An 82,526-nucleotide genomic window follows, 5' to 3' on the forward strand; every position below is an offset into this window, starting at 1 on the left:
ACCATTTGATCACATGACAAGATGTGCATCTACCTTAAATTTATGATTTTTATCAAAATCATTAGGGGATTCCTCAGGGCTAAGCCCTTAACAGCATTATCAATCTGTCTTGTATAAGGCTGTAACTGATGATACACCGTCAGTTCTTTTTTTAGCTCTGTCACCATAACGCTTTTTGCACCGGCTCGAAGCTGGCTTAAGGAGAGCCCATCTTTGTCATCGATAATAGTATTTAGAAATCCGTGTAGTTCAGATGAAACATGAATACGAAGCTTATTATTTAACGCCTTCTTGACCTGTTGGATAACACGACTGATAAGCTTTTGTAAGACAGTATATTTAGGGATGGCAATTCTATGCGTTGCTAGATATTCAGCGGCTGCATCGAATAGATAACGAGGCTCAAGCCAAGCTTTGCCGACCATAACAAGATGTTCGTACAGCGGCGCAAAGTGCAGACTTTCGTCCCATTTCTGATAGTTTAATAACCTCAGTATTCTTTGATATATACGGTCACGCTGCATCTTATTAATGCTGAAAGGCCTGATCCCTTTGCCTCCTTGAACTTGCGTTGAAATAAACTGCATATCGTCAAAGATGAGGTTAAAGCTAGGTGAAAGAATCACAGGCTTAGACTTAAAATACCCTAATAACGCAATGAAATAGCATCGGTGGTTCCTTAGGCGAATACTTTTCAACTCTGTTAACTCGATCTCGTTTGGCGTAAAATACAATCGTTGTTGTTCAAGTGATAATAGCGGCGGAGAATATAGATCAAGCTGCTCAGCTTTGGTAAGAATTGATAGTTCGTTTTTAATTAAATTAAGTTTAAGGGGTTGTTAACCTCATAATTTGCCATACTTTGGAGAAGTAACCCACCTTTGTATGCCTTTAAATATGGTGAGTATGGCGATTTATGTTACTTTAGAGGGGAAAATCCCTAGAACCCCTATCTGGAACGGCAAGGCCTGCTGGAACGGGATGTCGAAAACAGCTATCTGGCCTCGGATGCGGTGGATGACGACCCGATGACACCCCTGCTGGGGCACTCGATCACTTACCGTATCGCTGTCGGTTCACAGGCGGGGCGAAAGGTGTTCACTTTGCAAACTCTGCCGACCAGTGGTGATCCGTTCGGTGACGGGATTGGCAAGGTAGCCGGGTCCAGCCTGCACGCCGGCGTGGCGGCCAGGGCCGATGAACGCAAGAAGCTCGAACGGCTGTGCCGGTACATCAGCCGCCCGGCGGTATCCGAGAAGCGGCTGTCGTTAACACGAGGCGGCAACGTGCGCTACCAGCTCAAGACGCCGTACCGGGACGGCACCACGCACGTCATTTTCGAACCATTGGATTTCATTGCAAGGCTGGCCGCCCTGGTACCGAAGCCCAGAGTCAACCTAACCCGCTTCCACGGGGTGTTCGCACCCAACAGTCGGCACCGGGCGTTGGTCACGCCGGCAAAACGGGGCAGGGGCAACAAGGTCAGGGTGGCTGATGAACCGGCAACACCAGCACAACGGCGAGCGTCGATGACATGGGCGCAACGGCTCAAGCGTGTTTTCAATATCGACATCGAGACCTGCAGCGGCTGCGGCGGCGCCATGAAAGTCATCGCCTGCATTGAAGACCCTATAGTGATCAAGCAGATCCTTGATCACCTGAAGCACAAAGCCGAAACCAGCGGGACCAGGGCGTTACCCGAAAGCCGGGCGCCACCGGCTGAGCTGCTCCTGGGTCTGTTTGACTGACGAGCCTGAAGGCCAACGATACCAATCAAAATGCTGCGTTCACAGCGCCGCGGCAGGGATCCGCCGTGCTGGTTGTCGGAAAAGGAGCCGCTAGTGGGAAAGAGGAGGGTAAATTTTCAGCGTTGCTGGCTCCCCGTCAGCCGGATTGGGTTGCATCGCAGGGGTGTCGAAAGAGTCAACTGCGGTCCAAAGCTGTTGGACTTGGGTGAAAAGGGCGTTTATTCTTCCTATACGTATGATTCAAACTGCAGATGAGTTACATTTGAAAGAAAAGGTGAAAAAACCAATTGAGAAATTATTGCATGTGCTTAATGCCTCAAATAAAAAATTAATTATTCAATACCGATCATTATGAAACTATCATTAATTGTTGCCATGGATAAAAATTTTGGCATTGGTAAAGACAACGATTTGTTATGGAAATTGCCGGCTGATATGAAATTCTTTAAAGAAACTTCAACAGGTCATGTAGTAATAACCGGACGTAAAAATTATGAATCTATTCCTGAGAAATTTAGACCCTTGCCAAATCGTGAAAATGCCGTTTTAACTCACCAAATCGGCTATCAAGCACCAGGAGCTCATGTCTTTTTTTCACTTACTGAATGTTTAGAGTTCTATAAAAATGAAACCGAAAGAACTGTTTTCATCATTGGTGGGGGACAAATTTATGCAGAAGTTATGCAGCGAAACATCCTTCAAGAAATGTATATCACACAAGTAGATGGAGTGTTTGACGCAGATACTTTTTTTCCTAAATTTTCTGAATCTGAGTGGAATAGTGAAACTGTACTGAAACAGGGTATTGATGAAAAACACGCTTTTGCTTTTGAAATAAAAAAATATACACGTAAATAACTCTAAAACTTACTGTTTTTGTTGAAATGTTTTGTATGTAACGGTTTCAAAACTTCAACGACCTTACTAACTTTGCCTCCTTATGATTTTATGTATAGCTGAAAAACCTTCTGTGGCAAAAGATATTGCCGAAGTAATTGGTGCAAAACAACGCAACAACGGCTTTTATGAAGGAAATGGCTATTGGGTAACCTGGACTTTTGGCCATCTGTGTACATTGAATGAACCCCATGATTACAAAGAAAATTGGAAATACTGGAAATTGGAAGATCTGCCAATTGTACCTAAAAAATTTGGCATTAAACTAATTGATAACGATGGAGTAAAAAGGCAATTTGCTGTTATTGAAAAATTGGTAGCATCTTGTTCTGAAGTCATCAATTGCGGGGATGCCGGGCAGGAAGGGGAGTTGATACAAAGATGGGTATTGGCACCTGGTCAAGAAAGCGGGCCATACCCACCAAGTGGCCAAGACGGGCGCGGTCACCCTGATCCAGCGTTTTGGATCGGCGCTCAATCTGAATGTTCACTTCCACATGCTGTTTCTCGACGGTGTGTATGTCGAGCAATCCCACGGCTCAGCGCGTTTCCGCTGGGTCAAGGCGCCGACCAGCCCAGAGCTCACCCAGCTGACGCACACCATCGCCCACCGGGTGGGTCGCTATCTGGAACGGCAAGGCCTGCTGGAACGGGATGTCGAAAACAGCTATCTGGCCTCGGATGCGGTGGATGACGACCCGATGACACCCCTGCTGGGGCACTCGATCACTTACCGTATCGCTGTCGGTTCACAGGCGGGGCGAAAGGTGTTCACTTTGCAAACTCTGCCGACCAGTGGTGATCCGTTCGGTGACGGGATTGGCAAGGTAGCCGGGTCCAGCCTGCACGCCGGCGTGGCGGCCAGGGCCGATGAACGCAAGAAGCTCGAACGGCTGTGCCGGTACATCAGCCGCCCGGCGGTATCCGAGAAGCGGCTGTCGTTAACACGAGGCGGCAACGTGCGCTACCAGCTCAAGACGCCGTACCGGGACGGCACCACGCACGTCATTTTCGAACCATTGGATTTCATTGCAAGGCTGGCCGCCCTGGTACCGAAGCCCAGAGTCAACCTAACCCGCTTCCACGGGGTGTTCGCACCCAACAGTCGGCACCGGGCGTTGGTCACGCCGGCAAAACGGGGCAGGGGCAACAAGGTCAGGGTGGCTGATGAACCGGCAACACCAGCACAACGGCGAGCGTCGATGACATGGGCGCAACGGCTCAAGCGTGTTTTCAATATCGACATCGAGACCTGCAGCGGCTGCGGCGGCGCCATGAAAGTCATCGCCTGCATTGAAGACCCTATAGTGATCAAGCAGATCCTTGATCACCTGAAGCACAAAGCCGAAACCAGCGGGACCAGGGCGTTACCCGAAAGCCGGGCGCCACCGGCTGAGCTGCTCCTGGGTCTGTTTGACTGACGAGCCTGAAGGCCAACGATACCAATCAAAATGCTGCGTTCACAGCGCCGCGGCAGGGATCCGCCGTGCTGGTTGTCGGAAAAGGAGCCGCTAGTGGGAAAGAGGAGGGTAAATTTTCAGCGTTGCTGGCTCCCCGTCAGCCGGATTGGGTTGCATCGCAGGGGTGTCGAAAGAGTCAACTGCGGTCCAAAGCTGTTGGACTTGGGTGAAAAGGGCGTTTATTCTTCCTATACGTTGTCGGCAGCGGGCCAAAAAGGAATACGTCCATGCCCATCGAGGTGAAACCGGCTGTGAGCGCGGGTTCAAGCATATAGCCCGACAGGCGCGTATCCTTGCCGATCACGACACGATGGCGGTGGTCACCGCGACGAAAGACACGGCCAGCCGCCATGCCGACGCGCAAGGCGGTTTCCGCCGTCATCGCGCCTTCGTTGGCTTTGCCACGAATACCGTCTGTGCCGAAATATTTGCGCACCATAAGGTCGATTATCCTGTCGTCGGGTCGCCCTCAAAGGGGACATGCCTGCTGAACCGCGAATATAGAGAAATATCCCGAATGTGCAGTTAACGAATTCTTGCGGTTTCTTTCAGCGCCGCCAATACCGCCAGCCCGTCGCGCAAGGGGCGCGGCTCGTGTGTGCGGATGAAGTCAGCTCCACCTGCGGCGGCGGCAAGCTCTGCAGCGAGTGTCGCGGCCCCGACATCCCCCGGACCACGGCCTGTGAGCGCGCGCAGAAAGGATTTGCGCGAAACAGACAGAAGCACCGGCAAATCGAAGCGCAGCCGCAATTCATCGAACCGCGCCAGCACCGAGAGCGAGGTTTCGGGAGCAGCCCCCAGAAAAAACCCCATGCCGGGATCAAGGACAAGGCGGTTGCGTTTGATACCGGCACCCGTCAGCGCCGCGATGCGCGCGTCAAAGAACGCCGCAATGTGATCCATGATGTCGCCAGCGGGTGCCTCGCGCCGATCTGCCTGCCCGTCTTGCACCGAATGCATAACGACGAGTTTGGCAGATGATTTCGCCAATTGCGGATAGAACGCAGCGTCTGGAAAACCGCGAATATCATTGAGATAGGCCACACCACGCGACAAGGCATAGGCTTGCGTCGCGGGTTGATAACTGTCGAGCGAGACGGGAATGCCATCTGCCTTGAGCGCGTCCAGCACCGGCGCGATACGCGCGATTTCTGTGTCGGACGAAACAGGCGCGGCGTCGGGATTGCTGGATGCCGGACCGAGGTCGATCACATCTGCCCCCTCGGCCATCAGCTTACGCGCCTGCGCAATGGCTGCGTCTGGCGCCAGATACCGGCCTCCATCGGAGAAACTGTCCGAGGTTATGTTGACGATGCCGAAAATGATGAGCGATTTATTCATGGGGGCTTCTATAATAATAATAATCGAGCATGAGTCTCATACGGATGCTCGGGTCGAAAGGGAATCCCCAGGCGAGTAACCTGTTTGCGGTGATCCATTAGCTGCAGGAGCAGAATAGCATACATCTGGAAGCAAAGCCAGGAAAGCGGCCTATGGAGCTGTGCGGCAGCGCTCAGTAGGCAATTTTTCAAAATATTGTTAAGCCTTTTCTGAGCATGGTATTTTTCATGGTATTACCAATTAGCAGGAAAATAAGCCATTGAATATAAAAGATAAAAATGTCTTGTTTACAATAGAGTGGGATACAGACACGCTTGATATGTTTGGAGATCAGCCATGACAGATCCACTCAAAGCCCTTTTCGGCAAGCCTGATTACTCCCATATCGTAAGGGACACCACGGCCACTATCAGCATCACAGCCGCTGAAATGGCCGCTGTTTTGGAGGCTTACGACAGGGGTATAGACACGCTGGACGGCACCACCAGAACGGCGCTGGATTCCGTTATATCGAAACTCAAGGACGAGGTATGGCCATGAGCATGTATTACATCAAGACAGGTCTGGAGTACTGGAAACCCAAGGGCTACGGGTACACCAAGAGCCGCGAGGAGGCGGGGGTTTTCACCCTCAAGGACATGGAAGAATTGAACCTCGATGGCTGCACCCTGGAACGCGCCGAAGTGGCGTTCCTGGACGAGGACGGCCCCAGTCCCGACCTACCCCACCGCGTCACCCTGCCCCGCGATTGAGCGGGGCGCTGGAGGGTTTCAAAGGGGCACCCTTTGGCACGGGATATGTGTCAAAAACGGAGTTTTTGTAAACATATCCGACGTGCCTGTAAATCCGCGCGATTACTGCCAGCCCTTACACCCCGGTTGCTTAGGGTTGGTTGAAAGTGGTTTAGGGTTGGTTGAAAGTGGTTTAATGTTGGTTAAACAATGGTTTAAGGTTGTTCAAGGTTGGTTAAAGTTGGTTGAAAAGGGTTAACGGCCCCTGCTGCGGTCGCTGCGCTCCCGTTCCCGCTTGGCCTTGAATCGCTCTTTGATCTGCTGGGCGCGCTCCTGCTTCTCCTGCTCGTTCTCCTGCCGCAATTTCACCGCCTGCCGGATCAGTCCCGCTACCTGATCCTTGGATAGCCCCTTAAACGGCTCCTGAAGGGCCTGTAAGCGTTTTTGCTGCTGGGCTAGGGTTTCCCTTAGCTCCTTGGCTCTTCGCTCGTTCTGGGCGCTTACAGCGGCTTTCTCGGCCATCGGCTGCACAGACCCCATTATTTTGGCGTTCAACCTTTGCGCCACCCCTTCGACCGTCTCCACGGCTCCGAACACCTTCTCGGCCAGTGACACCCCCTTGACCTTCTGGGGTTTCAGCTCGTCAGGCGTCAGGTGTGGCACGTCTCGGCCTGCCTGCTGGATCGCCCCATAGTGGGTTTTAACTCGCTGGTGTGTGGCCCTGCTGCCCTCGATGCCCCGTTCAAGCCCCAGATCGGCCACCCGTTCGGCGTAGCTGGTCTGGTCCTGGCTCATCTTCGTCCGGTTGCCAATGAACTCCTTGGCACTCAGGCGCCCGTCAGCCGTCCGAGGCACCACGAACGCCGACAGGTGCGGGGTCAGCTCATCCCGGTGGATCGTGGCCGTGACCACGTTCTCAGCGCCGTACTTGTCGGCCAGCCACTCGGTCGATCGCTTGAAGAACTCCCGCTGCTGGTCGGCGCTTGCGGTCTGCCACCACTCCGGCGAGGCGCTCATCACGTATTCGACCGCCAGCACCGCATCCTTGCGCCGCTTCTCCGGCAACCGCTCCCTGAGCTTGCCCATCGCCTCATCGGTCGATCTGGCCGCCAGGTGATCGTTGTCCGGTGTGCGCTCCTGATCGGCGTTCGGCGTCTCGCGGTCGCGGTAGCAGTGCTGCAACGCAGCCGCCACCGTGCCCATGCTGTTGAGCTTCTTCGCCCTCATGATCGCAAACGCCATCCGTCCCCCTCCGCACTGTCAGATTGCTGCCAGCCCGTCGAGGTACGAATGTGCCTCCGGCGGGCCACTTCTTTGAAGTGTATACTCACTAGACTTTACTCCGTAAAGTACGTGACCGCTACGCGGTTGCAGCGGCCTGCGGCCTTGCTCTACGGGCTTCGCCCTGCGCCTCCCTTCGGTCGTTGCGAACACCTTGGGGCGCTGCCCCAAACCCCGCGTTCGCCACGTGGCAGGGGTGCAGGTGGCCGCGCCGCTTCGCTCTGCTCTACCTGCCCCCTTGCCTGAGCGTGGGGGTCACTCCATCACGTCAAGGGTTCGCTTCGCCGGGTGCTCACCCGATCCCTTCCGCTTCGCTCCAGGGCTGCGGCTTCCGCTCCCGCCCTTGACGCTGCCGGAACGACCCAGCCTCTGGCTCTGGGGTTGGGAACGAAGGGAGCGCAGCGACCGCAGGCCCCAGCCCCCGAGCCTCACGGCGGCGAGTGTGGGGAGTCCAGAGGGGCAAAGCCCCTTTGGGCCTAGCGCAGCGGAAACAAACCCTCTCGCCTCTGGCGAGGCATTAACTCCAAGGGAGCGCAGCGACCGTCAGCAGGGTGCCAAGCGAAGCGCCGGCGGGACGGCAGTCCCTTAGAGGAGAAGGGGAAAAATACTAAATGGGGTTTGTTGCCCATCCCCTCGAAATTAACCTTAAGCCTGTTTCTTAAACAGTAATTTGAGTGTTAAACAATTATCAAAACGTTTTAAATTTTTTGATCTTTACTTAAAATTAGGGGGCGCAAAGTTTTTCAATAACTTACATCAACTGAGGTTTATATCGAGGGGATGGGCGCAAAACCCCAATCTATTTATAGGCGCTTTTGGAGAGCTTCTAAATCAACCGACAACGTGGATGTTGATTTTGGCTGTAACACTATTATTTGTTGCCAAAGTATTTTCACGCCATATCAAAGGGAAAATAGGCGAGTGGGCTTTATCAAAAATATTAAATAAAAAATGTGGTAATAATTGCATAGTACTTGATGATGTTACTCTTGAAGTTTCCGATGGAGATACTACTCAGGTGGACCATGTTGTTATTTCCCCAGCTGGAATATTTGTCGTTGAAACAAAACATTATAAAGGCTGGATTTATGGCAAGGAATCAGATCAATTTTGGACTCAAAAGATATTTAAACGTAGCTACAAGTTTCAAAATCCGTTCAGACAAAACTATAAGCATGTGAAAGCAATTCAATCTCTTTTGCCTAGCATTCCCCAGGAAGCGTTCTACTCGATTGTAGTTATGGTAGGTGAGTGCGAATGGAGGAGTAAAAACACACCAAAGCTACTATTCACATCCGGTTGGAAGGCCGCAGATTATATTTATGAACAATCCAAGGAAAGCTCTTTTATCGACATTAATAGTGTTTATGAGAGTCTAGAGTCTGCACGTTTAGAAAAGGGGCTTAAAACTAACTTTAAGCATGTGAAAAACCTCAAAGCTAAACATCGTGCTTGAACTTAGCACTCAGGGCAGTGTAGTAGCGGTTTGCATCCTACACTGCCATCAGTCACACTCCTTTTCATGTTCTTTGTGAACGGCTCTTTTCATTGCGGCAGGGTGAACATAAAGGTTTGCTTTACTCTCATCACTATCAAGAATCTCAATATAGAAATGACCATGTTCTTCGGCCAACGCTGGTATTTGCTTCCATTTTGAAGAGTTCACAGATAGAGCAATTGGGGCTACTTGCCTCCCATTATCGTCAAAGCCATTATCAATGTGATCAGCTAACAAATAAACTCTATTCGAAACGACAGCAGTATTTTCTTTAAATAACTCACTGTAAATAGCTAACGTACTCTCAATTAAGTTGAGGAATCCGTAAAACTTTTCAACATCATTGCCATAATTATTAACAAGAGATTTGAGCCTCCACAATTGCTCTTCCAACTTGTCACCTTTCTGCCCAGCGTAAATAAGAGCTTTAATATCTTTTCTTGTCTCCTTGTATGCTGCTTTTTTGAGTAAGGATTTCAGATAACGCATAACAATCGCATTTCGCTGGTGGAGAGGCACAAACCGACGTGTATCGCTACATTCCATATAAAGGTGTAACAATGTATTGATTACTAAGTCATTTACCAATTGTGGATAATCACCTCTTTTTCTTCTCATTTATCACACCTCGCACTTAAAGAGTTGGTTTAGAACTGGTGTACCGAAAGTACAGTAATCGGTACACCTTACAACCTGTTCATTCTCGATTTAAACCATAATAACATCCTTAAATATCAGTCTGTTATGATTATTTATCTAGATGCAAAACAATCAAACTGTACCGCCATTCAATTCTAACGTATTAAAGGTACACTTGTTTGTAACTGTACCGTATTTGGCATACTATTGACGGTATACTTGATTTTTTTGAAGAGAAATGATTATGGAAAAGCGGCAACAAAGTCCTGCATTGACTTATTCAGACGTAAAAGGTGTCTGTGACCGTCTACATGCTTCCGGAGAAAAGATAAGCGGCAATCGAGTGATCGCAGAACTTGGCAGAGGTTCCAAAGGAACGGCTCTAGGCTTTGTTAGGCAGTGGCGTGAAGAGCTCGAAGCATCCCAGGCTCATTTAATGGAATCAATGGGATTCAGTGATGCATTTGCTGACTCATTTATGAAAGAGATGGGCAGGTTTCAAACTGCTATTGAATCTCGCTTTGAAGAAACGCTACGTGCTGCTAAAAGTTCCGAAGCAGAGGCTCTTTCTGCCTTAGCTGATGCTGAAAGCAAAATAGAGCGCCTTCAATTTGAAGTTCAAAAGAAAGAACAGTTGGCACAGGAACATAGCGAACAACATGCAGCGGCCAAATCATCTTGGACTACTACTGAACAGACACTGCGTGATCAACTAGAAGAAAAGAGTAGGGTGATTGTTGAACATCGAACTCAGATTGACCGATTAACCACAGACTTAGCCAAAGCGGAGATGCGTCTTGAGGACAGCAGTAAGCTGGTAGAAGAGGCTCAATCTAACCGTGAACAACTACGCTCTGAGTTAAAAGATATCCGCGAAAAACTCACCCAAGCAGAAACACAAAACGCGACTATAAGTGCTCAAAATGAAGCACTCCGTGAATCTTTAAAAGCAGAGAAAGAATCGCATCAAACAACTCAGGATAGAGTTAACCATCTTCAAGAGCGGCTTATGCAATCAGAGAAAGGGTTGGGGCGACTGGAGACAATTAGCGAAGCTCTCGATACCGAAAAAGCAGCTCACGCGGCCACTTCAAAAGCAAAAAGCAAACTTGAATCTGATTTGAATTCCGAACGCAAAGCTCATATCAGTACAAAGAAAAAATTGTCGCAACTTGAGGTGAAAGATTAGTTATGAGCGAAACTAAATTGTTTGGTGAAGCTTTTAAAATCTATAACAAACACCAGCGTGTTGTAGTTCAGTTCCAGTATACAGAGACCCAAAAGGATGAATATCCTTCGGTCACAATCGAGATTGCGCCACTTCTTGGCACTGATGCAAACTGGCAGGAAAAAATTTCCGTCCAGTTGACAAGGTATGAGCTTACCAGCTTTACTCAGGTACTGTTCGGCCTTGCTCGTTTATCTGAGGGGGCTTATCACGGTTCTAAGCGTAACAAAGGTTTCAAATTACAACATAATGGACCCGAAGGGATTTCACTATCCTTATCAGAAGCAGGGCAGGTTAAACAGTGTTTGTTTAATCCGCAAGAACGTACTGAATTAGGTTCGTTTATCATTCGACGTCTTGCTATGGGATGGAAAATGACGGTTGCTGATGTGTTGGCAATACTCCGCCAAAGCGCTTTGCTTGAGAGAACAGCTAAAAAAACAGAGAGCTAGCGTTTTGAAACCATAGCGATCATCAGCAATATTACCCACCAAGGCATAGAAAATACAATTGTGGCAGACATAATAGATACACTGTAAAGCCAATAACCAACCACCATTTCGGTTAGTGGATAATAAGCCTCGAAAATGAAGACAATCCCCGTTAATAACACTCCTACGGCTATCGCTCCCTTCCATGCGCTCTGCATATCAGCTTTGCTTGGTGTCGAGTGAAACGCCACAACGCTGCTGATCAGCATCCAGAGCCAGAACTGAGGCTCCGAGCTCACGGAAAGAATCGCAATACCAGCACCAGAAATGCCGTACTGCACAGCATAGAAAGCATCTTTGACTGGATCGCCCGTTATTCCCATAGGAATTTCTACTATGCGCCAAGCCAGCGTATCCAATAAGCCTGGAAGCATTAGCTTTGTAGTTAAGTATATGACTGCACCAGCTCCTATCAAAGGAGCAATACCAATAAAGAAAAGCCCGACATTTTGCAACGGTGACAACACGTTCCATTGATGCTCGACGTATCCCAAGCGGCCATGCCCAGCTGTGTATTCAAAAAACTTTATTTTGGTTATTCGGTGCCGAAAAAGGAACGCCGCAATAGCATGACTGAGTTCATGAATAGGCACTCCAATAGCTGCTGTAGCTAAGTACACCCCCCGGCTGGCTTTATTGCGAAGCGCAATAGGGGTTAACAACTTTCCAATAAGGTTTTGAATAATGACCACCAGCACAATGGGCTGCAAACCAACTAAAAACCATGTCAGAAATGATACGAGCATGTTAAATTACCAACCTCTTACTTGCATTTCGCATTTGCTCATCTTTGATGCGAATATACCTTTGAGTGGTAGTAACGCTAGCATGTCCCATCATATCCTTTAAGGTCATGATATCAACGCCAGTTTCCAATAAGTCGTTCGCGTAAGTCCGACGCAAATCATGAGGAGAGCAATGCTCTAACCCAGCTTCCATTCGTCGAGTTCTCAAGATTTCGTAGATTGCCTGATCTGTCATTCGACTGTCTTGTACATCATCATGTCGTCGAATTCTTGGAAAAAGAGGCCCAGGCTGTTCACCTCGAACATCATTAACCCACAATTTTAATCTTCTAAGCGTTCCGTCGGGCATAAAGGCCAATCGTTCTTTATTACCTTTACCCATAACTGTAATTGCTTGTTCTCGCCAATTTATATGGCCTAGATCTAGGGCCACTATTTCACCTCTCCTTAAACCGCAGCCTAAAAGCACCCCAAAAATTGCACTATCTCTAACTCCTTTACATCGTGAGTCTTCATCACACACTTTGAAAAGCTGGGCAACTTCATGACGTTCTAGCGCTCTCCCTTTGGGAATTCTTTCGCCACGCACATTCTTTATTTGCTTGATATGGTGATAACTTTCCATATCAATCTGCTTCATTGTCCATGCTTCAAGAGCGACGCCTTTTAACCCAGCAAGATAGGTGTTAATGGTGTCTGGAGCTCTTCCTGCATCAATAAGCAAGTCAATAATACCCTGGACATGGTGGCGTCTCATTGTCCCCCAGTCACAATGAAACATGCTTTGGTTGCCCGTCATTTTGGCTACATTATTCAGGAAGTAACCCATTTTTTGACGGCTAAGCTTTGAGCGGAGACTAAGTAAATAGGCTGATGCCGCGTTAGTTTTTATACTGCTCTTAATCTGTTCTGCGGTGATCAGCTCTCCTTGTTGTTCCGCAGTTATTATGTTGTTAGCGTGATATTCCATGTTGGTTTCTCTTCTTTTCATGCACGTTGTATCGAGAGTAGGGGCCACATTCACTGATTATTTTTTAAGCCCTAAAGCTACCATCAATAAATCTACGAACTTCTGGGATATTGTTGGTTGCTTTTCTTCTTTAGGAGCTTTAGCAGCTTGTTCATATTGCTGGATCAAGGGTTCAAACCGTACTGGATTACATAGCAATTTATATACAGTCATATTTGGGCTCTCAATTGGTTTATTGCTTTCAAAACCGAACTGATCCACCAGGTATTTAGCAACAGCTCCACTGCGTGAACGACCAAAATAGCAGTGAACGTAGATTTTATTCACTCCAGAAGAGATTAGTTGAGATATGAAATTTTTTAGTTTCTCTGCCTGTTCTGAATCAATATAAGAACAATAGCGCATTCGAAACTCATCTTTATGGATGTGGATAGCGTCTTCACTATAGCCTCCATCAAAAAAAGAATCTCTGTATATCAGCTCCCAGGAACCTAGTTCAGCTAAAGGTTTTCCCGGATCGGTGATAGAAATCATTGCTACTCCGGGCTCTGGGTGAATAGTCTCAGCCTCTCTCTGGCTAACAAAAATAACTTTTCCGTTACACATTGGCTTCTCTTCGAGTGTTCTTTTGGGACAATAAAGGGAATTTTGTCTTTGTTTTGTTAGAACAGCTTTGTATCTGGCTGTTTTTTAATTACTTTTACTCTTTGTTCGTTTGGTGCAATCTTGGTTTTGCTCGCTGTTTCACTAGAACAGTCAATACCTGCTTGCGTCTTTGGGGTGGGAATCTAATAGTTCTTTGGCCTGGCGTTCACCTTCTGCTGTATTAACTGGAAGGGTTGTATAAACACCATAATGGCGCATGTCTACAATATAGTCTCTACAGCATAGAGCTACATTATGAACTTTGCCCTCTGCATCGAGACCACCAAAGGTATGACATGGCTGAGTAAACATTCGCTTGCACTTTGAGCAACGAGCGCTGTTTTTGTTGATCACTCTACTTAGAACTTTTTCAAACTTTGTTTTATTTAGCATATGTTACCTCCAGAACCTAAGCATCTTCCGTGACCGCGTAACAAATAAAATCCATAGCTGCTCGTTAACACCGTGCTCAAGAGTATGTTTTTTCATGTCCTCTTTTAGTTTATAGAACTCCCTTTTAAACAAGACATGCCGTATAAGGGTAACTGCAAAACCAAGAGTTGAAAGTACTGCTGCTACTAGTGCCATTTCAGTTAAATCCACGATTTTCCGCCTCCGTACCTTGTTGTGCCGAAATATGAAAATAAAAGTGTGTAGGTAAAATAAAGTTTGCCAACATACAACTCTATGTAGAATAGAGTTCGCCAAAATGGATAACGCCACTGCTAAACCACCCGGTATATCATGGTTTTAGAATAGGACGGCTATCGTTCCTTTTATCCACTCAAAAAGGTGCTTATACGTGACTTTATGCCCCTCGTGCGCGAAAAGTGAGTCGCAAACTATTCGACCTTTAAATTTTACAAGCTCTACTTTGGAAAAGGTACATTTTCGTAAGTAGAGAATTTAAGGTTAATATTACACCAGTTATTGGCTGTTCTGGAACAATAAAGTTTGTACAGTGACCAGAAAGTTTGTACATAAAGGCAGGTTTGGAATAATAAAGTTTGTACACTAATTTCTAACCTTCGCTAAATCAGAACCTTAGAGACCATGAGTTTTGTAGGGCAGAGCTAGGTCCAGACGCAGCAGCAAGCAGACAATACGCGATAGTAACAAAACTTTATTGTACCGATTGCTGTAAGTGCCTGATCTACTGTCCTAGCTGTGTACAAACTATATTGTGCGAAAACATTGGCTTGTGGCGACAAAAAAGTCCTCCCTCAGGTTGCATATTTCACCACCAGCCAATCCGGTTGGTTTTCGGCTAAAGTCTTGCGAATTATTCCACTCGGAATAATTGACCTTTGGGTGTATAATCCCACGGGGTTCTTATGGGTGAAACAGCATGTTCTTGTTAAACAATACAAATTTTGACATTAGCACTGCCGAGGAGATCCCTGAACGCATTCAGTTATTGATTGACTCATCATCTCCGCTAGAGGCAAATCTAATGACAATCGTAACTCAACGGGAAATGTATCTTGCCAACTTTTCCCGGATGAATGATCAAGAGAAATCCAATTTTGTCGCTTCGTTGACGCGCATGTTCATGCGTAACTCGTGGACTAGATAATTTTCAAGGTGTTTTGTGAATTTCTATCAGAAAGGAGGAAGTGAATATTTATTTGTCTGTGACCTGTTTAAGGAGCTTCGGAAAAAAAGCAACTTATCTCAGGCTGACGCGGCCAACCATATCGGTGTTAACCAATCTTTCATTTCCAAGTTCGAAAATGGTCATACTGGGATTGACCTATTTGATGCATTAGCTCTCCTTGACTTGTATGGTATCGATCATGTTGATTTTTTCTATATGCTTGATCAGTTTAAAAAAAAGGAGATTAGAAAAGGTGCTCTACTCGACTACTTTTTATCAAGAAGCTAAACCTAATTACTCCAAATCCCTTTCATTAGATTAAACATCGAGTAGTTTAAATTCTTGCGTTCATCGCCTTGCGGGTAAGGATGCTTGTCATGATGTTCTTTAGGCACATCTGAAAGTAAAGTGTCCATAACAAGCCAATCACAACTTATTCCTTTGCTTATAAGTGAGTCCTGGACAAAAGCTTCAAAAGCCCTGGCTAACATCTCGCTTCTTTCTATCCAGTATTTTCGCGCTCCCTTCTGGCCTGCCAGTTTCTGTGATTGATTGAAATACTTAGTACCAGAGCAAAGTTGCTTAGTAATGATATTCCTCATAAGGAGAATGTTTTTCCTGAACTTATCAGGTGCGTTTTCCATGTCTACGCCAGTAATAAACTCACTGATCAATTTACCCTCATATCCTCTAGACCTTGCCAGAAGAGCATCAACTCCGTGGAACCACTCGTGAGAAATTGCACCAGGTCCACTCCGCCGAGTCAAATTGATGATATTTAGGTCTGGCTCATAATGGGCGCTTGCTTTCCCCTGCCCCCTTGCGCCGAAAGCTATGCCAAGTTGTCCTCCAAGCCCTATCCATCCGTCTGGTATCTCTAATATATGAGCTAATACCTTGAATGCATAAAAGCTATTGTTTACAAACAGTTGACGTTCTTTGTCTGGCATAGAGCTCCCAAACTGAACTCCTCTAAAATTGAACGTGTTTATGAATTGTTCTGGTGTAACATCATAGCTGAGCTGTATGTTTCTTATCGTTTCGATTTTCTTTCTGGGGATATAGGGCGATACATCTAAATTCATGTGACAACGTAATGCATTTATAGCATCCGTTTCACTTTTGAATTTGTTAGGGAACTCTTCTGTTTCTTTATATACAAACCGTTTTCCTTGTATCGAGCACAGTCGGTAGAATCCCCCCTCGAAGGCCACCGGAAATAGGTCAACATTGTATGGCTTGATTGTATAAGGCCACCCTAATTTTGGCAGCAAATGAATTAAAGATGATTGTCGTAGCGTCAAGGCAAACGGAGTTTTGTAGGTTCTATTTTCACCTCTACCAACAGCGTACAATGGGTAAACATCTCTAATATGTTGCCTACCAGTTTTCTTAGGGATACCCATCCGACTCCGAAATCGTTCCGGTAGCAACTTTACATCATCATTGTCAGCTACGTTTTCAAACAACTCTTGCAAAACAAGTAGTGATTTTTCGTATGCGTTTGTCCATTGCTCTTGACTGACAGATGGCTGAGCTGGACGGGGGTTATTCCTCCAACCAGAATAGTAAACCGATAAATATGCGCATACTTCAACTGACAGACCATCATCACACAATTCTTGCCAATTAGGTTCCGGCCAAATTGATTTAAGGCTAATGTTTGTGTCGCCGTTATCTTTCCCTAATACCAAATGCTTCTTTGCAAAAGGTAAATACTCTCCGGTGTCGTCTAACTTGCCCATATAATAAGACTCTTGGTTCTACTATAGAATTACACTTATACACCAGAGAACACTTAGTTAACTAACGCGGAAATGCCCAATCTCGGCAGATTTATAATGCATGAACAAAGCCTTAAAAATCCAGCCTTCTTACCGATGCTTGTTCGCGTACTTGAGTTGGGTTCAATTGAAGTGCTTGGTTCATATGGTGTACTCCTTTCAAATGGGTACACCAACCCCAAGAGGGTGATGTACCCTCGTGGGTTATAAAAAGTGAATTAATGCTGTTTATTTATGGCGACCAGCTATCGCACATCAGCGCTCAAGGCACTTTCCTAAGAAACCTGTTTAGGATGCTTAGGAAAGCGAGGGGTTTCCCCCTGCGCTTTTGAACTATCCCAGGTTAACGACAGGGATACTTGCAACATTGACATTGAATACCCTGTCTATAACACTTTTTGCGAACTCAGCTACGGCGTATCCAATTGCCGAGTCCTTCTTATTTACACATATTTCAATTCGGGAAAAAGGAGTCAGGGGCAATGTTTCGCCTTCATGCTCAGAGCTATATTCAACAAGACATTCCCCATTTTCATCAGTACAAACATAAAGTTTATTGTTTTTAATCAAAAACCAGTCTGTAGCAAAACTATCGTGGTAAGTAAGACTACTAGTTTTTGTTACAACGACAGCCTGATAAAACCTTTGAACCTCTCCACCAGAAGCAATGTGTTCAACAACATTAATATAGTGGTATTGATATCCATCAATATTGCTATCGGTATCAATAATCACTTCCTGCCTTAATGAAGTGTTAAAAATATACTTAATCATTGTTATCTCCTTAGTTTTTAAGGAGAGAGCCCCTAGAGGGCACATCTCCCTCCAGGGTTAAACTGAAAAATTAATATTTATTCATTCAAAGTTAAAAACCATCGCTTCATTGGAACAGTAACTTCAATCATTCCATTACCACAATAAGCTCCCCAAAAGTTATAAGTAGTCTCAAACATATCGAACTCGAATAGTGTTTGAATATGCTTATCAGTAATGGGGTTAAATGGTCCACCGCAGCCAACATGCATCGCTATGCCATAATCTCGCATATCGAAATCATCTAGGTTTTTTCCACCCACAGAAGCTATCAAATTCTCACCTCTGATTTCACCTTCACGTAAAAGCAAGACTGCTTCTTCGTAACTCGCATATTGTGTCGTTAAATTCACAATATGGCCATGCTTAGGTTTGTGTTGTTCCGATAGTGATTTCAGTAGTTGCTTCACACTCTGAAATCTTGCGTAAAGCCCTGGCGTGAATTGTCCTGCGAAAGTTAAGTTCGGACAGATCAACTCAAGCATGTCGTCAGGTATAGAACTAAGCCCCATTTGCTTTGCAAGCGGCTCAGCTTTTTTCATTGCATCTTCAACTACCATTGGGTTTCGAAGATGTTGCGGCATATCCATAGTTATTCTCCTTTGGTGAGACGAACAGACCCATCAGGTTTGGTTCCCCTCAGTAATTAGATGGTCCGGTAGCTAAAATGCTACCGGAGTTTATTAACAATCTGAGCTGCCTGTTCTGCAAACGGCCCAGAGTAATGTATGTCCATTTTTTTTGAACACCAGACAGTTCCAATTATTAATTGGTTGAAGTTTCTGTCTTTGTAACGTTGACGCATCAATTCTAGATAGGCGCTCTCATCACCTTCCCACCCCAAAGGAGGTGAGAAGGGACAAGTAGCTTCGTTACCTGGCTCAGTGTTTACTTCTGCTAGGTTATACACGCCCATAAGCACCTGCCCTACGCGCAATAAACTCGCGGAGTGTACTAATCGGCGGGAATCCCATCTGTCCTTGAGTTACCAGGACATCGTTCCAATCTATACCTTTTGCACGAGGTGGAATGGGCAGCTTAGGTAACAGCACATGAACTGTATATCCTTGCTTTTCAAGCTTAGATTTCAGCACATTTGCGGAGCGTTCCCCTGTTAGCGACTTATCCTTATCTGCAAAGATAACGACAGTGTGGATGTCTAACTCGTCTGGAACTTCAAAGTTTTCCAAAAGAGTAGCATTCACTGTGGACCATGTAGGGATGTGAGTAGCACGGAACCCAGACAATGCTGTTTCCAAGCCTTCTGCCAAACCTAATACTCCTTCTGTTGGCATACCTAAGCGAACTGCACCGCCAGTGACACTCAATCCATCAGGAACAGGCATCATCTTTTTAGCGCATTCTACTTTGGCCTTCTTACCACTTTTGGTCAGATATGTACGATGTAAAGTAACCAAGTTTCCTTTCGCGTCTCGGATGGCTTGTACTGCGGCTGGAAATTTTCCAACCTCATTACCATCTTCATCGTAATAGGACATACTTGGGTGGAATCGCAGGCTGTCTGTCTGTTCTACTACATCATGTGCAAACAAAAGTTTGCGATTGACGAAATAGGCACGTAACGGCTCAGCTGCTGCACAGTTAAAGGGCAAACATTCATTCCAGATCTTCTCAATTTTTTCACAAAGGCGAGCATTGTAAACACGTTCGCGTTGAGCTCTCTTTTGCATTTCCTCTTGAAGTTCCATCAACCAAGGCTTTGACTGCTCAGCAAAGAGCGGAACAACCTTGCTTTCTGAATGTTCTTGTTCAACTACGGCTTCTTGGTGATGCTCAACAGGGCTACATGAAGAATGATTATCCTCATGTTGTTCTGTCGGAACATTTGAATCAGCCCATGACTCTTCGTTATAAGAACCAGGAGCAGAGTGAGAGACATAGCTGCTGTTTGAAACCTTTGCCTGCGCTACAGACTCTGGTTTAGCAGTACGAACACTCTTAGTTTTCACTTCAACCAACCACGTATTGCGATGTGTTTGAACTGGTTTCTCACCAATGATCTCTCCAGTGCCTTCTTCAAATACAGGCTGCATTACGGTAACAGCTTCACGTCCCAAATTTGTGAGAGTGACTTCATCACCATATACAGCACCGCATTCTCCGATTGCTCTTTCTAGATCAACGCCCCAAATCTTACGTTCATTGCCCGTTGATAAACGAATGTAAGCAAAATAGCTTGGTTCATTTATCGGGTCGTCCTGGTAAGGAGCTTGACCGTGAGCAATTAAAGTGCCCTGATACTTAGGGCGACGATTTGGATCGTATTTGGTGTTATTCACTTTTGCCGGAGCAGATTGCTGTGCTCGGCGCGGTGAACTTGTATTATTGGAGCTTTGCTGACGCTTGAAATGCTTTGGAGCCATCAACAAGTCACCAACTTGCTGTAGGCATTCAGCAAAATCCCACCCTCTTGCTTGGTTTAATAGCTCAAAGCCATCATGCCAAGAACCGCAAGAACAAATAGCACCACCTGTTTCGTGAGCATCTTTGAACATACGGAAGTCTTTTTTTCCACCATGAAACGGACATGTAACATGGGACTTTCCCGCTTTTTTGAGTGCTGGTTCCAGTTCAGGCATTAAATGCGCCAAAATGAAAAGCCATTGACCCTTAGCGAGGCTACGAACTTCGTCTGCTTTATAGAAATATGAGTTATCCATAGTGTTTCTCCTTAGCTGAAACCCCGACATCGAGGCTTCCCTAAGTCCCCCCGTATCAGGGGCTTTAGGGAAACCCCGACACCGGGAAAAAATAGCCAAGGAGGCTCCCCTACCGGAGATGCTCTCCCCGGCTGGGGTTTGATTTTGGGCTATTGACCATTAACTCTGCGTATGGCCTTACCCAAGAAGGATTGCATCAGGTGATTACCTGATGATTTGAAGTAAGTTAGCCAGTCGATCCAATTCCACTTAGCGTAATCATCAAGAGATGGAGGATTAAAAGCTCCCCAAATCTTACTGTTTACGCCTTCGCGGAGAACGTAAGCTACTTTCTCGATTACTTCTTCTTTACTCATTAGAGTAGAGATTTTGCAAGGAGGCATCATAATGAGGCTCTCTGCTTGTTCATGAGTAATCTTCTCTATGGTGCCAGCGTTGATATCCACGACAAACGCTTTGGTTTCTGGTCCTTGTTCTGACCAGATCCAATACGTTATATGAACGGGATTAACGCCAAGTCCGACCGGAACGATTTGAGTTCCAGAAGGACGCAGTAACCAAACGAATTTACCGCTTGGGTTGCTTTTGAAACGTTCGAGCTCTTTACCATCAATCTCCAAATTAGATTTGAAATGGAGAGGTAGTTTTTCCGCATTCGAAATTTCAAGCATACGTTGTTGCAGATGTTGCAGAATTGCAATGTTAGACATAGGTGTACTCCTACAGTTTGCAGGTACACCTGGCCCATGTCGGGTTGGTGTACCCGACTGGGTTATGAAGGGTGAAAGAGAACTTTCACTTAAATTGAATGCTGTTTGTTTTTAGCGACCAGCTATCGCGTCTTCACTCTCAATGAGAGTAGAATTCGTCACTTTCCGTTAGGTGCTCTATAACACCTAAGGGAAAGTGGGGGCTTTCGCCCCTCACTGTTAATCATCGTAGAAATATCCTTGCTTGTCACACGACTCTGATGCCGAATAGGCTTCATATCGCGCATTTTCGTTAAACGAAAATTTCAGAGGATAAGCAATTGAAGGCGGAGTTTGCTTTGTTAAACGTCCATTCCATTCATGCTGTTCCATTGTGCCAGATACTCCATCGACGGTGAACATTTCATCATAACCATTTATCTTTACAATCGGGAAGTCAAACAAGCCAAGAGCTTCTATCACCATCACCTTGTCTGAACAAGCATAAACTTGCTTGTTCTTATCTCGGTAAAAATCAAAGCCACAGCTCAGATAAACCCCTATGATCCGCAAAGTTTCGTCATCCATTCCAGATGCAATGTTCTTATCTAAGTTTGCTTTTGCCAGCCAGACATGGGCGTTGACTCCACCAAATATGCCATAGCCCTCGTAAGCATTTTCCTGTAATGGTTTCTGACCATGAGGTTGTAGTAAGTAAACAGTGCGAACTTGACGTCCAGAATATACATTCGAGATGCTTTCTTTTGAATCACACGTTTTCCAGCTAAAAAATCCCATAGTGTTTCTCCTTCAATTATTTAAATCGAAGGGGGTTGCCCCACAAGGGGAGCAAGCCCCCCTCTAGGGTTAAGTAAAAATGTTAGGCCGCTTTACGAACTAACGATTCCTGCATTTGATGATGTTCTGATATAGCATTTTTGAGCTGTATTTTACGAACTTCTGCTATGGCATTACTGACCAATTCGCGGCGGTAACTTCCATAACTTCTGTCATTAACATCTATAACCAGGCCACCTATAGATTCAGATGCTAGTTCCTCTTCCGTCTCTCGGTCGAGGATCTTAGCTTCCAACCTCAGATAGCGCTGCTTACCATCAACAATATCCTGTATTGTTTGTAATGCTAACTCTTCGTCCCAGCATCCAATATCAAAGTCATGCTCGGGATGCTCTTTAAGCTGGACTGTGTAGTCAGCTGTATTAAACTCCCAGGAAACAACTTCTTCGTATGGCGTACCTTCCACCAGCGCATAGCCTTCGGCTTCAAGCTGTTGGGATGTAGATTTGATGTCATGTTCGAGACGACTCACAAAGTCGTTCCAAATGCTTTGCCATCTAGTGATGTGCTCATCAGTCACTTCACCTGTTACCAGACCAGCGGCACGAATCGCTTCAAAATGCTCCTCAGAGAAACTTTCAAAATCGACTTCATGACAAAGATCCATGCAGTTATAGTGGCTGTACCGATGCCCATGAGAGTTTCGCTCAATCGACATTCTGCAACATCCTATATCTGCTTCCCTTAATATTTCCAACATAGATAATGCTTCTTTACGAACCAAAAGGTTTTTTACGCGAAGTACGGCGTTTTCACCTGCTGTATTTGGGTCATAAATTCGCAGCATAAGCTTCTCTACATCATCCTCATCGAGGTTTCCATAGAAACTCATACCATCACCTTGACAGTAACTAAGGCTGTACTCGATTGTCAGACCTTCTGGGTAGCCAAGTTTTTTCAGTTGGTTATTGAAATGAGTTTTAATCATAGCTATCTCCTTGTTTTTTTGAGGAGACACCTCCCCCTAAGGGATTGGTGCCCCCTTAGGGTTTTAATGATTTCGGATTTAATAGTTAAGCACAGATGTCCAAAAGACCTTTCCGAGCGATCAACTGATGCTCTTCAAAGTCTTCCGGTGCAGAAGTGTCATAACCTTCACCATCGCTGTAATCTGGAGTACCCAGCACGATGATGTTGCCTACAACAGGTGAATCTGCACCATGTAATATACAACCGAGCTTGATACCGCTACTGAACAGTCCTTCTTCATCAAGATAAAGACTGACTGTTTTTCCATTCGATAGCTCCCAATCAAAGCTCTGGACCATGCTACAGCCGATTAGCTTATACATAGTTTGTAATCCGTCTTCTTTTGGAATATCGACTGGAGTGCAGCCTTCTGCGGTTATTAAATAGCCTTTGTTAGTGGCCTTAGACATTGCTTCATCACAAATTGACATGGAATCCTCCAAATATGTCATTGAGGGACACCAAGGCCCCAAAGGGGCTTTGATGCCCCGTTAGGGTTTAAAGATTGGTTTACTTATACGGTCACAGCGTCGATATCTAGGTATTGGCGGCAACCTGTTTTAGGGTGACAGCGGTGGCGAAAATTGTGCTTACCACCTTGCGTACCCATGTATTGCCAGCACTCTCCAGTAACTGACTCTTCACAAACCGCGTCGCCATTATTTAATGGATGTTGGGCCAATTCGTTCCACATTTTGTCCCATTCATCTGTATTTCTTTGTACTAGTTTGAAGTCATTATTATTCATACTTCGGTACTCCCAACCCACTGCTTTCCAAGGTATGCCTCAACTCCCATACGGGCCCATTCCGAAGAGATGGTTAACATGGAAAGTGTTTCATGAGTCCAAGGTGCAGTTGGCTTGATTCGTTTGAGCTCTTTGCCTTCGAGATCTGTCAGAATAAGATCTGATTGTTCATTTCCAGCAAGAATATCTGGCTCTCCCGGACGCTGATCAGTAACAAATTTGATGTAGCAACCTTCGTCATCGCTACATGACAGCAATTTATCTACTGACAAGTTAAGTCCAGCACCGAACCATTGATCTATTGCTTCGATCTCAGGGAAATCAGATTTCAACTGAGATACAACGCCAATCATCTTGTCGAGAGCATCTTGGAACTCCAGCGCATTGCCAGCTGCCACTTCAAGTTTGCACTTGATATATGCAGCGTAGGTATCGCAGGCTTTCACCAGTTGCTGTTCATAGCCACCTGGGGCAAATGCTTCCGCGACTGCACCTTGAAGCTCCAAAGGTAGCGTGTGAATTAACTGCTCCTCAGCAGCTTTTTCAAGTCGCTCGAACTCCCTCGCCAAAGTGTCATTAGCCTTTTTTACTGGCGTCACAACATCCTGACAGAGAACTTCGGCTACATCATGTAGTGCTGCGTGGGAAAGCATTTTGGCAAGATCGACCTTGTTCCCCTTTTGGTTTGCGACATGACCAGCGAGAAGAGCAAGCAACGTAACGGTAGCACTATGCTCCAAGACTGATTCAGGCTGTACTGAATGCATCAGTGACCAGCGTTTTATCAATCGTTGACGCAAAGCAAGTGCTAGGAATCCATAGTTTGAATTTGACATAGTATCCTCCAATGAAGTTTGAAGGGTACACAGTTACCACATAGGTCCCGTGTACCCATGTGGGTTAAGTTGTGAGAGTCCTTGTGGACTGTTCTTGAGGTGTATTTTCGGCCTGACACCGAAATATTTAATCAGATTTCTGATGGAATGTATTCCATTCAGAATGTAGTTGCTGCTTGTAGGCCAGCTACCTTTCAACGTCAGCAAAGCCGACATTTTTTTTAGTCTATCGCCAATCCAAATGGTTCACGAAACGTCTATTTGCCCTTTTAGGGCGTTTGGTTCTCATAAGTAAAAAACCCCAGCAAAAATGCCGGGGTTTTTGTTTACTAAGCCACTAATCACATCAGACATCAGCCAGTGTTTGATCACATACAGCTCTCCACCGTGCTTAGTGATCACTACTTTTGCTGCTGAACCGCCAAATTTGGCAATATTTGCAGCGCGAATGAATAACGGGTGTTTCATCAGCACAAACTGACGCAAGCATGTCAAGTTGATGTTGCATAGTATCCTCCGTAAAAAGTATGGAGGGCGCACGCCCCCACAGGGACATACACCCCCGTGGGTTTGATATTGAAATATTAAGGAATGATCGGCAGCCAATTATAAATGCGATATGCAATGTATAAACAAGGCACTCCAAATACGAGCCCCCAGAACTGCGCTACTGCATATTGTTTTGCATTCTCAAACCATGCGGCCATATCGGTAAGTAACGGGGGCCAGTCAAACGAAATGGCGACCAAAAGCGGCACCAAAACACACAAACTACCCACAACAGTCAAAACCGATACAATAATATTTCGTTTTTTATGATCGTATTGATACATAAGCTTATTTCCTTCTAGAGTGGGCTCAGAAGCACCCTTCTGGAGCTTCTGAGCTTTTGGATAGGCGTTAGCCTAAAATGATGGGAGTGATCCCAGTGAAAAAACCAAGAATGCCGAGTAATGCGCCTACCACTCCAAGACGGATTGATAAGCGAATAGAGAAGTCAGGGTGGAACCAGAACCACTGGTAAATTTCCCACCAGCGAGCTCTCCGCATTTCCAGTGATACCTCTTCTTTAAATTTCACTCCAAGAGCATCAACGGCATCGTAATCAAGACCAACAGCATTTTTGGTAATCGACATTGTTCCTGGGTTGCCCATTACATATCGAATTACTTTTGTGCCGTTATCGGGGTTATAGATCACTACTGGCTCACGTCGAAAGAAACGATTAGGATCTTTTCTCTTTGAGTCTACGTTTCGGTTATTTAACCGGACGATATTGTGACCTAAACCTGAATCTTCCATTGGAAGACGAACTACAGATTCAATTTTCATAATTGTCATCTCCATGTTGAATGGAGATAGCCCCCGGCAGGGACTATCCCCACGCGGGTTACAATAAGTACTGTTTGTTTTTGGCGACCAGCTATCGCACATAAGCGCCAAAGGCACTTTCCGAAGAATCCTGCTCTAGGATGCTTGGGAAAGTGCGGGGATATTCCCACACTTACCGCTCATTGAGCATTACTCCTGACGCATCTCATTCTTTGCTCCTTGTAAGGAGATCACATGCGTCGGATCTTCTTTATTTATATCAGCCCAAACCCGCAATTGGAGATTTCCAGCGTTGTTTTCTATCAACAATGGAAATCCAACGTTATCCTCAGAGTTGCAATCTGAGTAGCCTTTAGCACTTAGCAAAAGCTCACCACCGATATTGCCTATCTCAACCGAGGCCGAGACTTTATCACCTAACCCATCGACCAGATCGGTTATATCAGTTTGCAAGGCTGGTTTGTCAAGCGAGTACATCTTTTCGCATAGCGTGTCGATCTCTTCTCCGCTCAACGGCTTTTCGTCAGTAAAATGAGGAAGTCTTGCAAAGAAATCAGACAATTCCTTTGGGTTCGATTGCTCCATCGTCTCCTGCATCCAACGTAACGCGGCCAAAGCCATATTTAGTTCTTGGCTGGTTAATGCTTTCATTTTCCTTCACCTTTTAGTTGTGGGAAAACAAGTACCCAGAGGGCGCTTGTTCCCCCTGGGGTTAATTTACATGCCAGATCAAAGGTACTTGAGCCCGGCTGTTTTGGGATATGTAATGTCAGCAGCTTTGACGTCCGTCAGCAGAGCTTCCAGAGCTTCACCCTGTAGAGTAAATCCAGCAAACACCGCTACGTCGTCGAGCTCGTCACGCCATTGCATTGTGCTATCGAAGTGCTCGATGACACCATGCTCCACCATGATTGGCCGCAGCTTCTCATCTCGTTTCTCACAGCATTCCTTGTACCGGGCATAGCGTAGCTTGTCCTGGTACGCATCCTCAGGCAGGTCTTCGACCGTTCCGAGACAGCTATAAGGAGCTGGGTAGACGATGGTTTTCACACCATTTGAGACGCCTTTCATATCTTTATGAGTGTGCTTCCAGATCAGTTCAATTTGCTCTGGAGTACGCTCTGTTTTATTCACTTCTGTCATGACACTACTCCCTACTTGCGCGAATCTTTACTGGTGAACTGTTCAAACGTTATAGACTCAATCTTTTGAATCTGTTGGCGTAAGGCTGCTAAGCAATCGTGCTTAGCTCGCTCAAAAGCATCAGTCTTGTTGCGCTCGTGTGGGCGGGGCAGATAGTATCCGTCGATCTTCTCTACCGCGCTTCGTAGTGCATATCGGTTTAATTTAGTCATTTCTCTCTCCAGAGTTAGAGAGGGAGCTGTGCCGCACAGGGCGTCAGTTCCCCCTGTGGGTTTGTGTTAATAGGTATCAGACAATTGACATGCCGACTTGTAGTTCACCTTTATAGTCTTTGGGAAGATCTGCAAGCTCCCAAGACATACAAGGCGTTGATACTGGCGTGGTGATCATACAAACATTGTTGCGAACGATGTAATTATAAACACCCCACTCGGCATACTCAGGTTCTCCTTCTTTTGATAAAGCCCATTCGTTACCGAACTGGTCTTCACACAAGTAAACATCGAATTCTGAGTCATGCTCATCAGCTTGTTTAACAACTGTCAGTTTGTGTACGGTTGCAATTTGATCGAATTTTGACATATCTATATCTCCATAAGTTTTTGGAGATAGCCTCCTGCCGGAGAGCTATCCCCGGTAGGGTTATTAGTAATGCTGTTTGTTTTTGGCGACCAGCTATCGCACATCAGCGCACAAGGCACTTTCCAAAAACGTCTCTAACAAACGCCTTTAGAAAATGTCAAGAATGACACCAAGAGGTAAGGATGCAGAGCTATCAAGCTCCGCATCCACCTTAGAGTAAGTTAATTCATAAAGAACAATGAATTAAAATACCATTTTCACTTTTCGCTGCTTCAACTCGCTTGTTTAAACGAAAATCGAAGCAAGCATCCAGAATTTGTCTTTGAAGATACTTAACAAGCTCTCCTGCACTTCGAACTGTTTCTCGTGAACCATTTAATGGCTCAACAAAACAATCATCGTACCAAGAACACGCATCTGGATTATCATGGACATACTTTTTCAACATGCACCAATCTAATGGAGATATAGTTTCTCCCTGCTTAATATTTCCGACGATGCCTTCTATACGTGAATGAATCACCCCGGCTTCGTTATAGCCACTGGGTTCTTGCATTTCGTCATATGGCCCATCATCAATATCGCCACAACCAGCCGGACAGCAATTTGCATCTATGCCGTGGGAGCAATAATGAACGTCATCATTCCAATGCTCTTCATGGCTTTCAGTTTGCTGCTCCGCTGTAATGACTTCGTAACCGTAATTTTCAGCAAGCTTGATAACCTGTTCTTTAACTCCTTTAGGTAAGTCGAGAACAAGGTTATCAATCGCATCTATATACCGGTTTGCGAAGAGTTCATAAATCAGTCCACATCCTTTGTGAGCATCTTGAGCAAGCTTTTCAACCTTCTCAGGGTAATTCTCACAAGGCCACTGGTTTACCTTTTCAAAGTGGTCAATTAACTCATCCAACTCCCAAAAGATATTGTTTATGACTGTACCGAAGACCAAATCGTCTCGGCCAGCTGCGTTGCAAACTGTTTGTATGACAGAATACATATCACTTAAATATGTCACTCTACCAGCTGGACCATCTACAAATTCAGGTTCAAGCTCATCCCCTGTTGAGTGGTAAACAGCTGCACATTTTAGAGCTTCCGTATACGAACCGTGTTCAGCACGATAAATAGATAATTTACACATAGATTTCTCCTGGTAAGGCTGAGGAACCCCTTCTGGGAATCACCTCAGCTATTGGTAGTGTTAAGCGGCCATAACGCGAATTTCATCTCCAGCCATTTGGATTGGAATTGATTTTGCTGGTTGATGACCGCAACTTGTGTCCGGACCATCCGCCGCAGCGAAATAGACCGAATTGTTCATTACATTGATAGGCATACCCAAGGCTTCACCTGCTGGTGCGAGCTTGAGCATTCCTGATCGTTCGATTAAAGCCGGAGCCCAGTGGAAGTCTTCGCCGCCGATATAAGGCTGCTCGGTATCCACCACTTCGACTAGTACCGGAGTCTTGTCCGCCAGCTGCCAGCAGCTTCGGCCTAATTCGTAGGCCAGAGCTTCAAACGCAGGAAAGACAATAAAAGAATCTTGTGAGGTGTGAATGTCGTGTTAAACCATATCGCTTTTCCACTGAAAGCTGAAAAAATCCAGCCCCCCGCTTTAGCTCGATGATTTATAGCTTCTTTTTGTGAATCAAACTCAATAAATTTAGCGGCCATAGGTGTCTCCTTAGATAAAGAGCACACCTGTACCCTACGGGCACAAGTGCGCCCGTGGGCTAGTGTTTGAAATGAACTACCTCATAGGTTTAGGCAGATTCTTGAAGTTTAAGGTTGTCGAGGCAAATTGCATGATATAAGCGATGTCTCTGATCTAGGAGGAAATCCTGATCTGGCCGCCATGTGCTGCGATTGTATTCCTCAGTAAAACCGTTATAAGCGTTTACTTCTGCTGGGGACAATTTCTTACCTGTGTACACACAGGAAAGCCGTCCTACCTCGACAATAGACTGTTTGGGTAGTGGGGTATTAGCCTCTTCAACAGTGTATGAGCGCTTTGTTCGATGGTCGATAATCTTGGACTTTAATTGCTCGTGATTTAGACCTCGTAACGATATATACATGCCTTTCTCCTAAATTAAAGGAGCGGAACTATCCCATAGGACGTTTCCGCCCCTATGGGGTTTATATTTGTTTCTTGATTATGTATTTGTATGGGGGAGAGGTTACTTCGCTTTCCACAAGTTGATGATCCATGTGGCGACAAAAGTCAGGTATATCTCTCGTGGTAGCTGGGTCATCAGCTTTCACTTCGAGTGTTTCTCCTGGCCCCATACGACGAATTGCACGACGAACCACCATTAATGGCTCAGGGCATCGCAATCCCATCACGTCAATAAACTGATCTACATTCATTGGTTATCACCCTTGCCTATAGCAGTCTAATCACGCGACAGAAGACTTACTGTTTTCTTCGTAGCGCATTTTCGCTTGTTCGTTTAAATCAAGTTCACCGTCTTCTAGCTTTAGAATATTTTCTAGAAGATTGGCTTTGTGCATTAAAAGTTCAGCAACAGCCTCATCAATATCCTCGATTATCTGTTTCTGTTTTTTGATGGTGTAGCTATTCAGTTCTTCAACCAGAGGCCACGCTACACTCGAATGAGTATTTAGTGTGGGATATTCTGCTTCAACCTCACAGACAACGCCATTGGCACCTTCTCGACAGTGTGGATAGCCTATACGTAGACCAACGCATCGGTCTAGTTTGGGATAAACACAGAACTCCAAAGGGGTGCGATTAGTAAAAATATCGTTAGTGTTTTTAGACATGATCTTCTCCATGCAATTATTGGTTATTGACGGAGAGCTCCCGACGGGAGGCTCTCCCGTCAGGGTTGATATATTGCTGTTTATTTGCGACGTCCAGCTAACGTACTCAAGCACCAAAGGCACTTTCCAAAAAAGTCTCTATGTACGTACAAACTGCTTTGGAAAGCGAGGGGGCATTTCCCCCTGCGCTTGTTATTTCTACCTTATAGTTTCCTACAAGGCTACATCGTGTGATTCACATTGTTCGATATTCGGCCAATAATAGATTGTACCTTTGCCCATTTGATCTTGACGTGGTGTACCTAGAAATTTGAATAAATTTCCCATGCAACTTGCCACTGCTGAAAGATCTTTTCCTGGGGGGACATCTATCCCAAGACAAGTACGACCATACATAAACCGTCCAGAATATGAACGAACATGGAATTTAGTTTGCTCACTCTCAGGTTCATCTCGATTTACCTTATCTACAGCAAGTACTACCGCTTTGTTTAGAACGATAGTTTGACACGCCTTATCAAGCTCACCGAAGCGTTCAACGTCGATACCACAGAACTTATCAAGTCCCGAGGCAGCATCATGAACAATCAGTTGCTTGGTGTCAGCCAATTCATTTTCCATCGGCTTCCAAATGTTTTCAGCCTCTTTATCAATGAATTGCACTACCTCATGCCATGACCAAAACTCAACATCATCTCTGATGGCACAATGTTCAGGTTCTCGATCTTGCTGCATACATTCCAGCAAAAGCAAATAGCCGTCATACCATGTTCCTTTATATTCATTATTGAATTTAAGGACTTGTGCAGCGGCCAATCCAATTGCTTTCTGTTTCAGTGAAGTAGTCATTGTAATCTCCTCGAACTTGGAGGAGTCCACCAGCAGGTGATCCCCCTCCTGGTGGCTACTTATTTCTTTTAGCTAACTGTCTGAGTGTGTATTGGCAAAGGTTACGCACTTCATCAGGGTCGTAACCAGATAACACACAACAGGTAACAAATGAAAATGGATGAACTTCATCAGAGTTCAACCATTCATAAGCTTCATCTTTTGCTTTTTTACCAGAGCGTCCGTCAGCAAGGACATTTAAGCTATACCGCAAAAATGCCTCTCTTAGCTCTTTAATCTGCCCATCAGTCCAGGTTTCGATTTCAGTTTCAAACTCTTGCTCGACTGTACGATCAGAACATGATGCTACGATTGTTAAGGGAGTAACCTTTTCAATCGGCTCTTCATCATTTTCTAATAGCAGATCATCAAAAATGAAGGGGAGTTGTAATTGTGCATCGTAGGTTAATACGCTTGCAGTATTCACGGGTTGCTCCTAAAAATTTAATTGAGAGGCAACCCACTCCCAAAAGGGCATAGGTATGCCCCTTTGGGGTTAAGTTTCATATGTTAAAATCCAACAATCTGAGAGTTAATTTGCTCTTCCAGCCAAAGCTCCAATGATTCGAGCTCTTTTCTTTCCGACGATGAATTTGCTTTTAAAGCATCACATCTAACGGCCAGCTGCATCGAGCGAACTTCCTCTACAGTTTCCACGTTGTTTCCAGCAAACATAACTAGTTGCGAATTTGGCATGGTCATAACTCACCTCCCTGAGTTTATAAGCCAGTATCTAATGCCTAGATTCAAGGTTGGCGTTAAACCAATCTGCGGGACATTCAATCACCGCATGGGTTACGACATCTCGCTCTGAGTAACCTTGAACCAAAGCATCGGTACACTTCTCAGGAGAAGTACCTTGAGGGACCAACAATTCAAGATGAATTCCATCCGAACCAACCAAATCATCCCCGTAAGGGAAGCCATTGATCGTTTGGTTGTGTCGCTTACACCATTTAATGATATTGGCAATACGACCATGCTCATCTTGACTAGCTATTCGTTTATTCAGCTTCATTGGACACCTCCTGACATGCACCTAGTTCTACCATGCTTTGCATACATAGCTGGTTCATATCCATTGTGAGTGTGTCATTTATGGCCGAATAAACGATCCCCTCTTTCGCAAGTTTTAACACCTGTTTCAACAGAGAAAGAATAGATTGAGCCTCATCGTCTATACGATCTGCTATATCTTTCCATTCCCAATGTTCAAATGGTTGCCATGCAGTTAAATCGGGCTCTTCACCTTTCTCAACGCATTCTATTAGGTACTCGTAAGCCATGAACCAATTGTCAGCACTTCCTAATTCTGACAGGTACTGAGCAGTTGCTTGGGCGTATGCGAGTTCTTCTAATTTTGGCTTGGTGGTTAAGGACATTCTTAAACGCTCTAGAGCTTCTTCTGCATCATTACGAGTTAAGAAGAAGTGTTCTACAGACGAACGGCAACGTTTGCCTTCCGCATAGTAAAGAATGCTTTCCTCTGTACAATCTGGAGTGGCTAAACCGTACTCCTCAATTGTTACAGGCTTGATGGTTAATGACTCGTCACACAATTCATAAACAACAACAGGGAAAGTGCTATTGCGGTAAAAATCGTGATGGTATTGATTGGTCATACATATTTCCTCTTTGTAAAGAGGAGCCCAACCCGTAGGTTAAAGCTCCTCAGGGTTGGGGTTAGATATCGACAGTTACATCTGACGTTGCTGTAGCACAGCAAGGCAAAATTTCACCATCATTAAGATATGCTATAGGTTCAGCACGGTAAGAAATGTTCCCTCTTACCAGCTTGCACCGACATGCTCCGCAATACCCATTTCTGCATTGCGACTCAATAGCGATACCTTTTCTTTCTAGTTGAACCAGTAACGTACTTGTACTGGCTGGTAAGTTGACATGCATTGTCATACTCCTTATTTGAGGAGCATGACTCCCAGCAGGAGAACATGCCCCGCCAGGGTGGTTAATAGATGTGATTTTGCTGTTTATTTGCGACGTCCAGCTAACGTACTCAAGCACCAAAGGCACTTTCCAAAAAAGTCTCTTTGTAAGTTCAAACTGCTTTGGAAAGCGAGGGGGCGTTTCCCCCTGCGCTTATTACCCTGAAACGGTACGTACTCCGATTTCTCGGAGTATTAGAGTATTTCGACATAAATTCGAGAATTTTTCTAATGTGGAACTGCCCTTTCTAGGTGTCAACATTAGCTTTCACTCTGTTAGGGTATAAACCCCAGAATCCACTCGAACAAAATATCGTTCATCTTGCAGCACTTGACGAACCTTGGCTTGCCAGTGTTCGTTTTGTCGGTGTTTCGCGTAAGGTGCAATTTGTTGGTAAATGGCATCTAACGATAAGGTTTTACCCTGTAACACTCGACGCAACACTGCTTTCCATGTAACTCCAACCATATTGGCCGCACGTTTATCTGCTACTGGGATAAGCGAAAGCGATGATGATGCATTTTGCTTTTTGAATACCAGTAACTTTTCATGGGCGATACGAACCAGCTTACTGTTATTGCTGTAGTTGGTCCGGTCAGAGACACAGTTGTGTTGTACCTTGATGATCTCATCAACGAGTTTACCTGGAGCCAAACGCTCAACCAGACTGGACAAGTTATAATACTCGCCTTTACGTCGAAGGTTTCCCATCAAAATACCGTAGTGACCTCCCGGTTCACAGGCATCATGTATATTCATAATGGCTAATTCTAGAGCTTCCACGAACTCTGGCAACGATAGACGGCTCATATCCCATTTATTGGGTTCACCATACATATTGCCAGAAAAAGTGATCATGTCTGCATAAGGGGGGTGCCACCAAATAAGGTGGGCTGGCTCCCCAAGAAATGCAGACAGATCATCTCGCAGCAAATTAAACCCCTGATGCAAGTCTGTACCAATAAAACGAACTTTGAGTTCATTTGCCACATCAGTACTGGTTCCTCCCCCAATACTAGGGTCAACAACTAAGCCATTAGGTTTCATCATATATGACTCAATAAAGTCTTTAATGATGTGTCCGGTGCAATTACCTCGATACTTGTTGTCGCCATAATGACCACGATTCGGGTAAGAGCAAACAGATGTAGTAAACATGGTGTGTCCTCCTTGTGGTGGGCACACCATGCTCCCTATAGGGGCAATGGGTGCCCCTATAGGGTTAAAGGTTGTCGGTGTACCATGCATCAAGGTTTTCGTAATCCTTACGATATATCTCCTTATTGGGAGCTGTCATAAAGACCACATCACCTTCACAGTAGGTACACAATTTGAGCTCACGCTCGTTATACCAGAACGCACTATATGACGAGTCTTGATGAGCAATTCTCCAAGAGTCGTTCAGGTAGCAATTCCAAAAGGTTAGTGTATCTCCTAGTGGAAAGTGACTACGTTCGATAATCGAACCATGCTCTGTTTGTTCTGGTTTAACTCGTCCTGTTTTAAGTCGCTTCTTAATGATGCGTTTGGCACGGTTCAGCAGTGCAAATAAGCGAGCATTGTCACTGCTATACCACTGTGGATTACGCTTATTCCAGTAGAATTTTGCGTGAATCTCACCAGATAAGCGCTCCATTTCATTACGGTTTAAAGTATCTAAGAAACGGCGCATTGCCATGTCATGATTAAGCGTTGATTCTAAGGATGCGAGTGTAGTCATTGTGATTCTCCAGTTAATAGAGACCACTGCCCATTCAGAGCAAGTGGCCCCGAAAGGGTTATTTAAGGACAAGTGAAATTTGTGTTGGCGCAACGTTTAACTTGAAATAACGCTTATTAGCTTTATACGCTAAGTCAAACCAACCTACCGGAATGGATACGCTGCCATCATCACCACCAAATATCATTCGAGCAGTTTCGTAAAAGTCGTCATCTTTGTCAGGATTACATCCGTGAGCATAGACAACAGCACCTCTTGAGCGAGGACTTTCTTTTACATCTGCGTTGTTCAGAAGATACAAACCTTGATCTTTTACCAATAGCAACTGCGGTTCGACTAAAGACTTGTCTATCTGGCTGGAGTCCGGCCATCCAAAATCTTTGTGTTCCTCATCGTTTCCATTGGAATCAACAACTTTGCCTGTTTTGTATAGAGCAGGCTTAAAGAGATCATCCATTGTTGGTGAATAACTTTTCGTCTTATTAAGCTCATCCACCAGCAGTTGTACTTCTTTCATGTTAAATTTTACGATTGCCATAATGGCCTCCATTAAAAATTGAGAGGCCAGCAATGCCCTAGAGGCTTTGATGGCCCCTTAGGGTTTAGGATTTAATTTATTCCTACAAATACATTTAGAGCGCGTTTGATATCTAGCTCAAACTCATCCAAGCATGGCATTGATGCATCCATCTCGTCATACCCTTCTCGCTCTATAATTCCCCAAAAACAATCTGAAAGATTATCAACCAAATCAAATAGTTCACTTTCTTTCCACTTATTTGGGGCTCTTTCTATTTCGTCAACACATCACATCTATAGATGAGGTTTGAATATGGATAAAGATCTACAACAAAGTTATCTTCACCATACCCAAAACAATCTCCGATATTGATGTGGTTGTCCTCTGCATGTTTCAGTACAGCGGTCGTGAAATAGAAATGGTATTTTGCTTTATGTGCGTTTTTTGTGCTCATGGCTGTCTCCATAAAATTGAAGAGGCAACCAACGCCTACCAGGGCGTGATTGCCCCGTTAGGGTTAATGTATTAGATCCGGGCTTCCATAATCTGGAATTGCCCTTTTGTCTCTGAGCATAACTCTTTGAGAGAGCTATACAGTTGCTCTGCCGACAACATTGGTTTACCCAAAGCTTTCATTGCCTCAAGTGCATTTTCAGCTCCATGCTCCCCTGTTGCGTCAAAGACGTTGTAGTGGACTTCACCTATTGAAAGAATGTTTCCGCTCGCCTTCACACCAACCTGCATTTTTTCAACAGTTAATGTGAGTCGCTCACTTAAAGAACCTGAATAAAAACTTATTGTCGTATCATCATGGAATACGCCGTTATAGATTTCATCAAAGTTGATCATGATACTTTGGCTGTATTTTTCGCCAAAATAGAGTGTCAAGCAAACCTCCTCTAGTTCCGTATCTGTCACTAATGCACCATTAGCTTTAATCAGATACGGGCCGTCGATTACAGCCTTCATATCGTCATGAATTGAGTCGTATACATCACCTGCCGTCAAAGTACCATTTGGTTCTTTTTGGACAGATTTAGTACGTGTAAACACTTTTTCATCCGACAACTCAGAACTGTTATCAGTGAAGTAGTCAGGTCTCAGATCTTCTTCTTGGATTTGATAGTATCCTTCCGGAACCACCCACTCCTTCCAACCTTCAACCCAATCTGTTTCAGTGTAATCACTCCAATCAGGACTTCTTTCTCGGTTAATAACATCGAGAACCCCATCAATAGTCCAACCATAAACTTTTTGTGTTTCTAGGTCGGTAACGGGGATATGACGCTCCAACGGAGTTTCAATGGACATCAAACTAAGTTTAGTTTCATGGATTCTGAACACATCCCCATCTAATTCAATGAGGCTTTCTGGGTCCGTTAACAAGCTGTGTTTGCCTTGTGCAAGATCCAGAAAATATTCCACCCCTAGACTGATAGTGCTAACCAGATAGTCAACACTATCGACAAGCTCTGCGCAGGTCTTGAGATGAGATGGTAACAGTCGGCCAGAAAGGCTAATTCCCATATCAGAAATTTTCTTCTCTGGATTTTTGATTGCTACGTTTGCGGCCACACGATATGCCTCATAGGCATCTTGTGCAGTAGGATAATCAAAACCCTCTGTCAAAACGCAAAGGAAAGCTGATTGTATTTTCAAGTCAGTATCGGTGTGAGCGATAGTCATGGTTGTTCTCCATAAAAATTGGACACACCTATGCCGTCGAGCAAGATGTGCCCGAGGGCTGTGATAAAAAGTGAATTAATGCTGTTTATTTTTGGCGACCAGCTATCGCACATCAGCGCACAAGGCACTTTCCTTGAATCTCTCGACTTTCACATGTGAAAGTGAAAGGCTCAAGGAAAGCGCCGGGAAACCCGACGCCTATTTCTGGTAGTTGGCCCACCAGGTTCAAAATGTGTGTGAAGAAAAAGCCCAGATAAGAGACTGGGCGTATTAAATGTTATTAAAATATTGGGAACTGGTCATGAACTTGAGCATCAGCATCAATTTCAATCATGCGATACCCAGCTTTAACTGCCGAAACTAAGATATTGTGAAATTCTTCCCCCATACCGTTATATCCAAGATTGTTCTCAGGTTCATCGTACAGTTTGATGAGCCAGCCAGTATTTCGACCCATTATCATATTGCAGTCTGGAGCATAGGATAGCTCATTTAGTGCTTCATGCTCATCTAATGGAATATGACAAATGCTAACACCAAGCGTCTTATACTGATCGTTAGCCGCAGTAAGTGACCATTCAAAAAATGGATACTCAATGTCACCCTCTAATACAGCAATCATTCTAAAGTCGCGTTCAGGTCTGGTTTTTTGCAGTATTTTAAGTTCTTTAATGGCACTTTGCTCACTTAGAACCGTGCAGGGGTTGTCAGCGCGGTCAATGTTGTCATGCCAATTACGACCATGCTTATCTTCAATTTGATACCCAATAATCATGATTAAATACTCCCTAATAATATACAACGCTATCCCCCTATCAGGGAGTTAGACGCCTAAAATGAATAGGCCCCGTCCCTGACGGGATAGGGCCAATACATGGACTGATTAAGCAGCAAAAGCGGTCAACGATCGCTCCATTAACTTAAACAGTGTTTTTTGTAGATCCGCAGCATCCTCGATGACAATGTTCGTATTGAACAGTCGATTAACGGCTGTAGTTTCAATACCAATACCAATCATTTCTATGTCACTGGCTTCGCACAGTCCGATAACTTTGTGACAAGCCAGTGCATTGTTCGGCGCACCATCTGTCACAACAATCATCATTTTACGTTCCTCTCTGGTTTTGGTTAGCTCAAATGCGCTATACCAAATGCCCTCAGCCATCGGTGTACCACCGCGTGAATTGAAGACAAATTTACCAGTTTGGTTTTGTACTTTTTGACCATGCTTTACAACGCTGTACACAGGAACATTGGAGTTGTTACCGAAAAACGTTACTGCTGGATTAACCCCTGGAATGCTTTCTAAAGCTAATGCAATAGCTAAAGAGGCTTCCCTTGCAATATCTTCCCTGCGCTTACCGTTTCCGGCAGGGCTATCCATTGAGGAGCTCATATCGACCAAAATGTGAACCGCTGTATTAGGGCGCTTCTTAGCTTCTGGTCTCTGGAAAATACGAGTATCTCCAATGACAACTTTATGTAGTTGACGAGTGTCTACACGCTTTCCACTTCTTTGGTTCCTATGAGCAGTTCTTTGGCTGGCTTGCACCAATCCATAAAGCTGCTGTCGGATTTTTGAAGTTGTACTTTTCACATCTCCATTGAGACGCTGCCCTGCTTCTTTGTGATCATGGATATCCATTGCTGACCGTACTGTTTGGTAACGATCATCACCTTCTTGCTGGGCTACCAGATTCAGCTCTTGCTTCAAAGCGTCTTGCGCATTTTTAGGCAAATCACTGTTTCCAGCGCTTAGTACTTGTTGTAGCAATTGAGAAGCATTAGGAGGAGAACTGTTACCGCTCGCGTTCTCTTCACTATTATTACCTTGAACTTCGGGGCTATTTTCATTTTGCTCACTTTGCGCTCCACTACTGCCACCCTGTTGTTCTTGGCTATTTTCATCATTGCCATTAGATGACGACTGTTCCTGCCCATTTGGACTTTGAGAGTCGTCACTACTTTTATCCTTCTGCTCAGGTGATTGCTCACGTTGAGATTTCGGATTTTGCTGCTCTTCACTATCTTTCTCTTCTTCGATCATCTTAATGATGTCATCAGCAAGAGATGCAGCGTTTGCAGTTGATTTGGCGTCCACACATTTACGTAGCAAGGCATTAAGCCTTACAACAACACCTTGAGGGAAAACTCTTTCAAACACAGCTTTTGCGCCATCTAAACGCTCTTGCAATGCAGTTTGACCTACACCAACTGTTTGCAACCAATACAAGCAGTATGCAGACAGGATGGATGCCGGGTGGTCTTCATCTCTCACGGGTTCATAATGGCCTGCTTGAAGCATGTATCGAGCCATCTCGTGCAGTGTCAAAGCTGTTCCTGGATAGACCCCAGGCATTGCTCTTTCAATACGACAATCTTCAATGACGTTTGTTAGGTGAGCGTGCAAGGCGCGTCGCCTTTCTACATTGAAGTCCGTAAACCGAACGTGTGCAGCTTCATGTGCCAAGTAGCCCCAAACAGCATCCATATTTGGATAGTCATCTGGAACATTTGGAATAACGATAGTTTGACCATCAGTGCTTGCGGTATCTGACCCCAAGGCAACTTTAACACCAAACTTCTCGCCATAAGCAGCAGCTACGATGGGTAAAGCATTATAAACAGTACGTTTTTTAGACATATTTCTTCTCCAATTTGGACAGAAGAAACAAACCACCCTCGGAAAGGTGGTTGTCCCTTCCGAGGGGGTTAAAAATAACAATCCTGATCATCAAGCTCAGTTGGTTGCTGTTCAGGTTGACTTACAACATGATCATTAGAGTGAGATTGACCAAAGTCCTTGCCAACATAATCTGCTGGGTCTTGGCTATAGTCTTCCACTGGAATGTCATCACAATTTAGGTCTGCATCCCACAGAGTCTGAGAAGAGACATCGCTTTTGTCTTCCAAAGCATCATCTTCCTCGTCATCTTGGTTTGCACTGGATGTGCGGTTGGCTAAAAACGCTTCGAAGTCATCCAAAATAGTTTCAGGTTCTAAGTTATTAACTTGTTCACCATCTTCTTGGTTAACTTCTTGGCTTTGCGTTTGAACGTATGGTTGTTCCAGTGCCTCATCACTCTCAACACCTTCACTTTCATCTTCTTGATCAGAAGCTCCAGACTCTAATGAGCTGAGTTCATCTCTGGTCAAGGTTTTGGCTACATCATCAACACTAAGCGAACCACCAGCGTATTCTTGAATACGTTTGCGATCACACATGATTAATACAGCGGCCATAATTTGAAAGACGAACATACCTTCAATATTACGCTTTCCAGCTCCGTGCTTTTCGTACCCTGCTAGTGTTTGATCGAGCAGGCTAACGAGCGGAGTGAATGCGCTGTTCAAAAATGACAGTCCATCCACTTTATCACGTAGGTTTTTTAGCGTTGCGCCTGTAGCTGTTGCTACATGCATCTTCCCAGCTAAACGTTTGTTGTAAAAATCATTGGCATCATTTACCACCTCAGCAATGAGATCATCGCCCAACTCCTCAACCTTACGATTAAGTCTGTGTGCGCTTTGCTCATCTTGAGTAGGTTGAACCATAAACACCTGATATTCAAAACCAATTCGTTTTTCTACTTCTTCACGAGGAAGAGCTCCAGCACGAATAGCAGTCTCGTATTCAGGGTTTTCTCGACACCATTCATCAACGGCATTGTTGTAGCCAGTAACGAACTCGTGTTTTAACTGTTGAACTTCGACGTCAATCTTGTCCAACTTGGCGCAAATCTCATCAGTTTTTGCTACGGGTACAGCATAGCCATTCATGAATGGCATACCATAGCTAAGCAAAAAACGTCGAGTTTCTGTTTTCAAGCGATGAAAGCCTTTCAGCTTCGCTGGATCACAGATTTTTTTCGACCCTAATTGAGCTACTTTCTCTGGTGGAATTTCACCACCAGCACCCAATTTAAAGTCAGATGCAGACAAACGAGTTTGCCCACTCCAGATATCAAAATCAGCATTAATAACGCATAGATTTTCGAGATGTTTAACTTTTGACATGGTTTATTCTCCAGCAAAGTGAAAGCACACCATGTCCCGAACCGGGCATGATGTGCCCGGTTGGGCTATAAAGTTAAAGTGAGTTACGCAGGAATAATCATCCAGGTAAAGGTGGATGGAAATGAATTTCCAACACGTTGAACATTGTCGTACAAGGTGTCATTAAATACTCGGGTCATCCAGTTCGGAGAACCTTTCTTTTTATAACATAGCTTGTAGTTTTTCATGGTTGCCTCCTAGTGCAATAGACAGGAGGCTAACTCCGAACAGGAGAAGCTCCCCTGTTGGGTTAAATTGAAATGAGTTTGATGCTGTTTGTTTTTAGCGACCAGCTATCGCGTCTTCACTCTCGATGAGAGTAGAATTCGTCCTTTTCCGTTGAAGACCGAAAAAGCAATCTTCAATGGAAAAGGGGGGGAATACATTCCCCCTTTCATGTCTACATTTCACATAGGCTCAATGTACCAGGTAACACTTTTTGGGAAAGAGTTTGCCACTCTTTGTACATTGGCATAAATCGTATCTTTGTAGATACGTTCTAGCCAGCGGCCACCATGTAGGTACATGAGCTTGAAGTTCTGTGTTTTCATTGTAGATGCCCTTTGTTGCTTGTTTCTAAAACACACTGACGCGATATGCTTTAGAAACAAGCCCCAAAGGGCTTGTTATTTATGCCTAAAAATAGGCTGACTCTACTTCTAGAGACACATCGTTTAAAGGGGCTAAAACCTCTTCATCTTGAATGTACCTCGGGTTAACAGAGCCTGTAACCGTTACTCGGTAACGCTCTGAGGTCTCCTCTCTATACGAGTTAAGATCCTCAGGCTTAATATTCGAACCTTTTTCTTCAAGTAGCTTTTGGTAATTTACCCGACCAGCGGCTTTGTACTTAGTGATCATTACACCGCAATAATCCGCATGGAAATATTCACCCATCAAAGATTTCATTTTATCAAGGTGAGGTTGCCGCTTATCTTTCAACGCTTGCAACCTATCTTCCAACTGCTTAATTTCTGCGTCATAAAGTCGGTACTGCTCCGCTTCGTAAATCCACTCGTTCACTTCCTTACCTTGCGGTATAAAAAGATCTCGCTTGGGGTCTTTCTCAGGCTCTTTACGCTCAGTGACTCTTTTCCAGAAGATTGTGCCCTTAGCCACAATTTCTTTTATCATAGGCTCATCTCGGGTGATAACAAACTCCTTGAGTTGCCCATTTCGGTAGAAAACTAGCCACCCTTGCTTTGCACCAGTAACTAACAACTGATGTTGAACTTGAGGGTAATATAACTGATAAGCCTTGCTGTTTTTTAGTTCAGAACAAACATCGTTCCAGACCGTTTCGCTAGGACATTTCAGTTCAGCAGGTTCACCATTGCCTCGTAGACCATCGAGCGATGCTCTAAACAATGGATATTGAACTGACTCGACACAAACAGGTAAGAGAATATCATTGTACTTCTCCTCAAATGCACGTCTTGCTTTATCTTCGTTTTCAACCCCTTGGCGCACCAGAGGGTTTAGACTTAGATCGACTTCACGAGCATAGCCTGTTTTTTCAGCCCAGAGTCGCCATTCCGTTTTATAAGGAGAACGATTTAGTAGGATGCAGGCGTCAGTAGCAGTAATACCACCTTTACGCCATTCCAACCATTGTTCGCTCCTTTGAGATAGATTGACGATTTTCATAGCTCTCTCCTGTATTTAACAGGAGGAGTCCCCATCGCGGGGGAACTCCCCCGCAAGGGGTTAAAAGTAGTTGCCGTCACCACCCTCTTCCAGTTCAGGATCAGGTTCGTGCAAACCTTCTTCTATAGGATCAGGATCATGCTGAATCGGCTCATCTGGTAACTCAGATTGAACATCGTCAACATTTCCCTTTTCCTGGATAGAAGCTTTTTGGGTTACAGCTGGTTCCATGCTATCAATCTCTGCATCACGCAAATATTGAACCGCATACTCCAACTCGGCACCAGAGAACCGACTTTCAACATACTCGTGAGTTGCTGACCACGCATTTTGCGCAATAGCTCTATCTGCAAGTTGTTTTAAAAGTGGGTCCATTTTCTTTTTATGCTCCAAGGCCAATGGACTTGAGGCTTCAATGACAGCTGGTTGTTTTGTGGTTTGTTCTGACGATACAACATGCGCTTCACCTTCAATTATGCGTTCAGCTTCATCTTGATCGTAAATTCCAGAAAACCCCAAACCGATACGCAGACCTTGGATAAAGCCTTTGTGTCGTAACTGTCGTTTCGTGTGAGTCTGCCAAGGGCCAATAACAGTGTAAGGACCGTACTGACCCGTTGCTTCGACTGGTGGACGATAGACTTCATCAAGATATTCTCGAATACGTATAGACCGTGTACGGTCCTTTCTGTAAACGATACACTCCACCCATTCTGGACATTTCACCTTTGCTCCGGGCATTTCAATAAGATTTTCAGAGTATTCAAACTCCACCCCATCAAATTGCTTGTGCTCGTTGGCAATCCGGCTCCAGCCATCAACACCAACAACAGGTACTATGCCGCCGCTTTTATCGGGGAAAGCGTATATTTCTCGCGTAAACGGATTCAGATTGTACTGCTCCGCTACGATGAGTAATGCCATCATCTGCTCATCAGTTGGTGCGCTTCCGTCTCGCTGCTTAAAGGCTGTTAGCTTTAAAGTTTCAAAAAACTTCTTAGCATCAACCCCAAACCGCTGAGCCATTCTTTCAACTAATGATTTCGTTTCTGGTTTTGTAGACATGGTGTTCTCTCCGTTGAGATGGAAGGGACACCATGACCCCTTAGGGCACAGTGCCCCTCTAGGGGTTAAAAATAGGAATCTTCGGTTTCGCAATCAATGTTATCCAATCGAAATAGTTCGGCGACTAAACCAAGACGTTCTGCCGCTTCTCTAACTTCGTTGTAATTCCATCCGAACTCAAAAAATATTCCTTCCAAAGAATCAAATCCGTCATAAATAAACAGATCACCATCTTCTCCACAGATTTTAACCAAGCGTTTTTCATCATCTTTAAAAAACTCCTGCTCAAATCTGCGTTGTAAATAAATGAACATCAGTAAAGGCTCATAGCCATCCGAAGCAGTTAGCGTCCCAGCACCTTCCAACATCGTTGGACAGATGGTGTTTTCGCTAGCGCCGCTTTTTACAGTTAGCTCATACCCTTTATTGGTTCTCATTAAAACATCAGGTAATTGAGATTGAGATCCTTTCTCTCTGGCAACATCGAAGCCAAGCTTTGATGCACCATCAGTAAAGACCCCGACAATAAACCCTCGGAGTAGAGCATGATTTGAAGCATCAACAGGCGATGACAACAACCAGCTCAGTGAGTAACCATCTTTTGATTCTGTTTCGGCTTCAAGAGAAGACACAGCTTTTGTTGTGGCGTTTACCTGCACTTCATCGAGGAAGGAGTACCCCTCTTTAAGCAGATCATCAACATGCTGATTTTCTTTCTCTTTCACGGTGACAGGAATCGTATCTAAGCTGGTGGCTCTGATTATCTGCCCATCGAGCAAGATAGTCTCTTTCCACCCGTTTAACTCAAAGAACTCTACCAATTGGTATTCAGTTGGCCCATCAGGATCGATGGACCATTGAACTGGCTTGTAACCAAGCATTACCTTGTCGATAGTCGTTCCACGTTCACGGATGTAACGTTTGCAAATCATGTTTTGCGTATCCATGAGATCCCCCTATCGCCACTGCTCACCGAAAACGTCTTTCGCTATGCGAATGACAGCTTCTTTCTCCTCACTTGAGGCTCGGATTAGCAATGATTGTTGTAAGGCATACTCAATGGCATTTGGCGCACCACGAAATTGCAACGTTAGTTTTGCCCAGCGCACAAGTGTCCGCGTAGACATTGTGATGCTGATTTGTCCATCATCCCCGTTTTCACCCATAAATAGTTTACGAATTTCATTAGCAATTCGAACCATACCATTACGAATGTTGTCAGGAAGACGAGGAACTACTCGCTCCAGAACGCCGCGTTCATCTTGCTCTGCCATATATGGCACAACAGAGAAACGATAACGATCCATTGCGGCCAAGTTCTGCATCATTACGCCTTGGTATAATCCTGATGGATCACCTGAGCCTGTACTGTTACCAGTGACAATAACGCGGAACATTGGATGTGGTTTGATGATTTCTCCACCATTCTGAGCGATAACCAGTGGACGACCTTCAAGAATGTCGTTTAAACCGGAAAGCTCTGCTGGGTCAACCAAATCAACCTCGTTAATGAGGAGGACATGGCCTTCACGCATAGCGATTGCTAAAGGGCCATACATGAATTGCATGACGGGAGTTTCTCCAGGCTTTGGTGAAATCAAGGCATGATGTCCAACTAAATCTGTGAACTCTAAACGACCATTAGCCGTAATTTGTTGCACAGGCCAGTTGAGACGCCCTGTAATTTCTGTAATGCCAGAAGTTTTACCAGAACCTGTTGGTCCGGTGACATAGTACGCATCACCGCAGGGATCATTCAAAAATGCTAAGCATTCTCTCAAGAACTCCTTTCGGAAAACGTAATCGGCGTGAGTTTGTGGAATAAAAGGATTGCTGCTATCGGCATAGCCTTTAGCGAGAATCTTTTCCGGAATATCCGGCATACCAAAAACATCACGTACTTTGAAGTTTGCATATTGTTGAGACATAGGTGCGCTCCTAATTGGTTGTGGGCACACCTAGACCCGTACCGGGCTAAGTGTGCCCGGTTGGGCTATTTCAATTAACGTTAATTGCTGTTTGTTTTTAGCGACCAGCTATCGCATCTTCACTCTCAGATGAGAGCAAAAATCTTTTTAGGCATAATTGTCGTATGCCTAAAAAGACTTGGTAAGTTCGGCCCTAAACTGGGCCGAATTTGATTATGAATACGCGGATATAGTGTCATTTTGACCAATAATACCTAAACGCTTAGCCCAGTCAGTAATAACCTCTTGAGCTTCAATAACACTACAAAATTGTCGTGGATTGATAGATATCGTTCGGCCACTGGCTAAATACAACACACCCGCGCAATCATCATACAAGTGAACTCTCATACTATCTTATCCCCAATGCAATAATTCTCCTGACCCAATTTGCTTTGAATGAACATTTACATAATGGAAAACGAAACACACGCTACTCAGAGACAGTGAACTATTGCTGTATAAAAAGGGACGTAATTTGTATTGGATCTTACTTGGCATGAACTGTCCTCCTTAGCCTGTGTCCTTCATTGTGTAACAAAGAGCCAGGTTATGGAGGCTTTGAATTTGAAACGCCAAATACCTGAGTACCGCTAAAAGCAATACCTGATACTGGCATGTTTTTTACCATACATGACTCCTATGACGCTTGTTTTCAAAACACGTACCACTACATGCTTTGAAAACAAGCCCCATTGGAGCTTGTTTATCTTGGCTATAAAGCTAAATCAACACATTCACAACAGGAACAGATACATACCCCGTGGGTAATTGCTGACCTGTGCGTTTAACAATTTTTGCTTCTTCAAGTACATCCAGAATACCAGCCAACTCAGAGTAATCTCTGAGATCGCTGACTGGTGTGGCTTGAACTTGAAATCAGGCAAACAAACCGTTGCAACACAAACTGGCTCTCCAGGAATAATACCTTGCTGACTATTATTCTTTGTGTCCGAGGCCACCAGCTCTAGAGCTAATTGTTGATTTGGATATTGGATCTTTCTTACATCACAATCATATCCACAAAAGTGTACAGTATTCATATAAGTTACCTTGCTTGTTAAGCAGAGATACCCTATCCCTTCTGGGGTAGGTCCCCCGCCAGGGTTAAATTACTGATCACGATTATCGTGCTTTTTGTTTAACTTTTTTTCTACAATCTTCTTGGTTATCAACCCAATAACAATGATAGCTATCAGGCCCCCCAAGATGAGCGAAAAATATAACAGGCTTCCTGTTGTCATTGTTCTGTCCTCAAAGTGTCATTCAGATCCTAACGAAAATTAAGCTCAAAATTGAGCCTATTTATCCACTGTCACTAAATGCTACCAGAATGATAGAACCAACAACGTAAGCTGCCATGAAAACTAATCCCATAACAACAGCAGCGACATTAGCTCCGAGCACAGCTGCGGGATGTACACCACCAGTCATAAGACCAATACCACCAGTAATAACAGCACCAGTACCTAAGCCCAGCACTACATTCAAGATGGCTTTCCAGAAAGTAAATGTAATTTTGTTCATGATTTGTCTCCTTTTTGAACGTTTTTAAACGACAGAGACAAACTCACCCCTACGGGGTAGTTGCCCCCGTCAGGGTTTTTATTTTTAGAGATGAAAGATGAGATGTACGTGTTGTACATCTCATCAGTCAAGTCTTTTGGTTGAGCTATACCCTTAAAGATCTACTTACCAAACCAGCGTTTTTCCTTTACGGATATACGTTGGAATTTCTAGATAAGCATATTCATCGACAGGTTTAGCCGGAGTCGGTTGTTCTTGAGCAGGCTCAGGAACAACAGCAGTCTGAACAGCTTTCGCTTTTTGTTCAGCTTTTTCTTTGATAACGGCCTGTACAGACCGCGCTTTGTTACTCGCTTTGTTCCAAAAGAACAAACCTAAGTTCTGGAACTGCAACGCAAGAAAAGTAAATGCTTTCGCAAATACCATTGCTCCTACGTACAATGCGCCAAGACTAGCTACGATAACAAAAACGAAAGTGATGATGTGCATGGTGTTACTCCTTATAAAACTAAGGGGAGCAACACCCTTGGTCGGGGTATTGTTCCCCCGATTGGGTTTTGAAATGCCATACGGCATATGATTAATGCTGATTGTTTGTGGAGACCAGCTATCTCACATAAAGCCGCAGAGCGACTAAAGAGTCTTTACTATAGCACTTCTCGTAAAATGTAATAAATCGTTCTATCTGCCCGTTCTGGGCACATTTGTAGCTAAGGATTCGTCAATAGACCTTTTATCCTGTATCTGCGTTTATCTGTATCTGTATTCAATTGAAGGAGAAAGAAATGACAGACTTAGCAGAAACCTCTTTGGAACAACAACCAACCAAAAAAGAGCGCAACAATGCGGACCTTTCTCGCCCTGTATTCAAACGAGTGCTGAAAGTGAACAGTCTGCAAGCTCAACGTGTAGTCGAACGCAGCTTTCAGCGCGTTTCCGATTCACTGTTTTCGATTGATGTTATTTTGCGAATCATTGGTGAACAAGATGAAATTGACCAAGTAGAAAGCATCATCCAGGAGCACATCGAGAAAGTATCCGTTGATCTTGATACCGCCACTAATCAGCTACAAAAGCTGATGGAAGACAACGGAATTGAAGGCGCTCCAGAATATACAAGCCCAAACCAGTACGATATCGAGATCAACTCACCACAAGTAGCTCAATTTGCTCACCTAGTGCGCAAGTTAGATAACTTGATGTTGTTAGTCGATACTCTATGGCTAAATAGTATCCTCACAAGCAAACAGCGCAAAGACGCCACTTATCAATGGCAACAACGCTTAATCAAACTTGCTGGCCGAATTATTGGTATTGAGAAGAGAGCTCGCATCTCAGCGCACTCCAAAGGCAAGAAAGATGAAGTTGAAGCAGCTGCTCCAACTCAAGAAACTACTGATGAAGAAATTGCATCCGAAGCCGACAATGCTGAATCTGGGGAAGATGAAAAGGCAGCTTAACGCTTTATGTCGGTTATCTATTGAGAGCCCTTCTACAACAGAAGGGCTTTTTTGTGTTTCTCACTTTCACATGTGAAAGTCAAAAATGTCATCATTAACTTTAACTATTCGCTATTAGCCACGAGTCATCTGGAATGTGACCATTGCGTACTGCGATTTTATAAAAATCGGTAATCGTTGTTACTCCACGTTGCAAGGCATACTCAAGATAGTCACCCGATTGTCTACTTGGAACATATTTGCTCATTTGTTCTGGAGTTTTAATGTAGTGACTCAGCTTGTAATCGACCCAGCCAGTCTCTGCGTTCGGCGTCAATGTCACTGTAACTACCGTGGACATACCTTTTAATCGGAAAGCATAACCTGATTGAATGGGCTCATAGTGTTCTATCGCTTCATTTTCAAACACACCATCAATTGTCCAGCCTCGCTGGTTGTTGCTACCCTTTTCTCCCGAAATCATCTTTAAAATTTCCGATGAGTATTTCAATGTACTGTTGAAGCCATTACCACGACTATCAATTCGTGACGATTCATCATTCATCAATCGTTTGTTAGGGTTTAACAATGCGTACAACAGATTTTTATCTTCTTCACTGTTCAGATCTCCGTACAACTTTTCAAGTGTGTATTCAGGATGACTCTGCGTGTGGAAAGTAATAAATCTATGATCTTTCAATCTCTCAGAGATATGAGTACGGCCAACGAGATTGAATTGCAATAACCAGTCACGGAAAACACACCAGTCATTTAGCACGTCAGCAGGGATCGTTTCCGCTCCCCAAACATCTAGTGAAGCTCTAATTTTCCAATTACTACTAGATGTATCACCTTTGGGCTTGAGATAAATCAATTCTACATCGCGGCGATTAGGATCTACCTTAAATGCTTTTAGGGCAGAATGTTCCATAAGTACTGCGTATACATTGAATGGTGATTCTGAAAAATCGAGCTTTAGAACAGGCACATAATTTTTTCGCGTTGCCGCAGCGTTTATTTCATCTCGTATTTTCTCGAATGACCCAGAAAAATACTTACTCCCTTCATCAAGCATCATAGGCAATTTTGCTTCTGGGTGAGTATTAGACAAAACCACTTCGGCGTCATTCATTTCTAAACTTGCCCTTTCAATAATTTGAGGAGGTATATCTGGCATCTTTGACGAGAATGTTTGACTGATCGCAGTTCGAATGCTCTCGTGAAGAAAGCACCTTAAAGGTTCGCCTTGGTCGGCCTGCTTTCGAAACTGAGTCGATTGAAGTAAATCTGCGTGTCCTTTATAGCCTAAAGACTGAGCCAGCCAGTCATTACGTTTGAATGCGCTCAGAACTTTGGTTTTGGACTCTTTTGCTATAAGAGATGCAAATGACTTGGCGATATTTTTGAATGCATCCGTTTGAGACGGATAAATTGGGTATGGAGTATCCATAAGTTAATCCCTTCACTTGGCTTAAAATTTTTGCTACGTCCACCTCGCGCAAACACAGCCATTAGTTTCAGGTTAACTGGTTTGCGGTATCACGTTTTGGCACTGGTGGATGCCGAGGGAAACGCTCAAACCTCATGGATTTAATCTAACAGGTTCAGCGAATATTTCAAACAAGAAAAAAGGCGCTCAAAATGGGAGCGCCTTTAATGTGTATACAACTGGTCTTTTTAATAACCTGGAGCACCTGTATCTGGAAGGATGGAGTCTCCCGCATCTTTTCTTGTTTTATCGAGATCAGACCCCTTCAATCTCTCCTCAGCTCGCTCTTGAGCATTAAGTCGAGTTCCATCAACATTAAACGCACTACCAGATCCAGTAAGGCGGTCTAAAGTCATACCAGCAGGATCGTCAAAGTGACCATTAACTCTCAGCAAAGCTAACCATTCATCCAGATTTACCTGTGTCCAGTCAATCTCAGATAAACGATCCAGTGGAATACCATCGCACTGAGGAGCTTTTGCAGGGCCGAAGTTCATTCCTAACTGAGGTCTTACTTGCTCCTGAATAATTCGTGATAGTGGAGAGCTAAAACAGCAGTATGCTTCGCGTTTTTCGATACATGCTCCCAGCACTTTTGATTTGCAATATGAACCAACCTTAGTGCAGCTATTCAATGCTCTTTTTGCATTCAATTCAAACTCTTCTTCTTCACACTTCCAAACTATTTGAATGATCATCATAGCCACAACATAAGCGGTATACGCGGCCATAATACCACTTAGTACACTCGCTGCCTGTTGTCCTACCATTTGCTCCATCATACCTTCCGATGCGCCAGCTGGTACACCAGCGCTTCCTGATGCAGATGCATTCCCTAGAGCTTTACTGGTTATTTTGGTGATTTCATCTTTGAGAGCCTGAATTGCCTCTTTTGCCAAGTCAGTGATTGGTTTAGTAAAGTTGTCAATCGCACCTGTAATGTTCTCAATATATGAAGTGAACGGCTTGGTGATTTCGGTCCAACCACTAATGGCTGGATCACGGATGGCTTGATAAGCACCTTTAATTGCACTGCCGTTATCCAGTGACATAATGGCACCATCCAGTTTAGGAACTGACATCATAAGAGTCAGATAGTCTCCCATAGATAGGCCGCTTGGTTTCTCACAACAATCCTGAGCCCCCCCAACAGCTTTTTTACATTCACCTGGATCGCCACCAAAAGCCTTACAAATAACGTTTTCTGTACCTGTTGGGTTATCGTTACCATCAGTACCAGTACACGCCATATCTTGTGTCATAAACTGAGCAGCATTCAGCAGTGCGGCAGCTCTGGCAAAGTCGGTACTTTGTGTCTTATTAACGTCTAAGCACTCGTCACCCATGCATTTTATTGGCCCACCACATGTAAAGTTTGTTTCTTTGTCTAAAGTAGGTACATCAACATCCGTCCCGCAATCAAAGGTATCTTCTTGCACATAACATGTTCCTGAACTTCCCTGAGCACCTTCCACACACTTAGAACTAACAAAACCGCACTGCGGGTTATCTTCCAGAACCTTACATGAATCAAGGTTGCCACCTTGATTATTTGGGCACTGTATTTCTCCTTGTGGGTCAGTCCAACACTCCATTTGCCCCTTGTAGAAGTCATAGTCAGCTTTTACTCTGACTTTTGTGCATAACTTAGGTATCCCAGGCAAAGGAGGCTCACTCAACATGTCCTCGCAAACTTTAAATCCATTTTTTACTACACAACCAGACGCATTTACATCAGATGGTTGCTCAATACAAGAGAATTGACCAGAAGCAAAACCATCTCGGATACCTACAGCTGCATCGAGACAACTCTGCGGGGTCCATGTGTCTTTGAATACTGCTTTTGAACGATCGTACTTAATTTTTATCCGACCAAAACCTTCACCATTACCAGCAACAGAAACTCTGATTTTAAAACTAACCACATCGCCTGGTTTTGTGTTTTTAAAGTGAGACGTCACATCAGTGTTGGGGTTAGTTTGCCAACTTGTACTTAGCTCACATGCACCGGGAGTTTCTGGGGGGAAGTTACTATTCGGACCTTGCCATACTTTGTTTTCACTGCCAGGAGGACCTACTAATACTTGCATATAGTCATCCCACTTAGCATATTCTAGTGTCGCTGAAATGATTGCATCAGGATTATCAACTCTAACCTGTGTTGCCTGCTCATAGATTGTACACCAGCCTGACCAGTAGTTATCGCCAACTTTACCGATCCAAAGTTCAATACAATCATCCCCACACGGCTTAATGTTAAATGGGCCATCATGGTATTTTATGATTTCAGCGTCATACTCATGCAACACTTCACAATCGGCACTTTTATCCGTTACCCTTTCACAAGTTCTATAATCTGGTATATGCGTTGCAATTGTATTGTTGTTAATGATTGTTTCAGCAGAACAATCACCAAAACCTTCTGATATCACATCAATGTCTTCATAGGTTTTCTTACTAAGGTTCATCAAGGGGTCATTGCTGAAATCAGGCTTTGATTGGTTTGTTGCATCCAAGAGAACTTTGTAGGCTGCTCCTGATATGGTGGGGCTCCCACTATTAGCATCACTCCATAGAGAGCTTTTTGCATTACCACCAATAGAATCCATACCATTGTTGTCATTATAGACACCTTCTAGTTCACCTAAGTTCGGGTTTCCATCTGGGAAGTAATAACTTGAAGGGTCACTATTGGAGCTGCTTGTACCCGGAAATAAATCATTTACATTTATAGTTCCACCACCATTTTGAAATTGACCATTTTCAAGTGTTGGAAAACTAATATTTCCGTTGTTAACTCCTCCTGGAGCGGACTTGAACGAAGACACTAAATCATTTGCTAAAACTTGCGCTTCTCGTCCTGCCTCACTAGCGCTATTGCCGTTAGCATAGGCATGTATCGGCAAGAAAGGGGTTGTCACTATTAGCAGAGAAGCGACAGCCCTCATCAACCTTGTATAATTTCTCATTACTTTATTCCTGTAACCCGTTCTTATTACCCCTCAACATATATCGCCATGATAGTCGCCCGACCGAGTTTCTTTAGACTGTGGAACTGTCCATTTTGGACAACACTGGGGTCGTTTACCTACGCTGCTCATGTCCTCCATATAAAGAAAAAGCCCCAAAACGGGGCTAGTTATTAGTGATTTCTTTGTTGAGCTTTAGTTATTACAACAATCATTCCAGCGCCATATCGTGTAAATAGGATCTTGACCTATTGCTGGAATTGTTTTCCCTATCCCCCACGTTAACGTTGACTCTCCGATAACATGTGAAGAATTTGTTTCTGCGACTGGATGCAATAAGGTAAATTTGTATTGTGTTTTGGGTAATGTTGGGCTTATGACACCATTACACATTGCATCAGAACCCATCGTCTTCCATGACAAACCTCGACGATGCAAAGCTGTTAGAACACGGGTTGCAAGTAGACTACTGTCTTTGATCACCCCTTTTCCACCATTTTGGTTTCCACTTAAAGGGTAAATTGACCCCCAACTACCTGCACACCAAAACAACTGCTTGAGAGGCTTACCAATACTCGCAGCCGCAGCGTCAGCTGTACATGCTGCCGCTGCTATAGGATTAGCGACAGCAGCAGCTTCGGGATTAGTAAAAAATGCAAGTTCATCAGAGTTCCAAGTAGGGTCTAACTCGGACAGGTACATAATATCTAAATCAGAGTAACCATCAGCATTGCAGGTCTTCTTCACGAACAGTTCCAACATTGTCATAAGAGGAAAGGCGTAAAAGTGATAATGCATAAATGAGCCATCACCACCGTCCATCGTTCCTTCTCCATGATGACCTTGGAACGTTCTGTCAAAGGGGAATCTAGTTCCATTAAGCACAGAAGAGCACCCTGGAACTCGTTGAAATTCAACCAAACGAGCAGGTTCCCACATTGACGTAGTTACACCTGGTCGTGGTATCCCATTGTTATCTTGGCAAGCACACAAAGGGCTCCCAACTGCATCAGACGGATAAGAACCACCACCTCCGCTCATTGTTGCCCCTGCCACTCGAATCGGAAATATGCATGACCAACAGATATCAGTAAAAAGTTTAGGGCCAATGACTTCTGCATTCTGGCATCCTGGATCAGCTTTAGCAGTCCCCGCCAAGGCAAATAGGGCCACTAATAAAATTGAATTCAATATTTTATTCACGACATAACTCCAACTCTAACTGGCTCAGATACTTGTGCTTGTTTTATTAATGAGTTCACTTCAAGGTCGAACGTGACGGGTTTGCCATGCAAAAAACCTTGCTGCCACTCTAATCCAAGAAGTTTTGCCACTTCTGATTGAGCTACACTTTCAACTCGTTCTGCAATCGGTGTTATGTTGTTAAGACGACAATACTGAACCGCCGCGTTACCTGCCAAACCCTTCAATTGTCCTATTTCAACTTTGCAAAATTGCCAAGAGTAAGATGTTAGGCGACTAACTGATGAGTGATCTTCTCCAAAGTCATCCATAGCTAAAGCAACATTGAACTGACTAAGTAAGGACCATGCGTTATCCAACTGTTCTGGTGTTACCTTTTCCGTGATTTCTATAACTACTTGGAATGGGGCTTTATCTGTAAGCTCTTTCAACAATTTGAACCACTTCATTCGCATGTCTGAAAAGCTCAATGTCTGTGGCGATACGTTAATAAAAATACTGGGGTAAAGCCTTTCGATAACAGGGACAAGGGGAATCAGAGATTTCATTATCTCTAAATCCACCATACCCCAATTAATCGGTGTTTTGTGGTCTGCTGGACCATAGACTTGACCTTGATGGTGCCATCTAGAAAGTACTTCTGCTCCAACAGTATTGCTACCATTTGAGGTAATCGTCTGAAATGCAGGGATCAGGTTCATTCCACAGCCTCCTTAACATCAAATTCCCTTACCAAAAAGTTATTCCCTTGAGCTGTAATTACTGTTGGCGTGTACTCGACTTGGAAGCGATTAACTACATCCGGCGTAAGCAGATAAACAGGAGCGTCAACTGTGTCCGTAACATGTTTATATGAATCCCAACCACTATCGCGCTCAAACTGAGTAGCAATATATGTGACTCTTTGAACCCCACGTTCTTGCTGCACTTTAGGGACAAGTTCAGTCAACAGTTCCATTTGCTTTTTATCTAAAGGGTCGAAAATGATAACGGCCTGAGTAAACTGACGAGTTCCCGGCTTACACTCTTCGCCGTGAGCGCAAAGTGGATTTATAACCTCACCTTTACGAGCAAACACAACTCCCTCAGCGGTACTTATGTCCTTCGATAGGTATATGCTTGGGTCAAGCAATCGCTCTCTATATCGTGGTGCCCGTGGTCTTTCGTTGAACTGCTGGTTATGCCAAAACCGCTTTACTGCCTGATCTTTCTTTTCTTCCCAGTCAATACCCGCTAGTTGAGCTTTAGCTCTCTCGATAAAGTCTTGCTCCGCAATTTCAACTGCTGGACCTCGAACTCCGAAGTCGCCAGACTCACCAGCATCCACCTCTTTTCTTATCCACTCCAGCGTCGATAAACCTGTAACTTTTGCGAGTTCTTTGGGATCGTGTCCAGGCTTAGTTTCTTCTTCAAGCACGACTATTGTTGGTACTGACGTGACATTATGTTTTTGGAACAAAACAGAGTTGATAACGACATTAGGCACTGGGTCCATTTGCTCTGCTAATTTTTGAACAGCTTTGATGCCATCACCAATGCTCATACCATCCGGAATTCCACGGAAAACCACTACCACATCATCTTCACCTGATGCCGTATCAAGGACGTCTTTCAGCCCTTCTTTTCCCAATGAGTAAGATGCAAAAATAAGAGTGGAGTGCCCTGTGTAGACACTTTTTTCGGCCTGTCTTTCTGCCATTGCTTTCAGCGTGGGGTCAGATTCTTGTAATTGCTGAAAAAACTGACGTGCTTCTACCTGAGATTGATCTAGATTTTTATTCTTCGCCCAATCAGGAAGCTCTTCCATTTGGCGAGCCTTCTCTGCCAACTCTCTTCCTTGCTCGATGATAGCCATATCCTCGCTAGTTAGAGGACTGTTACTAGCAAAAACAGAACTTGAAATGAGGGCCGCAACTAATACAGACAATTTAGAAAAGCGGATATGCGCGGCCAATGATTTGCTCATCTTTTACAGCTCCCCAATAGCGTGAATCAAAACTCGATATACTTTCCCCGAGAAACCAATAATGTTTCTCTGGAAGAACACCTTTCCCAAAGAAATGACTAGCAGGAACATTCAACTTATTAGCCAGTTGTAACCCTACTTGTTTAACCTCTCCGTTCACTACAACTTCCCAGTTTTTATTGACTTCAACAGTATCGCCTGGCATCCCGGAAAGGACTTTTAACATCCTTGTTCCATCATCATAAAGTGGCTCCATACCCTTTGCTGAAAAGGCGTAAATAGCATCTCTATGGAGTTCTTTATCTTTTAGGTCGATAAGGTAGACAGAATGATTAGGTAAACATCGCTCTAATTGAGGGTCATAACCGATTCGGTAACGTCCCGCAAAGGACGTCCCAGCAACCCAAAGAAGAGCAAGTACAATTGCAGCCTTTAAAGCAAATCGCTTCCAAGATTCTTTTCTAACAATGAGCTTCATTCCAGTATTACCTCCGAAGGTAAATAAATATCCTCAGGGGCACCTAAAGTAGCGGCACCATCAATAATCAAGTACCCCGCTTCTTTGAGTTTGAAGATTGCGTTGTTTGTTTTAAGCATCAATTGTTCGATCTCAGCCTCATCAGCTCCGGATGGGTATGAGCTCGCAATTTTCGTGAAATCCACAACAACTACTGGAGGCGTTAACGCTAATCGGTCATGAAGTGCTGCGGTTTCTTTGACCATGAAGTAATAAGAACCACCAAATCCACCAGCTGCACCTAACAACGCCGCAATTAAAATTGATTTAAAGTTCATCATCCTTTCCTTTTTAGTTATGCGGCCATGCCACGTTGATGCATTACTTGACGTATTGCGTCAGTGATATTTAAGCCCTGATCTACATACTTATTGATATCTCGGATGTCATCCGGGTCTGTTGAATAAAGTAGTTTTTGGAAATCACCTACAACCAAACGGCCAACACCAATGCCAGCTTTTGATTTAATGAAGATTTCTGAATAAGCACCTAGAATGGTGTGAACAGTTTTTAGGGTATGGAAACCACCTTCGGAAAGAGACAGACGGCCACTTCGTTTTACGGATTCTACTGACTCTTCTGTCTGACCAAGTAGGTACATGGAAGCTGAGTTCTCAGCAATAGCGCGACCCACAGGGTTTTCATACAGGTCGTTGATCGACTGAGTACAAATACCAATACTTCCACCGTACTTCCTTGCCTTACGGTATTGGTGTTCCATAAATGTACTAACTTCACCCTCTTTAAGCAGATCCCATGCTTCATCAATGATGACGACTTTTTTACGGTTACGTTCACCGAGGAACATTTCCTGCTGAATCTGGTAAATCATTTGCAGCAAAACAACCTGACGTAAATGCTTGCGGCCTTGTAGCTCATCAAGCTCCAGGACTGTAAAACGGTTTTGGAAGTTAACGTTATTCGAACCAGAGAAGTAGCTACCGTAACTACCCTTTGATGTGAATGCATATAGCTGTTGACCGATGTCTTTAATTCGTTGCTCATCAGACTCACAACACTTATCAGCGATGTGGTCTACAGTCATATCACGGCCAATAACTTCCCAGAGCTCGTTCATAATTTGCTTTAAACCTGCGAGTTGGTATTCATCCAACAAGCCTTTCTCGGATGCCATAGCTTTGACGATAGAGACAACACCATCCTCTTCTTCTTTCCAGTTCGTGATCAGTTCAAATGGGTTCAAACAAATGTTGGAGCCTTCGGCGAAATGCACAAAGTCCCCTTTCAGCAGTTCACACAGGTCTTTGTATGACTTACCTGCGTCTATAACCCAAACTTGAGCCCCCTCAGACAAGTAACTGAATATCAATTCGTTGGTAAGGAAACTTTTACCCGATCCAGATTCCGCTGCGACCACTAAGTTTTTGTTCGTGTCGCTATCATGCAAAGACAAGCTCATTAGCTGTCCGTTACGAGAAATCAATGCAGAGTGGAAAGTGCCAGTCCCTTTCCACTCGCCAAATACCGGTAATAGAACTGATGCCTGTTCAGTGGTCATGGTTTTATAACGAAACAGATCTTTTACGGCTTTTCGGTCGGTACAGAATGGCAAGCAATTGATAAACATTGGTAACGAGATAAATTTGTCTTCCATCATCTCGAAGCGGTTCTCGCGCCAGATGTTACGCGCCGCTGTTGCTGCTGCTTGAGCGCGTTCAGCTGTAGGAGCAAAAAGCACCAATGAGTAACTTACACGGACAGGTTTTGAGCCTTCTTTTAATGACTCATACAAAACATCAAAGTCATGCTTTTTGTCAGCAAGTACTGGAACAAATTTCAGCATAGGCCCGTATGCTTGGTTTACTGTAAACTGACGTTTTCTTTCAAGTGCATTCTTGGTGTTTTCAACCTCTGGGAAAAACAGGTTTGTCACGACCATGTAGTTTTCACGAATAGCTGAGTTGCCCCCACTGAGATCCCCAACAAAGGTGATTGCATCACCGAAATAGAAAGAGTCGGGCATTTTCTTCGCAGACATAACCTTAACGTGATAATCGCCTAAACGTAGACCGCTCTTATCAACTTCCAAATCTGTGCCGTAATCAAAAATTTGCTCACAAATGGGCTTGTCTGTTTCCCAATCGCAACCATCTGTTCGCCATGATGCCTCAGGCCCCCAATTGAGCATGGTATTCATTGTTCTGATGTAACCGACAGCAGTTAAGGGGACAGGGTGAACACCAATCGTTCTTAGTGAAGACTCAACTTTAGTCCGTAGGTTTGCCAGAGAGTCTAGTTCTTCCTGAGACGGTTCATTGGCATGTTTGATGGGCACTTTTACGGTGACGAACAGTTTTAGGTCGTGGATTAGACCAAGATCAAATGTTCCTTTCTTACATTTGGCAACCATTCTCTCGGTCGTATGTTTTTGAAGAAACTCCATTCGCTGCTCGATTGAAGAGGTCAACAGATCATCTCTGTAACCATCACGTAACCCCATCATTCGATACATTTCATGGTTTAAGTCAGGAGATCGAAACAAGATAAACTGCATGGTGGTTTTGGCCGGGTACTCCTGGTTCATAAAACCATTAACACGCTCTTGAATCTTTTCGTCAGCCCCGCATAGAGGATGGCAGTAGAAACCAAAGCCAATGCTTTTATCATCCATCAAGAAGGTGTAATCATCTTCTGAGTACGCAAGCACGGGGACAATCCCAGCAGCTCTTAAATGCTCTGGGATAAGCTTTTCTTGGAGCTTTTTTCTTATCGTAATAATGTTCATTTATCGCTCTCCAGCCATGTTTTCAGGTCCATATTCTGTGGTCGGCCAGCGTTGACTCGCCCATCAGGTGCAATCAAATAAGGAACACCTCGAATATTTAGTAACTGTGCGGTAAGCAGAGTGAGATCATGACGTTTACTGCTGCATGATGTTGGGTAGGAACCAAGCTTTCTTTGGCTAAGCGCTTCAAACGCTTTATCTTGGTCAGTTATGCAAGACAGAGCGCGAGCTAAACGGTTTGACTTATCACCAAGAATAGGTATCACGACAAACTTAAACGTGTATTCATCTTTAAGAGCTTTCGCCTCTTCCATTAGCTGGTGGCAGGCACCACACTGAGGGTCAACAAAGACCACTACTTCTTTTGGGCCAGTCCCAAGCTTTGCCACATTCATCGCATCTATATCGACATTCATGTCACGTAGCCTAAATCGGTCAGCGACATCGCGCATTTCTGTCAACGTACTGAGAGGCTTCTTTTGCCAGAGATCGTAGATTTGTCCTGAAATAACAAAGCGTCCATTCTCTGACAAAAACACGATTTGACCGTCACTTTCTACTGCATTGATGCCATAAATTGGCAACTCAACCATTCCAGTAATCTTTGCCTCTGCTTTCTGCACATCAGCAGCAGTAAAATCTTTCGCTGTTGCTACAGTACTAAGCAGCATGAGCACTGGTGCTATTGCTTGTTTCAACATACCTATCCTTTAACCGTCAGTTACTTTTTCATCAGTTGGCAGTTTATTCGGGATATGGATACAAGCCTGCATCTGTAGTTGCCCTGTTTGGTCAATTAGAGCGGAGAGACAAAAAAGCCCGGCGAGTGCCGGGCTTGGTTTAGATAGTCATACTTTTATTGAAGGGTCACAGGATCACTGCGACCACCAGCATCATCTATACCAGTCAAAGTAACTTCTGGCATTGCATCATAGCTGCGTTTGCTGATCGTCAATCTTCGTGATGAAGAGGCAACAGGTTCACCATTAAGCGTCCATTCAAATCCTTTTACACGACCATCGACATCATCACATGAGGCATACACAAGCCATGCGAATGTACTTTCTCTGTGGTCGATAGAACAAACCGGAGCTTGGTTTTCGATAACTTTTATCTTCAACTCTTTCTCCACTTCTTTGCCCATTTCAGACTTAATACGGAAGTTAATTGTGTGTTCTCCCGCGTCAAGCGTCATTCTTCCATAACGACCAGTGTCTTCAAGAGACTTCCCATTAACGGTGTACTGCATCACATTAATTCGGTCTCTTGGGTGTCCACCTTCAATATATGGACGAACCAAAACATCCAGAGGTTCACGATCTAGCTTATTTGAACCTGAGTATTCTAGTTCTACCTTATAGTTTTCAGCTTGACCTACCGTTATCGCTAACTGAGCTTCTGCTTCGTTACCACGAGCATCGCGCACAATGACCTTCACAAGGTGCTCGCCCGGCTCTGTGATTTCAAAAGAGCGAGACGTGTCTCGTTGATCTTTAAGCTTTGCACCTTCCGGTAAGATCCATTCGTAGGTAGGCTCTTCAAGCTTGCCTCGGAATCCAACAGGACGAACAGAAGCGCTAACAATAGCTGGTGCTACATCTGCATTTGCTCTGTAGCTGAGTGCAAACTCAGGCCAGACATATTGCCATACGCGAGCTTTGTATACCGTTTCCGATGTAGAAGACTCCTTGTAACCGTCGATCCATGCTGTGTATTTGATTTCAACACGAGCTTGATCCAAGTCTGCTTGATTTGGAACGTACTCAGCAGTGTTGCCTTCAATAATGGTTCCATCAGGAAGCGTGAAGAAACCCTTAACTTCGGCATCCAAATCTCGATAAGGCAGTCGAGTATCTGCGGTTAGTTTGTAAGTAAAGTCTTTCTCTACTAAACGAGGTCCATCAATACGAATACGCGGAGCTTTAACAGCTTTAAACTCTACGGTTTTCTTGGCCTGGCTATACGCATACGCATCATCTTCTGGAGCCATCGTCGAACGTACACGAGCAATTAGCTTAACTCGTTGTGGTTCTTCTCTGGTTAGCGTGATACGTGGAGCCGCAGTAGTGTAAGTCTTACCACCATCTTCTGACCACTCAATCACAGCTTTACTTGCATCAAATGCGTTCTCGCCATCCATAATGGTCGCTGAGTATTCAGAAGAACTACCCACCAAGAGCGTATCAGGACCAGGAACATCAACTTCAAGCGCTTCATACGAAACAATTTCTACATTTTCAGTGTACTTTTCTAAGCCCGAGTTTACGTTTACAACTTTAGCTCGAACTAGATATTTACCAACACCGAAACTCTCTACGAAACTGTACTTTCTACGCTCTTCTGTAGCATGTTCATTCCATGTCTGACCATCGTCATTACTCACTTCCCAGAAGACATCTCCAACTGAACGATAATCAAGCCGATCGACAATACCTAACTTAAAAGCGGCATTGAAAGGAGCTGCACCTGATAAACGACGAGTTGTAACCTCACCATCAATTTTGTTACCACGAAGAACCGTAGCAAAAATTGGGCTTGGAGATGCCTCGATACGTTCATATCCTTCAACTGGGCTAACAAGCTTCGCTTCTGCGGTAAATCGAATGTAGCTAGAGTCTACTTTCGACATTTCAACTGCTATTTCAGCTGAACCGTTTTCTGCATCCACCCATTCTGACATTGGTTCAATCTCTCCTGGAGAGATCTGACGAGACAGACGAACCTTCCACTGCCCCATAGTTGCTTCATCATATTCGTCGTTCCCACGGTACAAATCGCGTATATCGACTTTTACGTTCAGCGTTTGGATATCGAGAACAGTATTACCATCCATTGACAGCATTGGACGAATACCTTTGCTTGGCATTGCAATCAGTCGATATTCTTTAGTGCTCTTAATTTCAGGTACTTTTTCATATGAAGAGTCAACTTGGTAAGTTACTTCTTCCCACAGTTTGCGGTCATCTGTTCGAATACGACGATTCACCTTCATCGCTGTACCCATACCGGATGAATGCACTTCTGACTCAAGTGTTTCATTGTTCCTAGATATAGAAACCCTCAAGTCTGATGGCTTCGCATTCACTTGGACATCACCGAAATAATCACCAGTCATAGGAACGATGTAGATGTTGTCCTTGAAGTGATAATCGGTCATCAGATCAACTTGAGGAACCGCTGGGTCAACAACCTCGATGTTAAAGGTCTCATCCGCTAACGCTACACGAGCTCCACTACGAGAGAAAATGCTAACGCGCCAACTTAAAGGAACCGTTGCTTTTTCTGCCAATGAACCAATTAGTGTTGGTGTGTCGTATCGAGTATCTTGTAGCAGCCCTTCTGGAACTTCTTTCCACTCAAATAAGCAGCTTCTGTGCGCCGCTTCGGATACACGTCCACTCTCATCTTGCTTGGCTTTTTCAGCATCCATCGTCAGGATACAGCTTGGACCTGAGGTTTGTCGTAACTGAACATTTAAGTTCTGGATAACACGGTCTACTTGAGCAATATCTGACTCTGGTAAGTAAGTTACTGAACCCAAAGCAGAGACCACATTTAGCTTTCTGTTACCGCCGCCGATTTTTACCTTATCTTCGCCGTTAAACAGATATACACCATAAGTGACATCCTGTTCACCGATCTGCAATGCTTGACCAGATATACCAGCAACTCGATTACTGTTTACCACTTCGGCTTCATCTGGAATCTGCTCCCACTCAACAAAACATACAGGGTCTTTGATAGGATCTGATGATTGAGCTTCTTGCAGGTTCGTCGAATAGCGACATGGTACACCTGAGTCGGCAGAGACTTGGACATTGAAGTTGTCGATGACTTGTCGAACTTCCCAGGTATTGGCCGTTAAGCTTTCACTCGCTTTCCATGTTTTGATATTGGCTACCAAAACTGGTGAGTTAGGCGCTGTAGTCATAACCAAAAGGCTTGCTGTGCCAGCATCTGCACCATCAACAGCTCGAACTGGAATACTTAATCGTCCTCCAGTAGAAGCAAAGCTATGATTTTTCATAATGTCAGCAGTTTGGCCTGGTTCAACTCGAATACCGTTTACCACCAAAGGAATTTGAGCATCACTTCGCAATGTCACCATTACGTCGTATGAGCCAGTTACGACCGAACCATCACTTAACGTTAGAGGTTCAGTTTCGATGATGTTCTTACCGTCTGCATAGGTAAACTCATACGGAACTGCCGGAATAGCCATATTGCCGTTAAATCCGCCTGAAAGCGTAATTTCACGAGGTTTATAGTTAAACACTACGGCTTTTGTCGCTTCGTTACTCTGGTTATCTACAGCCTTTACGGTAAGAGTATAACTCTCACCTTCTGCCAGCGAAGGGAACATCACAGGGTATTCCAAACGGAATCGACCATTTGACTCTTCACGCCATGACAATTGAACAGATTCATCCGCCGGACCGCCGACTAAAGCAATCGACGTTACCTTCGGTGTACTGTCTAAGTTATCAGAAAGATTGATAACAACGTCATCCAAAGACTGGACATCATCAGTAACATTGACAGATAACGTTGGTGGCGTGTTATCGACTAAGATTTGCTCACCATAACTTTGCGTAGCACTGTTCCCATAGGTATCTATCGCTTCGGCAGACAGGGAATAGTTACCATCGGTCAGACTAGCAAAATCAAACGTCGCAATTTTAGTTTTATAGTCAGGTGAAGTGTACGATGAACGCGGCAGCTCGATCCGTTCTTCACCATTATCAGCATATGCTTTAAACACATTAGTGTCCCAATGACTTATCTGCCAGTTATTGACTCTATCATTATCAATAACCCGTACTGTCATTTGGCCTAATGTTTTATCAACAGAGACATTATCTATTGTTGGTGGATTCATATCCCAAAATGTGTACAGATACCCACCATGCACTGAAAATGATCCATCTTCTTTTGCTACATAATACTGAATTGGGCTGTATCCTCGCCCTGATGTCCTACTTACATTGACCTCAGCCTCACAAAACGTTTCATTTGCAGGGATCACACAAGCTCCAAAACCACTAAGCCAAGCTTTCTGGTTATATGGCCTTGCTTCTGAATGTATACGGACCTTATCCACCACGTAAGGGTGAGAGTAGCGTGGTCTTTCACTTGAGACCCACCCACCATCACTTAGATGATATTCAAGCTTTATTGGTTTAGGACCAAGAGAAGCCCCACCAGCTAGATTAAAATTAAAATCTGCGTAACGATGTGTTGAGTAACCACCAGCTTGGGTGAAGAAATGGAAATATGAGTATTTTTGAGGGTAGTTTAAACTTACATTTCGGTAAATAAATTCATTATCTTCCGAATCATAGGTTGTATCTCCCCATCCATATTTTGTTCCATTAAATGCAGTATGTTCCTGCTTTCTTCGTTTGTAACGAATTTGAACAGGGTTTTCATAAACATTCATACCCGATGTGTAGGGTTTCCAAATGCCTTCGGAACTATCGAATACTTCCGTCCAGACCTGGGGAACAACCTTATCAATCGTTGAAACTCTACTGATTTCTGTCTGGTTTCCTGCTTCGTCACTGATTGAAAAACCAAGAGTATACTCTGCTTGATTTTCAGGAGCCATCGAGCTACTGACTGCACTGCCGACAGGTAAAGATGCCACTCCCTGAACTGTATCCAAGGATGCGTTCGTTTCTCGTTTTTGCCCAGAAGAGTCGATGGTAAAGAATTTTGCTGACGATATACCGCTATCATCATCAATCCCTTCCAATCTCAACTCTTTACCCGCATAACCGTGGTTAAAGACATCAATACTACCCATACTAAAACCACTTCTGACCCACTGAATCTCCCCAGAAATAACAGGAGGTGTGATATCTACAATAATTGGGTATGTATCTGTTTGAACAGAATCTCCAACAGACGTAAGAATTTCTGCCTTAAATGAGTACTCGCCCTCCCCCGGAGCGGCTAGTTCTAACTCCGCACCATAATAGGACTTTCCATTAACTGTAATACGGTCTGCGCCTCCAAGCAGGTGACTCGTAGCCGAATTCACCACTGAACCGTCTGGCCTTACGATAGAGATTTTAACCTTACGGTCGATCCCTGCACTCAACGCGAACTTTATGTTCCCTGTTGGGTTGGCGTAAACGGTGCTTGGAGATAATGTGCGTTCTGCACCATCAGGTGTATTAAAGCTGTATTCTAACAATTCCGCTTGAGCTAATGGTGCAGCAATTGCGGCCATCGCACCAAGCAAGACTGGTAGCCTTAGCTTGAACTTATTCATAATGTTTTCTCCAATAGCTATTGAATAGGGTTACAAGAACCCAATACAGGAGGTTACTGGAGTAATCGGCTATACACAGACTGTGTAACTGCCCAATTTGAGCGTTTTTAAAGCGTTTTTCTGGGAGGGAAATCACTTGGCATTTTCTGACGACTGAAACCAAAAATGCCAAGTATAAAAGGAGGGGTTAAAGTGAGTATTGAGACCTTATAGCCCTAAGCCGTTACTGAACTGAATAGCTGCTGGAGCAATTTTTTCAGCTGACTCTAATGTAGCTGTCATAATCGCTTCTACAACCGTAGGGCTGTTGTATAGACCAACACCACCGCCGATACCCATTGCGAATGCCATGATACTTTGACGAGCGATACCACCAACGATACCTACCAAAATCATTGAACCAGCAATGATGCGACCCAGTGTACCTTGAGTCCAGTCGGTGATGGTGGTCCAAATGTCATCGAACTCTGTACCACCAGTACCAGCGTGAGCTTGGTTCGCAAACATAAGTCCAACGATCATTACTAAACCGACGTAGAAAAGAAGATTGGCTTTATTGTTAGCCTTATTTGTGATTTCCATGATTTTTTTCCTGATTTTCAATCTTAAAAAAGGCAGTTGAGATATTCAACTGCCCGTTATATCAAGTACTTACAAAGTACTGTTACGTATGAAATCACATACCTAATCCGTTGCTTAGTTGAATTGCAACTGGGGCAACTTTGTCAGCAGTTTCAAGAGTTGCTGTCATGATAGATTCAACAACGGTAGGGCTGTTGTACAAGCCGACACCGCCGCCGATACCCATCGCAAATGCCATCAAGCTTTGACGAGCGATGCCACCAACGATGCCTACCAAGATCATTGCACCTGCGATGATTCGGCCAAGCGTACCTTGAGTCCAGTCAGTAATGGTGGTCCAGATATCATCAAATTCTGTACCGCCTGTACCAGCGTGGGCTTGATTGGCAAACATAAAACTGATCACCAGAGCCAACGCCACCCAGAACAAAAGGTTGACTTTATTGTTTGATGTGGATGTGACGTTCATTTTGCTAAGTTCTCCTATTTAGTTTCTGAATTAGCTTTGGGTTTTATCGTTTGCAAGGGTTTGAGCATAGGTACATCTTGTTGAGTCCCTTCCCCAATTACCCACTTGCGCGGTTCTATTTCGGTGTAAACGTACCCAGTCACAATCAAGTCACCATTGGTATCCTCCCAAGGGGCTACCCATATGCGCATGACCTGTGCTGGAGTACGAATAGGCACCGGACGATTCGGGAGGCGCGGTGTGACGTAATTGTCTATCACTGAATCTCCCGTCGATGATGAGTTGGCTATCTCTCCTGGAACAGAAACAGGCTCTTCTCCAGGCTTTACTGAGCGTGGGATATTGCCATCGTTTGTCGCCGCATAGACATCTCGCGCTGACATACACTGAACACCATCAGGAATACCTGAACAGCTATACTCATCACTGCCGATTGAGGTACAGCCTGATAGCAATAAAGCGCTGCCCAAAATCATCGACACTGTAGATTTTATGGGCTTAACCATTGGAAAGCCCCCTGTGAAACTGCCCTTTCTGGTCAGCTTTTGTGTTTTTTTCGTCATTATTTTGTCCCCTGCGATTTAAGTTTTAGTTGCTGCCCCTTGGTGATAATTACGTCAATTTGACGACCTGCATCGACCTCTATTACAGGGAACATTCCCTCAGCCATATCAAGATAAAACTGAGCAACCTTCTCCATCGCACTTGATGCGCCTTTTGATATACCACTCTGCATAGTGTTTTCATTGAACACGTGTTGATATACAGGTGTGTCTGTTGGATTAGTGTTGATAACTGGAACTGGGTTTGTATCAAGCGCTTGAGCAAAGCCACTCAAGAAACCAGCCGTCAAAGATTTGGCTATCATTGCACCTTGTTTAGATACTAAGCGGCCACGTACACCAGCTTTACCATCTTCACCCACTGCATATCCGTCCAAGCGAGACTCAATTACGCCGCCGTCTTCACGAACACAGGAAATAACCTCGCCTCGTAGATATGCCCTTTCTGAGCTCAGATCGCCGTAACCGGATACAATCAAGAAACACTCACGAACATCGGCTCTGAATCGGTTAGGTAAAATAGCTTCCTTCTGGAGTCGAATTGTTGCTGGGAAAGGGTCTTTTCTTGCTCCCTTTGCGGTAGGAGCATCCATACCAGTGATCGTTACACCAGTAAGAATTGAACCCGCAGGTAAGTAGATAGAGTTGTCTTGGTCCTCCTGCTCTTCCGCCGCTTTCTCTTCTGCTTCGTTGTATTCTGTGTAGTTAACAATTCGAATGCCCGGTTGAGCGGTAGGTTTACCTGATCTATCCGATTCCTTACCCGTTGGTTTGCTGTGAGAGTTAGCTGGTAGTGGAGCTTTCTTAAAGAACTCATTAGGGTCCTTGTAATCAAGCTTTTCGGTAGAGGTGTATCCACCAGCTTGTTGAGCGCCCTGTTCCTCTGTCAAACCAGTTTCAGCGCCACCAGCTGTAGGCTTCCCTGAACGTTTTTCAGCGTCTTTCTGAGCTTTTTCTAAATCTCGCGCTAAGTTTCTATTTTCTTGAGAAAGCTCCTTAACATCGCGTTTCAGCTGTTCGAGTTCCTTACCTATATCAACTGATGCACCAGCCTTCGACTTAGTGTTCTCCAGTTCACGTTTTACTTTGTCCAGTTCACGTCGCAGTTGTTCTTGTTCAGCTTTCGTTGTTTTAAGATTGCCAACCAATGCATCCATACCCGCTTCACGAGTGCCCTTGTCAGTTAATACGTGACGGATGGTTTCTTTACGACTTTTATTGCTGGAGTCACTTGTACCTTCATCAGAAAAAAGACTCACAGCCACAAACAGAACGAAAACACCACCTGCAACAGCAACCCAACGCTTTTTGTTTGGATCGAGCTCGTTCCACCAATTCATATTAATCATCGTTTACATTCCTCCGCTCAACAGTGAAGGACGACGAGTAGCCGATTCGGTTTTCTCGCGCTGTTTTACTGCCACGTACACTTCGGTTTTCTGACCTGGCTCAAGAACCTTATGCGGCCATGAAGTCACACCAGCAACACTCCAGTTTCCGCAAGATTGCTCTTTGAACTCAATAGGTTCACTTGTGACGTTTCGAGCAATACCTACAAATACAGTCAAATGATGCCCCATCATCATTTGTCCATTTGCAAAATTGACTGAAATACCAGGCTGCGCACACTGAGGTAATTGAACATTGCTTGGAGTTCGATTCATGGAGTAGCCATTAGGGATTTCACCAAGAGCCAGTTTTCTGAATACTGTTCGAAGTGTTTCGATATATGGCTGACTTTGCTCCCAGCTTTTAGCTTTGTTGTTTGCAAACATGCCAGGTATTAAGCTGTTATTGTCGAGCTTCAAAAACACTTCACGAGGTGGGATTCTTTGAGGAACCATTGTTAAACTCAGCGCACGAGCTTCTGAGCCCTTTTCTGTAATGAACATGGTTACTGGGTATTCTTTTGCCGTAGCCACATAGATAACATTCTCTTTGATGCATATTTCCCCACATTCACCTTTATTTTGCCCCGGCTGTAAGGATGTTGACGTCACTTCCGGCTTACCAAATGGAGTAACGATTCGGTTGGGATGACCGATAGCAATAGGGATGATCTGATTAACCCCAGGCTCCATAACCAGTTGTGAGTTTTCAGTGTAACCACCAGCCAAATTCGAGCTATTGGCCTGAGTAGTTGTAGCTCTTTGTTTTGCTACTGAATCAGGGATTACGGGGGCTGGAACGTTGTTCTTCATAACACTGACAGGAACAACTGGTATTTCATCATCTGATGCATTCACTGCACTTGAAACACCAAGCGCAATTGAAAGCGCCAAAACAATCGAATTAACCTTCATTACGCTTTCTCCGGCTCTCTTCTTTACGTTCTAATTTGTCTAAAACACTCTTCGTTCGAGGGCGACCTTCATACGTGGTCATATAATCAAGGACAGGCATATAGTTCGAAACGCGGAGCTCAAACTCGTATGTTCTGTCTGTACGTTGCTCTTTTGCGTCAAAAGCAGCCCCCTTAACAAAGGAGTGCCCATACACAAAAACCTTGTCAGTCGTTTCTTCGTATTCGACGAAACGAGGTTCGAATCGCATAGTGATTCGGTCTGCTTGAATCTCTTGCGCTTGGATTTCAAGTGCATCAATAAACTCTTGATAAATAGTCGGTGCTAGAATTGGCTCCATACGTTCTTTGATGAAGTTAACGTTGCCGGGAGTTACGTTACCCATCAGCGTTCCAAGAGCCCATCCCCACGCCTCTTTGTATGATTGAGAGGCATTTTTTTGTGATACCCAAGCTTCTTCATTCAAAGTCCAAGGCTGAACGGTCACAATGGTCTCTTTGCTAAACAACTTCACAGCTAGCAGCAAGACGGTGAAGATCAGACCGAGGACGAAGACTCGCCCCCATTTATTTTCAGCCTGAGTGCCCTCCCAGGTTTTTAAATACACCTTTAAATTCAAGGGAAATACCTCCGGATAAATGGGTTTTTCAAAGATTTTGCTTTTGTTGCGATGAATCCCCCCCAATACAGCATGTGAAGCATGTAGCCATCAGGGTGGTTATCACGAAATCGACGATATAAATTGGTCACGGCCAAGCCGATTAAGAAAAAAATCAAGGCTTTGCCCATCATCACTCCGATGACAAGGCCAAGAAGCATAGGAGCCAGCTCATCTGCACTCCAGAGCAGCATGTGCGGCGGTTCGTCTATACGACGTGGGATTTTGACGGGCTTCATTCCATATCTCTTCCAATTTCCAATGTCGCCAATTCTGGAAGATTTTTTCAACAAACACGCCACGGGCTAACGCCCTTTTTGGGCAACTTGGGCGAAAAGTGGTCTTATAAAGAGAGAAACGGCATAAAGCCGTTTTTAGAGCGGGTAATGTGAAAGGTTAAAACAAGCGAACAAGATCGCCATACTGAATACCAAAAAAGAAACCTACGGCAAAGATTAACTGCCAAAGGATAATTTGCCCTACGCCCCATGATGCTCCAGAGCGTTCAGAGCTATTTGCTGTATGTGTATGAGAAGACATATAACCTCCAACTGATTGCTATTTAATTTTTCTTTATTCTCACCTGATCTCGTGCTCATTTCACAGCGCTGTATTTGTCCATTTGGGAAGCATTAAGACTTTCACATGTGAAAGTGAGTGACACAAAAAAGCGGCCAACAAATGGCCGCCTTTGCAATGTAATGTGACTTATCCGTTTTGCGCTTGCTTCTTCTGCTCTTGATATGCTGCTTTCATCGCGCTTTGGGTCTTTTCTACCCACTTCATTCCATCGTTACAGTCCACGTTGTCAGCGGCAGACTGAAAGCTAAGAGGTTTTCCATCTGGGTTCATGTTCCCCATAGCCAGAAGAAATGCATAGAGAGGATGTGTTTTCGTTACATTCTGAATATTTTCTATGGTTATCGGTTGATCGCACTTCTCTTCTAGTGTCTGAACCATAAACTCCGAAACTTCGGCGCAACTTTCACACATCAGTTCGAAGGTCTCAAAGAAAGTTTCCACTTCCTCCGTATAGGGTTTATCTGTCTTCGCCACTGCTGGACCTGCAAGCATGAATGCGGCAATGATTGTTAGAGCAGTCTTTTTCATATTGAATATCCTTTGGTTAAACTCGTTTTTGTAAATTGCCGAATGCAAGTCCCAACAACACACAACAGAGCATCATCACAGCGGGGATTACAATTGGATTTAGAGCTATGGGAGCAAAAAAGGTAATAAACAGCCCCATGCTTAGGAAGAACGTTCCTCGAATGCTATATCGGTGGACAACAGGGCTCGCATAGTCAAAGTTGGTTCGTTTGATCTTCCAACTCATCAAACCGTCATAAACCGCCGGGATGAACAAGATGAGCAGATACGGTGCCCAGGAGGACAAAAGTGCTAACCGCGTGTAGAACTGGTAAATTACATTGGTAAAGGCTTCAATTCGCCCCTCCACCCAAACGAACCATGCTTGGCCCATATTCTCCATTCCTTTCGACTTTCTACGTTCCTCTTCTGTTGGAATTAACGTGTGATACATAGCAGCATAAAAGCCAGAATCAAGCACACTAGTTTTGTACCAGTCCCCAGCTGTATCACTAATCCACTGTCTAGCTTCATAGCCTAAGTTCTGCTCCACCAGCTCTGATTCACGCTGAATTGTTTTATCTGTCCAATCACCAGGTACTAGCAAAAGAATCACCAAGACTTCAATGACTAGCAACCAAGCGACCAGCCACAACGGCTTCTTCATAATTGGTTCTCCTTAATACTGTTTTTACACTTTCGCTAGCGACTAACTGATACAAAGCCTTGCGAAGTTTGCATTCATTCTGATGTTGATGTGGAACAATGAATAATTCACCTTTATGGTCTGCAAGCCAGTGAGAAAAAGGCTCACCTTTCTCCACAGACCACTTGTTACCTAGTGAATCTTCAATCTCAATTTCTAGCGCTTTAGCTGTTTCAGTGATGATGGTTTCCAAGAAAACCCCTAGTCTTACCGGGTCCTCGTACTTACGTTTGTTCGCATGGAACACTACACCGCTATATTTATCTAATGCCTCTTCCAAAATCGGATAAATCACTGGCTCCTTATCCGATTTGATCCCATCAGTGATGAAACAACATAGTTGCTCAATCACATCATTGGTTGCAGGCCAATCAAAAAACAGCAGTGCCAGTGTGTGTGCATTTTTTCGATCACGCTTTCGGATCACGCTTAGTACTTTCTTGTGCGGATTCACATCAACCACTCTAGTAACCTCATAATTTTTATACTTATTCGCACTCATATTTCGCCATTAAGATGTCAAGATAGGTAGCCGTCCCTTGACTATCTTCCCCCCAGAGATTTTGGCTATGTACTCAAGGTTGGGCAGCATCCCCAGGAGTTGCGTAGAGAACAATTCAGCTTCTTCTTCCATAAGCCGTTCCCCTTGGTTGCCCCCATGCATAATCGGCTGCTCACCGTCCGTATTTTGGCCCTGCGTTCTCATGACGTAGTTCAAACGTGTTTTCGGTAAGTTGTCTGTAATGAACTTTTGTGTTTCAGGATCAATTACACGCAATGAGAATGTGTTGTTAATGTTTCCCAGAACCTGTAGTGCTTTATCTTTACTCCCCATCCGAGCGGCAAAGTCAGCGAATGTTTGTGTTGCAACAAATAGTCGAAGTTTCGCGCCACGACCTTTGTTGAGAAGCTGAATGAATGGGTCATTGATCACCTCTGCGGCTTCGTCCACAAAGATATTGACGGGCTTATTGTTGACACCAAAGTTGTATCTATCACCAGCAACAGCTGTTAAGTCAGATAAGAAAAGAGAGCCGATTGCAGAACCAACCATACTGTCGGTCAAACTATCCAGACCAATGTATGCAACCATGCCATTGTTTATTATTTTGGCTGAGTCACTTATTGGCCTGGAATCATCGACATCGCTTGAATCGGGAGACAGCATCTTTCCTAAATCACCCGAGGTAAGCATGTTCATGATAGGAAGCAGTGAAGCAACCATTTTCCCGAAGTGTGCCGAGTCATGTTGGAACATCGACAATAAGCCTTCCAAATCTGAGTGAGGGAACTCTGGTTGAATAACATCTTGGTAGAACTTCATCATGGCAAAGGCTTGCTTTTCTCTATTGCCATTTTTCACTTTTTCCAAATATGGTGCTGCTTTTGATTCCCAGTCTTCCATAACTCGTGCTGAATAAGCCTGTACGGCTTTGATAACCAGACCTGCGGCACCACCTTCCAAAAATCGTTTCAACAGAACAATGCTAGGACGTTCATAAGTCAGTACAAGACCTTGAGCGATATTGTTCAGTGCTTGCCAACCAAATGATTTGAATGGATCTGCACCTGCCTCCGAAGGTATCAACGCGGCCAAACGGCTCGCAATCTCCGTCACACGGCTAAAGTTACGTAAAGGGTCCAATCGCACGGATTCATCTGGGAACGCAGGGTGAAAGGAAACAAATCGCTCTGGATGGCCCATAGCTTCGCAAGCTCTCCTTGCATTGTCCCTCATTTCTTTATCACCCTTAGGGTCGATAATGATCACTGCTTCATTGCGCAAGATAGCTTGCGTGATCATAATGTCGAACATACGAGTCTTGCCTGAACCTGTTGTACCTACAATAAGCGTGTGGCCTTCTGTATGCTTCAACGGTTGCATCAACTTCTCTTCTTTTGGTTCAACACCGTGAATCCATGTTTGCCCCATTGGATCTTCTTTCTTTTTGCCTTTAAGGACGCGAACCGTCTTCTTGATTAAAGGCTCTTGAGCAGTAAAGGTGTGCCAGTCACGTTTGATGATTTCAAATACACGCTGAGCATGACGCTTTTCCCATACAAAACCATGACCAAGCCACATATCATCTTCTGAGCCAGCCATCATTTTTTCTAGCTCTTTTAAAGAGATAAATTCCAGTTCACGACCAAATAGATGCTTCTGGAGACGATGTAACATCATGGCTTTTGGGATTCGGGACATTGCCATAACACCACAAATACCAGTCATCCAATAAAACGGTTCCGGAGGCATTGACTCTGCCATTTGATTAACCGTCAAGGCCACACCGCTGGCAGCTGCCCACCCTAGCGCTGCACGACCTTCAAAATTTGGCCTCCACGGCATTTCATACCCAAGTGGGTCATAATCCATGCTCATCTATCTTTACTCCACCTCTAACCTTAAATTCCCCTGGCGAATAGTCATTCTTGGGCGTCGTTGCCCACTAGCGAGTAATGCTCTCAGCATAGATTTGCTAAGATTCGTACACTCACCAGTTACTTTCTCCAGAGCCTTATCGCTTGTTACCAAACACCCATCCTCCTTAATGACCGGACCGACTAACCATCGTCCTTTTTGGTTTTTTATCATTTCTTTCAGAAGCCTAATGGCCTCCTCTGCATCAATGTCAGACTGAGGAGGTAAAAAGTCCTCATCACTAATTTCTTTCGCCTTCTGAGGCTTTTTAGGTTCCTCGTCTTCTAGATCTATTTGCCCGACCACTTTTGTCATTGGCAGTTCTAAATCAGAATCGAAATCCAGACTCACTGGCCGCGTTTCTTTTGGTGGTTTATTTACCGTTGTCTTTGGTTTTTGGCGCTTAGGTAAACGTGACACATTTTGCTTTTCCTCATTAGAAGCACTGTTTTCACTCTCATTTTTGTGCTGTTCGGTTTGAGTTTTAGCTGCTGTGCCCTTCTTACCTTGTGCCGTTTGTTGTGCGATTCTTTTATTCTCAGATGAGCGGCCACCTGTTTGCTCTCCGGGCAGTAATGCTGAAATATCCATTGCAGGTTTAGGCTTTTTCGGCGTAGATTGGTTGGTTTTCTGGCTCTTAACTTTCTTTTCTGAGTGTGCCTTTTCAGCTTTCTTGCCAGATTGGCGTTTATCATTTAGCGCACTAACTTCACGAATTGGGTCAAAGTCTTTCTCAGCTTGTTCTATCGCAGCTTTGATAACATCTGAGATATCAGAAGAAAGTAACAACCCTTTAATGCCACTAAAATCATGAACCTTCCGGTTTGGATGAACTGGGTCAGGCACGATAGCGCCAGCGTCAAATAACGTGTTCAAGACTTCGGCTGGAGCCCCAAGCGCTCGGGCACCTTCTGGATAAAGGATCACTGCTTTTTTCTTCATAAAGCAAAGCACTTCACCTAATGTTTTGTGTCCATCCAGCACAGGAATAATGGCTTCTTTTAAAATACTTTCTGCCGCGCCGTATCCACTTAGAACATTCTCCAAATGACCACGCACATCAACATCACTCGATTTATCCTGCTGGCTGAAAGAATATGTCTCTGCATCTTGGAAATGTTCTGTTGGAACAAACTCTTCACGCTCTTCCATCTCATGGGAGTAGTCATAGGCATCCAAAGGGACAGCATCTATTGGTGCAAACATATCCTCTGGCGGCATTGGTGGGGCATCAAATATTGCGCTCGGTTCAGGGCCAAAAAACTCATTCGGTGACAAGGATGCTGCCGTGTTTGCGGATGCTTTAGGCTGACGCTTCTTGCCCGAGCGAATGTTGTCTATGCCGGGTAAAGATGTGTCTTCTTCGCTTTGTTCTGTTGGAACATTTGGCGTTTCAGCTTTGTCTTTTTGTGTTGTATCAGGCTCGGTATTGAGCCCAAATGCATCGAATGGAAAATCGCAAACTCCTAATGCCCCACCAGCATCTTTCAGCCCTTTCAATGGATCGTCTAATGCTAATGGTGCTGCGGTTTGAGCGATTTCTTGTGCTGATGGTTCTTTTGGGGCATCAGCTTTATCGTCATTCTTGCTTGTTTTGGTATCGGTGGAAGTGCCACCTTTCGGTTCCGATGATTGAGAGTCCGTTGAGGGCGGTGCTGCCATAAAATCTGGAATTTCGAATCCATCATCAAGAGAACCAATAGGCTCTGGTGTAGCGGTGAGCGAATCAGAGTTCTCATCTCCATCTTCCGGTGCATCGTCATCAAGCTCACTGGCATCAAGTTCCTGTTCGTCCTCATCGCCAATAACTTCACCCGCGATGGCCGCAGGCGGTTCAGTGGTAAAAACCAACTCCGACGATTCAAGACGCAGCATCTGCATTTTGATTTTCCCTGTGACTTCTTCCCCTTCTTGAGGTAATTCAGGGATAACTTCCCAATAACGATAGAAAACATCTTTGCCATGCTCTGGTAATACGTTTTTCAGAGCAAAACCACGCTCAATTAAAATATCAGCCAAGGTATCTGGATCACGAGGAATGCCAGGAATTTTATCTTCCGTTAACAAGTCATAAATATCACTGGCTCCCTGCTTCCATGTAATGAACACACCCTGATGTAAATGCCACACCTTCGCGCCAGGCTCATTGACTTTCCATTTGCCCGTTTTAACCAATCGACGTAAAGCATCAAATACATAACGCTCAACAGGAACACCGTAAGCAAACTCATCGACATCTAGGCGATTCTGTTTGAGGTCACGAGAAACACTTTCACCATCAGCTTTAAGCATTAACTTTGTTACCGGGTCATTGATTCTAAGACCTGATATTGCCTGTAGCATGGATTCAACAATGTCTTTACCGGGATCAGCTAGAAACTCCAAAGCCTCTGGAGTCAAAATTCGTTCGACGGTCAGCAGCGAAAATTGCTCGTGCCGTTTGTGTTCTCTATCTCTCCAACGAAGAAAATAACGACTCACATTATGGCGCTTAGCCCAGTCAACCAGAGTTTCTGAATATGGGTTCCACGTTTTACTACCATCGCTGTTTGTGATCACAACATCAGACAATGGCTTACCAACGTCATGCAATAACCCTGAGAAACAACATGCCAAACGCCATCGCGGCTCATTGTTTCTTCGTTCACGAGGGGAGCCTGAAATTGAGAAAATAACTGACTCAGATGCCTGTGTCGCCCAAAAGGCAACCTCCAGCCCATGACGAAACAATCCACCAGCTCCCCGATGATGATGAGCTTCGGATGCTGGTAATAAATGAACAAACGCCGCGTAACGGCCAATTACAGGCATGACTAAACGGTCGTACTCTTCTTGAGTAAAACCTAAAGTGCTCCTGATTTTTTGAATAAGTTCGTTCTGTGTCTGCAACACTTTATCGACTGGGGCCATTGGTAGCCCTTTGGCAAACGGCGGGTATCGAGGTATCTCTTCGTCAGCTAAATCCCTAACCTGGGAAGCTACTACCTCTACTTTTTTCTCACCGCGCCCACCAAATAATTTTTTAAAGGCACTACTTATCATCTGGTTCTTATTTACCTGCGCTTTTTCCGTGCGTATATGCTCGCAGACCCTTTTGTCTTCTCATATCTCCCCTCCTGTCCATTTTGGGCAGTTTGAGGCGTCAGAGATGATTGAGTGACCAGATAAAATACACAGCATCATTATTTGGTATCAGGAGAGTTGTATGGAAAGAACATTGCCCGATGCTGCCTATTTGGCACTTGATGCTTTAAAGCGCCAAGCACAGGCAGTAACCGCTAACAACATGCAGGGAGACAAAGAGGCTTTGCATCAGGCTCAGTCTGACATGTCTCTTGTTAATAACTGGACAACAGTCATTACTCGTAAGCTTTTAAGCAACAGTGATGGCCGGACAATCGACACCATTGATGAACAATGGTTGGAGCAACAATTCAATGGGTAAGCAGATGATTAAAAAGCAATTAGTAGTACTTGTAGGGTTAGCTATTTTGGCTGGGTGTTCCTCAACCAAAGATATCCCACCAACAAACGCAGAATTGCACCAACGCTACGGCATTCCTCAGCAGCCGACAGATCAATGGATTCAAGAGAACCTTCCTATCTACGAAGCGAAGGCTGACAAACTGCTTGCGTCTGATGATGATGTCGATGCCTATTACTTCCTTTTGAATATTGCTGAAAATCGTGGCAGTGCTGATATCGAAGCACATAAGAAGCAAGATCGTGTAGATCGTGGTCTCAATGTTTCTTATGAAGATTTAGGACTGGGTGGAGCAGCATTTCGCAAACCCGATTACATCCATGTATTAGGTCCAACAAGTAGTCTCGGCGCGAATAATGAAAGCGCATTGATAAAACAGCAGAAGGATAAAAATGGTTCCAACATGGAAGATGCCATTTCCGCATACAAAAAACTTTCTTCTGGTGTGAAAGGCAAAGGGTACTCCTTATACGAACTATCACGCTGGGAGCGTTTCTGTGATAGCGGTAATGGCATGGATGAACGCGATTGGCAGTTCATCGAGAAAGAAAAAGGCGAAACAGGCAGTATCCCAAGCGATCTGGTTGGTCAGTGCAATCCGCCACAACACACTTACCAAGATTATCTCACCGCTTGGACGCAATTTTGCACATCACAAAAAATGACGAATGAACAGCGCAAGATCGTTCGCAGTTCTACTCGCCCATTTACAGTGGTAAACCCATGCAAAGCCATAAAGTAACCACCAGCTCATCACATACTCAGTTGACGGAAGAAGAGCTTCTCGTTCTTCAAGCTAAAGCTGAGCTCTTTGATGAGCTGAACATCATGCTGGTTGAGGCCGGACAAAGTGGCACTCCGGAAGAAGCAGCAGTCGTTATCTCTGCCAACCTAGCTTTTATTGCTGGCACAGAGAAATCCCCCTTAATAGCCGATGCCTCCGAAAACTGGAAACAGCTGACCAACCTTTCTACGCAGCAAAACGGTATTCAAGACATCGCGCTCAAACCAAAGGAGTGCGCTTAAATGGATCTGTACATTTGTGAGAAGCCATCCCAAGCAAAAGACCTCGCAGCTGTGATGGGAGTAACTCAGCACGGCGACGGTTTTATTCATGATGGAAGTGGCCGGGCAATAACCTGGGCTCTTGGTCATCTATTAGAACTCTATATGCCCGATGACTATGACGAGAAATATAAAGCATGGTCCCTTGAAACACTGCCTATTTCTCCTGAATCATGGCGTAGCAAGGTGAGGCGTAGCTCTTCCAAGCAATATAAAGTGATCGAGCAGCTGGTGAAAAAAGCCAGCACAGTTTATATCTCGACTGACTATGACAGAGAAGGCGAAGCGATCGCTCGTTCCCTACTCGATAGATTCCGATACCAAGGCCCCGTAAAACGAGTTTGTTTAACTGCTCTTGATGAAAGCAGTATCAGAAAAGCACTTCGAAACATCAAAGATGGCAAGGAGACGATACCCCTTTATTACGCATCCCTATCTCGCCAGCGAGCTGACTGGGTAGTGGGTATGAACATGTCTCGCTGTTATACAGTACTTGCAAGAGAGGTTGGCTTCGGGCAAACGCTCCATATAGGACGAGTAATCACCCCCACGGTCGCCCTTGTGTGCCAGCGAGACAGTGAAATAGCCAACTTCAAACCATCACCGTTCTGGACGATGGACGTCGGTGTATCTGTTCAAAACGGTCAATTCCTTGCTCACTGGGTGCCGCCAGAAGAGTGCTCTGACGATCAAGGGCGATGTACAAACAAAGCCTATGCAGAGCAAGTAGCCGCTCAAGTAAAAGGAGCGCAAGCACTTATAAGTAAGGCTGAAACAAAAGCTGGCAAGGAATCAGCCCCTCTTCCATTTGATTTGACTAGTTTACAGCAATACGCGGCCAAACGTTGGGGGTACAGTGCGCAAGAAACACTTGATGCAGCACAAGCTTTGTACGAAAAGCACAAAGCAACCACCTACCCCCGTACAGATTGCAGATACCTGCCAGAATCACAGAAAGAGGATATCCCCGATATTCTTCAAGCTCTGATTCTTTCGGATCAGCGTGTTTCAGGGCTGGTGGCTGGAGCAGACCAATCGAGATCATCAAGAGCGTTCAATGACAAAAAAATCACCGCTCACCATGCCATCATTCCAACTCCGGCCAAAACCAACATAAGTGCCATGAGCGAAAAAGAGTTCAATCTGTACGATGCAATTCGTCGTTTCTACATCGCCCAGTTCTACAGTCCTTTTGAATTCAACAAAACTACAATTGATGTTCAATGCGGCAATCATTCGTTCACGGCCAACGGCAAAACACATTTACGTCAAGGTTGGAAAGTACTATTCAACAATGATGCAGAATCATCCCCTCAAGATGAAGGCGATGATCTTGATGGACCAAAAGAGCAAGAGAAATTACCGAAAGTTAGCCAGGGTGAACCAGCCTTGATCAATGATTCGGTAATCACTGACAAAATGACTCGGCCATCACCTCATTTCACCGAAGCCACACTACTAAGCGCGATGGAAAACATTGCTCGCTTTGTCACAGAAGAAAAGTTTAAGCAAGTCCTAAAAGACACCGCTGGCCTCGGCACCCCAGCTACCCGTGCAGGCATTATTCAGGGTGCGGTCGATAAAGGGTACTTGCAGAGAAAGAAAAAGCTCCTTATCGCCACGGATAAAGCTCACGCACTTATTGCTGTCGTACCAGCAGCGATCAAAAGCCCAGGCATGACGGCGGCTTGGGAACAGGAACTGGAGAAGATAGCGACAGGGAACGGAAACATGTCCGTCTTTATGCAGCAAATCTCAGGTTGGATTGTTCAAATGATCCAACAACTCAAGCAGAATGCTCCAACCCTAACTCAACCAGAAGGCATCTTAGCTAAGGCTTTCAAAAATGCGGAAGGTCCTACTCATGATTGTTTCAATTGTGGTGGTAAGTTGAAGCGACTAAAAGGGAAAAATGGCTTTTTTTGGGGGTGTCAGAACGAGACATGTAAAAAGACTTTTCCTGACAATCGTGGGAAACCAGAAAAGCGTATTGCTGCTGAGGATTGTCCTGATTGTCCTGACTGTGGCAAGCCAATGCGCCTACGTAAAGGCAAGGCTCCAGGTAAAAAGCGAGCTAGCTCTTTTTGGGGTTGTACTGGGTATCCTGATTGTAAATCGACGATGCCATACTCTCGGAAGAAAAAATCTCTGGAAGAGTTATTTGACTAACGTCTCGGGGCTTAGGCCCCGGTATATAACTGATAATCAAATAGGCTCACTGACACTAGAACATCCATTAAACAGAGTGATATTTAGCATTTTAAATTTTTAAGGGTCCATTATGTATCATAACCGAGAACACGCCAAAGCTGCTTTCAAACACCACACCCTGTATCTTAATCTAGGCTGGATGGATAATGATAGGCAAAGAGTGATTAATAGCCTTTATTTATATAGCTTAGCTAAATTCAAACAGGAAAAGTGTAGAGAAATAACCACTCCAACGACAGATTTCATGAATAGCGTAGATAGATACAAAAAACCAAGAATCGACAACAATTTCCCTGTGAACGCACTATCAAATAAGAGTTCTTTAGGGGTCGCTGTAGCACTGCCATTGTACAAACAATGTAAAGTAAAACGAGTAGAAAAGTTATTTTTAGGAATATTAAATAAATCTACAAGGTGTTACCTAGATCTATATGAATTCGAAATTAAGAAGCTCCTAAAGACTGAATGTAAAAAATTACACTCATTAGGCTATGATAATTTTGAAGTTCGAAGCCTAATATATAACACGCATTTTTTACCCAAAAGAGTAGTGAATTCAATTGTTAGACATAGTGGAAAAACTAAATACAGCGTTAACGTCCCTAAGTTTATACTATATAGGGATTTTATAGACTCCCCCTCCATTAGTTATGTCTTAGAAAATAATGCTGTAAGTGATTTCTTCTATCATAGTTCCGTTTTCAGTAGAGGAATGCCGACTAAAAAAAATAAAACAACACTTTCTAATCAGCTCGATATATCTCGCCTTCAAGGGGCTTTGATGTGATGGACGCACTTCCCTTCTAGCACCGTTGTACCAAACTAATGGTGCAACCAGTAAGAGCAGGAGT

At 44.4% G+C, this 82,526-nt stretch carries 88 protein-coding genes and 4 pseudogenes; 15 read left to right on the forward strand and 77 right to left on the reverse strand.

Annotated features, from left to right (window positions below; translation table 11 throughout):
• Nucleotides 1-74: 74 nt before the first annotated feature.
• Nucleotides 75-818 (reverse strand): annotated as a pseudogene (locus R7R24_RS20290) (DUF4158 domain-containing protein); the annotation flags it as partial.
• A 132-nt stretch (nucleotides 819-950) separates the two neighbouring features.
• Between R7R24_RS20290 and R7R24_RS20295 the strand changes: the two are divergent.
• The 4 genes and pseudogenes from R7R24_RS20295 to R7R24_RS20305 form a co-directional block, all read left to right on the forward strand.
• Nucleotides 951-1,748, forward strand: a pseudogene (locus R7R24_RS20295) (IS91-like element ISVsa3 family transposase); the annotation flags it as partial.
• A 345-nt stretch (nucleotides 1,749-2,093) separates the two neighbouring features.
• Nucleotides 2,094-2,606 carry a dihydrofolate reductase gene (locus R7R24_RS20300; protein ID WP_086371372.1) on the forward strand — a complete coding sequence of 171 codons (513 nt, stop codon included), beginning with the start codon at nucleotides 2,094-2,096 and terminating at the stop codon, nucleotides 2,604-2,606.
• A gap of 82 nt (nucleotides 2,607-2,688) precedes the next feature.
• Nucleotides 2,689-3,024 (forward strand): annotated as a pseudogene (locus R7R24_RS30980) (toprim domain-containing protein); the annotation flags it as partial.
• Nucleotides 3,025-3,037: 13 nt separating this feature from the next.
• Nucleotides 3,038-4,066 (forward strand): annotated as a pseudogene (locus R7R24_RS20305) (IS91-like element ISVsa3 family transposase); the annotation flags it as partial.
• Nucleotides 4,067-4,241: 175 nt separating this feature from the next.
• On the opposite strand, the gene R7R24_RS20310 reads toward R7R24_RS20305, so the two are convergent.
• Nucleotides 4,242-4,544: a phosphoglucosamine mutase gene (locus tag R7R24_RS20310; RefSeq protein ID WP_000251875.1), complete on the reverse strand. Its 303-nt coding sequence runs from the start codon at nucleotides 4,542-4,544 to the stop codon at nucleotides 4,242-4,244.
• Between the two features lie 86 nt (nucleotides 4,545-4,630).
• The gene (gene sul2, locus R7R24_RS20315) at nucleotides 4,631-5,446 is read right to left on the reverse strand and encodes a sulfonamide-resistant dihydropteroate synthase Sul2 (protein WP_001043260.1); all 816 of its coding nucleotides are present in this window, start codon (nucleotides 5,444-5,446) and stop codon (nucleotides 4,631-4,633) included.
• Between the two features lie 336 nt (nucleotides 5,447-5,782).
• Between sul2 and R7R24_RS20320 the strand changes: the two genes are divergently transcribed.
• Nucleotides 5,783-5,986 (forward strand): hypothetical protein, encoded by a 204-nt coding sequence (locus R7R24_RS20320; protein WP_000131876.1) that lies wholly within the window; start codon nucleotides 5,783-5,785, stop codon nucleotides 5,984-5,986.
• Nucleotides 5,977-6,198: a hypothetical protein gene (locus tag R7R24_RS20325; RefSeq protein ID WP_001251694.1), complete on the forward strand. Its 222-nt coding sequence runs from the start codon at nucleotides 5,977-5,979 to the stop codon at nucleotides 6,196-6,198. Before R7R24_RS20320 ends, R7R24_RS20325 begins: the two co-directional genes overlap by 10 nt.
• Nucleotides 6,199-6,432: 234 nt before the next feature.
• Here the strand turns inward: R7R24_RS20325 and mobV are convergent, their stop codons facing one another.
• Nucleotides 6,433-7,419 (reverse strand): MobV family relaxase, encoded by a 987-nt coding sequence (gene mobV, locus R7R24_RS20330; RefSeq protein WP_000852935.1) that lies wholly within the window; start codon nucleotides 7,417-7,419, stop codon nucleotides 6,433-6,435.
• Nucleotides 7,420-8,128: 709 nt separating this feature from the next.
• Here mobV and R7R24_RS20335 point away from each other — a divergent pair.
• Nucleotides 8,129-8,914, forward strand: coding sequence for a nuclease-related domain-containing protein (locus tag R7R24_RS20335; RefSeq protein ID WP_101905929.1), 786 nt, complete (start codon nucleotides 8,129-8,131; stop codon nucleotides 8,912-8,914).
• A gap of 48 nt (nucleotides 8,915-8,962) precedes the next feature.
• On the opposite strand, the gene R7R24_RS20340 is transcribed toward R7R24_RS20335, so the two are convergent.
• Nucleotides 8,963-9,574 carry a DUF2913 family protein gene (locus R7R24_RS20340; protein ID WP_014386795.1) on the reverse strand — a complete coding sequence of 204 codons (612 nt, stop codon included), beginning with the start codon at nucleotides 9,572-9,574 and terminating at the stop codon, nucleotides 8,963-8,965.
• Nucleotides 9,575-9,833: 259 nt separating this feature from the next.
• Here R7R24_RS20340 and R7R24_RS20345 point away from each other — a divergent pair, with 259 nt between their 5' ends.
• Both R7R24_RS20345 and R7R24_RS20350 read left to right on the forward strand, forming a co-directional pair.
• Nucleotides 9,834-10,784 carry a DNA-binding protein gene (locus R7R24_RS20345; RefSeq protein ID WP_032073031.1) on the forward strand — a complete coding sequence of 317 codons (951 nt, stop codon included), beginning with the start codon at nucleotides 9,834-9,836 and terminating at the stop codon, nucleotides 10,782-10,784.
• A gap of 2 nt (nucleotides 10,785-10,786) precedes the next feature.
• A complete protein-coding gene (locus tag R7R24_RS20350) occupies nucleotides 10,787-11,275 on the forward strand; it encodes a hypothetical protein (protein WP_032073030.1) in 489 nt (162 codons plus the stop codon).
• Here R7R24_RS20350 and R7R24_RS20355 read toward each other — a convergent pair.
• From R7R24_RS20355 to R7R24_RS20365, 3 genes are read right to left on the reverse strand one after another with little or no spacing between them, the layout of a single operon-like run.
• On the reverse strand, nucleotides 11,272-12,060 hold the full coding sequence (locus R7R24_RS20355; protein ID WP_014386791.1) for a hypothetical protein: 789 nt from the start codon (nucleotides 12,058-12,060) through the stop codon (nucleotides 11,272-11,274). The genes R7R24_RS20350 and R7R24_RS20355 overlap by 4 nt on opposite strands.
• Before the next feature lies 1 nt (nucleotide 12,061).
• The gene (locus tag R7R24_RS20360; protein WP_014386790.1) at nucleotides 12,062-13,030 is read right to left on the reverse strand and encodes a tyrosine-type recombinase/integrase; all 969 of its coding nucleotides are present in this window, start codon (nucleotides 13,028-13,030) and stop codon (nucleotides 12,062-12,064) included.
• Nucleotides 13,031-13,087: 57 nt separating this feature from the next.
• Nucleotides 13,088-13,636 (reverse strand): dual specificity protein phosphatase family protein, encoded by a 549-nt coding sequence (locus tag R7R24_RS20365; protein WP_014386789.1) that lies wholly within the window; start codon nucleotides 13,634-13,636, stop codon nucleotides 13,088-13,090.
• A 1,630-nt stretch (nucleotides 13,637-15,266) separates the two neighbouring features.
• Between R7R24_RS20365 and R7R24_RS20370 the strand changes: the two genes are divergently transcribed.
• Nucleotides 15,267-15,560, forward strand: coding sequence for a helix-turn-helix domain-containing protein (locus tag R7R24_RS20370; protein ID WP_014386779.1), 294 nt, complete (start codon nucleotides 15,267-15,269; stop codon nucleotides 15,558-15,560).
• A gap of 2 nt (nucleotides 15,561-15,562) precedes the next feature.
• Here the strand turns inward: R7R24_RS20370 and R7R24_RS20375 are convergent, their stop codons facing one another.
• From R7R24_RS20375 to R7R24_RS20595, 45 genes are all read right to left on the reverse strand, one after another.
• Complete coding sequence (locus R7R24_RS20375; RefSeq protein WP_014386778.1) at nucleotides 15,563-17,017, reverse strand: LPD1 domain-containing protein; 1,455 nt, start codon at nucleotides 17,015-17,017, stop codon at nucleotides 15,563-15,565.
• Between the two features lie 372 nt (nucleotides 17,018-17,389).
• Complete coding sequence (locus R7R24_RS20380; RefSeq protein WP_014386777.1) at nucleotides 17,390-17,830, reverse strand: hypothetical protein; 441 nt, start codon at nucleotides 17,828-17,830, stop codon at nucleotides 17,390-17,392.
• Nucleotides 17,831-17,907: 77 nt separating this feature from the next.
• Entirely contained in the window at nucleotides 17,908-18,459 is a 552-nt protein-coding gene (locus R7R24_RS20385; RefSeq protein WP_032073025.1) for a hypothetical protein, read from the reverse strand.
• A 312-nt stretch (nucleotides 18,460-18,771) separates the two neighbouring features.
• On the reverse strand, nucleotides 18,772-20,550 hold the full coding sequence (locus R7R24_RS20390; RefSeq protein WP_041154738.1) for a toprim domain-containing protein: 1,779 nt from the start codon (nucleotides 20,548-20,550) through the stop codon (nucleotides 18,772-18,774).
• Nucleotides 20,551-20,699: 149 nt separating this feature from the next.
• A complete protein-coding gene (locus R7R24_RS20395; protein ID WP_014386773.1) occupies nucleotides 20,700-21,260 on the reverse strand; it encodes a hypothetical protein in 561 nt (186 codons plus the stop codon).
• A gap of 219 nt (nucleotides 21,261-21,479) precedes the next feature.
• Complete coding sequence (locus R7R24_RS20400; RefSeq protein ID WP_014386772.1) at nucleotides 21,480-22,037, reverse strand: hypothetical protein; 558 nt, start codon at nucleotides 22,035-22,037, stop codon at nucleotides 21,480-21,482.
• Between the two features lie 82 nt (nucleotides 22,038-22,119).
• Nucleotides 22,120-23,025 (reverse strand): NgrC, encoded by a 906-nt coding sequence (locus R7R24_RS20405; protein WP_138221991.1) that lies wholly within the window; start codon nucleotides 23,023-23,025, stop codon nucleotides 22,120-22,122.
• An 85-nt stretch (nucleotides 23,026-23,110) separates the two neighbouring features.
• Nucleotides 23,111-23,497 (reverse strand): hypothetical protein, encoded by a 387-nt coding sequence (locus R7R24_RS20410; RefSeq protein ID WP_014386770.1) that lies wholly within the window; start codon nucleotides 23,495-23,497, stop codon nucleotides 23,111-23,113.
• A gap of 83 nt (nucleotides 23,498-23,580) precedes the next feature.
• Complete coding sequence (locus tag R7R24_RS20415) at nucleotides 23,581-23,814, reverse strand: hypothetical protein (protein ID WP_014386769.1); 234 nt, start codon at nucleotides 23,812-23,814, stop codon at nucleotides 23,581-23,583.
• Nucleotides 23,811-24,650 (reverse strand): 5'-deoxynucleotidase, encoded by an 840-nt coding sequence (gene yfbR / locus R7R24_RS20420; RefSeq protein ID WP_014386768.1) that lies wholly within the window; start codon nucleotides 24,648-24,650, stop codon nucleotides 23,811-23,813. Before yfbR ends, R7R24_RS20415 begins: the two co-directional genes overlap by 4 nt.
• Before the next feature lie 285 nt (nucleotides 24,651-24,935).
• Nucleotides 24,936-25,118, reverse strand: coding sequence for a hypothetical protein (locus tag R7R24_RS20425; protein ID WP_138221989.1), 183 nt, complete (start codon nucleotides 25,116-25,118; stop codon nucleotides 24,936-24,938).
• Nucleotides 25,119-25,234: 116 nt separating this feature from the next.
• Nucleotides 25,235-25,483 carry a hypothetical protein gene (locus R7R24_RS20430; protein ID WP_014386766.1) on the reverse strand — a complete coding sequence of 83 codons (249 nt, stop codon included), beginning with the start codon at nucleotides 25,481-25,483 and terminating at the stop codon, nucleotides 25,235-25,237.
• Between the two features lie 67 nt (nucleotides 25,484-25,550).
• Nucleotides 25,551-25,982, reverse strand: a complete 432-nt coding sequence (locus R7R24_RS20435) for a hypothetical protein (protein ID WP_014386765.1) — start codon at nucleotides 25,980-25,982, stop codon at nucleotides 25,551-25,553.
• A 189-nt stretch (nucleotides 25,983-26,171) separates the two neighbouring features.
• Entirely contained in the window at nucleotides 26,172-26,633 is a 462-nt protein-coding gene (locus tag R7R24_RS20440) for a hypothetical protein (protein WP_014386764.1), read from the reverse strand.
• 78 nt (nucleotides 26,634-26,711) lie between these two features.
• Nucleotides 26,712-27,125 carry a hypothetical protein gene (locus tag R7R24_RS20445; protein WP_014386763.1) on the reverse strand — a complete coding sequence of 138 codons (414 nt, stop codon included), beginning with the start codon at nucleotides 27,123-27,125 and terminating at the stop codon, nucleotides 26,712-26,714.
• 11 nt (nucleotides 27,126-27,136) lie between these two features.
• Nucleotides 27,137-27,337 (reverse strand): hypothetical protein, encoded by a 201-nt coding sequence (locus tag R7R24_RS20450; RefSeq protein ID WP_014386762.1) that lies wholly within the window; start codon nucleotides 27,335-27,337, stop codon nucleotides 27,137-27,139.
• A 76-nt stretch (nucleotides 27,338-27,413) separates the two neighbouring features.
• A complete protein-coding gene (locus R7R24_RS20455) occupies nucleotides 27,414-27,707 on the reverse strand; it encodes a hypothetical protein (protein WP_014386761.1) in 294 nt (97 codons plus the stop codon).
• Nucleotides 27,708-27,933: 226 nt separating this feature from the next.
• Entirely contained in the window at nucleotides 27,934-28,851 is a 918-nt protein-coding gene (locus R7R24_RS20460) for a hypothetical protein (RefSeq protein WP_014386760.1), read from the reverse strand.
• Between the two features lie 60 nt (nucleotides 28,852-28,911).
• A complete protein-coding gene (locus R7R24_RS20465) occupies nucleotides 28,912-29,082 on the reverse strand; it encodes a hypothetical protein (protein WP_159408529.1) in 171 nt (56 codons plus the stop codon).
• Between the two features lie 122 nt (nucleotides 29,083-29,204).
• On the reverse strand, nucleotides 29,205-29,384 hold the full coding sequence (locus R7R24_RS20470) for a hypothetical protein (RefSeq protein ID WP_014386758.1): 180 nt from the start codon (nucleotides 29,382-29,384) through the stop codon (nucleotides 29,205-29,207).
• Nucleotides 29,385-29,849: 465 nt separating this feature from the next.
• A complete protein-coding gene (tusA, locus tag R7R24_RS20475) occupies nucleotides 29,850-30,080 on the reverse strand; it encodes a sulfurtransferase TusA (RefSeq protein WP_014386756.1) in 231 nt (76 codons plus the stop codon).
• 30 nt (nucleotides 30,081-30,110) lie between these two features.
• On the reverse strand, nucleotides 30,111-30,497 hold the full coding sequence (locus R7R24_RS20480) for a hypothetical protein (protein WP_014386755.1): 387 nt from the start codon (nucleotides 30,495-30,497) through the stop codon (nucleotides 30,111-30,113).
• 213 nt (nucleotides 30,498-30,710) lie between these two features.
• Nucleotides 30,711-31,346: a hypothetical protein gene (locus R7R24_RS20485; RefSeq protein WP_014386754.1), complete on the reverse strand. Its 636-nt coding sequence runs from the start codon at nucleotides 31,344-31,346 to the stop codon at nucleotides 30,711-30,713.
• Nucleotides 31,347-31,401: 55 nt separating this feature from the next.
• Complete coding sequence (locus R7R24_RS20490) at nucleotides 31,402-31,812, reverse strand: hypothetical protein (protein ID WP_014386753.1); 411 nt, start codon at nucleotides 31,810-31,812, stop codon at nucleotides 31,402-31,404.
• An 83-nt stretch (nucleotides 31,813-31,895) separates the two neighbouring features.
• The gene (locus R7R24_RS20495) at nucleotides 31,896-32,087 is read right to left on the reverse strand and encodes a hypothetical protein (RefSeq protein ID WP_014386752.1); all 192 of its coding nucleotides are present in this window, start codon (nucleotides 32,085-32,087) and stop codon (nucleotides 31,896-31,898) included.
• Between the two features lie 31 nt (nucleotides 32,088-32,118).
• Complete coding sequence (locus R7R24_RS20500; protein ID WP_014386751.1) at nucleotides 32,119-32,403, reverse strand: hypothetical protein; 285 nt, start codon at nucleotides 32,401-32,403, stop codon at nucleotides 32,119-32,121.
• Nucleotides 32,390-33,007, reverse strand: a complete 618-nt coding sequence (locus tag R7R24_RS20505; RefSeq protein WP_014386750.1) for a hypothetical protein — start codon at nucleotides 33,005-33,007, stop codon at nucleotides 32,390-32,392. The genes R7R24_RS20500 and R7R24_RS20505 overlap by 14 nt, the downstream gene beginning before the upstream one ends.
• 61 nt (nucleotides 33,008-33,068) lie before the next feature.
• Nucleotides 33,069-33,293: a class I ribonucleotide reductase maintenance protein YfaE gene (gene yfaE, locus R7R24_RS20510; RefSeq protein ID WP_014386749.1), complete on the reverse strand. Its 225-nt coding sequence runs from the start codon at nucleotides 33,291-33,293 to the stop codon at nucleotides 33,069-33,071.
• A gap of 306 nt (nucleotides 33,294-33,599) precedes the next feature.
• Complete coding sequence (locus R7R24_RS20515; RefSeq protein ID WP_014386748.1) at nucleotides 33,600-34,490, reverse strand: restriction endonuclease subunit M; 891 nt, start codon at nucleotides 34,488-34,490, stop codon at nucleotides 33,600-33,602.
• Between the two features lie 64 nt (nucleotides 34,491-34,554).
• Complete coding sequence (locus R7R24_RS20520) at nucleotides 34,555-35,052, reverse strand: hypothetical protein (protein WP_014386747.1); 498 nt, start codon at nucleotides 35,050-35,052, stop codon at nucleotides 34,555-34,557.
• 58 nt (nucleotides 35,053-35,110) lie between these two features.
• Nucleotides 35,111-35,590: a DUF3085 domain-containing protein gene (locus tag R7R24_RS20525; protein WP_014386746.1), complete on the reverse strand. Its 480-nt coding sequence runs from the start codon at nucleotides 35,588-35,590 to the stop codon at nucleotides 35,111-35,113.
• A gap of 253 nt (nucleotides 35,591-35,843) precedes the next feature.
• Nucleotides 35,844-36,026, reverse strand: coding sequence for a hypothetical protein (locus tag R7R24_RS20530; RefSeq protein WP_014386745.1), 183 nt, complete (start codon nucleotides 36,024-36,026; stop codon nucleotides 35,844-35,846).
• A 71-nt stretch (nucleotides 36,027-36,097) separates the two neighbouring features.
• Nucleotides 36,098-37,258: a hypothetical protein gene (locus R7R24_RS20535; protein ID WP_159408530.1), complete on the reverse strand. Its 1,161-nt coding sequence runs from the start codon at nucleotides 37,256-37,258 to the stop codon at nucleotides 36,098-36,100.
• Nucleotides 37,259-37,538: 280 nt separating this feature from the next.
• On the reverse strand, nucleotides 37,539-38,033 hold the full coding sequence (locus R7R24_RS20540) for a hypothetical protein (protein WP_014386743.1): 495 nt from the start codon (nucleotides 38,031-38,033) through the stop codon (nucleotides 37,539-37,541).
• A gap of 108 nt (nucleotides 38,034-38,141) precedes the next feature.
• A complete protein-coding gene (locus tag R7R24_RS20545; RefSeq protein ID WP_014386742.1) occupies nucleotides 38,142-39,902 on the reverse strand; it encodes a VWA domain-containing protein in 1,761 nt (586 codons plus the stop codon).
• A gap of 68 nt (nucleotides 39,903-39,970) precedes the next feature.
• On the reverse strand, nucleotides 39,971-41,275 hold the full coding sequence (locus R7R24_RS20550; protein ID WP_014386741.1) for a DUF3150 domain-containing protein: 1,305 nt from the start codon (nucleotides 41,273-41,275) through the stop codon (nucleotides 39,971-39,973).
• Between the two features lie 446 nt (nucleotides 41,276-41,721).
• Nucleotides 41,722-41,865 (reverse strand): hypothetical protein, encoded by a 144-nt coding sequence (locus R7R24_RS20555; RefSeq protein ID WP_164496844.1) that lies wholly within the window; start codon nucleotides 41,863-41,865, stop codon nucleotides 41,722-41,724.
• Between the two features lie 85 nt (nucleotides 41,866-41,950).
• Complete coding sequence (locus tag R7R24_RS20560; RefSeq protein WP_053309197.1) at nucleotides 41,951-42,961, reverse strand: YqaJ viral recombinase family protein; 1,011 nt, start codon at nucleotides 42,959-42,961, stop codon at nucleotides 41,951-41,953.
• 60 nt (nucleotides 42,962-43,021) lie between these two features.
• Nucleotides 43,022-44,026: a phage recombination protein Bet gene (bet, locus tag R7R24_RS20565; protein ID WP_014386738.1), complete on the reverse strand. Its 1,005-nt coding sequence runs from the start codon at nucleotides 44,024-44,026 to the stop codon at nucleotides 43,022-43,024.
• 65 nt (nucleotides 44,027-44,091) lie between these two features.
• Entirely contained in the window at nucleotides 44,092-44,973 is an 882-nt protein-coding gene (locus tag R7R24_RS20570; protein ID WP_014386737.1) for a hypothetical protein, read from the reverse strand.
• A 9-nt stretch (nucleotides 44,974-44,982) separates the two neighbouring features.
• Nucleotides 44,983-45,954: an AAA family ATPase gene (locus R7R24_RS20575; RefSeq protein ID WP_014386736.1), complete on the reverse strand. Its 972-nt coding sequence runs from the start codon at nucleotides 45,952-45,954 to the stop codon at nucleotides 44,983-44,985.
• A gap of 213 nt (nucleotides 45,955-46,167) precedes the next feature.
• Nucleotides 46,168-46,344 carry a hypothetical protein gene (locus tag R7R24_RS20580; protein WP_014386735.1) on the reverse strand — a complete coding sequence of 59 codons (177 nt, stop codon included), beginning with the start codon at nucleotides 46,342-46,344 and terminating at the stop codon, nucleotides 46,168-46,170.
• A 386-nt stretch (nucleotides 46,345-46,730) separates the two neighbouring features.
• Complete coding sequence (locus tag R7R24_RS20585; protein ID WP_052481498.1) at nucleotides 46,731-47,036, reverse strand: hypothetical protein; 306 nt, start codon at nucleotides 47,034-47,036, stop codon at nucleotides 46,731-46,733.
• 262 nt (nucleotides 47,037-47,298) lie between these two features.
• Nucleotides 47,299-47,520 carry a hypothetical protein gene (locus R7R24_RS20590; protein ID WP_014386733.1) on the reverse strand — a complete coding sequence of 74 codons (222 nt, stop codon included), beginning with the start codon at nucleotides 47,518-47,520 and terminating at the stop codon, nucleotides 47,299-47,301.
• Between the two features lie 165 nt (nucleotides 47,521-47,685).
• On the reverse strand, nucleotides 47,686-48,009 hold the full coding sequence (locus R7R24_RS20595; protein WP_014386732.1) for a hypothetical protein: 324 nt from the start codon (nucleotides 48,007-48,009) through the stop codon (nucleotides 47,686-47,688).
• A gap of 296 nt (nucleotides 48,010-48,305) precedes the next feature.
• Between R7R24_RS20595 and R7R24_RS20600 the strand changes: the two genes are divergently transcribed.
• Nucleotides 48,306-48,980: a DUF1845 domain-containing protein gene (locus R7R24_RS20600; RefSeq protein ID WP_014386731.1), complete on the forward strand. Its 675-nt coding sequence runs from the start codon at nucleotides 48,306-48,308 to the stop codon at nucleotides 48,978-48,980.
• A gap of 100 nt (nucleotides 48,981-49,080) precedes the next feature.
• Here R7R24_RS20600 and R7R24_RS20605 read toward each other — a convergent pair whose 3' ends face one another.
• The 23 genes from R7R24_RS20605 to mobH form a co-directional block, all read right to left on the reverse strand.
• On the reverse strand, nucleotides 49,081-50,409 hold the full coding sequence (locus tag R7R24_RS20605; RefSeq protein WP_138221979.1) for a hypothetical protein: 1,329 nt from the start codon (nucleotides 50,407-50,409) through the stop codon (nucleotides 49,081-49,083).
• Between the two features lie 227 nt (nucleotides 50,410-50,636).
• The gene (traN, locus tag R7R24_RS20610) at nucleotides 50,637-53,417 is read right to left on the reverse strand and encodes a conjugal transfer mating pair stabilization protein TraN (protein ID WP_014386723.1); all 2,781 of its coding nucleotides are present in this window, start codon (nucleotides 53,415-53,417) and stop codon (nucleotides 50,637-50,639) included.
• 195 nt (nucleotides 53,418-53,612) lie between these two features.
• Nucleotides 53,613-54,620, reverse strand: coding sequence for a TraU family protein (locus tag R7R24_RS20615; protein WP_014386722.1), 1,008 nt, complete (start codon nucleotides 54,618-54,620; stop codon nucleotides 53,613-53,615).
• On the reverse strand, nucleotides 54,617-55,321 hold the full coding sequence (locus R7R24_RS20620; protein ID WP_014386721.1) for an EAL domain-containing protein: 705 nt from the start codon (nucleotides 55,319-55,321) through the stop codon (nucleotides 54,617-54,619). The genes R7R24_RS20615 and R7R24_RS20620 overlap by 4 nt, the downstream gene beginning before the upstream one ends.
• Complete coding sequence (locus tag R7R24_RS20625) at nucleotides 55,318-56,586, reverse strand: TrbC family F-type conjugative pilus assembly protein (RefSeq protein ID WP_014386720.1); 1,269 nt, start codon at nucleotides 56,584-56,586, stop codon at nucleotides 55,318-55,320. The genes R7R24_RS20620 and R7R24_RS20625 overlap by 4 nt, the downstream gene beginning before the upstream one ends.
• Entirely contained in the window at nucleotides 56,549-57,064 is a 516-nt protein-coding gene (locus R7R24_RS20630; protein WP_069541826.1) for a S26 family signal peptidase, read from the reverse strand. Before R7R24_RS20630 ends, R7R24_RS20625 begins: the two co-directional genes overlap by 38 nt.
• On the reverse strand, nucleotides 57,061-57,381 hold the full coding sequence (locus R7R24_RS20635; RefSeq protein ID WP_041154752.1) for a hypothetical protein: 321 nt from the start codon (nucleotides 57,379-57,381) through the stop codon (nucleotides 57,061-57,063). The genes R7R24_RS20630 and R7R24_RS20635 overlap by 4 nt, the downstream gene beginning before the upstream one ends.
• Nucleotides 57,382-57,398: 17 nt before the next feature.
• A complete protein-coding gene (traC, locus tag R7R24_RS20640; RefSeq protein WP_014386717.1) occupies nucleotides 57,399-59,849 on the reverse strand; it encodes a type IV secretion system protein TraC in 2,451 nt (816 codons plus the stop codon).
• Nucleotides 59,846-60,550 carry a DsbC family protein gene (locus R7R24_RS20645; protein ID WP_014386716.1) on the reverse strand — a complete coding sequence of 235 codons (705 nt, stop codon included), beginning with the start codon at nucleotides 60,548-60,550 and terminating at the stop codon, nucleotides 59,846-59,848. Before R7R24_RS20645 ends, traC begins: the two co-directional genes overlap by 4 nt.
• Nucleotides 60,551-60,705: 155 nt before the next feature.
• Nucleotides 60,706-66,126, reverse strand: a complete 5,421-nt coding sequence (locus tag R7R24_RS20650) for an Ig-like domain-containing protein (RefSeq protein ID WP_101905925.1) — start codon at nucleotides 66,124-66,126, stop codon at nucleotides 60,706-60,708.
• A gap of 207 nt (nucleotides 66,127-66,333) precedes the next feature.
• A complete protein-coding gene (gene traA / locus R7R24_RS20655; RefSeq protein ID WP_109320306.1) occupies nucleotides 66,334-66,708 on the reverse strand; it encodes a TraA family conjugative transfer protein in 375 nt (124 codons plus the stop codon).
• Between the two features lie 94 nt (nucleotides 66,709-66,802).
• A complete protein-coding gene (gene traA / locus R7R24_RS20660; protein ID WP_014386714.1) occupies nucleotides 66,803-67,177 on the reverse strand; it encodes a TrbC/VirB2 family protein in 375 nt (124 codons plus the stop codon).
• Between the two features lie 14 nt (nucleotides 67,178-67,191).
• Nucleotides 67,192-67,740, reverse strand: coding sequence for a type IV conjugative transfer system lipoprotein TraV (gene traV, locus R7R24_RS20665; protein WP_014386713.1), 549 nt, complete (start codon nucleotides 67,738-67,740; stop codon nucleotides 67,192-67,194).
• Nucleotides 67,740-69,089 carry a TraB/VirB10 family protein gene (locus tag R7R24_RS20670; protein ID WP_014386712.1) on the reverse strand — a complete coding sequence of 450 codons (1,350 nt, stop codon included), beginning with the start codon at nucleotides 69,087-69,089 and terminating at the stop codon, nucleotides 67,740-67,742. The genes traV and R7R24_RS20670 overlap by 1 nt, the downstream gene beginning before the upstream one ends.
• 3 nt (nucleotides 69,090-69,092) lie before the next feature.
• Complete coding sequence (locus R7R24_RS20675) at nucleotides 69,093-70,043, reverse strand: type-F conjugative transfer system secretin TraK (protein WP_014386711.1); 951 nt, start codon at nucleotides 70,041-70,043, stop codon at nucleotides 69,093-69,095.
• A complete protein-coding gene (locus tag R7R24_RS20680; RefSeq protein WP_014386710.1) occupies nucleotides 70,033-70,662 on the reverse strand; it encodes a TraE/TraK family type IV conjugative transfer system protein in 630 nt (209 codons plus the stop codon). Before R7R24_RS20680 ends, R7R24_RS20675 begins: the two co-directional genes overlap by 11 nt.
• Nucleotides 70,659-70,940, reverse strand: coding sequence for a type IV conjugative transfer system protein TraL (gene traL / locus R7R24_RS20685; protein WP_014386709.1), 282 nt, complete (start codon nucleotides 70,938-70,940; stop codon nucleotides 70,659-70,661). The genes R7R24_RS20680 and traL overlap by 4 nt, the downstream gene beginning before the upstream one ends.
• A gap of 157 nt (nucleotides 70,941-71,097) precedes the next feature.
• On the reverse strand, nucleotides 71,098-71,241 hold the full coding sequence (locus R7R24_RS20690; protein ID WP_153274586.1) for a hypothetical protein: 144 nt from the start codon (nucleotides 71,239-71,241) through the stop codon (nucleotides 71,098-71,100).
• Between the two features lie 168 nt (nucleotides 71,242-71,409).
• A complete protein-coding gene (locus tag R7R24_RS20695) occupies nucleotides 71,410-71,811 on the reverse strand; it encodes a hypothetical protein (RefSeq protein ID WP_014386708.1) in 402 nt (133 codons plus the stop codon).
• A 16-nt stretch (nucleotides 71,812-71,827) separates the two neighbouring features.
• The gene (locus R7R24_RS20700; RefSeq protein ID WP_014386707.1) at nucleotides 71,828-72,457 is read right to left on the reverse strand and encodes a DUF4400 domain-containing protein; all 630 of its coding nucleotides are present in this window, start codon (nucleotides 72,455-72,457) and stop codon (nucleotides 71,828-71,830) included.
• Entirely contained in the window at nucleotides 72,414-72,998 is a 585-nt protein-coding gene (locus R7R24_RS20705; protein WP_046224205.1) for a hypothetical protein, read from the reverse strand. The genes R7R24_RS20700 and R7R24_RS20705 overlap by 44 nt, the downstream gene beginning before the upstream one ends.
• Nucleotides 72,999-73,007: 9 nt before the next feature.
• Entirely contained in the window at nucleotides 73,008-74,876 is a 1,869-nt protein-coding gene (traD, locus tag R7R24_RS20710; protein ID WP_084735634.1) for a conjugative transfer system coupling protein TraD, read from the reverse strand.
• Nucleotides 74,877-74,882: 6 nt separating this feature from the next.
• On the reverse strand, nucleotides 74,883-77,957 hold the full coding sequence (gene mobH / locus R7R24_RS20715) for a MobH family relaxase (protein WP_014386704.1): 3,075 nt from the start codon (nucleotides 77,955-77,957) through the stop codon (nucleotides 74,883-74,885).
• Nucleotides 77,958-78,120: 163 nt separating this feature from the next.
• Between mobH and R7R24_RS20720 the strand changes: the two genes are divergently transcribed.
• From R7R24_RS20720 to R7R24_RS20735, 4 genes are read left to right on the forward strand one after another with little or no spacing between them, the layout of a single operon-like run.
• On the forward strand, nucleotides 78,121-78,360 hold the full coding sequence (locus R7R24_RS20720; RefSeq protein WP_014386703.1) for a hypothetical protein: 240 nt from the start codon (nucleotides 78,121-78,123) through the stop codon (nucleotides 78,358-78,360).
• 4 nt (nucleotides 78,361-78,364) lie between these two features.
• Nucleotides 78,365-79,141, forward strand: a complete 777-nt coding sequence (locus R7R24_RS20725) for a hypothetical protein (RefSeq protein WP_128740496.1) — start codon at nucleotides 78,365-78,367, stop codon at nucleotides 79,139-79,141.
• Nucleotides 79,123-79,425 carry a hypothetical protein gene (locus R7R24_RS20730; RefSeq protein ID WP_014386701.1) on the forward strand — a complete coding sequence of 101 codons (303 nt, stop codon included), beginning with the start codon at nucleotides 79,123-79,125 and terminating at the stop codon, nucleotides 79,423-79,425. Before R7R24_RS20725 ends, R7R24_RS20730 begins: the two co-directional genes overlap by 19 nt.
• Nucleotides 79,426-81,633 (forward strand): DNA topoisomerase 3, encoded by a 2,208-nt coding sequence (locus R7R24_RS20735; RefSeq protein ID WP_014386700.1) that lies wholly within the window; start codon nucleotides 79,426-79,428, stop codon nucleotides 81,631-81,633.
• A 697-nt stretch (nucleotides 81,634-82,330) separates the two neighbouring features.
• Here the strand turns inward: R7R24_RS20735 and R7R24_RS20740 are convergent.
• The coding region (locus R7R24_RS20740) for a hypothetical protein (protein WP_318119605.1) at nucleotides 82,331-82,526 on the reverse strand (196 nt) is incomplete at its 5' end.

The sequence above is a fragment of the Vibrio sp. 704 genome, assembly GCF_033339295.1.

Coding starts and splice junctions, on each gene's coding strand:
- R7R24_RS20465 (WP_159408529.1), bottom strand. CDS start 29,082: ATGCTCAAGCTCGCACCAGCAGGTGAAGCCTTGGGTATGCCTATCAAT.
- R7R24_RS20500 (WP_014386751.1), bottom strand. CDS start 32,403: ATGAAGCTGAATAAACGAATAGCTAGTCAAGATGAGCATGGTCGTATT.
- R7R24_RS20345 (WP_032073031.1), top strand. CDS start 9,834: ATGATTATGGAAAAGCGGCAACAAAGTCCTGCATTGACTTATTCAGAC.
- R7R24_RS20525 (WP_014386746.1), bottom strand. CDS start 35,590: ATGGCAATCGTAAAATTTAACATGAAAGAAGTACAACTGCTGGTGGAT.
- R7R24_RS20350 (WP_032073030.1), top strand. CDS start 10,787: ATGAGCGAAACTAAATTGTTTGGTGAAGCTTTTAAAATCTATAACAAA.
- traA (WP_014386714.1), bottom strand. CDS start 67,177: ATGAACGTCACATCCACATCAAACAATAAAGTCAACCTTTTGTTCTGG.
- R7R24_RS20400 (WP_014386772.1), bottom strand. CDS start 22,037: ATGGGATTTTTTAGCTGGAAAACGTGTGATTCAAAAGAAAGCATCTCG.
- R7R24_RS20575 (WP_014386736.1), bottom strand. CDS start 45,954: ATGTCTCAACAATATGCAAACTTCAAAGTACGTGATGTTTTTGGTATG.
- R7R24_RS20700 (WP_014386707.1), bottom strand. CDS start 72,457: ATGAAGAAGCCGTTGTGGCTGGTCGCTTGGTTGCTAGTCATTGAAGTC.
- traL (WP_014386709.1), bottom strand. CDS start 70,940: ATGAAGCCCGTCAAAATCCCACGTCGTATAGACGAACCGCCGCACATG.
- R7R24_RS20390 (WP_041154738.1), bottom strand. CDS start 20,550: ATGGATAACTCATATTTCTATAAAGCAGACGAAGTTCGTAGCCTCGCT.
- R7R24_RS20320 (WP_000131876.1), top strand. CDS start 5,783: ATGACAGATCCACTCAAAGCCCTTTTCGGCAAGCCTGATTACTCCCAT.
- R7R24_RS20520 (WP_014386747.1), bottom strand. CDS start 35,052: ATGACTACACTCGCATCCTTAGAATCAACGCTTAATCATGACATGGCA.
- R7R24_RS20540 (WP_014386743.1), bottom strand. CDS start 38,033: ATGATTATTGGGTATCAAATTGAAGATAAGCATGGTCGTAATTGGCAT.
- R7R24_RS20435 (WP_014386765.1), bottom strand. CDS start 25,982: ATGAAAATTGAATCTGTAGTTCGTCTTCCAATGGAAGATTCAGGTTTA.
- bet (WP_014386738.1), bottom strand. CDS start 44,026: ATGTCTACAAAACCAGAAACGAAATCATTAGTTGAAAGAATGGCTCAG.
- R7R24_RS20375 (WP_014386778.1), bottom strand. CDS start 17,017: ATGGGCAAGTTAGACGACACCGGAGAGTATTTACCTTTTGCAAAGAAG.
- R7R24_RS20445 (WP_014386763.1), bottom strand. CDS start 27,125: ATGACAGAAGTGAATAAAACAGAGCGTACTCCAGAGCAAATTGAACTG.
- R7R24_RS20405 (WP_138221991.1), bottom strand. CDS start 23,025: ATGATTAAAACTCATTTCAATAACCAACTGAAAAAACTTGGCTACCCA.
- R7R24_RS20580 (WP_014386735.1), bottom strand. CDS start 46,344: ATGAGAGTTCACTTGTATGATGATTGCGCGGGTGTGTTGTATTTAGCC.
- R7R24_RS20410 (WP_014386770.1), bottom strand. CDS start 23,497: ATGTCAATTTGTGATGAAGCAATGTCTAAGGCCACTAACAAAGGCTAT.
- R7R24_RS20635 (WP_041154752.1), bottom strand. CDS start 57,381: ATGAACTTTAAATCAATTTTAATTGCGGCGTTGTTAGGTGCAGCTGGT.
- R7R24_RS20730 (WP_014386701.1), top strand. CDS start 79,123: ATGCAAAGCCATAAAGTAACCACCAGCTCATCACATACTCAGTTGACG.
- R7R24_RS20645 (WP_014386716.1), bottom strand. CDS start 60,550: ATGTTGAAACAAGCAATAGCACCAGTGCTCATGCTGCTTAGTACTGTA.
- R7R24_RS20310 (WP_000251875.1), bottom strand. CDS start 4,544: ATGGTGCGCAAATATTTCGGCACAGACGGTATTCGTGGCAAAGCCAAC.
- R7R24_RS20735 (WP_014386700.1), top strand. CDS start 79,426: ATGGATCTGTACATTTGTGAGAAGCCATCCCAAGCAAAAGACCTCGCA.
- R7R24_RS20495 (WP_014386752.1), bottom strand. CDS start 32,087: ATGACCATGCCAAATTCGCAACTAGTTATGTTTGCTGGAAACAACGTG.
- R7R24_RS20505 (WP_014386750.1), bottom strand. CDS start 33,007: ATGACCAATCAATACCATCACGATTTTTACCGCAATAGCACTTTCCCT.
- R7R24_RS20385 (WP_032073025.1), bottom strand. CDS start 18,459: ATGGATATGCCGCAACATCTTCGAAACCCAATGGTAGTTGAAGATGCA.
- R7R24_RS20560 (WP_053309197.1), bottom strand. CDS start 42,961: ATGAAAATCGTCAATCTATCTCAAAGGAGCGAACAATGGTTGGAATGG.
- R7R24_RS20675 (WP_014386711.1), bottom strand. CDS start 70,043: ATGAAGGTTAATTCGATTGTTTTGGCGCTTTCAATTGCGCTTGGTGTT.
- R7R24_RS20550 (WP_014386741.1), bottom strand. CDS start 41,275: ATGTCAAAAGTTAAACATCTCGAAAATCTATGCGTTATTAATGCTGAT.
- R7R24_RS20705 (WP_046224205.1), bottom strand. CDS start 72,998: ATGAGTGCGAATAAGTATAAAAATTATGAGGTTACTAGAGTGGTTGAT.
- R7R24_RS20695 (WP_014386708.1), bottom strand. CDS start 71,811: ATGAAAAAGACTGCTCTAACAATCATTGCCGCATTCATGCTTGCAGGT.
- R7R24_RS20630 (WP_069541826.1), bottom strand. CDS start 57,064: ATGAAGCTCATTGTTAGAAAAGAATCTTGGAAGCGATTTGCTTTAAAG.
- R7R24_RS20395 (WP_014386773.1), bottom strand. CDS start 21,260: ATGTCTAACATTGCAATTCTGCAACATCTGCAACAACGTATGCTTGAA.
- R7R24_RS20450 (WP_014386762.1), bottom strand. CDS start 27,337: ATGACTAAATTAAACCGATATGCACTACGAAGCGCGGTAGAGAAGATC.
- R7R24_RS20690 (WP_153274586.1), bottom strand. CDS start 71,241: ATGTCTTCTCATACACATACAGCAAATAGCTCTGAACGCTCTGGAGCA.
- traC (WP_014386717.1), bottom strand. CDS start 59,849: ATGAACATTATTACGATAAGAAAAAAGCTCCAAGAAAAGCTTATCCCA.
- R7R24_RS20585 (WP_052481498.1), bottom strand. CDS start 47,036: ATGAATACTGTACACTTTTGTGGATATGATTGTGATGTAAGAAAGATC.
- R7R24_RS20485 (WP_014386754.1), bottom strand. CDS start 31,346: ATGACTACTTCACTGAAACAGAAAGCAATTGGATTGGCCGCTGCACAA.
- R7R24_RS20340 (WP_014386795.1), bottom strand. CDS start 9,574: ATGAGAAGAAAAAGAGGTGATTATCCACAATTGGTAAATGACTTAGTA.
- R7R24_RS20720 (WP_014386703.1), top strand. CDS start 78,121: ATGGAAAGAACATTGCCCGATGCTGCCTATTTGGCACTTGATGCTTTA.
- R7R24_RS20670 (WP_014386712.1), bottom strand. CDS start 69,089: ATGATTAATATGAATTGGTGGAACGAGCTCGATCCAAACAAAAAGCGT.
- R7R24_RS20360 (WP_014386790.1), bottom strand. CDS start 13,030: ATGGAATATCACGCTAACAACATAATAACTGCGGAACAACAAGGAGAG.
- R7R24_RS20535 (WP_159408530.1), bottom strand. CDS start 37,258: ATGACTATCGCTCACACCGATACTGACTTGAAAATACAATCAGCTTTC.
- R7R24_RS20380 (WP_014386777.1), bottom strand. CDS start 17,830: ATGATTAAGTATATTTTTAACACTTCATTAAGGCAGGAAGTGATTATT.
- yfbR (WP_014386768.1), bottom strand. CDS start 24,650: ATGTCAAATTCAAACTATGGATTCCTAGCACTTGCTTTGCGTCAACGA.
- R7R24_RS20470 (WP_014386758.1), bottom strand. CDS start 29,384: ATGGCCGCTAAATTTATTGAGTTTGATTCACAAAAAGAAGCTATAAAT.
- traA (WP_109320306.1), bottom strand. CDS start 66,708: ATGGAAATCACAAATAAGGCTAACAATAAAGCCAATCTTCTTTTCTAC.
- R7R24_RS20590 (WP_014386733.1), bottom strand. CDS start 47,520: ATGAACAAAATTACATTTACTTTCTGGAAAGCCATCTTGAATGTAGTG.
- R7R24_RS20570 (WP_014386737.1), bottom strand. CDS start 44,973: ATGGATACGCAAAACATGATTTGCAAACGTTACATCCGTGAACGTGGA.
- R7R24_RS20460 (WP_014386760.1), bottom strand. CDS start 28,851: ATGTGTAAATTATCTATTTATCGTGCTGAACACGGTTCGTATACGGAA.
- R7R24_RS20515 (WP_014386748.1), bottom strand. CDS start 34,490: ATGTTTACTACATCTGTTTGCTCTTACCCGAATCGTGGTCATTATGGC.
- R7R24_RS20365 (WP_014386789.1), bottom strand. CDS start 13,636: ATGTGTAACGGAAAAGTTATTTTTGTTAGCCAGAGAGAGGCTGAGACT.
- traN (WP_014386723.1), bottom strand. CDS start 53,417: ATGAGAAATTATACAAGGTTGATGAGGGCTGTCGCTTCTCTGCTAATA.
- traV (WP_014386713.1), bottom strand. CDS start 67,740: ATGACGAAAAAAACACAAAAGCTGACCAGAAAGGGCAGTTTCACAGGG.
- R7R24_RS20425 (WP_138221989.1), bottom strand. CDS start 25,118: ATGAAACACCCGTTATTCATTCGCGCTGCAAATATTGCCAAATTTGGC.
- yfaE (WP_014386749.1), bottom strand. CDS start 33,293: ATGCATGTCAACTTACCAGCCAGTACAAGTACGTTACTGGTTCAACTA.
- R7R24_RS20600 (WP_014386731.1), top strand. CDS start 48,306: ATGACAGACTTAGCAGAAACCTCTTTGGAACAACAACCAACCAAAAAA.
- sul2 (WP_001043260.1), bottom strand. CDS start 5,446: ATGAATAAATCGCTCATCATTTTCGGCATCGTCAACATAACCTCGGAC.
- R7R24_RS20455 (WP_014386761.1), bottom strand. CDS start 27,707: ATGTCAAAATTCGATCAAATTGCAACCGTACACAAACTGACAGTTGTT.
- R7R24_RS20440 (WP_014386764.1), bottom strand. CDS start 26,633: ATGAAAGCATTAACCAGCCAAGAACTAAATATGGCTTTGGCCGCGTTA.
- R7R24_RS20480 (WP_014386755.1), bottom strand. CDS start 30,497: ATGTCTAAAAACACTAACGATATTTTTACTAATCGCACCCCTTTGGAG.
- R7R24_RS20415 (WP_014386769.1), bottom strand. CDS start 23,814: ATGAATAATAATGACTTCAAACTAGTACAAAGAAATACAGATGAATGG.
- R7R24_RS20620 (WP_014386721.1), bottom strand. CDS start 55,321: ATGAACCTGATCCCTGCATTTCAGACGATTACCTCAAATGGTAGCAAT.
- R7R24_RS20545 (WP_014386742.1), bottom strand. CDS start 39,902: ATGTCTAAAAAACGTACTGTTTATAATGCTTTACCCATCGTAGCTGCT.
- R7R24_RS20625 (WP_014386720.1), bottom strand. CDS start 56,586: ATGAGCAAATCATTGGCCGCGCATATCCGCTTTTCTAAATTGTCTGTA.
- R7R24_RS20725 (WP_128740496.1), top strand. CDS start 78,365: ATGATTAAAAAGCAATTAGTAGTACTTGTAGGGTTAGCTATTTTGGCT.
- R7R24_RS20530 (WP_014386745.1), bottom strand. CDS start 36,026: ATGAGCACAAAAAACGCACATAAAGCAAAATACCATTTCTATTTCACG.
- mobH (WP_014386704.1), bottom strand. CDS start 77,957: ATGATAAGTAGTGCCTTTAAAAAATTATTTGGTGGGCGCGGTGAGAAA.
- mobV (WP_000852935.1), bottom strand. CDS start 7,419: ATGGCGTTTGCGATCATGAGGGCGAAGAAGCTCAACAGCATGGGCACG.
- R7R24_RS20325 (WP_001251694.1), top strand. CDS start 5,977: ATGGCCATGAGCATGTATTACATCAAGACAGGTCTGGAGTACTGGAAA.
- tusA (WP_014386756.1), bottom strand. CDS start 30,080: ATGAATGTAGATCAGTTTATTGACGTGATGGGATTGCGATGCCCTGAG.
- R7R24_RS20605 (WP_138221979.1), bottom strand. CDS start 50,409: ATGGATACTCCATACCCAATTTATCCGTCTCAAACGGATGCATTCAAA.
- R7R24_RS20355 (WP_014386791.1), bottom strand. CDS start 12,060: ATGCTCGTATCATTTCTGACATGGTTTTTAGTTGGTTTGCAGCCCATT.
- traD (WP_084735634.1), bottom strand. CDS start 74,876: ATGAGCATGGATTATGACCCACTTGGGTATGAAATGCCGTGGAGGCCA.
- R7R24_RS20595 (WP_014386732.1), bottom strand. CDS start 48,009: ATGCACATCATCACTTTCGTTTTTGTTATCGTAGCTAGTCTTGGCGCA.
- R7R24_RS20430 (WP_014386766.1), bottom strand. CDS start 25,483: ATGTATCAATACGATCATAAAAAACGAAATATTATTGTATCGGTTTTG.
- R7R24_RS20555 (WP_164496844.1), bottom strand. CDS start 41,865: ATGAAAACACAGAACTTCAAGCTCATGTACCTACATGGTGGCCGCTGG.
- R7R24_RS20650 (WP_101905925.1), bottom strand. CDS start 66,126: ATGAATAAGTTCAAGCTAAGGCTACCAGTCTTGCTTGGTGCGATGGCC.